The sequence below is a fragment of the Nonomuraea sp. NPDC052129 genome, from assembly GCF_040680095.1.
Taxonomy (GTDB): Bacteria; Actinomycetota; Actinomycetes; order Streptosporangiales; family Streptosporangiaceae; genus Nonomuraea.
The window spans coordinates 53,124-137,484 of sequence record NZ_JBFAVX010000036.1 but is presented as its reverse complement, the minus strand read 5'-3'; the positions used below and the strand labels follow the sequence as shown (position 1 = coordinate 137,484).

The window sequence follows — 84,361 nt, the reverse complement described above, 5'->3', positions numbered from 1 at the left end:
TCATCGAACTCGACATCGCCTATCCAGGCCGCATCAGGTAAAGACCGCTCTCAAGCTCTCAGGAACGATCTTTACACACCTGAAGTGACAACCTCACAGTGCTGGGCGGATGGGGGTGTGACTTGGATCGCTTGAGGTCGTGATTCTTGGATCGGTATTTGTCGTGGTCGGCTTGGCTGCGGTGGTTGGTGAGCCGAAGCATGCTGCTTGTCACTTAGGCGGACTTGTTGTCACCAAGATCCTCGATTGGTGACGCGGCTGGTGTCTGGTTGTGGCCGTGAGAAGCAGCAACGTTTGTTCGCTGGTCTGAGCGACGGCTGCGTGGTCGTCGGGGCGGTGATGTCGATGAGATATAGCGACAGTGTCATGGGGCATGCATAGGTAAAGCGCGGGCGTGGTACTGATCTGCCTCCTGCCACCGAACTTGAGGCATCGCCATCGAAGCCGAGGCACCTGTAGGCGTGTGTCAACAAGACGGAGGCATCTGTCGATCTTGACCGCTATGGTTGGCGGCACTTGATCGCCAGATCGCTTCGAGGTCCGGGTCGCAGCGGTCGGCGTGCTGTCACCGACCCTGGAGCAAGCCGTTGATCGAAGTTCTGACACCGATTCGCAAGATAGGGATCGAGCAGGCGTACATCCCCGAGGCGCGAGCGGTCCTCCCTGACGGGGACACCTGTGTGGTCGTCGACGCCTACGGCCAGTTGTTCACCGTCTCGCTGTCCACCAGTGAAGTGGTCCGAGTGGAGTCGGGCTCGCTGGGGGTCTCCGCGCTTTCGGTGACCCCAGATGGCCGGCTGATGGCCACGAGCATGCACGCCTTCGGCGAGTACGGCATCCGGATCTGGGACGTGGCGAGCTGGACGGTAACCACGGAGTTGCCCGGGCACAGCCACCCGATTCTGGCGGTGTCGGCGGTGGGTCGAATCGTGGTCACGGCGGCCCGGGACGGTACGCGGATCTGGGATTTGCACCAGGGATCCTGCAGATTCACGCTGCCGGGCACAGAAGAGGTGATGTGGGTCGCGGTAACCTACGACGAGCGCCATCTGATCACGATGAGCTGGGATCGTTCGATCGTGCTCTGGGGCCTGTGGACAGGCGTGCCGATCCGGACGCTGCGGGACGCCGACTCCCGATTTCCAGCCTTGAGCTCGCCCGCGAGTGACAACGGGGTCTGGATCCGGACCGTCCTGGCGGACTCGGTACGCGGTCGCGTGCTGGCGGCCGACGGTCAACTGTGCGTGGGCGGCCTCGACGGCCGGGGTCCCCTGGAGAACTGGGGGTCGATACCTCGACACGACAGGGTGCACATGATCCCAGGAAAGGACATGGTGCACACCTGCGTGGCGGCGCTGAATCCGGCGGACGGGACCGTGGCCGTCGACTACGGCGGACGCGTATACCTCCTGGACCCAGGCGGGCAACCACTCGCAGTGATGGGACCGGAACCGGGGCCGGGGTGGATACCAGTGAGCACCATGACCTTCACCCCGGACGGCCGGCTGGTGTACTCCTTCCCCGGCGCCTTCGCGGCCGTGGAGGTGTGGCCGGCGCTCTCAGAGCTCACCGAATGAGACATCTGTGCTCACCAACGGGTCACACGGGGCTTGAGGGGTGATGGTGTAGGTGGTGGCAGTGGTCAGCCAGTGGCTTGTTCGGTGCGGGCGCGGGTCTGGGCGAGCCGGTAGGAGTCAGTGCCGGTCTCGAGGATGGTTCCGCCAAAGGTGAGGCGGTCGACAATGGCCGCGCAGAGACGCGGGTCGGTGAAGGTCTTGGCTCGCAGGAGGCCAGGGTGTGGATGACGGCGGGATCGATGTTGGGGTTGGCGTCGAAGTCGAACTCGCGCAGCGCCTTTCGCCGAGGGAACGAGGCGGCCTTGATCCGGCGTTCGGAGCGACGCCGGCTGCGGTCGTCGCACTCGGCCATCAGCAGCTCGGCCAGGAACCCTCGGTAGGTCATCTGATCGCGGGCGGCGGCCTCGGCCAGCTCGGGGAACTTGGCCCGGACGGTGGGTAGCCGCAGCATCCGGCAGGCGCTGTTCACAGCGGTTTCGGCGGCTTGTTCGGTCAGTCCGCAGTGGCGATTGGTCGTCATTGAACCTCTCCCTGGCTGGTCGATCCTTGTCTCCCGGATGGGCGACGGCGCAAGAGCTGGTCGTAGTGGGCCACCGACGGCAACGGCCGCCGATCGACAGGCAGCTGGGCCAGCCGCCGAGCGGTCAGCGAGGTGACGGTCGCGGCCGGGGCCGATGCCGCCTGATCGGCCTTGCCGGTGTCGGCCGCGTCCTCAGTTTCGGCAGCCTTGCGGGCCTCCAATGCGACCGCGTCAGCGGTCAACGCCCCGGCCTGGAGCGCGGCGGCGATCCCGGCCACGATGTGCTCGTGGTTCATGTGGCGGCCCAGCAGCAGCACCTGGACTAGGGCGCGCCTTTGGCCTTGAGCCGCTCATGCCGGGCGACTTCCTCGCGCCCGTTATAGACGACCAGCTCCGAGGCGTGCAGCACCACCCGCACCATCCGGCCGATCAACCGGACCGGCACCGAGTAGCGGTTGGTGCGGACGCTGATCTGGCTGTGGCGGTCCACCCGCAGCGAGAAGTGCCGACCGGTTTCGAACGGCTCGTCCGGCAACGGCCGCAGCAGCGGACGCTCGACGGCGAACAGCTCGCCGATCGTGCGGGGACGCGACCGGATCCGCCGCTGCTCGTCCTCTTCGTCCCAGCGGTCCACCATCTGGTTCAGCTCGGCCAGCGAGTCGACCTCGGGCACCGGGACGAAGTGGTTGCGGCGAAACCACCCGATCTGTCCCTCCACCCCGCCCTTCTCGTGCGCGCCTCGATCCCGGGACGGCAGTAGAAACTCTCGATCCCGTAGTGCGAGCGGAACGCCGTCCACCGTTCGGTCTCCACCCGCTGCCGAGAAAGCCCCAGAATCCGAGCGACCGCGGCCTTGAGGTTGTCGTAACGGATCTTGCCGAACGGCACCCCGCCCAGCACCTCAAAGGCATGGACATGTCCCTCGAAGAACGCCTCCTGCCCACCGGAGGCGAACACCCGGTGCACCGCCTTACCCGAATACGAAAGCCGCAGGCTGAACAGGTAACACGTCACCTGCTGCCCGCCGATCCGCACCGTGACGTCACCGAAGTCGACCTCGGCCTCGGCACCGGGCAGGTGCGTCTGGGAGATGAACGCCTCGACCGGTCCCCGACCAGCCTCCACCCGGATTTGCGGACGACGATCAGCAACGTAACGGCGCACGATCCCGTAGGACACCTGCGCGCCGTGCTCGTCCACCAGCCGATCAAAGATCCTCTTGACCGTGTGGCGCTGCTTGCGCGGCGCCTCCAGGTCAGCCCGCAGCATCTCATCGATCAACGACTTGAACGGATCCAGCAACGACGCACGCGGAGCCATCTTCTTCCTCGGCTGCGGCCACGCCGACTCCAACGCCTTGCGCACGGTCGGATGCGAGACCCCATGCTTACGCATCACCCCGCGGATCGATAGACCCGCCCGCACATCACGCCGGATCGCCGCCTACAGCTCGTTTTGGACTGCCGCGACATCCAGCGCCCCTCACAGTGGGTGACACACCAGATACTCCCACCTCAAGCCTCCGAGTGTTGCTGAAACTCATCAACACAAAACCCCGACGATCAGGGGTGTTGCCCAAACTCATCAACAAACGTTGCCGCTACACGCGGACGAAACCAGGTGTCGGGTCGCCGGATCAGAGGACCGCCGCGATCTCCGGCCAGGAGTAGAAGACCTCATCGGGTGGCACCTCGCCCGCGAGGACTCCGCCGAGGGAGGCGTAGAAGCGGCGGGCGCGTCCGTTGACGGCGCTCAGCGCCGAGGGCGCTTCCAGATTGACGGCATAGCCGGCGATCGCGCGGGAGTGGTCATCCTCGATCACGGTCAGCCACGGCCGGGCGGGGCTGTTGTTGTCGTCGATCACCCAGATGTCCAGCTCGGTGTGGTCGGCCTGCCAGATCTCATTGGGCTTGGCGGCCTCGCGCCGGTAGACCAGCTCGTAGGTCTCGCGGTACTTCTTGGTGCCCTGCACGCCGAGGGTGACCAGCGCCGGTCCAGCGAGCTGACGATCTTATGCACCGTCCAGTACGTGGGGATCGGCCAGTCGCGGGCGGCGGCGACGGAAGCGCTCTGCCGGTGGATCGTGGCCACGCTCGGCCGCGGCGTACGCAGCGCCATCCCCTCGATGAAGGCCACCAACTCCTCGGGGAATCGGCGCAGCCCCTTGTCCTTTCGGCCGGCCCGGGCCAGCGCCTCCAGCCCACCCCGCCGGTAGGCCGCCAGCCAGCGCTGCAACGTCCGGTAGGTGACACCGCTCTCGCCCTGCCCCGCCGCCAGCCGGGCCAGGGGCACTCCCTCATGCAGATGCGGGGCCAGCAGCTCATAGCGGGCCATCGCCGACCCACGGCTGCCAGGCTCGGCGGCGGCCCGCCCCGGATCGGGCCGGGGTAGTCGCGGCCTCGGCTTCTTGCGGCTCCTCACTCGCGGTGCTCACCATGTCATCGTCGGCCCCGCGCGCCGCAGAGACCATCCGCTTCGACGCCACACTCATGCCACGGCCAGCACAAACCGTACCCCCTGCCGTAGAGGCTGTTCGGGCGCCGGAGGCCGCGCAGGCGCAGGCATGGATGGGTGCCGGGGTACGGCGGGCGCGCCGGATGTCCGGCGCGCCCGTGTGCATGGGCGGGGTCAGCAGCTACTGACGGTGTCGCCTCCATCGACGGTGCAGGTGTCGGAACCCAGTCCGCCGCCTCCGCCGAACCAGCCGCCACCGATGAGTCCTCGGCCCTGTCGGCGTCTCCCTGTGGCGCCACCTCTCGGCGCCGCCTTCCTCCTGTCCATCACCAGAAGCGTCCCCCGCATATGGGGTAAGCCGCGTCGAGGAGGCGGCGCAGCCGCAGAGCGTCCGGGGCGAGGGCGGTGACCAGGACTGCGGGGCCGGCGAGCGGGGTCAGCACGGCCTGCCCGTGGGCCGGGTCGTCGCCGAACAGCCGCACGTCCGGCGGCTTGTCGTCGAAAGCCGGGTCGACGACGAGGAGTTGGCCGGCGGCGCGGTGGCCGGCCAGGACGGCGGGTCCGTCCCAGCCGGGTGCGTCCGGCCCGTACGTGTTCTGCTGGTTCAGCAGCGGGCGTCGGTCGTGCCGGACGGTGAGGCGGGTGGTCAGCCGGCCCGGGGGTTCGCCGGCGCGGCCGAGGACCTGTTCTTCGCGCAGGACGAGACGTGCGCCGGCGGCGAGATCGACGGTGCAGCTCTGGCGCAGGTTGCTGCGGGCGGCGGAGATCAGCGGCTCGGGCAGCCAGTGCAGGCTCGCCTGTTCGCCCACGCTCAGGTGCACGTCGTAGGTGGCGTGTCCGGGGGTGGGGCCGCGCAGGGCGATGGTGGCGGCGGCCGTGGTGACGTGCAGGTGGGCGCCGGGTTCGACGGCGGCTTCGAGGCGCAGCCGGTCGCCGCCGAGCGGGGCGCTCATCACGCCGAGGATGCACACCCGTGCCTGATTTCCCTGCGGGCGGTGGCGGCGCAGGTCGAAGGGGCCGGCGCCGGCCAGGACGGGAAGCGCGGTCTCTTCTCCCACGCTGATCGCCCTGATCCGGGCGGTGGCATGCACGCCCGAGCTGGTGCACCCGGCCGCAGCGGCCTGGGAGGCGAGGATCACGCGGCGCTCGCGGTCCAGTCGGCCAGGCGCGCGCGGACCCAGTCCGACACGGGCGTGACGCCGCCTTCAGTTTTGAGGGCGGTGAAGGCGACGGGCAGGTCGCCGCGCTGGGCCTTGGCGTCGCGGGCCATGCCCTCCAGGTCTGCGCCGACGTACGGGGCGAGGTCGGTCTTGTTGATGACGAGCAGGTCGGAGGCGGTCACGCCGGGGCCGCCCTTGCGGGGGATGTCATCGCCGCCCGCGACGTCGATGACGAAGATCTGCGCGTCGACCAGGCCCCTGGAGAAGGTCGCGGTGAGGTTGTCCCCGCCCGATTCGACGAGGATCAGGTCGAGCGGGCCGAGCTGTTCCTCCAGGTCCTCGACGGCTTCGAGGTTGGCGGAGATGTCGTCGCGGATGGCGGTGTGCGGGCAGGCGCCGGTCTCGACCGCCCTGATGCGCTCGGCGGGCAGGACGGCCTCGCGCAGCAGGAACTCGGCGTCCTCGCGCGTGTAGATGTCGTTGGTGACCACCGCGATGGACAGGTGATCGCGCAGCGCGCGGCACAGGGCGGCGACGGTGGCGGTCTTGCCGGTGCCGACCGGCCCGCCCACTCCGATGCGCAGCGCGCGACGGCGGCCGTCAGGGCGTCCGTCAGGGTGTCCGTCAGGGTGTCCGGGGGAGGAACCGCCGGGACCGTGGAGGTGATTCTCGGCGAAGGCGTGGCTGTGGTGCAGGTGCATGGCTGCTCCGGTGCTCGGGAGGCGAACGGTCGGGGAGGCGAGGTGGTCAGGAGGCGAACAGGCGCATCGGGCGGGCGGCGTGCTGTTCAGCGGTGATGTCGAGCAGTGGTGCCGAGGCGGCGGGCAACGCCTGCACGCCGTCGGCCTGGACGCGTTGCGCGGCTTCGGTGGCCTGCTGCGCGAGGTGGTCGATGTCGGCGGCCAGGCGGGCCAGGACGGCGGTGGCGTCGAAGGGGTCCAGGCTGAGCAGGCGTACGGTGGCGGTGGCCGGGCCGCTGACGCTCTCGTATGCAGCCGCGTAGGCGGCGTCCAGCGGCGTCAGGTTGGCCGAGCGGGCGGCCAGGCCGAGGATGATGGGCTGGTGCGCGCCGCGGGGCCGGGCCGTGGCCAGGGCGTCGAGCTCGGGCGAGGGCCAGGCGGCGCGGGCGGCGCGCAGCAGTTGCCGGCCGAGCCTGCGCGCGGCCTGGCGCAGGGCGGGTGAGGGGGTGCGGGCGTCGGCGGCCTCATCCAGCAGGAGCGGGTCGCAGCCGGCGGCGGCCGCGGCGGCCAGGCCCGCCGCGACCAGGCCGCTGGTGTGCAGCCGGCCGCGGCAGAACTCCTGCAGGCTCGCCACGTCGCGCACGCGTCGCGCGGTGACGGCCGCCTCAGCCCCGCCGGAGTGGGCGTGCCCGCCGGCGGGAAAGCGGCCGTCGGCCAAGACGAGTAGCGCGGCACGGTTCATCGGACGCGGCTTACCTCTCGTGCGCGGGTCATGCGCGGGGCAGTCGTTCACGGGCGCGATCAAGTGGGCGATCACCAGGTGGCGGTCAGAAGAGGAAGTACAGCTGCGCCATCGGCAGCTCACTGGCTCCTTCGTCGCGGTCGGCGATCTCCTCGATCTCCTCGATCTCCTTGTCGAGCTGCTCGACCTCGGCGTCGATCTCGGTGATCTCCTCGGTCGTGGCGATCTCCGTCCTGTTCACGTTCTCGTCCTCCAAGCCGATCACCACCTCGAAGGTGTTGGGATCGACGCGGATGTCGGGGATGGCGTCGTTCTCCCGCATGTCGGCCTTGAAGACCTTGCGGGTGTCGCGAATGGGCGTGAACGTCTTGCGCACGGTGACCCGGTCGCGCAGCCCGGCCTTGATGGCGGCCGCGGTGACGAAGTTGACGGAGTTGGCGGCCGGGGCCCGGCCGGTCGCTCCCCACATCGGGCGCGGCAGGATCGGCTGCGGGGTGCTGATGGAACCGTTGGCGTCGCCGACCTGCGCGTAGGCGATCTGCCCGCCCTTGATCACCCGGTGCGGCTTGACCCCGAAGAACTTCGGCTCCCACAGCACCAGGTCGGCGAGCCGGCCCACCTCGACCGAGCCGACCTCGTGGTCGATGCCGTGCGCGAGGGCCGGGTTGATGGTGTATTTCGCGACGTAGCGGCGGGCGCGACGGTTGTCGTGCCCGTCCTGGCCCGCCTTGTCGCCGTCCAGTACGCCGCGCCGCTCCTTCATCACGTGCGCGGTCTGCCACGTCCGCATGACCATCTCGCCGATGCGGCCCATCGCCTGAGCATCCGACGACATGATCGAGATCGCGCCGAGATCGTGCAGGATGTCCTCGGCGGCCATCGTGGAAGGCCGGATCCGCGACTCGGCAAACGCCAGGTCCTCAGCCACCAGCGGATTCAGGTGATGGGCGATCATCACCATGTCGACGTGCTCCTTGACCGTGTTGACGGTGAAGGGCCGGGTCGGGTTGGTGGAGGCGGGCAACACATTCGGCAGGCCCACCATGGTCAGCATGTCGGGGGCGTGGCCACCGCCGGCACCCTCGACGTGGAAGACATGGATCGGATGGTCGCCGATGGCCGCGATGGTGTCCTCGACGTTGCCGGCCTCGTTCAACGAGTCGGCGTGCAGGGCGAGCTGCACGCCGGTCGCCTGGCACACCTGCAGGCAGCGGCGCAGCACGGCCGGGGTGGCACCCCAGTCCTCGTGGATCTTCAGGCCGAGCACGCCCGCTTCCACCTGGTTGTACAGCGACTCGGTGGACATGGTGTTGCCCTTGCCGAGCAGCCCGATGTTGACCGGGAAGCTGTCCAGCGCCTCGAACAGCCGGGCGACGTGCCAGGAGCCGGGTGTGACGGTCGTGGCGGTGCTGCCGTCGGCGGGGCCGGTACCGCCACCGATCAGCGTGGTCACCCCGGATGCCAGCGCCTCATTGATCTGCTCGGGGCAGATGAAGTGCACGTGGGTGTCGACACCGCCCGCGGTGAGGATCTTGCCGTTACCCGAGATGACCTCCGTCTCGGGGCCGATCACGAAGTCCGTCGCCGTGGCATGCCCGTCGTGCAGCCGGTCCATGGTCTCGTCGTTGTAGGCCTTGCCGAGCGCGACGATCCGGCCGTCGCGAATGGCGACGTCGGCCTTGACGATCCCCCAGTGATCCAGGATGACCGCGCCGGTGATGACCGTGTCGGGCGGCTGTGGGGCGCCGAACCGCTCGGAGTCGCGCGGCGCGCACGACTGGCCCATCGACTCCCGCACGACCTTGCCGCCGCCGAAGATGACCTCGTTGCCGCTGCGGCCGGGACCGCCGCACCAGTCCTCGGTGATCTCGATCCGCAGATTGGTGTCGGCCAGCCGGATGCGATCCCCCACGGTGGGCCCGAACCGGTCGGCGTAGTCGACCCGGCTCAACGGCTGATGCCTTCCCTCTGTCCGCGGCTCAGGCAGCGGCGCCGGCGGCTCAGGTGCGGGCGGCTCAAGTGTTGGTGAGTCAGTCACGGAGCTTGCCTCCGACCTTGCCGTTCAGGCCCTCGACGATGCGCTTGCCCTCGATGGGCACCAGCTCCACCTCCAGCGGGTTAGGGGGTTCGAAACGCACCGAGCTGCCCGCGGGGATGTTCAGCCGCTTGCCGTAGGCGGCCTCGCGGCTGGGCTCGATGGTGAGGCGGGAATTGACCTCGTAGAAGTGGAAGTGCGAGCCCACCTGGATGGGACGGTCATCGGTATTGGTGACCGTCACGATCGTGACCTCGCGACCGGCGTTGAAGGCCACCGGGCCGGCGTCGCGCGGATGGTCGATCTTCCCGGGGTGAACCGGTGCCGCCTCCTTGCTCCCCTCCGGAATAGGGAGGATGCCCAGCTTCTGGATGGGGTTGCGAAGGGTGACCATCTTGGTGCCGTCGGGGAAGGTGGCCTCGATCTGAAGATCGCCGATCATCTCCGCCACGCCGGGCATGACCTCTTCGTACGTGGGCAGCGGCAGGTCGTCCGGCTGATGCTTCAGCTCCATGAGGTTCTCGACGGATCTGCCGTCCCGGGCCCCTTCCAGCACATACGCGGTCAAGATCGCGACCGTCTCCGGGTAGTTGAGCTTTCGCCCCCGCTTTTTCCGCTTGTGGGCCACGTCCGCGGCCACATGGATCATCAGACGTTCCTGCTCATGCGGAGTCAGATGCACTCCGCCACCTCGCCTTCGCTCCGCCCCGGGCTCTCCCGAGGCCCACCACGGTGCGGACACCGACCGGCCTCAGCCATGCGGCGGCCGTCCGCTCGCTCCAGGCGGGAACCGGAGCTCCCGCCTGTGCGCCCACAGGAGCGCCAGTTCGGACTGGTGACCCCGCAAGGCGACCCGAGGCGTTAACAGATCAACACCCCGCTGCCCACAGAACGTAACTTGACGAATACTTGGAGCGACGTAGCGTGACGGTGAGGAGTCCATCACCAGCGACAGAGAATTGACATTATCTGTCACTCTTCGGGCGAGCCGCTGCCGTCCGGCCAGCTCGGCACCCGCTCCGTCCGGGCCGTCTCGGTAGCGTTATCTGTCACATCGTCTTCGCGGGAGGTCCATCCATGCCGGTCGTCGCGTTTCCCGGCGCGCCCAGCCCGGCCAGTAACGGGCACTCCGGCGCCACCGTCGCCGACGCGGTCGCGCACTTCCTCGACTCGCTCGGCGCGGCCACCACCCGCACCAGCTACGCCCGCACCCTCGCTCAGCTGACCGCCGTCACCGGCCCACACCACCCCGTCGCCGCGCTGCAGCCCGAGCACTACGCCGCCGTCATGACCGGCTGGGACACTGCGGCCGCGGCCACCTGGAACCGGCACCTGTCCGCCCTGGTCTCCTTCACCACCTGGGCCCAGCGCCAGGACCTGCTGGCCACCAACCCCGCCCGTCGGCTGCAACGCCGCAAGACCACCCGCCGCGGCGACCGCACCATCCCGCAGGCCCGCCTGGAGGCCCTGTTCACCGACGACCGCCACGCTGTGCGGGAGCGAGTCCTGTGGCGGCTGCTGTATGAGACGGCCGCCCGGGCCGAGGAAATCCTGTCCCTGAACGTCGAGGATCTCGACCCCGAGTTCCGCCGCGCCCGCGTCGTCTCCAAGGGCGGGGCGATCGAGTACGTGCACTGGGCCACCGGCACCGCCCGCCTGCTGCCCCGTCTGCTTCAAGGCCGCATCGCGGGCCCGCTCTTCCTGGCCGACCGACGCGCCCCCACCTCCGGCCGCCGCGCACCCGCGGCCGCCGACATCTGCCCGCTCACCAGACGGGGCCGGCTGTCCTATCCCCGCGCCGAGTACCTGTTCAAGACCGCCGCCGCCGAACTGGACCCGCACGGTGAAGGCTGGACCCTGCACCAGTTGCGCCACAGCGCGCTGACCCACCTGGCCGCCGCCGGCCGCACCGCCCCTGAACTGCAGGCCAAATCTCGCCACCAAAACCTTGCCAGCCTTGGCCACTACGTACGCCTCGGCGAGGAGACCTCCGCCCGCATCACCGCCGAGCACGACCCCGCTGCACGCCGCCGCACCCGCTGAGGTCAGGCCAGACCGACCTACCTCAGCGACACTTCTTGTCTGCGGCCGGTTCCACGACGTCATGCAGGGATGTCTTTGGGGTTCAGGACTTGTTCGGGAGGAGCCCCCCGGTCACTACGGCGACCCCGACGACAAATACCGATCCAAGAAGCACGACCTCAAACGATCCAAGTCACAGATGGGGGCGCGAAAGCCTCAAGCCGCGGTAGAACCTTGCCCCCGCGCGTGCCCGGTCAGCGGGGATGGCTCGAATGAGCTCCGTGGGCGAAGCACACGGTGATGGACAGGCCGCCTTCGGGGCGTGCGCTGGTGGTGAGGATGGCGTGGTGGGCTTGGGTGACGGCGTTGACGATGGCCAGGCCGAGGCCGTAGCCGTCGCGGCGGCCGTGACGATCGGCCGCCAGTTTCTGGAAGGGCTGGAAGAGCCGCTGGATCTGGTCGCCGGGGATGACCGGCCCGCTGTTGGTGACCGTGAGGGCCACCTGGGTGCCGATGGTCTGGGTGGTGATCTTGACCTGGCCGTCCGGGTGGTTGTGGCGGATGGCGTTGTCGATGAGGTTGGCGACGAGGCTTTCGATCAGTCTCGGGTCTCCGGCCGTCACCGCGGGCGTGAGGTGTTCGGCGAGGTCGATGCCGCTCTGCGCGGCTTGGTCGCGACGGGAGGCGAGCACTCCCGCGACGATCTGGGTGAGGTCGAGGGTGTCCCAGCGGGTGACGCCGCGCTCGCTGGTGGCCAGGGCGAGCAGCGCCTGGACGAGCCGCTCCTGGTGTTCGCCCAGGGTGAGGGCCTCCTGGCAGACCGAGCGCAGGGTCTCGGCGTCGGCGTCGGGGTCGGCGAGGGCGACTTCGAGCAGAGTACGCAGGCCGGCGAGCGGAGTGCGCAGCTCGTGGGAGGCGTTGGCGACGAAGTGGCGCTGGGCGTCGAAAGAGGCTTGCAGGCGGGCGAACAGGTCGTCGAGGGTGTGGCCGAGTTCGGTCAGCTCGTCCGCGGGCTGACCGAGGTCCAGGCGCCGATGGAGGTCTCCGGCGGAGATGATCTTGGCGGTGGTGGTGATGGCGCGCAGCGGGCGCAGGAACCGGCCGGCGACGTACCAGCCGAGAGCCAGGGCGACGGGAATCAGTATGAGCAGGGCGACGGCGGATCCGGTGAGGAGCTGGGGCAGGCTGATCCCGGCCCTGGTTTCAGTGATCGGGCCGGATGAGCCTTTGGGAGTGGTCTGCTGGATGCTGGCCAGCGGGATGTCGACGAGTATGAGCACGAAGGTCCCGGCGGCGTAGATGCCCGCCGCGTAGGCCAGCGCGAGCCGCGTCTGCAGCGACCTTCTGGTGAGCGTCTGGGAGGTCATGACGGTCCGATGCGGTTGAGCCTCTGGGAGGTCATGACGGTCCGATGCGGTTGAGCCTCTGGGAGGTCATGACGGTCCGATGCGGTAGCCGCCTTCGCGGATGGTCTCGATCACGGGCGGGTCGCCGAGCTTGACCCGCAACCGGTGCATGGTGTGCTTGACGGCGCTGCTGAAGGGGTCGGCGGCCTCGTCCCAGACGCGCTCCAGCAGTTCCTCGGCGGAGATGACCAGCCCTGGCATGGCGAGCAGGCATTCCAGCAGGCCGAACTCCCTGGGGCTCAGCTCAAGGCGCCGACCGGCCCGGAAGGCGATACGGCGGGCCGGATCGAGGGTGATGTCCCCGCATGCCAGGGTGGGCGGCAGCGGCGGGGTGGCACGGCGGCCCAGGGCACGGACGCGGGCGACCAGTTCGGCGAACGCGAACGGCTTGGGCAGGTAGTCGTCGGCGCCGAGGCTGAGCCCGTCGACGCGGTCCTCGATCGTGCCGGAGGCGGTGAGCATCAGCACGCGGGTCTCACAGCGGCCGTGAGCGAGTCGCCGGCAGATCTCGTCCCCGTGGACGCCGGGCAGGTCGCGGTCGAGGATCACCACGTCGTAGCGGGTGACGGCCAGGCGGTCGAGGGCAGCGGTGCCGTCCAGGACGACGTCGACGGCCATGCCCTCGCGGCGCAGCCCGGTTCCGATGGAGCGGGCGAGGATCTCGAAGTCCTCGACGACCAGGACCCTCACCGACCCTCACCGCCTGGTTGAGGTGCCATGCCTTAACGATCCCAGATCCCCGGTCGCAGCCAGGTCGCAGCCGCTGCGACCCGGCTGGAACCGGGTGCCGCGTACAACTTTCGGCATGAATCCATCTACGCCGTTCCGATCCGGCTTGCACGCGGAGTGGACCAGGTTCCGCTCCGGGCGAGGCTGGGTGCTCGCCATGGCGGCCTCCGTGCTGGTCACCGTGTCGCTCGGGCTGCTGATCGCCGGAGGCGTCCGCAGCAGCTGCGTGACCGGGAAGGGCGAAGGCCCCTGCCCCGCGCCCTTGCTGGGACCCGATGGCACGGCTGTGCAGGACAGGTACTACTTCGTGCACCAGCCGCTCAAGGGGAACGGCAGCATCACCGCCCGCGTGGCGGACATGACCGGGCAGATGCGGCTGCCGGACGCCGTACCCGGGGTGCGCAACATCAAGCAGGGGGTGGTGCCGTGGGCGAAGGCCGGGCTCCTCATACGGCAGAGCCTCAAGCAGGGCACACCGTACGCCGCCATCATGCTCACCGGAGATCACGGCGTGCGGATGCAGTACAACTACACCCACGACGTGGCCGGCGGACCGCACAACGGCCCGCAGTGGCTACGGCTGACCAGGTCGGGCGACACCGTCACCGGCTTTGAGTCGGACGACGGCAAGACGTGGACCCAGGTCAGCACGGTCAAGCTGACCGGGCTGCCGGAGACGGTCGAGATCGGGTTGTTCGCCGCCTCACCAGGCGCCTTGTGGGACATGGCGAAGGCCTTCGCCCAGGCCACCGCCACCTTCGACCAGATCAAACTGCAGGGCGCGAACGGTTCGTGGCGCCGCGACGACGTCGGCGTCGCCCTGGAGTCCGACGGCAAGACCCCGCATCACCCGGGCGGGGTCGTCGAGTCCGGCGACAAGCTCATCGTGACCGGGGGTGGCGACATCGGGCCCGCCACGGTGGAAGGCGGCCTGCGCGCCGACTTCACGCTGATCGGCGGGGTCATCGGGCTGATTCTGGTGCTCGGAGTGGCGGTCACGTTCTACACGGCAGACCACCGGCGCGGGCTGATCGGGACCGGCCCGCCGGTCGGGCCACTGGTCAGCCCGCCAGCCAAGCCGCGTCCAGCGCGGCTGCTGGCGGCCAAGGCCACGGTGGTCGGCGCGGTCGCGTTCGCGGCGGGGCTGATGACCTCGGGGATCGTGGTGCCCGGCGGTCTGGCGCTGTTGCGTGCCCATCAGAACCCGATTCAGCCGCTGACCCTGGGTACCGAGCTGCGGGTGATCGTCGGCTTCGCGGCGCTGACCGCGGCCGCCGCCGTACTGGCTCTGGGCCTGGCCGCGCTGGTCAAGCGGGCCATCGTCGCCATCGGGCTGGCCATCGCGCTGGTCGTCGTGCCGTACCTGCTGGCGAGCGCGGGTCTGGCGCCATGGCTGCTGGTGATCACCCCTGCCGCCGGGTTCGCGATCACGCAGAGCGTCCCCACGTTCGCGCATGTGGACGTGGGCCCGTCACTGTTCGGGAGTTATTACCCGCTTCCGCCCTGGGCAGGGTTGGCCGTGACCTGCGGATATGCCGCTCTCGCTCTCGGGGCGGCGATAGCCGTACACCGCAGGAAAAGTCATCGGTGACTGCGGTGGGCGGTCTCCGGGCCGATGACGCGCAGGAGCTCGAGAGCCTCGATGCTCTTGGATCCGGGCGGCGGCGTGAACAGGCGCAGGCGCTGGTCGGCGGCCTGCGTCTGCAGCATCTCGAAGTCGAATTCGATGAGCCCGACGGAGGGATGAATGACGCGCAACCGGCTCTCGCGGCGCACGGCGACCTCGTGCCGCTGCCAGAGGTCGGCGAACTCCTCGCTGGCCGCCCCAAGCCGGTCGATCAGGGCGCTCGAGGGCCGATCGTAGTCACGACGTGTCGCGGCGGCACGCAGGTCGGCGACGCGCAGGCGGCTATGGCGGTCGTGTTCCTCAGCGGGGTACGCCTGGCGCACGAACGGGTCGGTGAACCAGCGCCACACGATGTTCCGGTCCCGTTCCTCGATCCTGCACACGCACCCGAACAGCGTCTCGGCCAGGGTGTTCTGCGCGAGCAGATCTCCGAGGTCGGTCAGAAGCTGGGCGGGCGTGTCGCCCAGCCGGTCGAGAAGGTAGAGCAGGCCGGGACGTACGTGATTTCCGGCGCGCGCCCCTTCGGGCGGCCGGTGGCCCGCCAACAGGTAAAGGTGATCTCTTTCATCCTCGGTCAACCGCAAGGCCCGGGCGAGCGCGCTCAGTAGCTGGACCGACGGCTGGGAGCTGCGCGCCTGTTCGAGCCGCATCACGTAGTCGGCCGACACCCCGGCCAGCTGGGCCAGCTCTTCGCGGCGCAGGCCGGGCGTGCGGCGCCGCGGTCCGGCGGCCAGGCCGACCTCCTGCGGCCGGAGCCGCTCGCGGGAACGGCGGAGGAAGTCCGCCAGTTTGACGTGGTCCATCTTCATGTCATCCATCCTCGCCGCCCGGCCCACTGCGCGTGCCGCGCACGCTAGGAGGGCCGATCCTAGGGAATCGGCTCCCCTCCTCATCGCCGCACGCTCCTGGCATCGTCCCTGGTGTCCAGCGATGAGAAGGGGAGACAGACATGAGAGAGATCACAGTGGGCGCCGCGCACGTGCCGTACCGGGTGATGGGTGAGGGCCGCCCGCTCGTCCTGGTGCATGGGGGCAGTCCGGGCTCGAAGGCATGGGACGGCGTGGCCGGGGCGTTCACGGGCACCAGCACGGTGGTGCTGCCGGATCTTTCGGGAAGCGACGCGGCGCGCGACGACGGGGGCGAGCTCACGGTCGAGCTGCTCGTCGAGCAGGTCGCCGCCGTGATCTCCGATCTCGGGAAGGGGCCCGCCGACGTGGTCGGGCACTCCATGGGGGCTTCGGTGGTCGCCGCGTTGGCCGCCGTACGGCCGGATCTGGTGCGCAGCGTCGTGTCGGTCACGGGCTGGGCCGGGCGGGGCGATGCATACCTCCGCAACGCGTTCACCGTCTGGCGTGATCTGGCCGGTGATGGCGACACCTTCGCGCGGTACACGATGCTGATCGCCTTCAGCCGTGAGCATCTGGCTTCCATCGGCCCGGCGGCCGTGGCGGAGCTCGCCACCGCCTTCCGGCCCCATGCGGGCAGGCTCCGGCAGATCGATCTCGCCTCGCGGCTGGACGTCCGCGACCTGCTGCCGCGGATTCAGGCGCCGACACTGGTGATCGGGTGCGCCCGCGACACGCTGATCTCCGTGGAGTACTCCCGCGAGCTGGCCGCCGCCATCCCGGGTGCCTCGTACGAGGAAGTCGACAGCGGACACATCGTGATGGCCGAGCGGCCGACGGAGCTGGTGAAGCTCGTCCGCGACTTCATCCACACGGGATGACAGAGGTGGTCATCGCGTCCAGGCTGAGCTTGAGCATCGGGGCGATGGTGCCGCCGAAGCCGGCCCGTGCCCGCGCGGCCGGCGCGGATCGCAGATCCACGCCCTGGCAGGAGCGGTAGTTGGCGAAGCTGACCACACGGAGGTCGGGCAGCACCAGCCAGGCGTATGCCTGGTCGGGTTGGCGGGCGGGGTTCTGGATCACGAGCCCGGACCCGTTGAGCGGCTCGTACGGCCCGGTCAGGCTCGGTGCGGCGAAGCCATAGAGCCCGGTGGGCGCGCGGCCGGCCGGGTGAAAGGTGTGGCGTTGGGTGGAGAAGAAGAGGTAGTACCGGCCGTCGTGGACGATGACGTGCGGTCGTTCGAGCTCGTGGTTGATACCTTCGGCGACGAGCAGTGGCGGCAGGAGGGACCAGGTGCCCGCTCGTACCTCGGCCAGGGCGATCGCGCCGGTGAAGCCGTCCTGCCACGCGGTGGACGCGGCGACGAGGAGATGGTCGCGCCCGTCGGCCGGGTCGCGGAACCAGCCGGGATCGCGGAAGGCCCTGATGCGGCCCGGCGCTCCGTCGCCCTCCCCTACCGGCAGGCCCGGGGCTCCGTCACCCTCCTCTGTCGGCAGGTACATCCGGCCGTCGGAGCGCAGGAGCTCCCTATGCTCGGCGTCCGGTCTCAACGAGATCCGGCCGTCGTCGGCGATCAGGGCGGCGCGGGCCTCGATGACGCTCTGCCGGTACGTCGGTCGTGCTTCGCCACGCCGTCCGGTGGCCGTGTAGTAGACGGACACGGTCCCATCAGGCCGCCGGACCGCTGACCCGGACCATTCGCGGCTGCCGGGCGCGGCGCCGTCGGCGAAGGCGTTCCCCAAGTCCTTCCACTCGTCGTCGCGTCGGGCGAGCAGGCGGATCCGGGCCTGGTCATGGCGCTCTTCGGGGTGGCCGGCGGCGGCGGGGGCCGACAGGGCCATCCACAGCTCCTGGCCGCCGATCACGCTCGTCGAGCCGTCCTCGTTCTGGATCGGCCACAGGTCCCACAGGTCGTGGCTCGGCAGGATCGGTGGCACGGAGGCGGGGGCGATGACGGGCGCTGAGGTCGTGGCGGCCTCGGCGAGCAGGTCGAGGTGCCGGTGGGTCCAGCGTGCCGGATAGAGCATGGTCAGCCCTTCAAGGAGCCCTGAAGCAGGGCCTTGACGAAGTGGCGCTGGAAGATGAGGAAGATCACCAGCGTGGGCGTCAGGATCAGCAGCGATCCGGCGCACAGCAGCGGGATATCGGTGCCCCACTGTCCCTGGAAGGCGCCCAGGGCGCCGGACATCGTGCGTTTGGTGGGATCGTCGACCAGCACGATGGCCAGCAGGAACTGGTTCCAGGTCCACAGGAACAGCAGGATGCCCAGGGACGAGATCGCCGGCATGGCCAGGGGGACGTGGATGCGCCGGAACAGCTGCCACACGTTGGCTCCGTCCATCCGCGCGCTCTCCGACAGCTCCCCGGGCATGTTGACGAAGTGGGCGCGCATCCAGAAGACGCTGAACGGCATGAACAGGCCGATGAGCGGCAGGATGATCGCCCAGCGCGTGTTGAGCAGCCCCATGTCGCGGATCTGGTAATACAGCGGCGTGATGATGCCCTCGAAGGGGAGGGTCAGGCCGAGCACGAACAGCAGGAAGATCACCCGGCCGCCGATCACGCGCAGGTGACCGATGGCGAAGCCGGCCATCGTACCCAGCAGGATCGAGATCGGGACCACGCCGAGCACGATGAGGGCGCTCGACTTCAGCAGCTCGCCCATCTTCGCGGCCTCGAAGGCACGCGGGAAGTTGCCCCACTGCGGGTCGGCCGGCCAGGCCAGCCCCGCCGGGTAGGTGCCCGAGGGGTGCAGGGCGGTGACGAACAGGCTGAGGAACGGCAGGAGCGTAACCGCCATCATGAGGACGAGCAGCAGCCTGCCGGTCCAGGCTTCCCGCGAGGCGGTGATCATCGGTTGCCGTCCTTCGCGAACCACTGGATGGGCAGGGCGCAGGCGATCACCAGGACCATGAGCACCACGGCCAGGGCCGAGGCCATGCCCACCTCGCGTTCGGAGAAGGCCAGGTAGAAGATCTGCAGGCCGGGCACCATGGTCGTGTTGCCGGGACCGCCCTGGGTGGAGATGTAGATGATGTCGAAGCTCGCCAGGGCCGCGATCACCGTCACCGTGACGCAGACCGCGATCTCCTGGCGCAGGCTCGGCACCGTGATGGAGACGAACTCCCGCCACGCCCCCGCGCCGTCCAGCCGGGCGGCCTCGTACAGCGCCGGGTCGATCTTGCTCATGCCGGCCAGGAGCAGCAGCGTGCACAGGCCGAGCAGCACCCACGCACCGATCATGCCGACCGCGGGCAGGGCAGTGGCGAAGTCGCCCAGCCAGGCCCGGGTCACTCCGCCGAGACCGACAAGCGAGAGCAGCTGGTTGATCACACCGGTGGAGGCCAGCAGCCAGCTCCACGCGATGCCGGCCGCCACCAGCGGGATGACCTGCGGCAGGAACAGCACGGTCCGCGCGATCAGGGCGAGCCGGCTGGCGGCGATCCGCCGGATCGTCGCGGCGATAGCCAGGCCCAGCACGACCGGGATCGCGCTGAAGAACACGATCAGCTTGACGGCGTTGACCAGCGAGTCGAACAGGTCCGGGTCGGTGAAGACCTTGCCGTAGTTGGCCGGGCCCACCCAGGTGGACGGGCCGATGCCGTCCCAGTCATAGAGCGAGTACTGAACGGTCAGGGCGATCGGGCGCAGGACGAACACCGCGTAGAAGGCGAGCGCCGGGGCGACGAACAGCCAGCCGGTCAAGCCGCGCAGCTTGACCACGGCCGGCCGCCGGTGCGAGAGTCCCACCTGCCTCAGTTCCCTTCGAGCTGGCCGGCGTAGTCGGCCTGGACGCTCTTCAGCAGGTCCTGCGGCGTCTGCTGTCCCGCGACGAGTTTCTGCAGCTGGGGGGTCCAGCTCTTGGCGTAGATGGCGCCGGTGGCGTTGGCGATGAAGTCCATCGCGCCGTTGTCCTTGGCGATGTCAGCCCCCGCGGCCAGCGTGCCGGCGGTGACCGTGCCAGATTTGACGGCGGGCATGTACGCCTCGGCCGGTCCCATCGGACGCGATCCGCCGACCTCCACACCGATCTCGCGCGCCCGCTTGTCGGTGGCCACCCAGTTGAGGAAGAAGGCGGCGCAGTCGGCGTTCTTGGCGTTCGCGGCGATCCCGAAGGTCAGAGGTGCGGACATGGCGGCCCGCTTGCCGCCCTGCTGGACCGGCGGCATCAGGGAGAAGCCGACGTTGCCCGCCATCTGCTTGTCGAGGTTGCCCGACTCCCAGTCGCCGTTGAACATGAACAGGCCCTTGCCGCCGATGAAGCGGCTCATCATCGTCGCGTAGTCGACCGCGTTGACGTCCTTCTGGAAGTAGCCGGCCTTGATCCACCGCTCCAGATGCTGGGCCGCCTGCAGATTCGACGGGGTGTCGATGGTGGCGCCGGGCTTTTGGAAGATCCAGTCGTTGATCGGCTGCGGCGGTCCGTAGGAGGCCATGAGGTTCTGCAGCGGGAAGGCCAGGCCGCCGGTGGCGCCGCCGTTGAACTGCACGATGGGCGTGATGCCCGCGCTCTTGGCCCTGGCCAGCACCGCGTCGAGCTCGGCCAGCGTGGCGGGCGGCGCGGACATCCCGGCCTGCGCGGCGAGCTTCTTGTTGTAGAAGACGCCGGTCATGCTGAAGTTGAGGCCCAGGGCGTACAGCGAGCCCTCACCGCGCGGCCGTCCGCCCGGGCCCAGGCGCAGCTGCTGGAGCTGCGAGGCCGGCCACTTGTCCCAGCCGAAAGCCGTGGCGTAGCCGTCCAGGTTCTTCAGCAGGTTGTCCTTGACCAGCTCGGAGACCTGGGGCAGGCGCATCAGGTCGGGCGGGTTGTCGGCCAGCACGCGCGGGGCGTTCTGGGTGATGACGGCGAACTGGTCCTCGCGGATGTTCCACGTGACGTTCGGGTGCTGCTTGGTGAACTCGGTGGTCAGCGCCTTGGGGAGGGGGAAGCCGGTCTCGAAGTAGCCGTTCATGGTGATCGGCGCGGTGCCGCAGGTGGGCGCCGCGGACACCGGCGAGGCGCTGGTGGCCTGGGGTCGCGGGCTGTCGCTGCCGGGAGCCGCGCAGGCGGCGGCCAGCGTCCCCATGGCGATCACAAGCGCGGCCCCGGACCTGCCGGGGCGAACTCGGCGTGCCATGTGCATCTCCTCTGCTGCTTGGGACGATCGGCACCGGGCTGATGTCCCGCTTTCCGTTGCTAAATCGGGTTAGCGCCCGATAGTCTCACGGCGCGCGTCGTACGATGTCAACCCCCCGTACCACTCTCTTGACGATCGGAGGTCCTGGGTGAGCCCACGACGGGTCACGCTGGCCGATGTGGCCAAGGCGGCCGGTGTCTCCCGCCCGACCGCCTCGCTGGTGCTGTCCGGCCGCGGCCGTGAGCTGCGCATCTCTCAGGACGTCGAGCAGCGGGTCCTGCGGGCGGCCGAGGAGTTGCAGTACCGGCCCAACATCGTCTCCGTGGGCCTGCGAACGGGCACCAGCCGGACCATCGGCTTCGTCTCCGACACCGTCGCCACCTCAAGGCTGGCCGGCGACATGATCAAGGGCGCGCTGGAGGCGGCGCGTGAGCGCGGCTTCATGCTGTTCATCGGTGAGACCGAAGGCGACGCCGAGCTCGAACGCCTCCTGCTGCAGGCCATGCATGACCGCCAGGTCGACGGGCTCATCCTGGCCTCGATGTTCACCAGGACCATCAAGGTGCCCAAGGGCATCACGGGGGCGCCCGCCGTGCTGCTCAACGCGCTGCCCAAGCAGCCCACTCCCCTGCCCGCCGTCATCCCCGACGAGGCCGAGGCCGGCCGCCGCGCGGCCCATGTCCTGCTCGACGCGGGCCACCGCGACGACATCTACCTGATCGGCGCGGGCCCGCGCCTGCGCGACGTGCCCGCGCAGAGCGTCGCGGCGGTGGAGCGGCTCGTCGGCATCCGCGAAGCGCTCGGCGCGGCGGGAGTCAAAGTGGCGGGCGCCCGCACCTGTCCTGACTGGCAGCCGGAGTACGGCCTCGCCGCGACGCGCGACCTCCTGCAAACCGCCCGGCCGCGTGCGCTGATCTGCTTCAACGACCGCATCGCCATGGGCGCTTACCAGGCACTCGACGACTTCGGGCTCAAGGTTCCGGCGGACGTCTCCATCGTCTCCTTCGACGACCACCCCCTCGCCTCGTGGATGCGGCCCCAACTGACCACGGTGGCGCTGCCCCACTACGAACTGGGGCGCAAGGCCGTCGACGTGCTGTTCGCCGAAATCGACCGGTTCGCCGAGACCGATCGCGAGCATGCGGACACCGACCGGGCCGGCGAGGTGCACCGGGTCCCGATGCCGGTCCGCAGCCGCGAATCCGTCTCGCCGTCACCAGCTTGACCGTTGATCACGTGCTGGCCGGCGTCTCCAGGGATGGAGCCGGGTCGAAGCGGTCCCAGACGCCGCTGACCGCGCGGTTCCTCCGGCCGTTGCGCAACAGCGTCACACTGACCAGCGCCGACAGTGCCGCCACGACGATCGGGTAAGCGATACCGGCGAACTGGTCGCCGGTGGAGGAGGTGAGGGACAGCGCGATGAGCGGGGTAATTCCGCCGAACAGGCCCGCTCCGAGGTGGTAGGAGATGGACAGCCCGGTGTAGCGGATCTGCGGAGGGAACGCGATGGACAGCAGGAAGCCGAGTGTCGCCGTGGCCTGCAGGAAGCTGGTGTAGAAACCCTTTCTCCCGGCGGGCGAGTGCTCAGCGACGTAGGTCGCGGCGCCGCCGTACTCGCCGTTCGGTGCGGCGGTTGTTCGGCAACAAGCTGATGTCCCCTTCGGCTGGGCCTCCTGGCCGGCTGACCAGCGATAGAGGGGACGTTAAGCGCGCCGTTATCTTCGGGTCCAACGATTGTTGGCGATGGCAGCCATCTCCCGGAGAGAACTAACAGCGTGCTAGAGGTTCGCCGTGAGGCGGGTCAGGATGCGCGCCGCGGGCTCTGCCGACGCGTGCCGGTAACCGGTGCCCGCCCACAGGTGGAGGCGTTCGGCGTCACCGGCGGCGGCCGCGGCTCTGCGCAGCGGGCTGGTCAGGTGGTGCAGCGCGGGGTAGCCGGCCGGGGCGAGGTGGTCGTAGCGGTCGGTGAACGCGTTGCGCAGCGCGCGTGCGGGGCGGCCGGTGAACGCGCGGGTGACGAGCGTCCGGTCGCGGGCCGGGTCGGCGAGGGCGTCCTGGTGCGTTTTGGAAGCGCCGCTTTCGTCGGCGCGGATCAGGACGGTGCCTACCATGGCGGCCACGGCGCCGGCCCGCAGGACCTCGGCGACGGCATCGCCGGTGGCCAGACCTCCCGCGGCGATGAGCGGGAGATCGGTCACCTGGGCCACTTCGCGCAGCAGCTGGGTGATCGGTGTCGCCGCGGGAAGGCGGTCGGGGGTGAGGGTGCCCGAGTGGCCACCGGCCGCGCCCGCCTGCACGGCCAGGAGGTCGGCGCCGACGTCGGCGGCGCGGAGCGCTTCCTCGGCCGAGGTGACCGTCTGCGCGATCAGCGTGCCGACGGCGCGCAGCGCCTTGATGACCGCCGGATCCGGGATGCCGAAGGTGAAGCTCGCCAGCGGGACCGGGTCGGCCAGGAGGAGGTCGATCTTGTCGCGCCAATGGTCGTCGTCTTCGGTGAGAGCGATTTCGGCGAGGTCGAGTCCGTAGCGGCCGGCTTCGGGCTGGAGGGCGAGGGCGTAGCGGCGGTAAGCGGCGGGGTCGACCGGGATCGGGTTGGGGGCGAACAGGTTGACGCCGAACGGGACGGAAGCGGCCCGTACCTCGGCGATCTGCTCCGCGAGCGCTTCGGGGCGCTTGTAGCCGCCGGCCAGCAGCCCGAGGCCACCGGCTTCGGCGGCAGCCGTGACCAGCCGGGGTGTGGTGGCGCCGCCTGCCATGGGTGCGGCCAGCACGGGAACGGACAGGCCGATGGCGGTCAGTGCGCTGTTCATGGTGGCCTGCTCTCCTGCCAGTGCCGGATCCGGCCCTTCGCCGTCCTCGGCTCCGAGGTTAGGAGATGGGATCAGTGACTGGGAAATTCAGCGGAATCTGGCGTGGAACCTCGGGCGTTTATTTACGGCCGAGAAGCTGACTGCGGAGCGCCCAGGTAGGGGAAGACCGTCAGCGTGTCGCCGTGCGGCTTGATCCCCTGGGAGGGCGCGCTCCCCTTGGTCAGGATGGCCAGCTGCTCGTCGACGATGTCGTCAGCGAACTGGCGGCCGTTCGGGTAGCCGGCCGGCTCGGTGCAGTCGTAGCTGAGCAGGTCGGGCAGCAACTGCCCGGCCACCTCGGTGGCCTCGTGCTCGGTGTAGCCGCCGCCCGCGCCCAGCAGGGCCGCGACGATCTTGCCGGTGTGGTCGCGCCGGTCGTCGGCGGGTGCGCCGGCGTTGTAGGTGTTCTTGTCATCGTCCTTGGTGAAGATGATGTTCATCAGCGGCCGGCCCATCCGCTCGACCTGCGTGCCCTCCAGCAGCACCGTCGTCCAGTAGCCGACCGGTTGCTCGAGGAACAGGCTGTTGGGCACCTCCAGCACGATGGCGAAGACGTTCTTGTCGGCGAAGAAGTCGGCCCCGGTGAAGGCCATACCTGCCTTGAAGCCCTCCAGGTCGAAGAAGAACGGATCGCTGCGGATCCCGGCGAAGAACCGGTACTCCCCCTCGGTCGAAGCCTGCGCCCGCGGCCCGAAACACACCGGGGCACCGGCGAAGAGCACCTCGCCGTCCAGCTTCACCCTCGCCGTCTGTTCCGCCTCGCCGGAGAAGGTGACCGCGAAGGTCAGGTCGGCCACGGCGTCGCCGTTGGTGTCCAGGTGCAGGTTGTACACGGCCCGCGGGTGAAACCGCTCCCCCATGGTCGGCGCCAGCGGGTTGACGCACATGACCAGGACTGAGCGGTCCTGGTCGCCGGGCTGCCGGAAGGCGAATATATCGGTGATGTCGATCCGGGCATCGCCATGCGGCGGCTTCATCCCCGGAGCATCGAGATGATCGGACATCAGGGGCCTCCTTCGACGCTGGCGGTCAGCCGGCGCCGCGTTCGAAGCCAAGGCCGGCGTCCTGGGCGATGATCTCGTCGGTCTCGTGCTGGGTGACGATCTGGAAGCGATCTCGTACCGGGATCGCCAAGACCTTCACCAGCGCGTGAAGGGTTGGCGTCGACGACGGCTTTGACCTGGTCGGGGCGGCATCCGCGGACCATGTCGATGCGTACCAGGGGCATGTCGGTGCTCCAATCGCGAGGTGAGGCCGCCCCTCACGACCCCGGACATTCCCCCTCAACTGGGAAACCAAGGGCGGCCACCCTCTTGTTGCACCTCACGGAAGAAGAGCTTTACGGGTGCTTGACCGCGCACCCCGTGACGGTTGTTGGCCCGCGGGCTGTCAGCGGACGACCGAGCGTTCTCTCGAAGCCGCGTGGACCTCCTCGACATGAGGACGCCCTCGGTCGCCGGGTGCACCCCAGAAAGGATCTTGATGAGGGTGGACTTGCCGGCGCCGTTGTGTCCGAGCAGGCAGAGCACCTGGCCAGAGCGGATGCGGAGCGACACCTCCGCCACGGCGGTCACCCCGGTGACAACCAACGATTGTTTGCGATGCGAGCCATCTCCAGCGGAGAACTGTTCCCTCCCCCGTCCCGGCCACGGACGCTCGACCAGGTAGGCGGGTCAGTCGCCGATCGCCTGGTAGAGGGTGGTCCAGAAGTCGTGGATGGCCCGCGCCGAATCCGGGGTGGACATCCCGACCTGGGTGAGCAGGATGCCGACGAGCTGGTTGTCCGGGTCGGCGTAGGTCGTGGTGCCGGCTCCGCCGTCCCAGCCGAACTGGCCGATGGGCGCGTAGTCGCCGCGGTAGGTGCGCACCGCCATCCCGAAACCCCAGCCGCCGTGCTGCGACAGGCCGTATCCCAGATGGACGGCGTTGCGGGCCCAGGCCACTCGGGCGGCCAGTTGCTCGGGCGGGAGCTGGTTGGTGGTCATCAGCTCGACGGCGGGCCGTGACAGGATCCGCCGGCCGTTGTGCATCCCGCCGTTGAGCAACATGCGGAAGTAGGCGTGGTAGTCGTCGGCGGTTGAGTCGAGTCCGCCGCCGCTCGACGGGAACGCCGGAGGCTTGCTGTGGTGTCCCCCTTCGGCCTCGTCCTCCACGTTGAACTCGCCGGTCTGCCAATCGGGGGCGTACAGGGGCGGCAGCCGGTGAAGCTTGTCGGCGGGCACGTGGAAGGCGGTGTCCTTCATGTCCAGCGGATCGAAGATGCGCTCGCGCAGGAACTCCTCGAACGACTGGCCGCTGACCCTGGCCACCAGCACGCCGAGCACGTCATCGCTGAGGTTGTACTGCCACCGCTCTCCGGGCTGGTAGGCCAGCGGGAGCGTGCCGAGGCGGCGCATCCACTCATCCGGGCCGGGCGCCGGCAACAGCCATCCGTCCTCCTGGCCGTAGACCCCCTGCTCGAAGAGCGCGGCCAGGATCGGGGACCCCTTCGCCGTCATGTCCACGCCCAGCCCGAGCGTAGAGGTCAGCAGGTCCCGCACGAGGATCGGCCGCCGCGCGGGCACGGTGTCGTCCAGCGGGCCGTCGGGCCGCTTCAGCACCTGCCGGTCGGCGAGCTCGGGCAGCCACTCGTCCACCGGGTCGTCCATTCGCAGCCTGCATTCGTCCAGCAGGACCATCGTCGCCGATACGGCGACCGGCTTGGACGTCGAGGCCATCCGGAAGATGGTGTCGCGGCGCATCGGCGCGCCACCTTCGTGGCGCATCGTCCCAATCGCCTCGACGTGCGTCTCCTCGCCTCGGCTGACCAGGGCGACAAGGCCGGGAATCTTCCCGGACTCGACATGCCGTTCCAGCACCTCGCGCAGTCTGCGCAACCCTGCTTCGGAGAAGCCGCTGTTGCCTTGTCCCATCATGAATCTCCCCGCCTAGCTACTCGGCGTTGCTGACTACCGGTATAAAGTAACACTTATTACCGGTACATAGCAACACCGAATAGCTGGCGGTGCGAGTCAGACCCAACGGCGAATGGCGTCGATCGTCGTTTCCGGTGAGGTGTTGAAGCAGAACCGAATCCCGGGAGCCGTCGCCGCCAGAACGTTGATCAGCCGTTCGAACAGGAGCGTGTGCTCAGGGACCATGCGCACACCACCGCCGATCATGACCACACCGAAGGGCCCCTCCGGCAACCGTTCACGGACGGCCTGTTCTGCCTCGTCCGGGTCGGTACCGACCAGGCACGACACCACGTCGAAGCCCGCCGCCCGCAGCGCCGCGTCGCCCTGCTCGATCCGCGCGGTGAGCGTCGCCTCGTCAAGGCCGGGAAATCCGGTGTAGTCGATCGTGCTCGGATGCAGCCCGATCGTCAGGATCTTGGTCATCTTCACTCCTACCATGGGACCGGGCCGTCACTGCCGAAGAAGCCGCCCGTCGGCCCGCCGGAGTCCAGTGTGGCCAGCCTGATGATCGCCGCGGTTCCCTCCGCGATGGTGTGGATACCCGTGTGATGGTTCATGTCGGTGGCGGGGTTGCCCGGATCCGCTGCGTTGACCTTGAACCCCGGTAGCGCCCGGGCGTACTGGGAGACGATCATGTTGAGCGCCGCCTTCGACGAGGCGTAGTCCAGGCTCAGAAAGCCGTACTCGGGGCGGGCGGGGTCACCGGCGTGCGCCAGCGAGGCCAGAGCGCTGGACACCATGACGATGCGGGGCAGCTCCGACCTGCGGAGCAGCGGCAGGAACGCGTGCGTGACCCGCACCTGGCCGAACACGTTCACCTCATACAGCGCACGTAGCGCGTCGGCGTCCATGTCGGCCGGATCCAGCAACGGGCCACCGACTCCGGCGTTGTTGACGAGCACGTCCAGGCGATCCACGCGCTCGGCGACGGCCTTCACGGCCGCCGCCACGGACTCCTGCGAGCTCACGTCAAGCTCGACGAACTCCACCTCGAGCCCCTCACCCGCCAGCGCGTCCGCGACTTGGCCGCCGCGTCCCCGATCCCGCGCGGCCAGGAAGACCTGCCACCCCTTGCCGGCCAGGCGACGTACGGTCTCGCGGCCCAGCCCCTTGTTCGCTCCGGTGACCAGCGCCACCGTCTTGATCTCTGTCATGGAGCCGATCCTCGACGCGCACGCCTGGGACCCACCAGGACCGCTACGGCATAGGACTTGCGGTACCACCCGGCCGAGGCGATCTACCAGGATGATGGAGGAGTGAACCGCCCCGAACTCGCCGAAGTACTCCGCACGGCCCGAGCTCGTGTACGACCGCAGGATGTCGGGCTGTCGGCGGGAACGCGCCGCCAGGTGCCGGGCCTGCGCCGGGAGGAACTGGCCATGCTCGCGGGCCTGAGCGTCGATTACGTGGTCCGCCTCGAGCAGGGGCGCGGCCCGCGACCCTCGAGTCAGGTCATCTCCGCACTGGCCCAGGCCCTGCGGCTCAACGACGATGATCGCGACCTGGTGTTCCGGCTCGCCGGCCACGAACCGCCCCAGGCCGGGCGCATCGCGATGGTCGTACGGCCGAGCGTGCTTCGGCTGTTGGACCGCATGGCGGACCTGCCCGTGCTGGTGCTGTCGGCCAAGGGCGACGTACTGGCCTGGAACCCCCTCGCGGCAGCGCTTCAAGGCGACATGTCCGCGTGGCCGCGGCGGCAACGCAACCTCATCTGGCAGCGTTTTCTCGGCAGCAGCCGCTGCCAGGTCGCATTAGGCCCGGACGAGGACGACGCGGCCGCCCGCGCCTCGGTCGGTACACTGCGCGCCGCTCAGGCCCGTTACCCCAGCGATCCCGACCTGGTCCGGCTGATCGCCGAACTACGTCGGGGCAGCCCACGATTCGGCGAGCTCTGGCGGGAGGGCCGCTCCTCCCCATGGCGTACCGCGACCAAGAGCATCAGGCATCCCAGCCTGGGCACGATCTCGCTCGACTGCGACACCATGCTGCTCCCGGACGGCCACCAGACCGTGCTCGTGTACTCGGCCGAGCCGGGATCTCCCGAAGCCACAGCGCTCGACATGCTGCGAGTGATCGGGCTGCAGCAGGTGTGACGCCCTGCGGATCAAGTCGAGCACGTCAGTCGTCGATCGCCTGGTAGAGGGTGGTCCAGAAGTCGTGGATCAGCCGCGCCGAATTAGGGACGGACATCCCGACCTGGGTGAGCAGGATGCCGGTGAGCTGGTTGTCCGGGTCGGCGTAGGTCGAGGTGCCGCTTCCGCCGTCCCAGCCGAACTGGCCGATGGGCGCGTAGTCGCCGCGGTAGGTGCGCACCGCCATCCCGAAACCCCACCCACCGTGCTGGCCTTGGCCGAAGGACACATGGACGTTGTTGGTGGCCATGGCGTGCCGGGCGGCCTGCTGCTCGGGCGTGAGGCGGTTGGTGGTCATCAGCTCAACGGCGGGCCGCGACAGGATCCGTTCGCCTCCGTGCGTGCCGCCGTTGAGCAGCATCTGGAAGTAGGCGTGGTAGTCGTCGGCGGTGGAGACCAGCCCACCGCCGCTGCCCTGGAACGCCGGCGGCTTGCTCCAGCGTCCCCCCTCGGCCTCGTCCCACACGTGGAACTCCCCGCTCTGCGGGTCGGGAGCGTACAGGGTCGGCAGCCGGTCGATCTGGTCGGCGGGCACGTGGAAGCCGGTGTCCTTCATGCCCAGCGGCTCGAAGATGCGCTCGCGCAGGAACTCCTCGAACGACTGGCCGGTGACCCTCGCGACCAGCACGCTGAGTACATCATGGCTGATCTGATACTGCCAGCGCTCTCCGGGCTGGTGCATCAGCGGAAGCGTGCCCAGGCGGCGCATCCACTCATCCGGCCCGGGCATCGGCTCCGGCAGATCGGGCGTGAGCCCCCGCTCGAAGATCGCGCCCATGATCGGCGTGCCCAGCGCCGTCATGTCCATGCCGAGCCCGAACGTGGAGGTCAGCAGGTCCCGTACGGTGATCGGCCGCCGCGCGGGCACGGTGTCGTCCAGCGGGCTGTCGATCCGCTTGAGCACCTGCCGATCGGCGAGCTCGGGCAGCCACGGCTCCACCAGGTCATCCAGCCGCAGTCGGCACTCGTCCAGCAGCACCATCGCCGCCGCCATCGCGACCGGCTTGGACGTCGAGGCCATCCGGAAGATCGTGTCCCGGCGCATCGGCGCGCCACCGTCATGGCGCATCGTCCCGATCGCCTCGACGTGCGTCTCCTCGCCCCGGCCGACCAGGGCGACAAGACCGGGAATCTTCCCGGACTCGACATGCCGTCCCAGCACGTCACGCAGTCGGCGCAGCCCCGCTTCGGAGAAGCCGCCGTTGCTGTTTCCCATCATGAATCTCCTCGCGCACAGTGTTCGTTCTCTGCGAGCCCTGTCTGGGGCTCGGTCGTGGGGTCACCCTCTGCGGCGCCACCGGTGCCGTTCGGAAATCCCTGAACGCCTGCGACACTACATTGCGTTCATAAATCAGTCAACAAGCAATGAGAGCCTGTTTCGCCTGCTCTATCTAGCAGATATGGCCTTCTTTGCAATGACTGTGAGACTGAATGCAAAGGATGATCAGACTTGCATTGCAATGGAATGCGAGCGAATACATACTGTTGCGGTGGGTGTGCGGCCCGCGCATGTCGAGAGACAGGAGACGAGCACCGATGCCCGGAGGCAGACTCACCAATGAAGACCGTCAGCACATCGCTGCGGCACTGGCCGAGGGGCTCGGATACGCGGAGATCGGCCGGCGTCTAGGGCGGCCCGCCTCGACCATCATGCGGGAGGTCACCCGCAACGGCGGACCCGACGACTACGGGGCGGACCAGGCGCACCAGGCCACACGGCATCGTGCGCGCCGGCACAAGCAGGCTCAGCCTCCGGCACCGCCGATCCCCGACAGCGGCCACGGGCGTGACCCCCAAGCGGTGCGGGACTTCACGGAGTCCTTCACCGCTCTCCTCGTTCAGCAGGGCCTGCCCCGGATGGAAGCCAGGGTGCTGGCCTGCCTGTACATCACCGACTCCGGCGCTCTCACCGCCGCCGACCTGGTTCAGCGGCTACGCGTCAGCCCCGCGTCGATCTCCCACGCCATCGCCTTCCTCGAACAGCAGGGAATGCTCAGCCGCGAACGGGCCCCCGGCGCGCGCCGCGAACGCTATGTCATCGACGATCAGATCTGGCTCGGGACGCTCCGCGCGGCTCTGCAGATGAACGAGACCCTGGCCGTCGCATCGCAGCGCGGAGCCGAGATTCTCGGGGCCACCACCCCAGCGGGCGCCCGCTTCGAGTCATCCGCCGAACTTCTTTTCCTCCTGAGCGGAGCCTTCCGGCAGGTCATGGAGGAGTGGCTGCGGAACCAGACCGCCCGGAGCGTCCACCCGCCGACCGCCTCTCCTTGACGCGCGCCACCGCGGACCTGCGCGAAGCGCCTGTCCATGCGGGCCTTCGGGGATCAGCCCGCGGACCCCATCCGGCCGATCATGTCGAGCACAAGGTTGGCGGCCACCTCCGCCCCGTCGGTGCGGACCGTCTCGGCCACGACGGCCGCGCGGGCACCGGTCTCGGGAGCCAGAGCGGTCTTGAGCGCGGCCGACAGCGACTCGGCGGTCGGCGTCGGACCGTCGTGTCCCGTACCGATGCCCAGCTCGGTTACCCGGCCCGCCCAGTACGGCTGGTCGGCGACCTGAGGCACGATCACCTGCGGCGCCCCGGCACGGGCCGCCGTCGCCGTGGTGCCCGCGCCGCCGTGGTGCACGACCGCGGCCACCCGGCCGAACAGCTCCTGATGATTGGCCTCGCCGACCACGAAGCAGTCGTCCCGGTCGTCGACCAGAGCCAGATCGGCCCAGCCACTCCCGAGCAGGACCCGGCGGCCCTGCGCCCGTACCGCCTCGATGACGGCCCGGGAGATTTCCCGCGCGCTCGCGCCCCGCATGGGCATGCTGCCGAAGCCCACGTAAACCGGCTCCGCGCCGGCGGCCAGGAACGCCTCCAGATCGGCCGGCAGCGGGCGCTCGTCCGGGCGGATCCACGCACCGGTCTGGACCACGTCAAGGTCCGGTGTCTCCTGCCACGGGCCCAGGACCGGGTCGGCCGCCAGGAACGGGCGGTCGGTGAAGGCATAGTCGCGGACGCCGTCCACCGGCGGCAGGCCGATCGAGACCCGGTGGGCGTTGATCATCTCGCCGAAGAGCGCGTTCTTGTGCTCGGCATCGAGATCCCACAGCGCCCGGTTGTCGGTCACCCCCGCGGGGACCTCCTGCCCCGGCCAGGGGCGAGGCGGACGGTGCGGCGACGGCAGGTAGCTCGGAGAGAACGACGTGAACACATAGGGCACGCCCAGTTTCTCGGCCGCCGCCCGCGCACCGGCCACGGCCGGGAACGAGCCGGTGGCCACCACCGCGGCGCAGCCCTCGGCCGGCCCGGTGACGGCCTCGTAGGCCATGGCGGTCAGCTCGGCGGCGATGTCGGACAGGCTCGTCTTGCCGGGGACCGCCCCCGTCGCCAGCGCGCGGATCGGCCAGCCGAGGGGAGTCAGCGGCACGTCGATGCCGTCCAGCAGTTGTGCGAAGTCCGGCGGCGCGCACACCCGCACCTCGGCGCCCAGAGCCTTCAGCCGCACCGCCAGGCCCGTCATCGGCCCGACGTCCCCGCGCGACCCGTAGGTCACCAGCACAACGCGCATTCCACGACCCCCACTTTTCGTACGTTTCCAGCGTCGAGGGGTGATTGTGCGGCATGACCCGGGCCTTGTGGCAAGGCCCCCCATCCGCTATAGGTTAGAAGTGGAAGGAGTGGTTATCCCTCCTTGCCACCGCCCGTCGGGCCGCCCTTCACTCCCAGTCGATCTCGCGCAGCGCGGCCACGCCCTCGTCCGGGTCGGCGATCACCGCGTCCTCGCCGTTCTCGGAACATCACGTCGTCGTGCGGTACGTATGGTCGACCCAACGCCACCCTTCGCCGCTCTCGGCCTGCCATCCGCGGCTCTCCAGCCGACCTTGAATGTCGTCTATCGTCACTGGCCGTTCCCTCATGGTCATTGTCAGGAGCTGCTCCGCCGAGAGGTTTTGGTAGCTTCACGTGAGACAGACAGCATCCGGACTTCCGCCTTGCTTCAGGGACGAAGCACAGGAAGTCGTATTACATCTGATTAGAGGAGCAGTATGAGGGTTGTCGTCATCGGGGGAAGCGGTCATATCGGCACATTCCTCATCCCCCGGCTCGTACGCGCGGGTCATGAGGTGCTCAACATCAGCCGGGGAAGCCGGGTCGCCTATGCCGAATCCCCTGAATGGCAGCACATACAGCAAGTGACAGCGGATCGCCAGCAAGAGGACACCGAGGGCGTTTTCGGCGACAGAGTGGCGGGATTGCGGCCGGATGTCGTCGTCGACTTGGTGTGCTTCACCCTTGAATCCGCCGTGGCCCTCGTGGAACGACTCCGCGGGCAGGCGGGCCACCTGCTGCACTGCGGGACCGTGTGGCGATACGGCCCGAGCCACAAATCGCCCATCGCGGAAGGGACAGGGACGGAACCACTCGGTGAGTACGGCATCCAGAAGGATCGAATCGCGCGGATGCTGAAGGACGAGACCGCCGGCGGCGGCGTGGTGACGACGTCACTGCACCCCGGGCACATCGTCGGCCCGGGCTGGGACCCGATCGGACCGACCGGCAACTTGGACCCTGCCGTCTGGCGCACGCTGTCGGCCGGACAGCCACTGAAGATCCCCGGACTCGGCGTCGAGCTCATGCATCACGTTCACGCCGACGATGTCGCTCAGGCCTTCGAGAAGGCGATCGCACATCCTGACACGGCAGGCGGGGAGGACTTCAATGTCGTCGCCCCAACGGCCCTGAACGTCCGAGGATTCGCCCACGAAGCAGCGAGCTGGTTCGGGCAGACAGCTTCGCTGGAGAGCGTGTCTTGGGAGGAGTTCCGCGCCACCACGACCGACGAGCACGCGCAGGTGAGCTGGGAACACCTCTACCGCAGCCACTGCCTCACCATCGACAAGGCCAAGACACTTCTCGGCTATTCACCCAGGTACGAGCCCGAGGCCGCAGTACTCGAGTCCGTCCGCTGGCTCATCGAACACGGCCGGCTCGAGGTAGACCGTCCCCTCGTCGTATGACTTCCCGCGGTCGCCAGCTGCTTCGACGAGCTTGAGCAGCGCCGCGGCCGGGTCGGCCGGCAGGCTGCCTTCCGGCGACCGCGCCGAGCGGCATGTGACGTACACCACCGATCACGGATGTCACACAGCGGTGAGAACCGGCGTCTTGTGCGTACAGCGCACTTGAGAAGCGAACAGGCAGGAGCCGGCCATGAACGAGCGCAGCGAGCCAACGACAGGCACAGCCGAGCCGCTCGCCGGTCCCGCCCAGATGGACCCCGCCACCGAGGCGTTCGTCACCCACCGCAACCTGCTGTTCACCGTCGCCTACGAGATGCTCGGATCGGCCGCCGACGCCGAAGACGTCCTCCAGGAAACCTGGCTCCGGTGGATGAAGGTCGACCTGACGCAGGTGCACGACCAGCGCGCCTACCTGGTCCGGATCACCACCCGGCGCTCGCTCGACCGGCTGCGCACCATGAAGCGCCGCAAGGAGGCGTACGTCGGCCCCTGGCTGCCCGAACCCCTGCTCACCACACCCGACGTGGCCGAGAACCTCGAACTGGCCGAGAGCGTGTCCATGGCACTCATGCTCGTCCTCGAGACGCTCTCGCCGACCGAACGCGCCGTATTCGTCCTGCGCGAGGTCTTCGACGTCAGCTACGACGAGATCGCGACCATCGTCAGCAAGACCCCCGCCGCCGTCCGCCAGATCGCGCACCGCGCCCGCCAGCACGTCCAAGCCCGACGCCCTCGCGAAGCGATCTCCCCCAGCCAGGCCCGGGCGGCTCTGGAGTCGTTGCAGCACGCGCTCGAAACCAGTGATCTACAGGGCCTGCTCGACGTGCTCGCCCCCGACGTCGTCCTCATCAGTGACGGCGGCGGCGTCAAGCAGGCCGCGCCACGGCCGATCACCGGCGCCGACAAGGCGGCCCGCTTCATCGTCGGCGGCCTCGGCAAGGCCCAGGTCACTCTCACCGGCGACCCCACCGTGGTCAACGGCAACCCGGCACTCGTCCTTCGCGTGAACGGCGAGATCGACGGCGTCATAGCGGTCCAGGTCGAGGACGCCCGCATCACCAGCCTCTACTACGTCCGCAACCCGCAGAAGCTGACCCGCATCGCATCAGAGACCCCGCTAACCCTGCGATGACCCGCGACGGTTGACCCTGCCGCAGGGTCAATGTCCCAGCATGGTGGCATGACCAGCGCGTACGGCAATGGAGAGCAGGCGACGAGAGGCGACAGGACGATGCGGCACTTCACGGTCCACCACGACGGCGTCACGCTCCCAGTGACTCGGGGTGGCCGGGGAAGACCGCTGGTCCTGTGCCCCGGACTGAACTCGACCCAGGCCCACCTGCACGAACTGGCCGAGCTGCTCCGGCGCGACCACGACGTGGTGACCTTCGACCTCCAGGGCCATGGCCTCGCCTCGGCCGCCGACCACTACTCCTTCGAGGCGTTCCTCAGCGATCTGACCGCCGTGCTGGCGGAGCTGGATGCGGCGCCCACGCTTGTGGGCTACTCGCTGGGCGCGGACCTGGCCGTACACTATGCCGCCGAGCATCCCGGCGCCGTCGCCGACCTCGTTCTCATCGACGGGGCGAACCCGGTGCCCGAGCCGTTCATCACCGAGGCCCTCCTGCCGGAGTTCCGCGCCATGTGGGCGGACCTGGCGACGCGGCAGCAGACCGAGCGGGGCACCGCGCGTCAGGTGCTGCTGACCGCCCAGGAGATTCTCGACCTGAACATCGAGATCGATGCGGTCCGATCCAGGATCCTCGACCGGTACGAGAAGATCGACCGGCCCATCCGCCTGATCATGTCGACCTCCATGGCCGGCGACAGCGGCGAAGGGCACGCGCCGCGGTTCAACCGGAACTGGCGTGCCGGTGTCGAGCGGCTGATCCGCGAGCAGCCGCACCTCGTCCCGTCCTGGCTCGACGCCGACCACCAACTGGTCTTCACCCACGCCCCGGAAATCGCCCAGATCATCCGAAGTACCCAAGCCGGCCAGGCGACTTCCTAAGCAACCCCTGAGAGGCTCCGATGTTGACCATCGGCGAGCTGGCGTCCTACGCCGGAGTGACGGTACGCGCGGTGAGGCACTACCACGCCAAGGGACTGCTGCCGGAGCCAGAACGAGACCACTCCGGCTACCGCAGATACGACGCCGGCGCCGTAGTCGAACTGATCAAGATCCGTACCCTCGCCGAGGCCGGAGTCCCACTGGCGCGCGTGCGCGAGCTGCTGCAGGCCGACGAGGCGGAGTTCGCCACGGCGGTCGCGGACATCGACAAGCGGCTGCGGGTGGAGATCCGGCAGCGACAGCGCCACCGTGAGCGGATCGCCCGGCTCGCCTCCGGGGACAGTTTGACGTTGCCCCCGGAGGTGCTCGACTATCTCGACCGGCTGCGCGCACTCGGGGTCGACGAGCGGATCGTCCAGGCCGAGCGCGACGGCTGGATCCTGCTGGCCGCGCACTCCCCCGAGCGAGTCCCGGAGTGGATGGCACGCAAACGGGAGCAGATCGCCGACCCGCGGCTCATCGATTTCTTTCTCACCCTGAGCCAGGCACTCGACCGGCCCGCCGGCGACCCACAGCTGGTCGAGCTGGCTGACAAGCTGGCCGCCTACATCACGCGACTGGCCGAGGAGAAGGGCGAGGACTACATCGACGACATCGACATCGAGCCACCGCTCGTCAAGCTGATGGACACATTCGCGTTCGACACTGTGCCGCCCGCCCGTCGGCTGATCGAGCTGCTGAAGAAGCGAGGCTGGACCGGCTGGACCAAGCTCGAGCGCGTGGAGCCCACGCGGGCGACAAGCACGCCGGGCCTTTGACGCGCTACCGGGTCTTCCTGTAGGCGTCCTTGAGGCATATCTTCCCCTCGCGGAAACGCCACAGGTCGATGCCGTACTCGCGGTACGGCGAGCCGCTATCGGAGACGAGGTGGTACGTCCAGGTGCACACGGCCCATTCGCCGTCAACGCGGCCTTGAAGCGGGAGCCGTGCGTGCTGGAGGTGCACGAGGTGGCAGGCGAGGACTGCTATCTGATCAAGGTCAGGGTGGGCACCACGGTCGAGCTGGCCGACGCGCTCGACCGTATCCGCGCGATCCCGGCGATCTCACACACCAACTCCACGGTCGTCTTGCGCACCGTCTTCGAACGGCCGATCACCATCGAGGCCGGACAGCCGCACTGAAAGAAGGCGTTTCATCCGGCAGCCTCTGCCGCCGCCCGAGCCGACACGAACTCGGCCGGTACGTGCCTCTCCAGCGCTGCCGGTCCTCGATGGTGGCCGAGGCGCGCCACCCGACATCCGTTCCCCTCCCCCACAGGCGTGACGCTCAGGATTGACATTGCTAGTTATTTCAGTCACCATTGAAACAACTAGCAACCTTACAGGGAGCAGATCATGGAACAGGTGACCTTCAACAGCCTCGGCACCCGCTGCGCGGGCGATCTGTATCTGCCACAGACGAGCGACCCGGCCCCCGGACTGGTGCTCGGGCACAGCGGGGCGATGGTCAAGGAGGCGCTGGCGTTCTTCGCGCCGTACTTCGTGAAGGCCGGCTTCGCGGTGCTGGCCATCGACTACCGCACGGTTGGTTCGAGCGAAGGCGAGCCGCGCGGCCTGGACTACCCGGAACGGCAGGTCGAGGACTTCCGCAGCGCCGTGTCCTACCTGCAGACCCGTCCCGAGATACAGCCGGAGCGGATCGGGGTGTGGGGCGTCAGCATCGGCGGCTCGGTGGCGGCCCAGGCCGCCGTGCTCGATCGGCGTATCAAGTGCGTCGTCGTACAGAGCCCCAGTGTGTGGAACGGATGGCGCTACCTGGAACGCCTCCTGGGCCGCGCCGGGGTCCGAGCGCTGCGCGACCAACTGCAGCAGGACTGGCAGCGGCGCTACGAAGGCGGGCAGAGCGCTCGCGTGCCGCACCTGACGCTGGACCACAGCAGCGTGAAGGACACCCCGGACATGTCCACCCGCCTGTTTCCCACCTATCGCAATGAGAAGACCCTCGACTCGGCCGAGCACCTGCTCACCTTCGCACCGGAGAACCTCGTCCACCGGCTCGCGCCGACACCGCTGCTGATGATCGCCAACGGCGGCTGGGACCCGTACCACATGCTCGAGGAGGCACAAAGCGCCTTCGACAGGGCGGGAGAGCCCAAACGGCTTGAGGTGCTGCCCTACGACGTGCTCGGCCTCTACACCGGCCCGGGCCTGGAGGAGGCGATGGCGCTCGCGATCGACTGGTTCGACCTCTACCTGCGCAAGACCCGCCTTGCCGACATCACCCCGACCCCCACCTTCGAGTCGGTCGCCGCCATGACACAGTGAGCCGGCACACGATCAACACACCGAGGAGGATCCGAAGATGAGCAGTGAGGAACACCAGGACCGACTGCTTCGATGGGTGGAGCGGGTGACCGCCTTCTGCGTCGAGGAATGGGGGCTGCCGCCCATCACCGGACGCATCCTCGGGTGGCTCATGATCTGCGATCCGGCCGAGCAGTCCGCCGGCCAGATCGCGGAGGTGATCCAGGCCAGCCGGGCCTCGCTCACCTCGAACATGCGGTTTCTCACCGCCATCGGCCTGGTCAAGAAGGTGAGAAGGCCCGGCGATCGCACCGCCTACTACTGCATCGAGGACGACGCCTGGCAGAAGGTCATCCAGCGCAAGCTCGAGAGCCTGGGCGCGTTCGGCGAGATCGCCGATGAAGGACTCGACCTCGTCGGCGGCGAGGGGCACCGCGCTGAGCGCATCAAGGCCGCCCACGACTCCCTGACCTGGCTGCAGAACCTCGCAGCCCGCCATCCGCTACGCCGTTAAGGAACCATCATGCACCGCTGGCAACCCAAACTTGGGCTGATCCAGGAAACACTGCTGCTCACCCTCTATGCCAGGGCCCTGGACGCCGAGCTGCCCAGCCCGATCCTCGGCGACAGGCTCTCCGCCGACCTGGCCGGCGGAATCGACTACGACTTCCGCAAGCTGAAGGTCAAACCCAATCTCGTCCTCACCACCGCACTGCGCGCCAAGAAGCTCGACGACGTCGTACGCGCCTACACCGCCGCTCATCCCGGATGCGTGGTGCTCGACCTGGGCTGCGGCCTGGACACCAGGATGCTGCGCTGCGATCCCCCGCCGGGCGTCGACTGGTACGACATCGACTTCCCCGAAGTGGTGAACCTGCGATCCGAGCATCTGCCCAGCCGTTCCCACCTGGTCGGAGCCGACCTCACCCAATCCGGCTGGCTCGCCGCCATCCCCGACGACCGGCCCGCCGTCATCGTCGCCGAAGGGCTGCTGCCCTTCATGCCCGGCGACTCCTTCCAGATGATGACTCGCCAGCTGACCCGCCATTTCCCCTCTGGTGAGCTCGCGCTCAATGGCTACACCCGCTTCGCGGCCTGGGCCATGAAGTACCACCCGACCATCAAGGCACTCGGCATCACCGCCGCCCAGGGCTTCGACGATGCGCACGAACCCGAGTCCTGGGGCGCGGACCTCGAACTGGTCGAGGAGCGGATCCTCACCCGCGCACCGGAAATAGCCCGGTTCCCGCAACCCCTACGCGCGCTGACCCGTCTCACCGCCCGCAGCACGGCCTTGTCGCGGCAAGGGGCGCGCATTCTCCGCTATCGGTTCTGAGAGCGAGGAAGCCGAGCTTGGGCGGCGCCGTAGCTGGAGGCGCCGCCGGTCACCAGGGCGACCCGGCCGGCGCTCATGCTCGGGCGTCGCCCCGTACCGCGATGACGGCCTCAACTTCCACGGTGAGCTCCGGGGTGGCGAGTGCGGCGACGACGGCCAGGGAGTGCGCCGGGACGTCGCCGTCGGGATACCACTCGGCGAAAACCTCGTCCCGGGCGGCGAAGAAGCCGGGCAGATGCTCGGTGCTCGATACGAAGGTCAGCAGCTTCACCACATCGTCCGGTGTCGCCCCGAACTCGTCTAGTACGGACCACAGATTGGCGAACACCTGCCGGGTCTGCGACAGAGCGTCCGGTCCCGCGAGTGAGCCGTCTCGCAGGTTCCCCACCTGCCCCGAGACGAACACCAGCGTGGTGTTCTCCGGCACCGTGGCAACGTGACTGTAGTTGCCGATGGGTGCGGGCACGCCGACCGGGTTCCAGCGCTTGGGCATCTCACTCACCTCATTGATCAAATAGCGCGTTCGCGGCTCGTTCGACGTCGGAGCTGTTGTTGAAGTAGTGGAAGCCCACCCGCAGCCGGTCGCCGAGCACGGTCGCGCGGACGCCGTCTCGCGCCAGGCGGGCCCGGACCGCGTCCGGATCGATGACGCGCACCACCGCGATGTGGCTCTGGGAGCCGGGAAGGGGGGTGCCGGCCTTCGTCTCGGCCACCTGGGCCCGGAAGTCGGCGGCCAGCCGTAGGCAATGGCGCTCGACCTGCTCGGCGTCGAGGTCGAGCAGGAGGTCCAGTGCGGGCAGCGCGCCGACCCAGGAGAGCCAGGCGGGCGAGGTGTCGCAGCGCGCCGCGCTGTCAGTGTGGACGTACGGCCCGCCGAAGAACTCGTAGGGCCGCTCGGTGGACCTCCAGCTCGGCAGCAGGGGAACCAGTCCGTCGATGTGCTCGGGCGCTGTCACCAGCCAGGCGGCCCCGCGCGGGCACAGCATCCACTTGTAGCCGTGCGCGGCGAGGTAGTCGGGACGCACCCGCTCCATGTCGAGGTGGAGCACGCCGAGCGACTGGGTCGCGTCGACGAACAGGCGGGCGCCCACGCCGTCGGTGGCCTGGCGCAGCGCCGGCAGGTCGGCGCGGTGGCCGTCGATCGACAACACGTCGCTGACGGCGAGCAGGACAGTGCGCGCATCCAGTGCGGCCACGAGGTCCTCTGTACGGGTGTGGCCGTCCCTGGGCGGCACCAGCACCACCTCGTGTCCGGCGGCCTCCAGTTGCCACCAGGGGAAGAGGTTGCTCCGGAACTCCTGGGCGGGCAACACGATCCGTCCGGGCGGCAACGACCTGGCCACGGTCGCGGCAGCCTCGGCGGTCGAGCCCATCACGGCGATCCGTTCCTCGGCGATGCCCAGCAGCCGGGCCACAGATCTCTTGCTTTCGGCGGGGGCGCGGTCCCATTCCCGCCAATCGAACTCCCCGTACAGCCACGAGTCCAGGGCCGCCTGCAGCGCGTGCACGACGCCGAGCGCGGCGGGCGGGCTCGCCGGTGTGTCGAGCCACACGTGGCGCTGCAACGCGGGGAAGTGCGACCGGAACTGCTCGGAGCTGAGCATGTGATCCTTCCTCAGCGGATGTGTCGGTTATGGCGCCTGTTCGGCGGTTTGCAGCATGACCTTCGCCGAGCACATCGGCTCAAGGAGCGCTTGCCTTTTTCGCTATAGTCGAAAACTTGATAGTCGAAGACCGGCTTCGATGGCCCCGTGACTGAGAACGCCGAGATCACCGAGGACGGCAGCCTGCAGACTCTGCTGCGCGGCCTCGACGTGTTGCGGGCCGTCGCCCACATGGGCGGCCAGGCCACGGCCAAGAGCCTCAGTCGGCAGCTCGACCTCAGCCTCGGTCGCTGCTACCACATCCTGCGCACGCTCAAGGCGGGCGGTTACATCGTGCGACTGCCCGGTGGGCGAGTCGACGTCGGCCCGCACGGCGCCTCCCTCGGCCGCCAGCTCGGTGCCAGGTTCGAGCCCCTTCCCGAACTGTTCGCCGTCTTGGCCAGGCTGCACGCCCGGACGCGGGAGACCTCCTATGTCAGCGGCTGGCATCATGGCGTCATCACCCTGTTGCAGTTCATCGCCAGTGAGCAGTCGCGCGGCGTGCGCGGCCTCGACGTCGGCTACACCGGCGACCTGCACGCCCGTGCCTCCTGTAAGGCGGTGCTGGCGCACCTGCCGCGCGAGCAGATCGAGATCATGTTCCGCGGGGTCGAGCTCCGGCGGCTGACCGCGCACACCCACGGCGACGTCAACAGCCTGACCGTGGAGCTCAGCAACATCCGCCGGCAGGGCTTCGCGCTCGACCTGGAGGAGTTCAGCGAAGGCGTCTGCTGCGCCTCCGCCGCTTACTTCGATCATGATGGCGCTCCGGCGGGCTCGTACACGGTGTCGGTGCCCGTGACGCGATTCAGGGCCGCCCAGCGCGACCTGGTCTCCGCGGTGCAGGAGGCCGCCGCCATCGCGACGAACCTCCTGCGCGGTCATCCCCTCGCCGTGCCCAGCCGCGGCTGACCGGCTACCCGTCGCACGCGCGCCAGTCCGACCCCGTTGGCGCCGCGGGTGACAACGGCCGCTCGTGCTCGCTTGACATGCAAGTAGCGGCTTGCCAGCGCCCTCTGGGGGCGCGAGCGTGCAGTGACCAGAGCTGGTTGCGACGCCTCAATCACGTACGAGCGGCTCCGCGGCCTCGGCGTGCGCTTCACTCAAGAGCCGGTCGACATGGGGCCGGTGACCACCGCCGTGCTCGACGACACCTGCGGCAACCTGATCCAGATCGCCCAGCAGGCCGGCTAGCGGCGGGCGGTCAGTGCGGGATCTCGGTCCGGTGCGAGGCGAGCAGGTCCATCCCGAAGTCCCCGTCCGGGTCCCGCCACACGGAGTGCGCGTGGTTGGCGGCGCGCTGGGTGTTGTCGTACTCGATGAGCAGGCGTGGTCCGGTGAGCCGGTAGTAGTGGGGCTCGCCCGGCGAGACGCTGCCGGCCCAGCCGAAATGTACGCGGTCGAGATTGTGCTCGACGAGATAGTGGCGGCGGTAGGCGTCGGCGACCGGTGCCGGAGAGCGGTCGGTGTAGGCCGCCAGCAGTTCGCGGAGCAGCCCGCGCTGCTCCCCCGTCATCTCGTGGGCAGGGACCCCTTGGGGGTCATGGGTGAGCGCCATCGTCTCGTGGTCCTGCTCGGTGTAGCCGGAGTCGCGCTCGGCGGCTTCGTCGAGCCGGTGGGCCAGCGCGGAGAGCTCCGGCGTGGGCAGCGGTCCGCGGAACAGGTCCTGCAAGTGCATCATGCGGTCTCCGGGGCGTACGCGGGCGCGGTTGCCCGAGACGATGTCGGAGATCGCGCGGGGGTGCAGCAGCGCCCGCGCCTGGTCCGGCCTGCGAAGCGAGCCCATCACGGAGCGAGCCAGGTCCTCGGCCCCGCCGAGCGGGCGCAGCGTCCCGGCGAGCAGCGGCGATGTCGCAGGGTTGGCGCCCAGGAACGACGGTGTCGACGCCGCGATCCGTCCCTCGTGAATCAGCAGGTTCACCGACACATGGTGGCCGCCGACACGCCACCCCCATAGGGGGTCACCGGGACGGCCGAAGACGCGTACCCAGTACAGCCCCGGGTCGCGGGTACGCTCCCGGCCCCAGTCGACGCTCCACCCCTCCAGTTCGTCGAGGACGTTCTCCAGCCCCATGATGACGCAGGCGGTGGCGTACGCCGGGCGCGTCAGGCCACTGGCCAGGAGCCGCATGGCGAGGCCCTGCTGCCGGGGTGAGAGTTCGCCGAGCGGCACCCCGCCGTGGTCGGTGGGAGTGTAGAACCACCGGACCCGCTCGGCCTCGACGGCCGGGTCATCGAAGGGGGTCCGCACCGCTCGGGCGGACAGCGCTTCCGGGAGCGAGTCGAGGAATTCGGTCGCGACGCGGACCATGTCGTCCACGAGCGTCCGCTCCGCGTCGCCCGGACCCGCCGCTCCCCCGCCATCCACCAGACCTGCTGCTTCCACGCGATCGGTGACCTTCTCGCCCACCAGACCCACCTCATCTCTCTCGAAATGGTCCCTTTCGGGAGTCATGCGGCGATACGTCCGGTTCCGCGACATCGAGCATAACCTTCGAACCATCGGCAACCTAGCAAAAGACCGCCGGTATGTAGGATGTGGCCGTGACCTTCAAGCGCGCCCGCAACGACGAGCAACGCGGCGAACGACGGCGGCAGATACTCGACACCGCCGCCGCGATGCTGACCGAGATGCCGGTCGCGAAACTGAGCCTGAACGAACTCAGCCGCCGCGCCAGCCTGGCCAAGCCCAACGTGCTGCGCTACTTCGAATCGCGCGAGGCGGTCCTGCTCCAGCTCCTGGACACAGAGATCCACGACTGGATCGCCGAACTGGAGCAGTCACTCGAACCCACCAGCGGCACACCACGGCAACGTGGAGACCAACTGGCCGCCATCCTGGCCAAGTCGATCACCGGGCGGCCGGTGCTGTGCGACCTGATCAGCACGCAAGCCGCGGTGCTGGAACACAACGTGTCCACCGAAGTCGCCATCCAGCACAAGAACGCCACCCTGCACGCCTTCCAATCCCTGGTCCGGCTGATTCTCCGCTACCTGCCCGAACTCGGCACACAGGACGCCTTCCGGCTCGTCGGACTGGCCACGCTGACGGTCAGCGCCGCCTGGCCGTACAGCCGGCCCACAGAGGCACTCCTGGCCGCCTACACCTCCGACCCGGCGCTGGCCCCCATGCAAGTGGACTTCACCGAGCTGGTACGCCAAGCGCTGGAAGTGACCATCTCCGGCCTCCTCGCCCGCGGAGAAGACCTGCCGCTGGGAGCGGGCCCCCTCAGCTGAGCCCGCCGCAAGACTCGCCTGTCAGGCCGCGAGCGAGCGGACCACCTCCTCGTCCACGCCGATCCCCAGGCCGGGGCCGGTGGGCACGTGGGCGACGCCGTCGGCGACGGTGATGACCGGGTCCGTGGCGTACGGGCTGGTGATGAACTGCCGGCCGTTGAGGTCGACGGGCGTGTCCACGCCGAACGCGGCGAACAGGTGCAGCGAGGCGGCCAGCCCGATGTCGGACTCGGTGAGCCCGGAGCCCATGACGGCCAGGCCGCTGTCCTCGGCGAGCTGGCACTGGCGCAGGGCCAGGGTCAGCCCGCCGCAGCGCTGCACCTTGGCCACGGCGACGTCGATGGCGTCAAGCCGGACGAAGGTCGCCAGGTCGCTCGGGTGGCGCAGGCTCTCGTCCACGGCCACCGGGATGGGGCTGGCGTCACGCAGGCGGCGCAGGCCGGCGAGGTCGTTGGAGGGCACCGGCTGCTCGAAGACGGCGACGTTCAGATCGGTCAGGCGCCTGGCCACCCGGAGCGCGGCGGCGGCCGTGTAACCCTGGTTTGCGTCCACCCAGAGCACGGCGTCGGGCGCGGCGGCGCGTACGGCGGTCACGATGGCCACGTCCTCGTCCTCGGTGTGCAGGCCGAGCTTGACCTTGACGTGACGGTAGCCGTGCGCGCGGCCCTCGGCCACCGAGTCCGCGGCCTCGGACGCCGACTCACCCGACACGATCCAGGCCAGCTCGATGGTGTCGCGCCTGCGCCGGCCCCACAGCTCGCCGAGGGACACGCCCAGGCTCCGGGCGTAGGCGTCGTGGCAGGCCACGTCCACCGCCGCGCGTGCCAGCGGCATGCCGATCGAGAACCCCTTGCTGATGGTGCGGTCGAAGGTACGGCAGAGCCCGTCGAGGTCCCACAGTGGGCGGCCGACGGCGGCCGGGGCCAGGTAGCCCTCGATGGTGGAGACGATGGATTCGGTGGTCTCGTACGTCCATGAGGGAATCGGGGTGGACTCGCCCCATCCGATGGCGCCGTCGTCGGCCGTGACCTTCACCAGGACCCTGATGGCGGGGCGGCCGCTCTGGACCACGGACCCGCCCGCGACCGCGAAGTCGCGCAGCGAGGGCAGGGCCACGGTGAAGGTCTCGACGCGTGCTATCTGGTTCACGTGATCAGTACCATTCCGACTTGTCCACCACATTGATCAGTTCGCGCCCGGCCACGAAGCGGCGGGCGTTCTCCAGCAGGACGGCGAAGCACCGCTCCGAGGCGTGCGGTCCCACGCCCGCGACGTGCGGGGTGATGAGCACGTCGGGACGCCGCCAGAGCGGGTGGTCGGCGGGGAGCGGCTCGGTCTCGAAGACGTCCAGGGCCGCGCCGGCCAGGTGGCCCGAGGACAGGGCGGCGGCCAGGTCGTCGAGCCGGACGATGGGGCCGCGGCCGACGTTGACCACGTACGCCCCCGGCTTGGCCAGCGCCAGCCGGCGCGCGTCCAGCAGGCCCTCGGTGGCGGGGGTGTGCGGGATCGTCAGGATGACCAGGTCCGCCTCGGGAAGCAGCCGGTCGAGCGCGTCCGGCGGCAGCACCTCGGCGAAGCCCGGCACGGGCCCGCCGCGCCGGGCGTCCGTGCCCACGACCCTGGTGCCGAACGCCGCCAGCAGCCTGCCGACCTCGGACCCGATCGCGCCCACCCCCACGACCAGGGCCGTGGCCTCGCTCATGGGCAGCACGGCGCCGGGGTCCCAGTCGGGCGCCCAGTGCGCGCGGGCCTGTTCGCGGGCGTACCTGGGCAGGTCCCTGGCCAGCGCGAGCACGAGCGCCAGCGTGTGCGCGGCCACGTGGTCGGTGTAGGTGTCGCGCATGTTGGTGACCTGTACGGGGTGCGCGACCAGGGCCGGATGGTAGAAGGCCGGAGGCGGCCCGGCCTGCGGAGCCTGCAACCAGCGCAGCCGCCCGGCGTGCGCCAGCAGGTCGGCGGGCAGCGTGCCGTAGGCGGCGTCGGCCTCCGCCAGCGCCCGCGCCGCCTCCGCCGGGGTCTCCGGCTCTAGGACGACGAGCCCCGGCACCGCCTGTTCCAGCCGGGCCTGCCAGCCCGCGGTGGCCGGATCGTGCGGCGGCAACAGCACCAGGGTGGTGCTCACGCCCTTCTCGCGAGGCCGGACTCGGTGATCTCGTACCGCAGCGGCTCCCCCGCGAGGTAGCGGGCGAGCTCCTCGGCCATCGCCTCGCCGTGGCGGCGCCGCTCGTGGCCCAGGCTGCCCGCCACGTGCGGGGTGACGACGATGTTCGGCATCGTGAACAGCGGCGACCCGGCGACGGGCGGTTCCGGGTGGGTGACGTCGAGGACGGCGAACAGGTCGGTCCGCCGGCTCAGCACGTCCACGAGCGCGGCCTCGTCGACCAGCTGGCCGCGCGCCGAGTTGATCAGGGTGGCGTCGTGCTTCATCGACTCCAGCAGCGCGGCGCCGACCAGGCCGCTCGTCTCGGGGGTGAGCGGGGCGTGCAGGCTGACCACGTCGGAGGTGGCGAACAGCTCCTCGAGGCCGACCAGGCGCACCCCGAGCCGCTCGGCCTCCGCCGGGTCGGCGTACGGGTCGTGGGCCTGCACGTCGAGCTTGTGGTGGGCCAGCAGCCGCGCCGTGGCCCGGCCAGTGGCGCCGAGCGAGACCAGCCCGACCGTCGCGCCGTAGGCTCCCAGCTCGGGTCCGCGCGGGGCGGTGGCGGCGGCGGCGCGCGCGGCCAGAACGTAGCGCCAGCCGTGCTTGAGCGCGTACAGGATCTGCGACAGCGCGAACTCGGCGACCGGCTCGGCGTTGGCCGTGGCCGCCGTGGTGACCCGCACTCCCCTGGCCCACATCTCCGGGGTCACCATCGAGCGGATGGAGCCCGCGCCGTACAGCACCAGTGAGAGTTTGGGTGCGGCGGCGAGAAACTCGGCGTCCAGCTTGGGCGCGCCCCACCCGGTCACCAGGACCTCAATGCCGCCGAGCACGTCGGGAGTGAGCCGGTCGGCGGTGAGCAAGGGAGAGTCGATGGCCAAATGCTGCTCAAGCGCGGTCCGGGCATCCGGGCCGTAGACGTCGTCGAAGCGGTTCGGGTCCATCACGTACAAGCCGTTCAGCATTATTTCTCCTTCAAGCGAGCCGCCGCCCGCAAACTTGCCAGGCGGGCGGGTGAGCCCAGCCCGGCGTGGTAGTAACGCAGTTGCCGCGCGCCCCCGGCGACGAGGTCGGCGGCCAAAGCCGGGATCCGGGCGTGCCCGTCCTCCAGCACGGTCAGGTTGGCGACGAGCGGGACTTCGGTATGGCTCGCCGCGGCCTTCATCTGGGCCAGGGCCGCCTCCTCCTGGCCCCAGCACTTGAGCACGTACGCGTCGACCGGTGCGTCGAAGGTGGCCAGGTCGATCCCCACGTCGGGGCCGGTGACCTGCGGGTCGTCGGTGGCCATGAGCAGCAGCTCACGGCCGCCGGCCAGCGCCGCCACGTCCCGGACCAGGCCGGCGATGACCTGCCCGCGGTGACCGTACACCGCCTGGGCACGCTCGCGGCCGAGCACTTCGTCCAGGCTCGTCCCGGCCGGGACGCCCCGCTGGAGCTCCCCGTCCACGGCGGCGCGCACGTCGCGCGCCAGTTCCTCGACGTCCAGGCCGCGCCCGGCCAGCCCGGCCCGGCAGGCCGGGCACAGGCAGAGGGACAGCAGCGCCTTGCCGCAGGCGGACAGGCCGGCGCCGGAGGTCTTCTCGTGGTGACCGGCGTGCTCCATGCCCAGCCAGCCGCACGCCTCCAGCATCAGCGCGGGCACGTCGTACTGCTCGCACACCTCGCCTACGAGAGTGAGCGCGTACTCGTGGACGGCGGGCTGAGCGGGACAGAGAGCGTAGGGGTAGGACTCGCCGTAGGCGTTCGTGACCGTCAGGTCGGGCGCCTCGCGGCCCAGCACCGAGGAGTGCGTGAGCACCAGCCAGGCCTCCGCCCGCAGCCCCGCCCCGGCCAGCGCGGCCAGCGCCGTGCCGAACCGGTCCTCGTCGGCCACTCCCCAGCTCGGCGGGTACGGCCGCAGCCGCCCGCGCCAGCGCTCGGGACGCAGCCGGAAGTAGGCCGCCGCGTGGTCGGCCTGCACGATCCGGTGACGCGGATGCCACGGGGTGACGCCCCGGACCGAGTGGTAGGCGGCCTGCAGGGTCACCCTGCTCACGCCCAGCCCGGCGATGCGCTCGGCCGCCGCGGGGTCGCCCACGACGTCCCAGGTGTAGGCGAACGCCCCATGCCTCACGCGGTCATCCTTTCGTGGCGCCGGCCAGGCCGCGCGTGAAGTAGCTCTGGAAGAACAGGAAGATCATCAACATCGGCAGGAACGAGATCGTCATCCCGGCGGCGAACCCGGTCCAGTCCGTCGCGTGCTCGCCCTGGAAGGACAGCATCCCGACGGCGAGGTTCTGCAACTCGGGCTGGCCGAGCGTGAACACCAGCGGGATGTTGAACTCGTTCCAGCTGCTGATGAACTGGAAGATGACCACCACCGCGATGACCGGCTTGGCCAGCGGGAGGATGAGGCGGAAGGTCTTGAGGAAACCGGCCCCGTCGAGCTTGGCCGCCTCGAACAGGTCGGTCGGGACACTGGAGAAGAACCCGACGAACAGCAGGACGTAGAGCGCGCCGGCGCCGCCGGACATGGCCAGGATGACCCCGGCCCGGGTGTTCAGCAGGCCGAGGTTCTCGATCAGCACGAACTGCGGGACGATGATCGAGGCGACCGGGATGAACAGGGTCCCCACGATCATCCGGTAGAGCAGGGTCCGGCCCGGGAACTCGTACCTGGCCAGCACGTAGCCGCACAGGGCCGCCTTGACCAATTCGACCAGGGTCGAGGCGACCGAGTAGAGCACCGTGTTGAAGAAGTATCCGGAGAACCCGGCGTTGACCCAGGCCCGGACGAAGTTGTCGAAGTTCAGCTGGTCGGGCAGGAGGCTCGCGCCGCTGGTGAACATCCCCGCCTGGGTCTTGAACGCGGCCGAGATCGTCCACAGGAAGGGATAGACCCACACGAGCCCGACGACCAGCAGGATCGGCAGGGCGATGAGATTGGCCCGCACGGCGTGGCTGCGCCGGGCCGCACGAGTGGTCGCTGCCATCAGACGCCGTACTCCTTCCTGAGCCGCTGAGCCCGGCGGACCGCCAGGCCCTGGGCGGAGACCAGGACGAAGGCGATGACGGAGAACAGCAGCGCCGCGGCCGAGGCGTAGCCGTAGGCGAACGGCACCGAGCCGAAGGCGTTCTGGTAGATGAAGTAGGACACCACGTAGGTGCTGGTGCCCGGCCCACCCGCGGTGAGCGTGACGACCAGCCCGAAGACGTGCATGGCGTTCACCAGGCCGAGCAGGGCGATGATCACGGCGACCGGCCTGATCATCGGCAACGTGATGCGGGTGAGCTTCTTCCACTCCCCCGCGCCGTCGATGGCGGCCGCCTCATAGACCTCCTCGGGCACGTTCTGCAGCGCCGCGATCCAGTAGATCATGTACTGGCCGAAGATCTGCCAGATGGAGACGAGCACGAGCACGACCAGCGCGCTCCACCGGTTGGCGAACACGTCGAACCCCTGGTCGACCAGGCCGAGGTCGCGCAGAATCGCGTTCAGCGCGCCGTTGGACGGGTTGAGCAGGTAGGTGAACACCAGCCCCGCCATGGCGACGGGGATGATGAGCGGCGCGAAGAACATGGTCCGGAAGAACCGCTTGCCGCGCAGCCACTTGCGGGTCAGCAGGATCGCCGCCAGCAGCGAGATCGGCAGCTTGATGACGGTCGTCAGCAGGGCGAAGACCAGCGTGTTGACCACCGAGAGCCAGAACAGCGGGTCGGCCAGGATCGTGCCGTAGTTACCGCCCCCGACGAAGTTGTCGATGGGGCCGACGCCCGACCAGTCGAAGAAGGAGTAGTAGATCGTCGCGATCAGCGGCCAGATGGTGAAACCGAGATAGAGCAGAAGGAAAGGGGCCAGGAAGACGAGCAGCCAGACCCTCTCGAGGCCGCGGACGCGCTCGCGGGAGTGATCGGGGCGCTCTGGCACCCGCTTGGCGGGCGACCGGTCCCGGTCCGTCACCCTTTCCCTCCTGGGGGCGGGAGCGGTGGTTGTCATGGATGTCCTCACGAGGAGTCCGGTCAGTTGCGGTACATGTCCGAGGTGTAGTCCTTCGTGTACTCCCAGTCGGAGAAGGTGTAGCAGTCCATCGACACCTTCAGGCCGCTGGCCGCCTCCTGCTTGAGCCCATCCTCCAGAGCGGTCTGCCGCTGTTTGGCGATGGCGGCGCCTGTGCTCTCCAGAGGCTGGCCGCTGGTCAGCGCTTCACCCATGGCCTCCCACTCCCCGTCGGGGCTCTTGGCCACCGCGTTGACGTACGCCTTGGACTTGGCGATGTCGGGGCACTTGAGCAGGGGCACGGGAAGCTGGACCCGGTAGCCCGGCTTTCCGCCGATCTCCATGATCTGCCTGAGCGCCGGGTCGGTGACCATCTTCTGGTTGTCGACGTAGGCGAGCGTGCCGAAGGCGCTCTTGTAGTACTGCTTGACGAAGTAGCCGTTGGGATCGGTCATCCACTGGATGAAGGTCCACATGGCGTCGGGATGCTTGGTCTGCGAGCTGACCCAGTACTTGTTGTTGTCGTACTTGCGGCCGGCCGCGCCGGTCTGCCCGCCGTCCGGGTTGACGCGTGGCGCCACCACGTACTTGTCGCTGCTGAAGCCCTGGCTGGCCCACACGCTCGGCAGCCAGGTGCCGTCGAACATGATGCCGGCCTGATCGGCGGCGAACTGCTGGCGGGAGAAGTTCTTGTCGTTGGTGCCGGGCGCCAGGTAGCCGGCCTTGTTGAGCTCCTGGATGAAGGCGAAGGTCTTCGCCTGCGCGGGCTGGGTCACATCGAACTTGCCGGTCTTGTAGTCGAAGAACTCGTCCGTCGAGACGCTGCCGATCAGCCCGTACCAGATCCGCTGCATGTCCACGCCCTTGGTGGGGGCGGCGATGCACTGCGCCTTGGTCTTGGCCTTGATCTGCGCGCAGGCGTTCTTGAGATCGGTCCAGGTCTTGGGCGGGCTGTTGACGTCCAGCCCGGCATCCTGGAAGACCTTCTTGTTGAGGAACATGTAGCCGGAGCCCCAGTACAGGTTCTCCGAGAACGGGAAGCCGTAGGTCTTCCCGTCCTGCATGTTGATGCCTTCCAGGAAGGACCCGTCCGGCCAGCGCTTGGTGAAGTCGGCGGGGACGGTCCCGTTCGGGCTGAGCGGGCGGATCCACTTCTGGTCCGTCAGCTGGGACAGCCCGAGAGCGTTCCAGTAGAACATGTCCGGCGCCTGGTTGCTCTGGAAGGCCAGGGGCAGGGTCTTCATGTACTCGGACTGGGTGATCGAGCGCCACTCGATCTTGATGTCGGGATGCTCCTTGGTGAACTGGGCGCCGATGTCCTTGTGGAAGTTCACCTGTTCAGCGGAGAAGTCCCAGATCCGCAACGTGGTCTGCGAGCCACCTCCGCTCGGGTTGCTCGAGGTGCCGCACGCCGACACGAGCAGAGACGCCATGGCTGCGGTGGCCATCACGGCGGTCAAACGCGGACGAGGGATCATGGACCCTCCTAAAGAGGCGGAGGTCAGAGGGGGGTCGGGTGGCTGGTAAGCGCTTACCCGAGGGTGGGTCGAGAGTAGCCCGCCTCATTCCCCGATTCAAGGCTTGTGAGAAAGCGGTTTCAGATGGATGCTCAGCGATGAAGTCTGTCTGACCCAAGATGTACAAGCGCTTTCTCAACTTCAGGAGTACGTGTGCGCCTGCTCGCCTTCACCAAGCCCTTCGGCTCCATCGACGCCCCCGAGCTGGCCGAGGCCGTCGCCTCGGTGGGCGCCGAGGGGGCGGACCTCCTCGTACGCGAGGGCCAGACGGTCAGCCCCACAGACCCGGACGGCATCGCCGTCGTCGCCACGGAACTCGGGCGCCGCGGGCTCACCCTCGACGTCGTCACCACCGACTTCCTCGACGCCGACGCCGACGCCGAACGGCTCATCGCGGCCTGCGGCGAGGCCGGCGTCCCCCTCGTACGGACGGGCTTCTACCGCTACGACCCCGCCATCGGCTACCACCATCAGCTGAAGGAGGCCAGAGCCGCGCTGACCCGCCTGTCCGATCTCGCCGCCCGGCACGGCGTGCGGGTGGCGGTCCAGCTGCATCACGGTACGATCCATCCATCCGCCGCGCTCGCCCTCGCACTCGCCGGTGACCTGAATGACGTGCGCTTCTACGCCGACCCCGGCAACCAGGCCAAGGAGGGCAGCGAGGCATGGGCGCTCAACGTCGATCTGCTGGGCGATCGGATGGCCTGCATGGGAGTGAAGAACGCCGCCTGGCGATCGGGCCCGGACGGCTGGACGTGCGATTGGCAGCCGTTCGCGGACGGGGGCGTGGTCCGCTGGGCGGAGATCATCCCCGGGCTGCGCGAACGCGGCTACGCCGGGGTGCTGTCGCTGCACGTCCACTACCCGGCGGCCGACCCGGTGGCGGCCGTACGGAGAGATCTGGATCATCTGCGCGGGCTGCTCGGCTGACGGGCGCACGGCAGGCAGGAGGAGCGGGTGCGTAATTCGCGGCAGGGCCGCGGGAGCCGGGTGACGATCAGCGACGTCGGGGCGGCCGCGGGGGTGTCGGCCTCGACCGTCTCCCGCGTGCTCAACGGCACGACGAAGGTCGATCCCGCTCTGGCGGCGCGGGTCCACGACGCGGTCACGCAGCTGGGCTACCGGCCCAACGCGGCGGCGCAGGGGCTGGCGCGCGGCGAGTGGGGCACCATCGGCGTGCTGGTCCCCGACCTGGCCAATCCCTACTTTCCCGGCGTGCTCAAGGCGGTCTCGGCCGTCGCCCGCTCGCACGGCCGCCGCGTCATGGTCATGGAGTCGGACGACGATCCCTCGATCGAGCACGACCTGGTCGAGGACCTCATGCGCAGCTGCGACGGGGTGCTGCTCTGCTCCTCCCGCATGGAGCGCGCCGACCTGGCCGTCCTGACCGGCCGGGACCACCCGCTGGTCCTGCTCAACCGGATCGTCCCCGGCCTGGCCGCGCCCGCCGTCTCCGCCGACTTCTTCGGCGGGATGATGCTGATCTGCGGCCACCTGGCGCAGCTGGGCCACCGGCGGGTCGCCTACCTGAGCGGGCCCGAGGTGTCCTGGGCCAACTCCGAGCGGATCAGGGCGTTGGAGGCCGCCAAGGCGTTCGGCCTGTCCGTCACGATCCTGCCGTGCGGGTCCACCAGCCAGTGCGGGTACGAGGCGGCCGCCGCGGTGGCCGGCACCGGCGCGACCGCGCTCACCACCTACAACGACCTGGTGGCCCTGGGGGCGGTGACCCGGATGCGCGAGCTCGGGGTGCGGGTTCCCGAGAAGCTGTCGGTGGTGGGGTTCGACGACATCGCGCTGGACCACGTGGCGCACACGGGTCTGACCACGGTGTCGGTGCCCCAGGGGCAGCTCGGCAGGCAGGCGGCCGAGATGCTGGTGGCCCTCATGACCGAGGGGCACGACGGGGCGCCGGTGACGCTGCCGATGGAGCTGCAGGTCCGCGACAGCACCGCCCCGCCCGGGGTTCCCGCGCTGTTGACAAGCGAGGGCGCCGGGGTGTTGACAAGTGAGGGCGACGGCGGGAAACCTAGCTCGGGATAGCGCTTTCCCAGCGAAAGAGAGACCCCGTGCACACCGACGACCGGCCCGGCGGCGATCGAGACGAGTTGGCGCGTCAGGTATTGGACCTGGTCACACCCCTGATTTCGCGGTTCAGTCCGGGGCGGGGACGGCTGCGGCTGGGGTTCCACACCGCGCACTACGACCTGGCGTCCGCCGAGCTGGAAGCGTTTGCACGCCCGTTGTGGGGGCTGGCGCCGCTGGCGGCCGGCGGCGGGGCGTTCGATCACTGGGACCTCTGGAGCGCCGGGCTCGCCGCCGGGACCGATCCCGAGCACCCCGACTACTGGGGCGCGGCCTTCGGCAAGAACCAGCGACTGGTCGAGACCGCCGCCCTCGGCCTGGCGCTCGCCCTGGCCCCCGAGCGGATCTGGGACCCGCTGACCGGCCCGCAGCGCGACACGGTGGCCGCCTGGCTACGGCACTCCGTCACCGTGGAGCCGAACGACAACAACTGGCTGTTCTTCCCGGTCATGGTGGGGCTCGGGCTCGACCGCGTCGGCATCTCCCACGACCACGACGCCAACACGGCCAGGCTCGACCGGCTGGAGGAGTTCGACCTCGGGCGCGGCTGGTACTCCGACGGGCCGACGTGGCAGCGCGACTACTACATCCCGTTCGCCATGCACTACTACGGCCTCATCTACGCCGCGCTCGGCCGCGACCAGGACCGGGCCGGGCGCTTGCGTGAGCGGGCCGCGGCGTTCGCCCAGGACTTCCAGCACTGGTTCAGCAGCGAGGGGGTGGCCGTCCCGTTCGGCAGGAGCCTGACCTACCGGTTCGCGCAGTCGGCGTTCTGGGGGGCACTGGCCTTCGCCGACGTCGAGGCGCTGCCGTGGGAGGTGACCAAGGGGCACCTGCTGCGGAACCTGCGCTGGTGGGACCGCCAGCCGATCCGCGACAACGCGGGAGTGCTCACCATCGGCTACGGCTACCCCCAGCCGCACATGGCCGAGCAGTACAACGCGCCCGGCTCGCCGTACTGGGCCATGAAGGCGTTCCTGCCGCTCGCCCTGCCGGCGGAGCATCCGTTCTGGACCGCCAAGGAGGCCGACGCTCCCCCGCTGCCCGAGGTCAGCACCCAGCCGGAGGCGGGCGTGGCGCTGATGCGCTGCGAGGAGGGGCGGCACGTGGTGCTGCTCAGCGCGGGGCAGCGCAACCCGTGGGCTCGGCACGGCGCGGCCAAGTACGCCAAGTTCGCCTACTCCACGCGGTTCGGCTTCAGCGTGCCGGCCGGGACGCTGAAGCTGGAGCAGGGCGCCTTCGACAGCACGCTGGCGCTCAGCGAGGACGGCGAGCACTGGCGGCCGTGCGAACTGCCGGACCAGGTCTCCGCCGCCGACGGTGTGCTGCACTCCCGCTGGACCCCCTGGGAGGACGTGGAGATCGAGACCTGGCTCGTGGCGCTGCCCCCGTGGCACGTACGGGTGCACCGGATCACGACCGGGCGGGCGCTGCGCACGGCCGAGGGCGCCTTCGCGGTCGACCGCGACCAGCCACCCATCCGGGTCGACATCGGTTCGGGCCGGGCCCGGCTCGACGCGCCCCACGGCCTGTGCGTGATCGAGGACCTGACCGGCGGGCGGGAGGGCGACCTGGTCACGGCCCTGCCCGGCACGAACGTGCTCACGCCGCGCACCACGATCCCCACGCTGAGGGGCGACCTGCCGCCCGGCGAGCACCTACTGGCCTGCGCGGTGCTCGGCCTGGGGCCCACGGGCCCGGACGCGGCGGACGGGTGGCCGGAGGCGCCCGCGTGGGAGACCATCGAGCCGCTGATCGGCCCTAGTTGACGTACTGCTGGAGGAGTTCGTCCGTGATCGGCCCGACCTGGTCGAGGTCGACGCCGAGCTTGACCAGCACCTGGGCGGCCACGCTCGCACGGTCGCGGGTGAGTGCCAGCAGGAGGTGTTCGGTGCCGATGTAGTCGAGGCCGCGTCGCAGGGACTCCTGGTTGGCGGCCTGGAGCACTTCGCTGGCCCCCGGCGTGAACGGAAGGTAGCCCGACGGAGCGGACTGGCCTCGGCCCCGGCTTTCCTCAACCTGCCGGCGCACATCCTCAAGGCTGAGGCCCAGGTCCTTGAGAACCTGGGCGCCCACGCCCTCATCCTCACGGAGCAGACCGAGAAGCACGTGCTCGGTGCCGATGGAGTCGTGGTTGAGCGTTCTGGCCTCGTCCTGGGACAGGACGATGATACGCCGCGCTCGGTCGGTGAACTTCTCAAACATCCCGCCACTCCAAGGAAAGCAGTTAGTCAGGCCGGTGCACCCGGCTTTGTCCCTGGGCATGCTAGTGCGTCACAGTCGCATGATCGGATCTCAGAGGACGGGCATGGTGTCCCCACCGGGGCTGCCGCGCGGTCAGCTCGTGGACGGGGTGTCGGCCTCCCGCTCCTGACCCGCGGTGGCGGACCAGCTGGCGAGCAGCTTCAGACCGTCCTCCGTGGCGCTTCCGGGCGGTGCGCTGTAGACGACCACGCTCAGCCCGTTCTCGTCCGGCAGAGCCAGAGACTCGTGATCGAGTTCCAGATCGCCGACGACCGGATGGCGCAGCCTCTTGGTGCCCTCGCGAAAGACGTGCACGTCGTGGGAGCCCCACATCACGCGGAAGGCGTCGCTTCGGGTGCACAGCTCGCCGATCAGGTTCGACAGCTCCCGGTCGTCGGGATTCTTTCCCGCCGCGATGCGCAGCACGCCGACGGCCTCGTGGGTGACGCGCTCCCAGTCGATGTAGAACTGCCGGGCGGCGGGGCTGAGGAACGCGAACCGAGCGCTGTTCGCCCCGGACGTCGGATCGGCGTACATCGGCGAGAAGAGCGCACGGCCCAGCGGGTTGGCGGCCAGCGTGTCCAGACGGTCGTTCTTCACGAACGCCGGCAGCTGCGGCATGCCCTCGATGATCCGCGCCACGCCCGGACGCACCACCGGCCGGGTCGCCCGCTGCCTGGCCTGTCCTTGGGGCGCGGGCCCGGCGGCGCGGGCGAGGTCGTACAGGTGCATGCGCTCGGTGTCGTCCAGGCGCAGAGCCCGGGCGAGGGCGCCCAGCACACTGTCGGACGCACCCCGGAGGTTGCCGCGCTCCAGACGCGTGTAGTACTCCACGCTCACGCCGGCGAGCATCGCGACCTCGCCTCGGCGCAGGCCGGGCACCCGCCGCTGGCCGTACACCGGCAGCCCCGCCTGCTCAGGCGTGATCTTGTCTCGCCGGGAGCGAAGGAATGCGCTGATTTCGTGCCGGCTGTCCATACCGCCAGGGTAAGCAGACTCTCCGCATCCGGCAGCTGGCGGACGTCAGGCGTCTCGCCAGCGTTGGAAGGTGGCCGCCTGGCCCACGACTACGCCGTCGCCGTCCATCAGGTTCCACATCGTCACATCCTCGATCCAGAACCGGCGGCCGGACTTGGCGATGCGCTGTCCCCGGTAGCCGGTCGCGAAGCCGCTCCGGTGCACGGCGTCCAGGAGCCGCTGACGGTCCTCCCGCCGGTCCGGCTCCGCCGAGAGCCGGGAGGGCAGGCCGACGAACTCCGCCCAGTCGTACCCGAAGCAGCGCTGGGCGGTGCGGTTCGCATAGGTGAAGCGGGGGTCACGCGCCGCGTCGTGCGCCAGCACGCCGAAGGGCGCGTCCTCGTACAGCCAGCGCGCCGTGGCCTCAGGACCGGCCAGCGGGGTGCCGACGAGCCGCTGGTGGCAGCCCGCCAGCAGGTCGAAGAAGTCGGGATTCACGTAACAGCCGTCACTTGTCCTGTCATGGAGTCGGCCGCCAGGCGGGGCATTCCACTTCTAGTGAAATGCCCCGCCGAAGGGGGCGATTTACCAGTGACCGCCATTGTGGAGCTGGCCACGGACCGCGCCGTCGGGGAACTGGGCCGTGTGCATGTTGGCGTACCAGTTCTTGGGGTGCTTCTTGATGTCCCTGAGCAGGCTGCTCTTGACACGGACGGAGCCGAAGCTGGTGTTGCCGCGAATGGTGCCGCTGGACAGCAGGTCGATCACGACCGGGCCGTTCACACCCGCCTTGCCGCGGTGGATGTGGAACGCGGTGGGCTTGCCGGTCTTCCTCCACTGGACGAAGTAGTAGAAGCGGTTGCCGTTGATGCGGAACTTGGCAACGGCCACACCGTCCGGGTCGTCGACCTTCTTGCCCGCTTCGCGCACCTCATTCCTGCCGAGGAGCCCGGCGGCGAAGTAGTACTTCCTGGACGTGCTGGTCATCGGAGCCCGGCTGTGCGCGGCGGGGACCGTGCGCGCCTCGGCGGAGTGGGGCAACGCCCAGTCCGCCGCGGCCGCCGGAGTGGCGGTCACCGCGGTGGCGGCCACGACCGCGACCGCTCCGGCCGCCGCCGCGCCGCCGATTACTCGCCGCCACGAGATCCGCCCGTTGCCCGCCTGCTTTAACGTGCTCATCATTGCCTTTCCTTTTTGACTTGCTGTTGCGACTCTTTGATCGCTGCAGACCATATGAAAGACGATAGTTGTCGTTCTGCGTAAAAATGCACGTTCGGCATGTGAGCAATGCCACAGGGCTCCTACAAGGGCAGATGCGTTCTTGACAAATACTGAACAGAAAGTGGAATGCGCGCTCGCCGGCCGGAGCCCGCAATAAGCGTCTTGATAACGAGTGAATATTTACTGAATTCGCCGCTCAATCCTTTTCAGGATCCGCGTGGATCAGTGGACGACCGGCCCATCGTCCAGCGCGGCCAGGAACTCTTCGGCGCGCCGGGCGAACAGGTGGGTCCCGCGTTCGGTGGACAGTGTGCGGCACCTCTCCGCGACGACCCTCACCTCGGCGACGGATTCCCCTCCGGCCAGCAGCAGTCGCGCCCGCAGCAGGAGGAGCAGACCCTCCGCGTAGCGCTGACCGTAGAGGTCGAGGCAGGAGTCGGCCCTGTCGAGGGCCGCGGCGGCCTTGTCCAGCGCGCCGGCGGCCAGCCACATCTCACACAGATGCCCGAAGCAGGTCGAGATGCTGGCCCGAGGTGGATCGAGGAGGTTGGTGGCGATGATCCGCTCGGCCTCCGCCGCGGCGCCGGCCGGATCCCTGCCGGTCATGGCCAGCGCCCAGCATCGGACCAGCCGCTGGTAGGTGCCGAGGAACACAAAGGAGAAATCGGGGTCCGCGGCGATCCCGCGTTCCGCCGCGCGCAGTGCCCGTACCGGGTCGCCGATCAGTGCTTCCGTCCTTGCCGCATGGGCGGCCCAGACCGTGATCGTGAACGGGGCGTCGCCGGGGGCCGCCAGCCGGTCGAGCAGCGATCGCGCGCCGTCGATGTCATCGTGCATCGCGGTCGCCTCCGCGAGCATCCCGATCATCAGCAGCTGCAGGTCGTACCAGACGGGATCCTCCTCGCGCCGGACGACGCGGGTCAGCAGGATCCGGCTCGCCTCGGTCATGCGACGGAACGCTTCGCCCATGTTTCCGTCACTGAACTGCTGGAGCCCCCATGCCTGCAGCCCATACGCGCGTACGAGCGGCTTGTCGGACGCTTCACCCTCTTTCAGCAACCGGCGCGCCAGCAGCCGGCTGCGGTCGTTCTCGAGGGCTTGGGCGTGGGCCGCCCAGCGGGAGTAGAGCAGGACGATGGCGTCGAGTTCCCGGCCGAGGATCCGGGCCAGGTGCTCCGCGCGTTCCAGCAGATCCACCGACGAAATGCCGTACATCTCACGCATCCCGACGACCGCGATCAGCTGGGACAGGGCGGGCAGCTCCGCGTCGGCGAGGCCGGCCGTCCGCGCCACCCGGACGGCCAGCCGCAGTTGTCGCTCGGCGGCCTCGAGCGCGGACTTGGCCGCCGCGTGACGGCCCGCGCGTACCAGCGCCGCCGTGGTCCGGCGCGGGTCGGCGAGCGGGCCGGCCGCCCACAGGTGGTGGGCGACGCGCTCGGCCACGTAGTCGCCGGAGGAGTCGGTACGGTCGAGCGTGTCGGCGACGCGCAGGTGAAGCGGGTTCGCCCGCCCGGCAGGCGTGGTCTCGGAGACGGACTCGCGGACCAGATCGTGCGAGAAGCGGAACGAGAACGGGTTCCCCGGTGTGGGTTCGAGCAGGCCGAGCGCTTCCACGGGCTCCAGACGATCAAGGCAGGTCTGTACGTCAAGGTCGGCGACGCCGGCGAGCAGACCGAGGTCCACCTCCCGGCCGATCAGCGCGGCGATCTGGAGCAGGTTCCTGGCGCGGTCGTCGAGTCCGGCCATCCGGTCGCGGACGACGTCTCGCACGGTGGCGGGCACTCCCACTCGCGCCCCGGCGCCCTCGACGAGCGCGCCGCTGTCAGCGAGCAGCCGGGCCAGCTCCCGGACGAAGAACGGATTGCCGGCCGTACGCGCATAGATGCCGCGTACGGCCTCCGAGCCTGGATCCTGGCCGGTCTCGCGGCGGACGAGCTCGGCCACCTCGGCCAAGCCGAGAGGACCGAGCCGGGTACGGAAGTGGCCGGGCACCCGGCTCGCCGCGGCGAGCGTCCGCGTCAGCGCCGATCCGGGCACGGGCGCGCGGTCGCGGAGCCCTCCGATGATCGCGGTGCCGGCCGGCAGCCGGGCCGCCAGGTGGCTGAACAAGTGCAGCGACGCGACGTCCGCCCACTGGAGGTCGTCGATCACGAGCACCAGTGGTCGCCGCGCCGCGACCTGGCCGATGGCGGCGATGGCCGCCTCGAACAAGCGGAACTGGGCGCCCGCGTCGCGTGCCACCGATTCGCCGAGGCCGTCACCGTCCGGCTCCAGGAGGTCGCCGAGTTCGCCGGCGAGCCATTTCTCCCGCGCCGCGCCGGGCAGCTCGTCCAGCACAGCGCCGACTGCCTGAATCCACGGCCACATCGACGGCGTTCCCTCGCCTTCCAGGCAACGGGCCCAGACGACGGCGGCGTTACGCTTCTCCGCCTCGGCGGTGAGCTCCTCCAGCAGCCGCGTTTTGCCTATCCCCGGCTCGCCCTCCAGGACGATGAGCCCCGTGCCCCGGGTGAAGGCGGGCTCGATCGCCTGCCGCAGCACCGTCAGTTCCTCCGCTCGGCCGACCAGGACGTCTCCGGACGATGTCGCGGATCTTGCGGCGGCCTGTACCGGTGCGGGCGAGTGTCCGGCCGGGCGCTGTACGGTCACTGCCTCGGTCGCCGTCGGGTTCTGGTCCAGCACCAGCCGGTGCGCGGCGGCCAGGGCTTGGCCAGGGTCGATGCCGAGATCCTCAGCGAGCCGGACACGGACCGCGTGGAACACCGACAACGCCTCCGCCTGCTGCCCGGTGGCGCCCAGCGTGGAGATGAGGCTCGCCTGCACCGGCTCGTGCAGGGGCGCCATCCTGGCAGCCAGGTGCAGGGAAGGCAGCAGCCGCTCCGGCCGGCCCAGCGACACCGCGAGCTCGGCCGCCGCCGTGCACGCGTCGAAGAACTGGCCGTCCAGCCTCGCGAATATCGACGTCGCGGCCGGTCCCTGGCCCAGCCCATCGCCCGCGGAGCCGTGCCAGAGTCCCAGCGCTTCCACGTAACAGTCGAGAGCCGCCTCAGGGCGCTCCTTCACCAGGGCGGCCTCGACAAGGTTCTGGAACACGACAAGGTCCAGCGTCCCGGCGTCCGCTGAGAACAGATAACTGTTGCCACGCCGCTCCAGGTAGGAGCCGGAACTTCGCGCCGAAAGCTCAGGCTCCAGCAGTCGGCGCAACGACCCGACGTACTTGTGGATGACGTTGAGGGCACTCGCCGGCGGATCATCCTGCCAGATGAGATCGATCAGCTCGTCGGTGCTGATCGGCCGTCCTTCCCTGGCCAGGAGAAGGGCCAGCAGGAAGGCCTGCTGCCGCGGGCCGGCGCTCAACTCGACGTCACCCCGCCAGAGCCGTAAAGGACCGAGAATCTGGAAGAGCAGGGAGCCGCCGGAAGCCCGTCCGTCCTCGCCATCGCCGTCGATGGGAAGGATTGCCACAGCCACGCGTGTACCACCTTGGAATGTCATCGGATCGCCTGGGCTCGGCCAGTGAAGCGGACCGCGAAGGCGGTGGGTACTGTGATCCTGCTCGACCAGTGCCCATTCCCAGCGACGTCGCGTCACTGCGCCGGGGCGCGTGTCATGCGATGGGTGTTCGCTTCTAGGATCCGAGGTGTGGCCAAGTATTTCGCTCTGCACCCGGACAACCCCCAACCTCGCCTGATCAGCCAGATCGTCGATTCGTTAAACGCCGACGGGCTGATCGCGTACCCGACGGACTCGTGCTACGCGCTGGGGTGCCGGCTGGGCAACAAGGAGGGCATCGATCGGATCAGGGAGATCCGCAGCCTCGGCAGTGATCATCACTTCACGCTGATCTGCAGGGACTTCGCGCAGTTCGGCCAGTTCGTTCACGTGAGCAATGCGGTGTTCCGGTCGGTCAAGGCGGCGACTCCGGGCGGATACACGTTCATCCTGCCGGCGACCAAGGAGGTGCCGCGGCGGTTGATGCATCCCCGGAAGAAGACGGTCGGCGTGCGGATCCCTGATCACGTCGTCACCCAGGCGCTGCTTGCCGAGCTCGGCGAACCGCTGCTTTCGAGCACCCTGCTGTTGCCCGACGAGACCGAGCCCGCGACACAGGGCTGGGAGATCAAGGAGCGGCTCGATCACGTGGTGGACGCCGTCATCGACTCGGGCGAGTGCGGCGCCACCCCGACCACCGTCGTCGACCTCTCGCAGGGTGAGCCCGAGATTCTTCGTCGCGGCACAGGAGACCCGTCCCTCTTTGAGTAAGTTCGAGTAAGGGTGAGGGCCGCCCCGATCATCACGGGGCGACCCTGGCGGCGGCCGGCGCTTGGCCAGTACGGCTGCGGCTGCGGAGCGCTTGGCCAGTGCGAGCCGGCGGCGCGGCTACTTGGCGGCCAGCTCTCGGCCGGCGTCGCGGGCGGCGGCGAGGGCGTCGCCGTGAAGCTGCGCGGCCAGCGGGCGCAGCGATTCCATGGCCGGGTTGGTGGCGGCGAGGGTGAGCTCACGCTCGACGATGGTGAGGTCGGCCTCCCACATGTCACTCAGAACCCGCGTCAGGTACGGGGTGGAGTGGTCCCAGCCCTCACGCGGGGTCCCGGGCCCATAGCCGCCGCCACGCACGGTGGCCAGCACGGTCGGCTTGCCCTTCAGCACCGGAGTGCCGGCGCCCGCCGCGGCGATGACCAGGTCGGCCCAGGTCTTGAAGTGCTGGGAGACCCCGTAGTTGTACAGCGGCACGGCCAGCAGAACCGCGTCGGCCGCCTCCAGTTCGGCCGCGAGCCGCACGGCCAGCGCGAGCGCGTCACGCTGCGCCTGGGTGCGGTCGGGCTCAGGGGTGAACCCCGCGGTCGCCGCGAGCGCCCAGGCCTCGGCGGGCAGCGGGTCGGTGGCCAGGTGACGACGCACCACCGGCACGCCGGGCCGGGTCGCGGTCCACTCGGCTTCAACGAGGTCGGCGAGCTCGGCGCTGGAAGAGGTGCCGGGAAGGATGCTGGCGTCCAGCCGGAACAGACTCATGATCATCTCCTTTAAGGTGCCGCGTCATGCGGCTCCACGGTGTCGGCGGCGGTCTGGCCTGGGTGCCGGCGCCGCGACTCGCTTCAGCATAAGCGGACTTTACCCCGCTTTATCTTCCAGAGGTAGGGTGAGAACTTGTGGATCTCCCTGTGGTGCCCTTCGGTCGTCCCCGTGCGGAACGGGTGGACGCGGCGCGCAACCGGCTGCAACTGCTCCAGGTGGCCCGCGAGATGATCGCCGAGCACGGGGTGGAGAAGGTGACCATGGACGGCCTGGCCGAACGGGCCGGCCTGGGCAAAGGGACTGTCTTTCGCCGGTTCGGCACCCGCGCGGGAATCTTCCAGGCCCTGGTGGACGAGGACGACCGTGCCTTCCAGCAGGCCGTCATGGGCGGGCCACCGCCGCTCGGCCCCGGAGCCGACCCGGTGCGGCGGCTGATCGCCTACGGCCGGGCCCGCATCGCCTTTCTGCTCGACCACCACGCGATCGTCCGCGCGGCCCTGGACCGCAACCAGCCCGTCCCCGTCGGCGAGCACAACCTCTCCCGGCTGCACATCCGCATGCTCCTGGGACAGGCGCACCAAGACGAACTCCTGGACATCGCCGACCTCGACAGCCTGGCCGTCCAGCTCACCGCCGCCCTCGAAGGCCCGATCCTGCTCTACCTGGGCATGTCGCGGCCCTTCCCGGCCGACCCCACCCCGGCCTCCATCCCGTTGGCCGACAGCTGGCAGACCATCATCGAACGCCTCTTCCGTACGCCGTCACACAGCGGTTAGCTCCCGGCAGCGGCGATGCCGCCCGGATACCCGATCGACAGGCCCGTCAGAGGGTGGCGTGGGCCCAGTCGGTGAAGGTCGTGGTCGGGATCGCGAGGGCGTGGGCGAACTCGGGACGCGCCGGTGCGGGATGCAGGCTGGCGTACCGCTGCGACAGGACATACTCGCTGCGCAAACCGGCGGCCTGCGCCTCCGACGGGTCTGCGGGAAGGGTGATGGGCCTTCCGAGGACCTCGGAGAGGATCGCGGCCGCCTCGCGGAAGGTCAGCAGGTCGCCTGCCAGTTCCAGTTCCACGCCGTCGAACCGCTCGGGCTCGGCGAACGCGGCCGCGGCCGCGGTGCCGATATCGTTCAGGGCGACGAAGGGCTGGGGAACCTCGGGATCCATGGCGACCAGCAGATGGTCCGGCTGCCCGTCAGGGAAGTAGAACGACGGGTAGAGGAGGTTCTCCATGAACGTGCTTGGGCGCAGGATGGTCGTGTAGCGGGTCGCCGCGTCACGCATCGCCTGCTCCGCGGCGGCCTTGCTGCGCCAATAGTGCCCCATGTGGGCCCCCCATCGCTCCTCGTCGATCGGTTCGCGGCGGCCCGCCCCCGACACCGAGGTGTGCACGATCTGTTCGACGCCGGCCTTCTGCGCCGCGGCGGCGAGATTGCCGGCGTACCGCACCTCGGAGTCGCCCATGAGATCGGCCAGGTCGGGCATCTGCATCGAGAACACGCCTCGGGCCCCGTCGAGGGCCGCCACCAACGAAGCCGGGTCCTCCAGGTCGCCCGGCACGAGCGTGGCACCGTGAGCGGCGATCTCCTGTGCGCGCGGCGAGGTGGGATTGCGTACGAGAGCGTGCACGTCCGTTCCCGCTCGGAGCAGAGCCCGCGCGGTCGCCCCGCCCTGCCGACCGGTCGCCCCCGTGACCAGCACGAATGATGAATCCGACATGTCTGCCTCCAGCGGCCCCATAAACGGAGGGGCACCCCGTTTTGTCAGACGCTACGATATGGGGGGTCCCACCGTTTGTCCAGTGAAGGGTGAGCGCAACGATGAACGCGGCAGGTCCGGCGGGCCGGGCAGACAGGCAGCGCAATCGCCGGCGACTGCTCGAGGCCGCGGAGGCGGTGATCGGACGGGACGGCGCACAGGCCTCGCTCGAAGAGATCGCGCGCCGCGCGGGCGTCGGCTCAGCCACCCTGCACCGGCACTTCCCCTCGCGACATGACCTGCTCAACGCGGTGTTCCACGAGGGCGTGGAACGGCTCAGCCGGCGCGCCCAAGCACTCGCCGACAGCCTGGCTCCCGGCGACGCGCTCGCCGCGTGGCTCGAGGAAGTGACGACGTACACCGCGACCACACGCGGACTCGCGACGGCCCTGATGTCAGCCCCTGAATGCGCCGTCGCCGCGGAAGACAGCTGCCACGGCCTGATACATGATGCGGCGACGCGTCTGGTCACGGACGCGGAGGAAGCGGGCGTCCTGCGTACCGAGGCGACGACCCACGACCTCATGACCCTGGCCAACGCCATCTCCGTGGCCTCCGACGGCGATCCCGACAGCGCTCGCCGGCTGTTGCGGCTCACCCTCGGCGGCGTCCTGAAGAGTCCGCCCGCCGAGCACCCTCCACTGAGCCGAGCGGCGACGAGCGCGCGCTGACCTGGCCTCCCGGCTGTACACATGGCACAATCCACCGGTGGTGCCCGGCGGCTGCGCTCAAAGCTGACAGCCGCTGTCCACCGGGTCAGGCGAGGATTGTTGGCGACGCTCCATGAGATGATCGAGATCATGATGGGTTTGTCAGGCACGGGCCGTCCGGTCCTTCACCCCTCCAGGTCGGCCGGCGAGGCTGCCGCGATGTTCAACGCCGACCTGGTCGCGGCGTCGGCCGCGTGCTGAGCATGGTCGAAGCGGAGACCACCCCGCGAGTCCCGCACACGTTCGGGGACGGCCTCGCGTCTCCCTTCCCCGGCGGCGACCCCATGAGACCAGCGAGCCATCCAGAGCCGGTCGGCGTCGGGCAGATCCCGGGATTACGACCGCGCCTGCGCCCTGGTGATGGAGGCGAGGTCCCCGCGGCCGACGTCGGCCTTGTGGACGCACTGGATCCGCGGACCCGGCGTACGGTGACGGCCTGGCTGCGCGAGAAGCCCTCCGCTCCCCTGCGGCAGACACGGCTGCGGGTCCTGGCCTCGTTCCTGCGCTGGCTGCACACCGCCGAGCCGGCCCTCGACCTGCTCACCGCCACCGAGGCTCAACTGGACGCCTACTGCTACACCGCCCTCACGACCGGCGTACGCGCGTCCGGCAAGCCCTTGACCAGGGCGACGGTGATCCGGAGACGCGCCACTCTCACCTCCTTCTACGCGTTCGCCCAGCGGACCGGCGCGGATCGGTCTCACCGTGGCGTGACCGGCACGCCTCCCCTCACCCCGGCCGAGCGGCGCCTGCTGCGAACAGGTGCCGGGCGGCTGGCCGACGACGGCCGATGGGCCGAGGCTCTCGCCGTCGCGCTGCTGGAGGCGACAGGCGCCTCCGTGGAGGCGCTGGCCGCCTTGACCGCCCACGATGTCCGCCCTTCCGCCCCCGCCGACCGGCTGACCCTGATCACCTTGCGCGACGGCCGTGATGGCATCGTCGCGTTCCCGGTGTCGCCGGAGGTCCGCCACCTGTTGCGCGCGCTGTGCGCCAGCCGTCCCCCTGGAGAGCCGCTGATCAGGCGGGATGACGGCCGCAGCGTCGACCTCGAATGGATCGGGGCCGCGCTCACCGACGCCGCGCTCGCCGCCGGCGTACACAGGCAGCGAGCCGAACTCCTGCACCCGCGCCTGCTGCGCGCCCGCACGGTGACCGAGCTCGCGCGCCCGTAACCGGCGGCCCGGGGTCACCTTCCGCCGATGAAATACCTGGCGGGGATGAAGAGCTCGTGCCCGGTGTTGAAAAGCACCCGTACCCCGGCGGTCGTCCACTCGGTCGTCTTGACAGAGTCGGCGGACGTTTCGATGTCCACCCAATGGCCGTAAGAAAGGCTGGGATCCCGGCCGACGAAGATCTGGTGCGACTCCCCGAGGGGGGCGCTCCGGCGAATAAAAGCCAGCAGATGCTTCGAATCGTCGTCGTAGGCCACAGTGGCCGGCTGGTCGCTGCGATAGACCACCTCGGTCCGCGGCCACCGCACCGCGACGGACAGCGCCACACCCAGCGCGATGCCGAGAACGACGAGCCCGAGTCCCTTCAGCCGCCGGAGCCGGTACGGGCGGGTTAACGGCGGTTCCACGGTCAAGGGCGAAGTCATCTAGGGCCTCCGTAATGGTCGACTTCGTAGTTGGTCGCTCCGGCATGAGGAAAAGTTCGCGAGCGCCGACGGCTGTTCACCGTTCCTCGACCCGGACTTGCTGGTGCGCCTCAGACGTGCACCACCGCGGTGTGGGCGTGCCCGCGGCTGCGACCGACCTCCACCTTGACCGAGCGCTTGGCCTTGCGCACGCCGCGGTCGCGCTTCTTGACCGATTTCACCCGCCAGGGCAGCGTGATCTTCACCTCGTCGGCGGTCCTGGACGGGTCGGAGACCGCGAGCCGTACCCGCCCGTGGTCGCGGCGGATCAGCAGCGTGCAGGGGCCGTCGGCGTGGAGCGGTCCGTCCGCGGTCTCGACGGTCCCCGCGCGCCAGAAGACGGCGGCGAGCACGTTGTCGCGGGCGATGGCCTGCACCGTTCGGGAGTTGGCGAGGATCTTGATCCGCTGCCCGTAAGCCGCGGTCTGCGCGATGGAGGCGTCGGGCAGCACGGCATAGGCGTAGCGCGCCTTGCCCGGATCGACGCCGTGGTCGACCAGGATCGTCGTGTAGTGCCTGGTGACGGGGGTGTTGTCGCCACCGGTGGTGGCGCCCTTGTCGATGTCGCGCCAGCGGCCGGTGCGCTGCTCGCGGATCACCTTCGCGTCGGCGCCGTCGAGCAGCGCGTAGCCGGCCACACCGGTCAGGTGGACCCAGCCGTCGCCCCGGGTCAGCGGCGGATGCCAGTCGTGGGTGTTGCGGTTCTCCACGATGGTCTCGATGCGGCGGCCGTCGGAGGCGGCGATGCCGGTGCCCAGGGCGATCACCGCGTCATCGAGCAGGAACCACGCCTTCTTGGCCCGCAGCGAGGAGCCGTCGGCGATCAGCTTCATGGCCGCCACGCCGTACTCGCCGTCGAGTGCCACGCCGCCCGCCCACGGGGTGGGCGGCAGGCGGCGCTTGCTGTGCGAGAGGTCGGCGCGCCTGCGCGTGTCGACCGTCGTGCCCGGCAGCCGGTGCGGGTCGATCGTCGGCCACAGGTCGTCGTTCCAGTGGGTGAGGTCGGCGGTGTAGAGGTAGGTCATGCCGTCGCCGGTGTACCAGCCGTGCAGGTTCTCCTGGTTCATGGCCTCGGCCGCGCCGATGCGCTCCGAGCTCATCGCGATCGCGTAGGCCCAGGTGGGGCGGCGGTGCACGACCCGGTCCATGTCGGCGAAGACGTACGTGCCCGTCATGCGCGGGCCGACCGGCACCGACAGGTCCTCCAGCAGGGCCTTGGCCCCGGCGATGCTCGCCAGCGATGCGAGCGTGGGGGCGGCCTGGTTACGGGTGATCCAGCCCTTCACCAGCGGTCGCCAGCGCTGGGCGTAGCGCTCGGGCGCCGCCTCCAGCAGGGTGAGGATGGACTCGACCGCCTTCTCCCCCGAGTGGTGGTCACGGTGACCCTGCACCGAGATCTGCCGGCCGCGTACGCAGTCCATCATCAGCCCGTCGAAGATGAACGGCGCGAACGAGCGATCCACGAGGTCGTAGACGTTGCCGATTCCGGTGATCTCCCACGGTGACCTCGCGAGCATGGCGATCAGCTTGGCCACGCTCTCCAGGTAGTCCACGCCATAGCTGCCGTTGTAGGGGAACACGTCGTGCTGGATGAACGACCCGTCACGGTAGAAGCCGTCGCCTGGGCCCTTGGTCGGCCGCAGCAGGTCGGAGACCGCGTTCCTGGCCCGCTTGACGAGGCGGGCGTCGTGGGTGAGCAATCCGCGCATCGCCACCGCCGTGGCCTTGCCCGCCCGGTTGGCGCCGGTCTCGACGACGCCGGGGTGGCTGACGCGGCGCTCCGGGTTGGGGCACCAGCGGCGCAGGGGGCGCAGCCAGCGCTCGAGGCGGTCCTTGGGCAGGCCGTCGTACAGCAGGGCGCAGGTGTCGGTCAGCGCGCGGGGGACGCCGATCTCCCACCAGTACCAGTTGCTGCCCCGCCGGTCGAGTCCCTCGTGGTAGGCGTGCTTGTACAGGAAGTCCAGCGCCATGATCGCGGTGTCGGCGACCTGCCCATCGCGGTGCATGGTGGTGCCCGGCGTGGCCCAGCCCAGCGCCAGCGTGCGCATGCGGTTGTAGGCGCGGTTGAAGTTGCCCGTACGGGGGTCGTCGAGCGGCAGGTCGGGCCACAGGCTCGGGCGGCCGGGGTCGGGCTTCAGCTTGCGCAGCACCGCGTTGGCCGAGCCGTCGACCGCCTGCGCCTTGTCGGTGTAGACGGAGTCGTACGACCCGCCGGCCAGCAGGCTCACCCATCGTTCACGCGCGGCGTCGAACGTGGCGGCACCGACGCTGGCGGCGCCGACCGCCTCGGCTGGTCTGTCCCAAAGAGCGAGGCCGGCCACGGCCGAGGTGCCCAGCAGGGCGGACCGCCGGCTGAGGGGGTGGGTCATGGCGGCCTTCCGACAATCGGGCGAACATCAGCTCGAAGGATCATATGTCGACTTGCCCATGGCCCGGATCACCGCGTCGGCAGGACCCGCTGCGTTCACCAGTCATGGACGGTGCCGTCCGTGAGCCGGTTGAACGGCAGGTACGCCGGTTGGTACGGGAATCGCGCCGCGGCCTTCTCATCGAGCTCCACGCCGAGTCCCGGCAGCCCGCCGGGGTGCAGATAGCCGTCGGTGAAGCTGAACGACTGCTGGAACACCTCGTTGGTCGCCTGGCCGTGCTGCATGTACTCCTGGATGCCGAAGTTGTGGATCGCCAGGTCCAGATGCAGCGCGGCGGCCATGCCGACCGGCGAGATGTCGGTCGGGCCGTGGATGCCGGACTTGATCTGGTACTGGGCGGCGTAGTCGAGCAGCTTCCGCATGGCCGTGATCCCCCCGGTGTGGGTGACGGCGGAGCGGACGTAGTCGATGAGCTGTTCGCGGATCAGGGTCTGGTAGTCCCACACGGTGTTGAAGACCTCGCCGATGGCCAGCGGAGTGGTGGTGTGCCGGCGTACCAGGCGCAGCGCCTCCTGATTCTCGGCCGGCGTACAGTCCTCCAGCCAGAACAGGTCGTACGGCTCAAGGGCCTTGCCGAGCTTGGCGGCCTGGATCGGGGTCATCCGATGGTGCCCGTCGTGCAGCAGCGGCAGCTCGGGCCCGAACTCGTTGCGCACCGCCTCGAAGACGCCGGGCAGGTGGCGCAGGTAGGCGCGGGTGTCCCAGTCCTCTTCGGCGGGCAGCGCCGTACGCTGGGCCGGCTCGTAGTCGTACCGCTTGCCGTCGACACTGGGCTGGGCGGCTACTCCGTACACGGCATTGATGCCAGGTACGGAGGTCTGCACCCGGAGCGACCGGTAACCCATCTCCAGGTGCCGGCGGATCGAGTCGAACAGCTCTGGCAGGTCCCGGCCCGAGGCGTGCCCGTACGCCATGATCCCGTTCCGGGAGGCTCCGCCGAGTAGTTGGTAGAGCGGCATCCCGGCGGCCTTGGCCTTGATGTCCCATAGCGCCACGTCCACGGCCGCGATGGCGGCCATGGTGACAGGCCCGCGCCGCCAGTACGCCGAGCGGTAGAGGAACTGCCAGGTGTCCTCGATGCGATGCGGGTCTCGCCCGAGCAGGAGGGGGACAACGTGGTCGGCCAAGTACGACGCGACCGCCAGCTCCCGCCCGTTGAGTGTGCCGTCTCCAAGCCCGCTGACGCCCTCATCCGTCGTGATCTTGAGGGTGACGAAGTTGCGGTCGGGGCTGGTGACGACAACGTCCGCTGCGATGATCTTCACGCAGATGCCTTTCTCACAGGTGGTGGCGGAGAAGTCGAGGGATCACGCTCACCATTCCGCGTAGGAACCGTCCCGGTGCCGCCAGATGGGGCCGCGCCAGGCGTGTCCTGTTTCGCCGGCGGAGCGGACCGCCTGATCGTCGACCTCGATACCCAGGCCGGGCGCGGTGAGCCGCTCGACGTACCCGTCCACGAAAGCCAACGGGGTCTTGTCGAGGCAGTAGTCGAGCACCTCGGCGCCGCGGTTGTAGTGGATGCCGATGCTTTGTTCTTGGATGAGGTAATTCGGCGTGGCGAAGCCGATCTGCAGGCAGGCCGCGAGGGCGATCGGGCCAAGCGGGCAGTGCGGGGCGAGTTGCACGTCGTACACCTCGGCGAGGGTGGCGATCTTGCGTACCTCGGTGATACCGCCGGCGTGCGAGAGATCCGGCTGGGCGACCGCGATGCCGGCTTGGAGGACGGGCAGGAACTCCTGCCGGCTGTAGAGCCGTTCCCCCGTCGACACCGGGATGGTGGTCGAGCGGACGAACTCGCCGATGAGGTGTGAGTTCTCCGGGACGACCGGCTCTTCCAGGAACAGCGGCCGATACGGCTCCAGCAGCGGCGCCAGACGGCGGGCGTTGGCCAGGGTGAACCGCCCGTGCAGGTCGACGGCGACGTCGCGGTCGTCGCCGAGCACCTCGCGGGCGGCGGCCACCCGGGCGACCACGCCGTTCAGTTCGGCGACCGAGGCGAGCGGGCTCATCTTGCCGGAGGCGTTCATCTTCACCGCGGTGAGCCCGGCCTCGACCTGGGCGGCGATGTGGTCGCGGACCTCGCTGGGCTCATCGCCGCCGACCCAGCCGTACATCCGGATCCGGTCTCGTACCGGACCGCCGAGCAGCTGGTGCACCGGGGCGCCGAAGTGCTTGCCGGCGATGTCCCAGAGGGCCTGGTCGAGGCCCGCCACGGCGCTCGCCAGGATCGGACCGCCCCGGTAGAACGAGCCCTTGGTCAGCACCTGCCAGTGATCCTCGATGCGCAGCGCGTCCCGGCCGATCAGCAGCTCCGCGAGCTGGTCGATGGCGGCGCGGACGGTCTCGGAGCGCCCTTCGCAGGTGGCCTCACCCCAGCCGACGATCCCGGAGGCGCTCTCCACCCGGACGAAGAGCCAGCGGGGGGCGACGAGAAAGGTCTCTATGCGGGCGATGGTCGTCATGCCGGTCAGCCCTTTGTCGCGCCGGCGGTGAGGCCGGAGACCACGTACTTCTGCACGAACAAGGCGATCAGCATGATCGGTACGGTGACCACGGTGGCCGCGGCCATCAGACCGCCCCAGTCGATGCTGGCGTAACCGACGAAGTCGAAGATCGCCACGGGCAGGGTCTTGGTGTCCGCGTCGGAGAGCACGAGCGCGAACATGAAGTTGTTCCAGGAGAAGATGAACGACAGAATCCCAGCGGTGGCGATACCCGGTACGGACAGGGGCAGCAGGATGCGGCGGAACGCGCCGATGTGGGTCAGCCCGTCGACCAGCCCCGCCTCCTCCAGTTCCTCGGGCAGGCTGTCGAAGTAGCCCATCATGATGTAGACCACCAGCGGTAGCGCGACGAACATGTGGCTGAGGATCAGCACCCCGAAGCCGCCGACCATCTTCAGGTTGGAGAAGACGTAGTACCAGGGCACCAGCAGCGAGACGCCGGGGATGACCCGGGCCATCAGCACCACCAGCGCGGACTTCCGCATGTTGAACCGGCTCATCGAGTACGCGGCCGGCAGGCCGAGGATCAGCGACGCCACGGTGGCGGCGAACGCCACCCAGAGGCTGTTGACGATGAACTCGACGTAGTTGGCCTGCTGGAGCACCTTGGCGTAGTTGTCCATGGTGGGCGAGAAGGCCAGCGCCTTGCCCGGGTCGTAGATGTCGACGTTGGTCTTGAACGACGCGGCGATCATCCAGAGCAGCGGTGCGAGCAGCGAGAGCACCACGAAGGTGAGTGCCACCACCCGGAAAACCCGGTACGCGGGACGGGGCTTCATCGCTTGGCCTCCTTGCGCCGGGCGGTCAGGGCCCACATCGCCCCGATGATGATCAGGAAGAAGAGGATGAGGACGGTGGAGGAGACGCCGTACTCGTTGTAGTCGAAGCTGAGGCCGTAGGCGTACACGTTCAGTGTCTCTACCTCGTGGAACGAACCGCCGCCGCGGCCCTTCGTTGCGTAGAGGATGTCGAAGGTCTTCAGCGCGTCGATGCCGCGCAGCAGGATCGCCACGGTCAGCGTGGGCCCCAGCAGCGGCAGGGTCACGTGCCGGAAACGCTGCCAGGTGCTGGCGCCGTCGATGCGCGCCGCCTCCTGCGGCTCGTCCGACAGTGAGGTGAGCCCGGCGAGCAGGATCAGTGTCACCATCGGTGTCCACTGCCACACGTCGATGAAGATCGTGGTGGGCAGGGCCGTGTGCTGGCCGGCGAGCCACGGCTGCGGCCCGATGCCGACCCAGCCGAGGATCTGGTTGGCCATGCCGATGTTCGGGTCGAAGATGAGCCGCCACATCATGCCGACCGCGACCGGGGTGGCGACGAGCGGCATCAGGATGGCGACCCGGACCCATCTCTGCCCTTTGAACGGCCGCCAGAGCAGCAGGGCGATCGCCATCCCGAGGACCACCTCGAACAGCAGCGCGACCACCGTGAACGTGGCGGTCCGTCCTACGGCGGGCCAGAACCGGCCGGTGTCCGTGAAGACGTCGAGGTAGTTCTGGAAGCCCACGAACTCGCTCTCCGCGCGGACGGACCCCTCGGCGTCGGTCAGGCTGAGATAGCCGGTCCAGGCCAGTGGGAACACGATCAGCGCGGTGACGAAGGTCATCGCGGGCGCGGCGAAGAGCCACTTGCGGTGGTCATTGACCCAGCGCACCCAGCCGGGCGTTTGGGAGGCGGTCGGGGCGCTGCGCGGCGCCTTGGCGGTGGTGATCGTTGCCATACTTACTTGGCCTCGTCGTCCAGGAACTTCTGGAATGCGGCGTTGGCCGTGTCAGCGGCCGCCGCGGCGTCCTTGCCGGTGATCGCGTCGACGATCGGCTGGCCGACGATCTCGCGGGCCTCGGGAACCTTCACGACCAGCGGCCGGTCATGGCCCACCCCGGCCTTGGTGCTGGCCTTGATGGCCTCCACCAGGTCCTTCGGGAAGGTCGAGGTGCCCTGCGGGTTGGCCCAGACGGAGCTACGGGCGCCCGGCACGCCGGACGTCTGCTGGCTGAGCGTCTGGGCCTTGCCGGTGGCCCACTCGATGAACTTCCAGGCGTTGCCCTGGTTCTCCGAGCTGGAGTTGATGCCCAGTGCCCACGACGGGATGTTGTACGGCTTCGAACCGGCCGGGCCGGCCGGGAACGGCGCGAAGCCGACCTTGTCCGAGATCTTGGACTTGGCCGGATCGGTGGCGTTCTTGTAGAGCGAGTTGGCCTCGGTGTAGAAGGCGGCCTTGCCCTGGGTGAAGATGGCCATCGCCTCGGGCCAGCCCATGTCGGTGCTGACGTTCGCCGGGCCGGAGTCTTTGATCAGCGCGCCGTAGTAGGCGTACGCCTGCTTGGCCGCGTCGCTGTTGACCGCGGCCTTGCCGCTGCCGTCCACGAAGTCGCCGCCGAAGCTGTAAAGAAAACTGGAGAACTGGGTGACCGCCGGCGACTTGCCGGTACGGGCGACGAAGCCCGCGACGTCCGCCTGGGCCGCCTTGACCTTGGCGGCGGCGGCCTTCAACTCGTCGAGGGTCTTCGGCGGAGCGCTCAGGCCGGCCTTGGCGAGCAGGTCCTTACGGTAGTAGAGGACCTCCTGCTCGGTGATGATCGGGACACCGACCGGCTTGCCGTCGTATGTGGTGGCCTCCACCGGGCCGGCCTGGAAGTCGCTGAAGTCCCAGTCCTTGTTGGCCTTCACCTGGTCCGACAGGTCGGTCAGGTATTTGTTCTTGGCGAAGAGCTTCCCCTCCTGCAGGGGGCGGTACATCATCACGTCGATGTCGGACGAGCCGGCGTTCAGCTTGACGTTGTACTGATCGGAGAGCTGGTCCTCGCCGAGTTGAGTGACCTCGACCTTGAGCCCGGTCTGCTTCTCGAACTCGGGCAGGCTCTTCTTGATGTTCTCCGTCCACACGTGGTTGGCCAGGGTGACCCGGACCGTCTTGGACGCACCGGCGTCGTCACCGCCACCGCCACAAGCGGACAGGCTCATGGCGACAACCACGGCCAGAGAAGTACTGAATATCGATCGACGTTGCACGTCATCTCGCCTTTCTGTCATGGCCGCCGCCCGGAAGAGCGCCACACTCTCGTAACATCGGCTTAATTCCGGGATGCTAGGACAAAAAAGCGGATTTATTCAAGAGCCGGCCTTCAACTGATATGCTTTATGTCGTGAATCAGTCCTCCCCAGAGGGTGCCCCAACCCAGCCCTCCCCTCCCGAGACTGGGCTACACGCACGCGTCCTCGACCACCTCGGCACCGCCATCTGCAGCGGCGATGTGGCCGCCGGTTCCGTCCTGAGCATCGACGACCTGGTCGACCGCTACCAGGTCTCCCGCTCGGTGATCCGCGAGGTGCTGCGGGTGCTCGCATCCATGGGACTCATCGAGACCCGGCGCCGGGTCGGGATCATGATCCAGCCCGCCGAGGGGTGGAGCGTCTTCGATCCGCAGGTGATCCGCTGGCGGCTGGCCTCGGCCGGGCGGATGGCGCAGATGCGCTCGATCACCGAGCTACGGACCGCGATCGAGCCGCACGCCGCCTGGTTGGCCGCCGAGCGGATCGACGACGACGAGGCGAGCGAGCTGGTCGGCCTCGCGGCCAAGATGTGGGCCGCGGGGAAAGCCGGCGATGAGCCGCGCTTCCTCAACCTGGACATCGAATTCCACCGGCGGGTGCTGGCCGGCTCCGGCAACGAGATGTTCGCGAAACTGCAGCTGATCGTCGCCGAGGTGCTGGCCGGCCGGCACCACTACCACCTGATGCCGCACAACCCGGACGAGAAGGCGTTGCAGCTGCACACTGACGTGGCCCAGGCGATCCAGCGGCGCGACGGCGAGCGGGCCCGGGAGGCCATGGTGGGGATCATGGAGCAAGGGTTCGCCGAGATGAAGTCCATGTGGGAGCAGACCGTCGAACCAGGCGGCGCCTGATCGGCGACGAGCCGACAGCGCCTGCTCTTGCGCCGGAGACCTGGACTAGCGTCTGGACACATGTCCGGCGAATTGATGACGGAGTCGACCCGCCGCCGGCTGTCCGACCGTGATCGCGTGCTGCGGGAGATCGCGCTGCTGGTCTCCGATGACCCCCGGCTCGCCGCCGCCTGTACGAGCGCGCTGCTCGGCACCCGATCCGGACGTTCAGGAGCTGCGGCTGCGCATCGGCAAGGCCATCCGCCGCCGCCTGCGGACCGCGCTGAACCCCGATGCCAAACCGAGGCGTCGGACGCCCGAATTCTCCACGCACTGGAGTTCGCGTACGCGGGCGCGCTCGTGCACGCGGGCATGGGCTACAGCTCGTACGCCGACATGGCCGACCGGCTCGCCGGCGAGCTGCTTCTGTAAGCCTCGCCCGCCGGCGCGGACGCGGTCACCAAGGCCGTGCAACCGACGGGGCCGTACCGGGTCAAGGGCGCCAAGCTGCCCGACAACGCCATCCAGGCGGCCAAGGACGTACAGGCCTACATCGACAAGGGCGCCACCTCTCCCGCGCTGGAGTTCGTCTCGCCGATCAAGGGCCCGTCCCTGGAGCAGATCACCGTCGCGGTCGGTTCCGGTCTGACGGCTCCGGCCGAGGGCGCCGCCCAGTACGAAGGTCGTGCTCGGGCTGCTGCTGGGCGTGCTGCTGGCCTCGAAGCTGCGGCTGCGCGGCTTCCTGCGCTCGGTGGTGTTCTTCCCCGTCCTGGTCTCCACGGTCGCGGTCGGCATCACCTTCAGTGTGCTGCTCAAGCCCGACACCGGCCTGGTCAACCGGGTCCTGGTCCTGGCCGGGATCGACGGCGGCGACCGGCTCGGCGACGCCACCACCGCGCTGCTGTCGGTGGCCCTGGTCGACGTGTGGAAGGGCGTGGGCCTGGCCACCGTGATCTACATCGCCGGCATCCTGTCCATCCCGCGCGACTACTACCAGGCCGTGGCCGTGGACGGCGGCAACGCATGGCACCGCTTCCGCCACGTGACCCTGCCGCTGAGCTGGCCCGCCACCTACTCCGTGATCATCCTGTCGTTCATCGGCGGTCTGCGCTCGTTCGACCTGATCTGGACGATGACCCGCGGCGGCCGTACGCGGCGCCGGGCTCGCCGTGATCCGCGAAACCGTCGTCAAGCGCTGGTTCACCCCGGAGTTCGCGTCCGAGAACCCGGACATCGTCCGGCGCTACGGCGCCATGCTCCTCGCCAACGACGCCGAACAGTACGCGCGCGCGTGCGAGATGCTCGCGGCAGCGGACGTACGCGACGACCTCGCCGACGTGACCGCGCCGGCCCTGGTCATCGGCGGCTCGGCCGACGTCGCCACCCCTCCCGCCAGCCAAGAGCTCTACGTGTCCGGCATACGGGGGGCGCGCCTGCTGATCCTCGACGACGTCGCGCACATGGCGACGGCCGCCGTGCCCGCGAAGATCGCGCGCGAGATCATCGGGCACGCCGCGCCCGTCTCCGGCTGATCCCAATGAGCCAGGTGACCGCCGTCGCGCCGACGGCGGTGCGGTCCGCCGGCTCTGTCAGCTCATGACGCTGGGCAGTACCTCCTCTGTCAGGCGGAGGAGCTGGCCCCGCTGGTCCCAGGAGGTGAGGCGGAGGATGAGGTGGGTGGCGCCTTTGTCGAGCAGGGCGCGCAGGTCGGCGGCGCATCGCGACGGCGGGCCCGCGGCGGTCCAGGACTCGATCATCGGCGCGGCGACCTCGTCCTCGTCTTCGTGGGCGGCGATGAACCGGCTCGTCTCGGCCAGGCATTCGGCCCGGTCGTCGCCGATGTTGACGTTGTGCATGGCCACGACGGGGAAGGTCGCGGGGTCGCGGCCGGCGGCGGTCAACTCCTCCCGTAGCCGGGACCACAGTCCTTCGAACAGGCCGGGCCAACTGCCGGCCGTCATCCAGCCGTCCGCGAGCGTCGCCACCCGGCGCAGGGCGCGCTCGGCGAAGCGTGGATCCCACGGGTTGGCCGCGATGAGGATGGGGCAGGGGTCCTGCAGCGGGGTGGGGGCGATGAGAAGGTCCTTGTAGCTGCGGAATCGCCCGTCGAAGTCGATGGGCTCGCCGCTCCACAGCTCGCGGCAGAGCGCGATGTTCTCCTCCAGGCGAGGTGCGCGTTCTCGATCGGGCACGCCGAAGTGCGCGCCCTCCCTCGCACTCACCCCGTCGCCGACGAGTCCCGTGCAGGCGCCCAGGATCATCCGGCCTCCGGAGAGGTGGTCGAGAGTGGCCCATTGGTAGGCGGTGACGGCGGGGTCGCGCAGCGGGAAGCTCGCCATGCAGGACGTGCCGAGCCGGACCCGCTCGGTCATCGCGCTCAGGGCGCCAAGGAGGGACAGCGCGTCGGGGCGCGGCTGGGCGGTCAGGCTGTCGCCCACCCAGACCGAACTGAGGATTCCGCTCTGTTCCGCGGTCACTCCCAGCTGAAGGAGTTCGCGGATGCCGCCGAGGCCGAACAGGGCGCCTCGCTGCGGGATGAGCAGGCCGAACCGGGTGTCGAACATGATCCCTCCGTAATCCAACAGTGTTGGTTTTGGCTAGGATCGTAGCAAGCAGAAGGAGACGGTGTGGCGAAACCTCGGCGTGGCAGGCCGGCCTCAGGCCCGCATCTGACCGTCGCGACGCTGGTCGCCGCCGCTCGCGAGCTCGTACGCGAGGAAGGTGTGGACCGGCTGAGCATGCGCCGCCTGGCGGCCCGGCTGGGCGTGGACGTCTCCTCGCTCTACTGGCACGTCACCAGCAAGGAGGCGCTGCTCGACCTGGTCGCCGACGACCTGCTGAGCGAGGCGCGCTGGCCCGACCCCGCACTGCCCTGGCGGGAACGACTGCTCGGCGCGTTGACCGAATACCGCAGGCTGCTGCTCGACCACCGCGACGCCGCCCGGATCCTGGCCGGGCGCTGGGTACTCGGCCACAACACGCTGCGCAGCCTGGAGGCCATGCTGTCGGCACTGCTGTCGGCCGGACTGGACACGCGTGCGGCCGCTCAGGTGGCCTTCCTGCTCAACAGCTACGTGACCGGCTTCGTCCTGCAGGAGCTGAGCCCCATGAACTCCGCCGAGGCCGAGGGAGCCGACCCCGGCGAAGTGCTGGCCCGCATGAACGCCACCCTCAAAGCGCTACCGGCCGACGAGTTCCCCAGCCTCGTCACGGCGGCCGACCACCTGACCGCCCGCACCGGCGACGAGCGCTTCGAGCGCGGGGTGACGCTCATGCTGGCGGGTCTCACCGCCTTGTGACTGCTTGCCCTTTTGGGCCTCAGGCGGTCAGCAGGGGAAGTGGCTCGAAGGTGTGGTCCTGCCACAGGCGGCGCGAGGTCTCCTCGGGGTAGGCGGTGACGGACGGTGTCGTGTCGAAGACCTGGGTCAGGCGTTGCCGGGGGTCGTACGCGGGCCAGCCCGGGTCGCCCGTGGCGGCGAAGGCCGTCCAGGCCGGGCGGATCCGCGCCGTCAGCGCGCGGGCCTCGGTGGTGTGCTCCGGGCCGATGGCCACCGGGCCGAGGTGGGCGTCGTAGGTGCCGAACAGCAGCGGGCCGTCCAGGCCATGGCAGGCCCGCAGCAGTCCGCCTGTGCCCGGGGACTGCCAGGTCAGGTCGTACAGGTACGCCTGCCCGCCCCCGGCGACCTGGGCCTCGGCCAGATGCAGCGTCGGCATGCGGAACAGCCAGTCGCTCTGCACGAGCTCGAACAGGTCCTCGGCGGACGCGTCCGGGAACGCCGCGCGGTAGGCACGTTCGCCGTCCTCTCCCGGACCGTAGCGCCGCAGCGTCTGCGCCGCCTGCTCCTCGGTTACCTTGCCGAACAGGTTGCCGAGGAGCAGGAACGTCCGCCACTCGTCGCGGTTGTGGCCGATGATCAGCTCCACGTCCCGTCCCGCGCCGCGGGCCAGTCCCTCCCAGGGCGTGACCGGCAGCACCTCGCCGTCCACGACGGGAGAGTACAGGGACAGAGTGTGCGCGAAGGAGCCCCAGCGATCCTCGTACTGCGGCATCTTGGCCGTCAGCGCCTGGCCGACCGCCGGGAGTTCCCGCGGATCCACGCCGGACAGTTCCTCGGCCGTCGGGCGCAGGCCGGCTTCGGCGGCGATGGCCGCCCCGACGTCCCGGGCCAGGGCGCCGGAGAGGAACGTGCCCGGCATGCTCTGCCCGACAGCCCGCTGGAACAGGCCCGCCGCGCTCGGCATGACCATCAGCGAGGCGATGGACCCGGCGCCGGCCGAGTCACCGAGGATGGTCACCTGGCCGGGGTCTCCCCCGAAGGCAGTGATGTTGTCCCGCACCCATTCCAGGGCGGCGACCTGGTCGAGCAGACCCCGGTTGGCGGGCGCGCCCTCGATGCCGGCGAAGCCTTCGATGCCCAGGCGGTAGTTCAGCGACACGAACACCACGTCGCCGTCGCGGACGATGTGCCGGGCGTCGTAGCCGGGGCTGCCGGAGAAGCCGAGCTTGTAGGCGCCACCGTGGATCCACACCATCACCGGGCGGCGGGCGGCCGGGTCCGGGGCGGGCGTCCAGACGTTGACCGTCAGCCAGTCGTCACCCGGGCCCTTGAACGTGAAGAAGTCTCCGCCGCCGCGACCACCCATGTCCGTGTCCTGCGGGACCGGCGGGCCGAACTCGTACGCCTCTCGTACGCCGTCCCAGCGGCGCGCCGGTCGCGGCGCCTGGAAGCGGGCCGCGCCGAGCGGGGGTTCGGCGTACGGAATACCGCGGAAGACGGCCAGGCCGTCCTCCGTACGGCCGCGCACGACGCCGGCGGTGGTGCGGACCTCGGGTTCGACTACGGACATCGCTGGCCCCCCTTAAAACGACTGATTTAACAGTTGTCTATTTTCTAACACATGTCTAGGGTTGGCGCCGTGCAAGTCAGACAAGACCGCCGGGTGCTCCGCTCTCGCGCCGCGCTGATGGCCGCCGCGGTACGCCTGGTGTCCGAGCGCGGCACCACGGCCCTTCCCGTCGGTGATCTCTCCGATGCCGCGAACGTCAGCCGGCAACTGGTCTATCTGCAGTTCGGCGACCGTGACGCACTCCTCGTGGCGGCCGCGGCAGACCTGGTAGAGCGGGAGCTCATTCCGGAGGCGGGCGACGACGGCGCGCCACGTCGCGCGCGCGTGCTGGCGATGGCCCGGCACTTCGCCCGGCACCGGCCCTTCTACCGCGCGATGCTCACCGGATCCTGCGCCTTCCCCATGACCAGGGCCCTGAACAGGCTGTTCGGCTCGCTCATCACCACGACGGGCCTGCGGGAGGTGTTCGGCGACCTCGACGACGGCACGGCGCGGGACCTGGCGACGATGATCACCGGCGGCACCGGCGCGATCGTCAACGACTGGGTGGTCGACGCCGACGACCCCCTCGACCCCGAAGAACTCACGGACCGCCTGCTACGCCTCTCGACGGCGTATGCCCGCGGCCTCCCCGCCCTCGCCCCTTCCACCGGAAGCCACCCCCGATGAACCTGAACAGCCACCTCGTCCAGCGCCTCCTGCGTCTGCCCCCGCCCCTCACCAGGGATCTGATCGTCGAGCGCGACCTGCGTGTCCCGATGCGCGACGGGGCCACTCTGCTGGCCGACCGCTGGACCCCGGCGACAGGAGGCGACGGCCTGCCGACCGCGCTCATCCGCATCCCCTACGGCAGATCCGGTATGACCGCGGCGCCGATGGTCCGGCCGCTGGCCGAACGCGGCTTCCAGGTCCTCATCCAGAGCACCCGAGGCACCTTCGGCTCCGACGGCCCGTTCGACCCGCTGCGCCGCGAGCGCGAGGACGGCCTCGACACTCTGGACTGGGTGATCGAGCAGCCTTGGTTCGGCGAGTCGATGATCCTGGTCGGTGCCAGTTACAGCGGCTTCACCCAGTGGGCGGTCGCCGACGCCGCGCCACCCCAGGTCAAGGCCATGATCCCGGGGGTCTCCGAATCGGCCCTCACCCTGGACTTCCTGCACGGGGACGCCTTCTCCCTGGAGACCCCGTTCGTCTGGGGCGTACAGGTGGCCGGCCAGGAGCGCAGGTTCGGCATGCTGCGCCAGGTACTGAGCGGGAAGAAGGTCCAGCGCGCCCTGCGCACGCTCCCCTTGAACCAGGCCGACACGACCGCGATCGGCCGCCACTACGACTACATCCAGAACATCCTCGTCCACGACGCCGACGCGCCGTTCTGGCGGGACCTCGACCACCGCCACCGGGTCGCGGACATCACCGTGCCGGTGAGTACGGTCGGCGGCTGGTACGACATCTTCCTGCCCGGCCAGCTCCGCGACTACCGGACCCTTCAGGACGCCGGACGCTCGCCCGTCCGCCTCACCGTCGGCCCCTGGGCCCATATCTCCATGGGAGTCGGCCACACCTACACCGCCGAGGCCCTCGACTTCGGCCTGGCCCTGGCCAGAGGCGAGCAGCCGGCCGAGCGCGCCCCGGTACGCCTGTTCGTCATGGGCGAGGACAAGTGGCGCGACTTCCGGTCCTGGCCACCGCCGGGGTACGACCCCCAGCGCTTCCACCTTCAGCCGGACGGCGCCCTCGGCACCGAGCCACCCGCCGACTCCTCCCCTGACGGCTACCGCTACGACCCGGCCGACCCCACCCCCGCCGTCGGCGGCGTCCGCATGGCCTTCGGCGAGAAAGCCGGGCGCGTCGACAACACCGCTCTCGAGGCCCGCCCCGACGTCCTCACCTACACCACTGCCGCGCTGGACGGCGACCTCGAGGTCATCGGCGACGTCAGCGCCGAGATCTTCTTCCGCTCCAGCCTCCCCTTCGCCGACGTCTTCGTCCGGCTGTGCGACGTCGACGCCGACGGCCGCTCGTACAACGTGTGCGACGGCCTGATCAGCCTCACCGGCGCCGACGACACCTGCGCGGCGGAGGTGCGGATGTGGCCGACCGCGTACCGCTTCAAGCGCGGGCACCGCATCCGCGTCCAGATCTCCAGCGGCGCCTTCCCCCGCTACAACCGCAACCCCGGCACCGGCGAACCCCGCGCCACCGCCACCACCCTCCATACCGCCGACCAGCAGGTCTTCCACGACCCGCGGCATCCGTCGGCGGTGCTCCTCCCCATCCGCCGGATGACGTCGGCGGTATAGGCGGAAAAGTCCGGGCAATGACCGGTGCAAGCCCTGGTGACGGCAACCGCGCGTTGTGAGGCTGGCTGCAAACCGCTCTGTCGAACTCACGGGGAGATTCGATGCAGACAGCAGGCAAATCCCGAAAAACACGGTCCACGGCCCGCGTCCTGGCGACAGCGACCGTACTCGCGACATCTCTCGCGACCACCATCTCACCCGCATCGGCCAGTACCAGTGCCACCCAGGCGGCTGTGGCCCGCGCTCCAGCCGGTGTCAGCGTCTGCCTCGGGCTGTGGGCCGCGTACAACGCCATCCTGCTCAGGCACCTGGGGGGGCGTTGCAGCCCCCTGGGCACCTACCACATCCACGTCTGGGGCGGCGGCCGCGACATCAACTATCCGACCTACACCTACAACAGCACCATCAGGGAATTCTCCTATACCTGGCCGGTACCCCAAGGGACCAACATCTGCGCCGAACTCTGGTACCACAAACCCGGCGGCGGCTATGAAAGCTGGGGCCTTCCCTGCGAAGAGATGTGACCTCCCGCCATGACAAGCGACTTCACAGGCCGGATGGTCGGCGTCTCCTGCTCCGACGGCGAACTCGCCCTCCACTCGTTCATTTACACCGGCACGGACGAACCCTGAAAGGAGGTGGGGTGGGGGGGCGGGCCCCCCACCGCCGTGGGGGCCCAGGTGGCGGGGCGGTGGTGGACGCCGGAGTCCAACCCGTTGGAATTGTTCGGGTCCGGGTGCAGGTG

82 protein-coding genes and 4 pseudogenes are annotated in these 84,361 nt (G+C 69.4%); 36 read left to right on the top strand and 50 right to left on the bottom strand.

Annotated features, from left to right (window positions below; translation table 11 throughout):
- Positions 1 to 587 precede the first annotated feature (587 nt).
- On the top strand, positions 588 to 1,577 hold the full coding sequence (locus tag AB0L53_RS48320) for a WD40 repeat domain-containing protein (RefSeq protein WP_364010232.1): 990 nt from the start codon (positions 588 to 590) through the stop codon (positions 1,575 to 1,577).
- A 22-nt stretch (positions 1,578 to 1,599) separates the two neighbouring features.
- Here the strand turns inward: AB0L53_RS48320 and AB0L53_RS48315 are convergent, their stop codons facing one another.
- From AB0L53_RS48315 to AB0L53_RS48305, 3 genes and pseudogenes are all read right to left on the bottom strand, one after another.
- Positions 1,600 to 2,097, bottom strand: coding sequence for an ATP-binding protein (locus tag AB0L53_RS48315; RefSeq protein WP_364010229.1), 498 nt, complete (start codon positions 2,095 to 2,097; stop codon positions 1,600 to 1,602).
- A pseudogene (gene istA / locus AB0L53_RS48310) lies at positions 2,094 to 3,534 on the bottom strand (IS21 family transposase). The gene AB0L53_RS48315 and the pseudogene istA overlap by 4 nt, the downstream one beginning before the upstream one ends.
- Before the next feature lie 199 nt (positions 3,535 to 3,733).
- Positions 3,734 to 4,069, bottom strand: coding sequence for a hypothetical protein (locus tag AB0L53_RS48305; RefSeq protein ID WP_364010226.1), 336 nt, complete (start codon positions 4,067 to 4,069; stop codon positions 3,734 to 3,736).
- Between the two features lie 57 nt (positions 4,070 to 4,126).
- On the opposite strand from AB0L53_RS48305, the gene AB0L53_RS48300 reads away from it, so the two are divergent.
- Positions 4,127 to 4,312 (top strand): hypothetical protein, encoded by a 186-nt coding sequence (locus AB0L53_RS48300; protein ID WP_364010223.1) that lies wholly within the window; start codon positions 4,127 to 4,129, stop codon positions 4,310 to 4,312.
- Positions 4,313 to 4,877: 565 nt separating this feature from the next.
- On the opposite strand, the gene AB0L53_RS48295 is transcribed toward AB0L53_RS48300, so the two are convergent.
- The 5 genes from AB0L53_RS48295 to AB0L53_RS48275 form a co-directional block, all read right to left on the bottom strand.
- Positions 4,878 to 5,690 carry an urease accessory protein UreD gene (locus AB0L53_RS48295; RefSeq protein WP_364010220.1) on the bottom strand — a complete coding sequence of 271 codons (813 nt, stop codon included), beginning with the start codon at positions 5,688 to 5,690 and terminating at the stop codon, positions 4,878 to 4,880.
- Positions 5,687 to 6,412 carry an urease accessory protein UreG gene (gene ureG / locus AB0L53_RS48290; RefSeq protein ID WP_364010217.1) on the bottom strand — a complete coding sequence of 242 codons (726 nt, stop codon included), beginning with the start codon at positions 6,410 to 6,412 and terminating at the stop codon, positions 5,687 to 5,689. Before ureG ends, AB0L53_RS48295 begins: the two co-directional genes overlap by 4 nt.
- Before the next feature lie 46 nt (positions 6,413 to 6,458).
- Positions 6,459 to 7,133 carry an urease accessory UreF family protein gene (locus AB0L53_RS48285; RefSeq protein ID WP_364010214.1) on the bottom strand — a complete coding sequence of 225 codons (675 nt, stop codon included), beginning with the start codon at positions 7,131 to 7,133 and terminating at the stop codon, positions 6,459 to 6,461.
- 85 nt (positions 7,134 to 7,218) lie between these two features.
- Entirely contained in the window at positions 7,219 to 9,084 is a 1,866-nt protein-coding gene (locus AB0L53_RS48280) for an urease subunit alpha (RefSeq protein WP_364010211.1), read from the bottom strand.
- A 79-nt stretch (positions 9,085 to 9,163) separates the two neighbouring features.
- Positions 9,164 to 9,850, bottom strand: coding sequence for an urease subunit gamma (locus AB0L53_RS48275; RefSeq protein ID WP_364010208.1), 687 nt, complete (start codon positions 9,848 to 9,850; stop codon positions 9,164 to 9,166).
- Between the two features lie 395 nt (positions 9,851 to 10,245).
- On the opposite strand from AB0L53_RS48275, the gene AB0L53_RS48270 reads away from it, so the two are divergent.
- Entirely contained in the window at positions 10,246 to 11,211 is a 966-nt protein-coding gene (locus tag AB0L53_RS48270) for a site-specific integrase (RefSeq protein WP_364010205.1), read from the top strand.
- A gap of 233 nt (positions 11,212 to 11,444) precedes the next feature.
- Here AB0L53_RS48270 and AB0L53_RS48265 read toward each other — a convergent pair whose 3' ends face one another.
- Both AB0L53_RS48265 and AB0L53_RS48260 read right to left on the bottom strand, forming a co-directional pair.
- Positions 11,445 to 12,557 (bottom strand): HAMP domain-containing sensor histidine kinase, encoded by a 1,113-nt coding sequence (locus AB0L53_RS48265; RefSeq protein WP_364010202.1) that lies wholly within the window; start codon positions 12,555 to 12,557, stop codon positions 11,445 to 11,447.
- Between the two features lie 66 nt (positions 12,558 to 12,623).
- Positions 12,624 to 13,286 (bottom strand): response regulator transcription factor, encoded by a 663-nt coding sequence (locus AB0L53_RS48260; RefSeq protein WP_364010199.1) that lies wholly within the window; start codon positions 13,284 to 13,286, stop codon positions 12,624 to 12,626.
- A gap of 115 nt (positions 13,287 to 13,401) precedes the next feature.
- On the opposite strand from AB0L53_RS48260, the gene AB0L53_RS48255 reads away from it, so the two are divergent.
- A complete protein-coding gene (locus tag AB0L53_RS48255) occupies positions 13,402 to 14,916 on the top strand; it encodes a hypothetical protein (protein ID WP_364010196.1) in 1,515 nt (504 codons plus the stop codon).
- Here AB0L53_RS48255 and AB0L53_RS48250 read toward each other — a convergent pair.
- On the bottom strand, positions 14,907 to 15,761 hold the full coding sequence (locus AB0L53_RS48250) for a helix-turn-helix transcriptional regulator (protein WP_364010194.1): 855 nt from the start codon (positions 15,759 to 15,761) through the stop codon (positions 14,907 to 14,909). The two genes, AB0L53_RS48255 and AB0L53_RS48250, sit on opposite strands and share 10 nt — an antisense overlap.
- 140 nt (positions 15,762 to 15,901) lie before the next feature.
- On the opposite strand from AB0L53_RS48250, the gene AB0L53_RS48245 reads away from it, so the two are divergent.
- Positions 15,902 to 16,678 (top strand): alpha/beta hydrolase, encoded by a 777-nt coding sequence (locus AB0L53_RS48245; RefSeq protein WP_364010191.1) that lies wholly within the window; start codon positions 15,902 to 15,904, stop codon positions 16,676 to 16,678.
- Here AB0L53_RS48245 and AB0L53_RS48240 read toward each other — a convergent pair.
- The 4 genes from AB0L53_RS48240 to AB0L53_RS48225 are packed head-to-tail and all read right to left on the bottom strand — an operon-like array spanning position 16,662 to position 20,915.
- Positions 16,662 to 17,825 (bottom strand): glycoside hydrolase family 68 protein, encoded by a 1,164-nt coding sequence (locus AB0L53_RS48240; protein ID WP_364010188.1) that lies wholly within the window; start codon positions 17,823 to 17,825, stop codon positions 16,662 to 16,664. The two genes, AB0L53_RS48245 and AB0L53_RS48240, sit on opposite strands and share 17 nt — an antisense overlap.
- A gap of 2 nt (positions 17,826 to 17,827) precedes the next feature.
- On the bottom strand, positions 17,828 to 18,652 hold the full coding sequence (locus AB0L53_RS48235) for a carbohydrate ABC transporter permease (RefSeq protein WP_364010186.1): 825 nt from the start codon (positions 18,650 to 18,652) through the stop codon (positions 17,828 to 17,830).
- On the bottom strand, positions 18,649 to 19,548 hold the full coding sequence (locus tag AB0L53_RS48230; protein WP_364010183.1) for a sugar ABC transporter permease: 900 nt from the start codon (positions 19,546 to 19,548) through the stop codon (positions 18,649 to 18,651). Before AB0L53_RS48230 ends, AB0L53_RS48235 begins: the two co-directional genes overlap by 4 nt.
- A gap of 5 nt (positions 19,549 to 19,553) precedes the next feature.
- Complete coding sequence (locus AB0L53_RS48225; RefSeq protein WP_364010180.1) at positions 19,554 to 20,915, bottom strand: extracellular solute-binding protein; 1,362 nt, start codon at positions 20,913 to 20,915, stop codon at positions 19,554 to 19,556.
- Positions 20,916 to 21,063: 148 nt separating this feature from the next.
- Here AB0L53_RS48225 and AB0L53_RS48220 point away from each other — a divergent pair, with 148 nt between their 5' ends.
- Positions 21,064 to 22,140, top strand: a complete 1,077-nt coding sequence (locus tag AB0L53_RS48220; RefSeq protein ID WP_364010177.1) for a LacI family DNA-binding transcriptional regulator — start codon at positions 21,064 to 21,066, stop codon at positions 22,138 to 22,140.
- On the top strand, positions 22,137 to 22,286 hold the full coding sequence (locus tag AB0L53_RS48215) for a hypothetical protein (RefSeq protein WP_364010174.1): 150 nt from the start codon (positions 22,137 to 22,139) through the stop codon (positions 22,284 to 22,286). Before AB0L53_RS48220 ends, AB0L53_RS48215 begins: the two co-directional genes overlap by 4 nt.
- Before the next feature lie 407 nt (positions 22,287 to 22,693).
- Here AB0L53_RS48215 and AB0L53_RS48210 read toward each other — a convergent pair whose 3' ends face one another.
- The 6 genes from AB0L53_RS48210 to AB0L53_RS48185 form a co-directional block, all read right to left on the bottom strand.
- The gene (locus AB0L53_RS48210; RefSeq protein WP_364010171.1) at positions 22,694 to 23,725 is read right to left on the bottom strand and encodes a nitronate monooxygenase; all 1,032 of its coding nucleotides are present in this window, start codon (positions 23,723 to 23,725) and stop codon (positions 22,694 to 22,696) included.
- Between the two features lie 122 nt (positions 23,726 to 23,847).
- Positions 23,848 to 24,768, bottom strand: coding sequence for a DUF4331 family protein (locus AB0L53_RS48205; RefSeq protein ID WP_364010168.1), 921 nt, complete (start codon positions 24,766 to 24,768; stop codon positions 23,848 to 23,850).
- 279 nt (positions 24,769 to 25,047) lie between these two features.
- Positions 25,048 to 25,293: an ATP-binding cassette domain-containing protein gene (locus AB0L53_RS48200; protein WP_364010252.1), complete on the bottom strand. Its 246-nt coding sequence runs from the start codon at positions 25,291 to 25,293 to the stop codon at positions 25,048 to 25,050.
- A gap of 144 nt (positions 25,294 to 25,437) precedes the next feature.
- Entirely contained in the window at positions 25,438 to 26,679 is a 1,242-nt protein-coding gene (locus AB0L53_RS48195; RefSeq protein ID WP_364010165.1) for a serine hydrolase domain-containing protein, read from the bottom strand.
- Positions 26,680 to 26,775: 96 nt separating this feature from the next.
- Positions 26,776 to 27,144: a hypothetical protein gene (locus AB0L53_RS48190; RefSeq protein WP_364010162.1), complete on the bottom strand. Its 369-nt coding sequence runs from the start codon at positions 27,142 to 27,144 to the stop codon at positions 26,776 to 26,778.
- Between the two features lie 8 nt (positions 27,145 to 27,152).
- A complete protein-coding gene (locus tag AB0L53_RS48185) occupies positions 27,153 to 27,875 on the bottom strand; it encodes an SDR family NAD(P)-dependent oxidoreductase (RefSeq protein WP_364010159.1) in 723 nt (240 codons plus the stop codon).
- A 102-nt stretch (positions 27,876 to 27,977) separates the two neighbouring features.
- Between AB0L53_RS48185 and AB0L53_RS48180 the strand changes: the two genes are divergently transcribed.
- Complete coding sequence (locus AB0L53_RS48180; RefSeq protein WP_364010156.1) at positions 27,978 to 28,814, top strand: helix-turn-helix transcriptional regulator; 837 nt, start codon at positions 27,978 to 27,980, stop codon at positions 28,812 to 28,814.
- 25 nt (positions 28,815 to 28,839) lie between these two features.
- Here AB0L53_RS48180 and AB0L53_RS48175 read toward each other — a convergent pair whose 3' ends face one another.
- Positions 28,840 to 30,069 carry a serine hydrolase domain-containing protein gene (locus tag AB0L53_RS48175; RefSeq protein WP_364010249.1) on the bottom strand — a complete coding sequence of 410 codons (1,230 nt, stop codon included), beginning with the start codon at positions 30,067 to 30,069 and terminating at the stop codon, positions 28,840 to 28,842.
- A gap of 320 nt (positions 30,070 to 30,389) precedes the next feature.
- Between AB0L53_RS48175 and AB0L53_RS48170 the strand changes: the two genes are divergently transcribed.
- Positions 30,390 to 31,127, top strand: a complete 738-nt coding sequence (locus AB0L53_RS48170) for a helix-turn-helix domain-containing protein (RefSeq protein WP_364010153.1) — start codon at positions 30,390 to 30,392, stop codon at positions 31,125 to 31,127.
- Positions 31,128 to 31,180: 53 nt separating this feature from the next.
- Here the strand turns inward: AB0L53_RS48170 and AB0L53_RS48165 are convergent, their stop codons facing one another.
- Positions 31,181 to 32,413, bottom strand: coding sequence for a glycosyltransferase (locus AB0L53_RS48165; protein WP_364010151.1), 1,233 nt, complete (start codon positions 32,411 to 32,413; stop codon positions 31,181 to 31,183).
- A gap of 478 nt (positions 32,414 to 32,891) precedes the next feature.
- Between AB0L53_RS48165 and AB0L53_RS48160 the strand changes: the two genes are divergently transcribed.
- The 4 genes from AB0L53_RS48160 to AB0L53_RS48145 all read left to right on the top strand — a co-directional run bounded on the left by AB0L53_RS48160 (position 32,892) and on the right by AB0L53_RS48145 (position 36,692).
- Positions 32,892 to 33,863: an NAD(P)-dependent oxidoreductase gene (locus AB0L53_RS48160; protein ID WP_364010148.1), complete on the top strand. Its 972-nt coding sequence runs from the start codon at positions 32,892 to 32,894 to the stop codon at positions 33,861 to 33,863.
- Positions 33,864 to 34,053: 190 nt separating this feature from the next.
- On the top strand, positions 34,054 to 34,995 hold the full coding sequence (locus tag AB0L53_RS48155; protein ID WP_364010145.1) for an RNA polymerase sigma-70 factor: 942 nt from the start codon (positions 34,054 to 34,056) through the stop codon (positions 34,993 to 34,995).
- A 48-nt stretch (positions 34,996 to 35,043) separates the two neighbouring features.
- Complete coding sequence (locus AB0L53_RS48150; protein ID WP_364010142.1) at positions 35,044 to 35,874, top strand: alpha/beta fold hydrolase; 831 nt, start codon at positions 35,044 to 35,046, stop codon at positions 35,872 to 35,874.
- Between the two features lie 20 nt (positions 35,875 to 35,894).
- Positions 35,895 to 36,692 carry a MerR family transcriptional regulator gene (locus tag AB0L53_RS48145; protein ID WP_364010139.1) on the top strand — a complete coding sequence of 266 codons (798 nt, stop codon included), beginning with the start codon at positions 35,895 to 35,897 and terminating at the stop codon, positions 36,690 to 36,692.
- Between the two features lie 4 nt (positions 36,693 to 36,696).
- On the opposite strand, the gene AB0L53_RS48140 is transcribed toward AB0L53_RS48145, so the two are convergent.
- Positions 36,697 to 36,822: a hypothetical protein gene (locus AB0L53_RS48140; protein WP_364010259.1), complete on the bottom strand. Its 126-nt coding sequence runs from the start codon at positions 36,820 to 36,822 to the stop codon at positions 36,697 to 36,699.
- Between AB0L53_RS48140 and AB0L53_RS48135 the strand changes: the two genes are divergently transcribed.
- From AB0L53_RS48135 to AB0L53_RS48120, 4 genes are all read left to right on the top strand, one after another.
- Entirely contained in the window at positions 36,802 to 37,056 is a 255-nt protein-coding gene (locus AB0L53_RS48135; RefSeq protein ID WP_364010136.1) for an Lrp/AsnC ligand binding domain-containing protein, read from the top strand. The genes AB0L53_RS48140 and AB0L53_RS48135 overlap by 21 nt on opposite strands.
- A 213-nt stretch (positions 37,057 to 37,269) precedes the next feature.
- Complete coding sequence (locus AB0L53_RS48130) at positions 37,270 to 38,199, top strand: alpha/beta fold hydrolase (protein WP_364010133.1); 930 nt, start codon at positions 37,270 to 37,272, stop codon at positions 38,197 to 38,199.
- Between the two features lie 37 nt (positions 38,200 to 38,236).
- Positions 38,237 to 38,692 (top strand): transcriptional regulator, encoded by a 456-nt coding sequence (locus AB0L53_RS48125; protein WP_364010130.1) that lies wholly within the window; start codon positions 38,237 to 38,239, stop codon positions 38,690 to 38,692.
- A gap of 9 nt (positions 38,693 to 38,701) precedes the next feature.
- Positions 38,702 to 39,514, top strand: a complete 813-nt coding sequence (locus AB0L53_RS48120; RefSeq protein ID WP_364010127.1) for a class I SAM-dependent methyltransferase — start codon at positions 38,702 to 38,704, stop codon at positions 39,512 to 39,514.
- Between the two features lie 73 nt (positions 39,515 to 39,587).
- Here AB0L53_RS48120 and AB0L53_RS48115 read toward each other — a convergent pair whose 3' ends face one another.
- Both AB0L53_RS48115 and AB0L53_RS48110 read right to left on the bottom strand, forming a co-directional pair.
- On the bottom strand, positions 39,588 to 40,007 hold the full coding sequence (locus AB0L53_RS48115; protein WP_364010124.1) for a RidA family protein: 420 nt from the start codon (positions 40,005 to 40,007) through the stop codon (positions 39,588 to 39,590).
- A gap of 10 nt (positions 40,008 to 40,017) precedes the next feature.
- Positions 40,018 to 41,118 (bottom strand): aminotransferase class V-fold PLP-dependent enzyme, encoded by a 1,101-nt coding sequence (locus AB0L53_RS48110; RefSeq protein ID WP_364010121.1) that lies wholly within the window; start codon positions 41,116 to 41,118, stop codon positions 40,018 to 40,020.
- Positions 41,119 to 41,265: 147 nt separating this feature from the next.
- On the opposite strand from AB0L53_RS48110, the gene AB0L53_RS48105 reads away from it, so the two are divergent.
- Together AB0L53_RS48105 and AB0L53_RS48100 are read left to right on the top strand one after the other, a co-directional pair.
- A complete protein-coding gene (locus AB0L53_RS48105) occupies positions 41,266 to 42,069 on the top strand; it encodes an IclR family transcriptional regulator (protein WP_364010118.1) in 804 nt (267 codons plus the stop codon).
- 156 nt (positions 42,070 to 42,225) lie between these two features.
- Positions 42,226 to 42,351, top strand: a pseudogene (locus AB0L53_RS48100) (VOC family protein); the annotation flags it as partial.
- A 10-nt stretch (positions 42,352 to 42,361) separates the two neighbouring features.
- On the opposite strand, the gene AB0L53_RS48095 reads toward AB0L53_RS48100, so the two are convergent.
- Positions 42,362 to 43,567 carry a DUF3500 domain-containing protein gene (locus AB0L53_RS48095; RefSeq protein ID WP_364010115.1) on the bottom strand — a complete coding sequence of 402 codons (1,206 nt, stop codon included), beginning with the start codon at positions 43,565 to 43,567 and terminating at the stop codon, positions 42,362 to 42,364.
- 134 nt (positions 43,568 to 43,701) lie between these two features.
- Here AB0L53_RS48095 and AB0L53_RS48090 point away from each other — a divergent pair, with 134 nt between their 5' ends.
- Positions 43,702 to 44,394, top strand: coding sequence for a TetR family transcriptional regulator (locus tag AB0L53_RS48090; RefSeq protein WP_364010112.1), 693 nt, complete (start codon positions 43,702 to 43,704; stop codon positions 44,392 to 44,394).
- A gap of 21 nt (positions 44,395 to 44,415) precedes the next feature.
- On the opposite strand, the gene AB0L53_RS48085 is transcribed toward AB0L53_RS48090, so the two are convergent.
- The 7 genes from AB0L53_RS48085 to AB0L53_RS48055 are packed head-to-tail and all read right to left on the bottom strand — an operon-like array spanning position 44,416 to position 51,988.
- Complete coding sequence (locus AB0L53_RS48085; protein ID WP_364010109.1) at positions 44,416 to 45,543, bottom strand: enolase C-terminal domain-like protein; 1,128 nt, start codon at positions 45,541 to 45,543, stop codon at positions 44,416 to 44,418.
- A gap of 4 nt (positions 45,544 to 45,547) precedes the next feature.
- Positions 45,548 to 46,516, bottom strand: a complete 969-nt coding sequence (locus AB0L53_RS48080; RefSeq protein WP_364010106.1) for a D-2-hydroxyacid dehydrogenase — start codon at positions 46,514 to 46,516, stop codon at positions 45,548 to 45,550.
- Positions 46,513 to 47,499, bottom strand: coding sequence for a hydroxyacid dehydrogenase (locus AB0L53_RS48075; protein ID WP_364010103.1), 987 nt, complete (start codon positions 47,497 to 47,499; stop codon positions 46,513 to 46,515). The genes AB0L53_RS48080 and AB0L53_RS48075 overlap by 4 nt, the downstream gene beginning before the upstream one ends.
- Entirely contained in the window at positions 47,499 to 48,647 is a 1,149-nt protein-coding gene (locus AB0L53_RS48070; protein ID WP_364010100.1) for a hypothetical protein, read from the bottom strand. The genes AB0L53_RS48075 and AB0L53_RS48070 overlap by 1 nt, the downstream gene beginning before the upstream one ends.
- Positions 48,648 to 48,651: 4 nt before the next feature.
- The gene (locus AB0L53_RS48065; RefSeq protein WP_357956620.1) at positions 48,652 to 49,506 is read right to left on the bottom strand and encodes a carbohydrate ABC transporter permease; all 855 of its coding nucleotides are present in this window, start codon (positions 49,504 to 49,506) and stop codon (positions 48,652 to 48,654) included.
- Positions 49,506 to 50,474 carry a sugar ABC transporter permease gene (locus AB0L53_RS48060; RefSeq protein ID WP_357956622.1) on the bottom strand — a complete coding sequence of 323 codons (969 nt, stop codon included), beginning with the start codon at positions 50,472 to 50,474 and terminating at the stop codon, positions 49,506 to 49,508. Before AB0L53_RS48060 ends, AB0L53_RS48065 begins: the two co-directional genes overlap by 1 nt.
- A 59-nt stretch (positions 50,475 to 50,533) precedes the next feature.
- The gene (locus AB0L53_RS48055) at positions 50,534 to 51,988 is read right to left on the bottom strand and encodes an extracellular solute-binding protein (RefSeq protein WP_364010095.1); all 1,455 of its coding nucleotides are present in this window, start codon (positions 51,986 to 51,988) and stop codon (positions 50,534 to 50,536) included.
- A 192-nt stretch (positions 51,989 to 52,180) separates the two neighbouring features.
- Between AB0L53_RS48055 and AB0L53_RS48050 the strand changes: the two genes are divergently transcribed.
- From AB0L53_RS48050 to AB0L53_RS48040, 3 genes are read left to right on the top strand one after another with little or no spacing between them, the layout of a single operon-like run.
- Positions 52,181 to 52,957, top strand: coding sequence for a sugar phosphate isomerase/epimerase (locus AB0L53_RS48050; protein WP_364010092.1), 777 nt, complete (start codon positions 52,181 to 52,183; stop codon positions 52,955 to 52,957).
- Positions 52,958 to 52,984: 27 nt separating this feature from the next.
- On the top strand, positions 52,985 to 54,067 hold the full coding sequence (locus AB0L53_RS48045; protein WP_364010090.1) for a LacI family DNA-binding transcriptional regulator: 1,083 nt from the start codon (positions 52,985 to 52,987) through the stop codon (positions 54,065 to 54,067).
- 26 nt (positions 54,068 to 54,093) lie between these two features.
- Positions 54,094 to 55,878 (top strand): DUF2264 domain-containing protein, encoded by a 1,785-nt coding sequence (locus tag AB0L53_RS48040; RefSeq protein ID WP_364010087.1) that lies wholly within the window; start codon positions 54,094 to 54,096, stop codon positions 55,876 to 55,878.
- Between the two features lie 34 nt (positions 55,879 to 55,912).
- On the opposite strand, the pseudogene AB0L53_RS48035 reads toward AB0L53_RS48040, so the two are convergent.
- From AB0L53_RS48035 to AB0L53_RS48015, 5 genes and pseudogenes are all read right to left on the bottom strand, one after another.
- A pseudogene (locus AB0L53_RS48035) lies at positions 55,913 to 56,314 on the bottom strand (Clp protease N-terminal domain-containing protein); the annotation flags it as partial.
- A 132-nt stretch (positions 56,315 to 56,446) separates the two neighbouring features.
- Positions 56,447 to 57,331 carry a helix-turn-helix transcriptional regulator gene (locus AB0L53_RS48030; RefSeq protein WP_364010084.1) on the bottom strand — a complete coding sequence of 295 codons (885 nt, stop codon included), beginning with the start codon at positions 57,329 to 57,331 and terminating at the stop codon, positions 56,447 to 56,449.
- A gap of 45 nt (positions 57,332 to 57,376) precedes the next feature.
- Positions 57,377 to 57,808 carry an MEKHLA domain-containing protein gene (locus AB0L53_RS48025; protein ID WP_364010081.1) on the bottom strand — a complete coding sequence of 144 codons (432 nt, stop codon included), beginning with the start codon at positions 57,806 to 57,808 and terminating at the stop codon, positions 57,377 to 57,379.
- Between the two features lie 87 nt (positions 57,809 to 57,895).
- A complete protein-coding gene (locus AB0L53_RS48020) occupies positions 57,896 to 58,492 on the bottom strand; it encodes a CHRD domain-containing protein (protein WP_364010078.1) in 597 nt (198 codons plus the stop codon).
- A 261-nt stretch (positions 58,493 to 58,753) separates the two neighbouring features.
- Positions 58,754 to 62,002, bottom strand: a complete 3,249-nt coding sequence (locus tag AB0L53_RS48015; protein ID WP_364010075.1) for a BTAD domain-containing putative transcriptional regulator — start codon at positions 62,000 to 62,002, stop codon at positions 58,754 to 58,756.
- Positions 62,003 to 62,140: 138 nt separating this feature from the next.
- On the opposite strand from AB0L53_RS48015, the gene AB0L53_RS48010 reads away from it, so the two are divergent.
- Positions 62,141 to 62,794, top strand: coding sequence for an L-threonylcarbamoyladenylate synthase (locus tag AB0L53_RS48010; protein ID WP_364010246.1), 654 nt, complete (start codon positions 62,141 to 62,143; stop codon positions 62,792 to 62,794).
- A 117-nt stretch (positions 62,795 to 62,911) separates the two neighbouring features.
- On the opposite strand, the gene AB0L53_RS48005 is transcribed toward AB0L53_RS48010, so the two are convergent.
- Positions 62,912 to 63,544, bottom strand: coding sequence for an NAD(P)H-dependent oxidoreductase (locus AB0L53_RS48005; RefSeq protein ID WP_364010072.1), 633 nt, complete (start codon positions 63,542 to 63,544; stop codon positions 62,912 to 62,914).
- Between the two features lie 137 nt (positions 63,545 to 63,681).
- On the opposite strand from AB0L53_RS48005, the gene AB0L53_RS48000 reads away from it, so the two are divergent.
- On the top strand, positions 63,682 to 64,323 hold the full coding sequence (locus AB0L53_RS48000; protein ID WP_358183842.1) for a helix-turn-helix domain-containing protein: 642 nt from the start codon (positions 63,682 to 63,684) through the stop codon (positions 64,321 to 64,323).
- 46 nt (positions 64,324 to 64,369) lie between these two features.
- Here the strand turns inward: AB0L53_RS48000 and AB0L53_RS47995 are convergent, their stop codons facing one another.
- Positions 64,370 to 65,263, bottom strand: a complete 894-nt coding sequence (locus tag AB0L53_RS47995; RefSeq protein WP_364010067.1) for an NmrA/HSCARG family protein — start codon at positions 65,261 to 65,263, stop codon at positions 64,370 to 64,372.
- Between the two features lie 101 nt (positions 65,264 to 65,364).
- Here AB0L53_RS47995 and AB0L53_RS47990 point away from each other — a divergent pair, with 101 nt between their 5' ends.
- From AB0L53_RS47990 to AB0L53_RS47980, 3 genes are all read left to right on the top strand, one after another.
- A complete protein-coding gene (locus tag AB0L53_RS47990) occupies positions 65,365 to 65,973 on the top strand; it encodes a TetR/AcrR family transcriptional regulator (RefSeq protein WP_364010065.1) in 609 nt (202 codons plus the stop codon).
- A 117-nt stretch (positions 65,974 to 66,090) separates the two neighbouring features.
- Positions 66,091 to 66,213, top strand: coding sequence for a hypothetical protein (locus tag AB0L53_RS47985; protein ID WP_357956648.1), 123 nt, complete (start codon positions 66,091 to 66,093; stop codon positions 66,211 to 66,213).
- Positions 66,207 to 67,184, top strand: a complete 978-nt coding sequence (locus AB0L53_RS47980) for a hypothetical protein (protein WP_364010062.1) — start codon at positions 66,207 to 66,209, stop codon at positions 67,182 to 67,184. Before AB0L53_RS47985 ends, AB0L53_RS47980 begins: the two co-directional genes overlap by 7 nt.
- Positions 67,185 to 67,198: 14 nt before the next feature.
- On the opposite strand, the gene AB0L53_RS47975 is transcribed toward AB0L53_RS47980, so the two are convergent.
- From AB0L53_RS47975 to AB0L53_RS47945, 7 genes are all read right to left on the bottom strand, one after another.
- The gene (locus tag AB0L53_RS47975) at positions 67,199 to 67,609 is read right to left on the bottom strand and encodes a hypothetical protein (protein ID WP_364010060.1); all 411 of its coding nucleotides are present in this window, start codon (positions 67,607 to 67,609) and stop codon (positions 67,199 to 67,201) included.
- A 110-nt stretch (positions 67,610 to 67,719) separates the two neighbouring features.
- Positions 67,720 to 70,017: a polysaccharide lyase 8 family protein gene (locus AB0L53_RS47970; RefSeq protein ID WP_364010057.1), complete on the bottom strand. Its 2,298-nt coding sequence runs from the start codon at positions 70,015 to 70,017 to the stop codon at positions 67,720 to 67,722.
- A gap of 95 nt (positions 70,018 to 70,112) precedes the next feature.
- On the bottom strand, positions 70,113 to 71,342 hold the full coding sequence (gene manD, locus AB0L53_RS47965; protein ID WP_364010055.1) for a D-mannonate dehydratase ManD: 1,230 nt from the start codon (positions 71,340 to 71,342) through the stop codon (positions 70,113 to 70,115).
- Between the two features lie 48 nt (positions 71,343 to 71,390).
- On the bottom strand, positions 71,391 to 72,539 hold the full coding sequence (gene dgoD, locus AB0L53_RS47960) for a galactonate dehydratase (RefSeq protein WP_364010052.1): 1,149 nt from the start codon (positions 72,537 to 72,539) through the stop codon (positions 71,391 to 71,393).
- Positions 72,540 to 72,544: 5 nt separating this feature from the next.
- Entirely contained in the window at positions 72,545 to 73,360 is an 816-nt protein-coding gene (locus tag AB0L53_RS47955; RefSeq protein ID WP_364010049.1) for a carbohydrate ABC transporter permease, read from the bottom strand.
- Positions 73,357 to 74,301: a sugar ABC transporter permease gene (locus AB0L53_RS47950; RefSeq protein WP_364010046.1), complete on the bottom strand. Its 945-nt coding sequence runs from the start codon at positions 74,299 to 74,301 to the stop codon at positions 73,357 to 73,359. Before AB0L53_RS47950 ends, AB0L53_RS47955 begins: the two co-directional genes overlap by 4 nt.
- Before the next feature lie 2 nt (positions 74,302 to 74,303).
- Positions 74,304 to 75,545, bottom strand: a complete 1,242-nt coding sequence (locus tag AB0L53_RS47945) for a sugar ABC transporter substrate-binding protein (protein WP_364010043.1) — start codon at positions 75,543 to 75,545, stop codon at positions 74,304 to 74,306.
- A gap of 182 nt (positions 75,546 to 75,727) precedes the next feature.
- On the opposite strand from AB0L53_RS47945, the gene AB0L53_RS47940 reads away from it, so the two are divergent.
- The 4 genes and pseudogenes from AB0L53_RS47940 to AB0L53_RS47925 all read left to right on the top strand — a co-directional run bounded on the left by AB0L53_RS47940 (position 75,728) and on the right by AB0L53_RS47925 (position 78,000).
- Positions 75,728 to 76,489 (top strand): FadR/GntR family transcriptional regulator, encoded by a 762-nt coding sequence (locus tag AB0L53_RS47940; protein WP_364010040.1) that lies wholly within the window; start codon positions 75,728 to 75,730, stop codon positions 76,487 to 76,489.
- A gap of 60 nt (positions 76,490 to 76,549) precedes the next feature.
- A complete protein-coding gene (locus AB0L53_RS47935) occupies positions 76,550 to 76,900 on the top strand; it encodes a hypothetical protein (protein WP_364010038.1) in 351 nt (116 codons plus the stop codon).
- A 253-nt stretch (positions 76,901 to 77,153) separates the two neighbouring features.
- Positions 77,154 to 77,591 (top strand): annotated as a pseudogene (locus AB0L53_RS47930) (sugar ABC transporter permease); the annotation flags it as partial.
- A 130-nt stretch (positions 77,592 to 77,721) separates the two neighbouring features.
- Entirely contained in the window at positions 77,722 to 78,000 is a 279-nt protein-coding gene (locus AB0L53_RS47925) for an alpha/beta hydrolase (protein WP_364010243.1), read from the top strand.
- Between the two features lie 57 nt (positions 78,001 to 78,057).
- Here the strand turns inward: AB0L53_RS47925 and AB0L53_RS47920 are convergent, their stop codons facing one another.
- Positions 78,058 to 79,032 (bottom strand): LLM class flavin-dependent oxidoreductase, encoded by a 975-nt coding sequence (locus AB0L53_RS47920; protein WP_364010035.1) that lies wholly within the window; start codon positions 79,030 to 79,032, stop codon positions 78,058 to 78,060.
- A gap of 63 nt (positions 79,033 to 79,095) precedes the next feature.
- Between AB0L53_RS47920 and AB0L53_RS47915 the strand changes: the two genes are divergently transcribed.
- The gene (locus AB0L53_RS47915) at positions 79,096 to 79,767 is read left to right on the top strand and encodes a TetR/AcrR family transcriptional regulator (RefSeq protein WP_364010032.1); all 672 of its coding nucleotides are present in this window, start codon (positions 79,096 to 79,098) and stop codon (positions 79,765 to 79,767) included.
- A gap of 19 nt (positions 79,768 to 79,786) precedes the next feature.
- Here AB0L53_RS47915 and AB0L53_RS47910 read toward each other — a convergent pair whose 3' ends face one another.
- Positions 79,787 to 81,316: a carboxylesterase family protein gene (locus AB0L53_RS47910; RefSeq protein WP_364010030.1), complete on the bottom strand. Its 1,530-nt coding sequence runs from the start codon at positions 81,314 to 81,316 to the stop codon at positions 79,787 to 79,789.
- Positions 81,317 to 81,385: 69 nt separating this feature from the next.
- Between AB0L53_RS47910 and AB0L53_RS47905 the strand changes: the two genes are divergently transcribed.
- From AB0L53_RS47905 to AB0L53_RS47895, 3 genes are all read left to right on the top strand, one after another.
- Positions 81,386 to 81,985, top strand: a complete 600-nt coding sequence (locus AB0L53_RS47905; RefSeq protein ID WP_364010027.1) for a helix-turn-helix domain-containing protein — start codon at positions 81,386 to 81,388, stop codon at positions 81,983 to 81,985.
- The gene (locus AB0L53_RS47900) at positions 81,982 to 83,616 is read left to right on the top strand and encodes a CocE/NonD family hydrolase (RefSeq protein ID WP_364010024.1); all 1,635 of its coding nucleotides are present in this window, start codon (positions 81,982 to 81,984) and stop codon (positions 83,614 to 83,616) included. The genes AB0L53_RS47905 and AB0L53_RS47900 overlap by 4 nt, the downstream gene beginning before the upstream one ends.
- 101 nt (positions 83,617 to 83,717) lie before the next feature.
- The gene (locus tag AB0L53_RS47895) at positions 83,718 to 84,140 is read left to right on the top strand and encodes a hypothetical protein (RefSeq protein WP_364010021.1); all 423 of its coding nucleotides are present in this window, start codon (positions 83,718 to 83,720) and stop codon (positions 84,138 to 84,140) included.
- The last annotated feature ends 221 nt before the right edge of the window (positions 84,141 to 84,361 follow it).

Excerpts from the sequence above, each read along its gene's own strand:
- AB0L53_RS48120 (WP_364010127.1), top strand. The coding sequence starts at position 38,702 with ATGCACCGCTGGCAACCCAAACTTGGGCTGATCCAGGAAACACTGCTG.
- AB0L53_RS48195 (WP_364010165.1), bottom strand. The coding sequence starts at position 26,679 with ATGATGGGACAAGGCAACAGCGGCTTCTCCGAAGCAGGGTTGCGCAGA.
- AB0L53_RS48240 (WP_364010188.1), bottom strand. The coding sequence starts at position 17,825 with ATGCTCTATCCGGCACGCTGGACCCACCGGCACCTCGACCTGCTCGCC.
- AB0L53_RS48075 (WP_364010103.1), bottom strand. The coding sequence starts at position 47,499 with ATGCTGAACGGCTTGTACGTGATGGACCCGAACCGCTTCGACGACGTC.
- AB0L53_RS48110 (WP_364010121.1), bottom strand. The coding sequence starts at position 41,118 with ATGCTCAGCTCCGAGCAGTTCCGGTCGCACTTCCCCGCGTTGCAGCGC.
- AB0L53_RS48185 (WP_364010159.1), bottom strand. The coding sequence starts at position 27,875 with ATGACAGAGATCAAGACGGTGGCGCTGGTCACCGGAGCGAACAAGGGG.
- AB0L53_RS47990 (WP_364010065.1), top strand. The coding sequence starts at position 65,365 with ATGAACGCGGCAGGTCCGGCGGGCCGGGCAGACAGGCAGCGCAATCGC.
- AB0L53_RS48250 (WP_364010194.1), bottom strand. The coding sequence starts at position 15,761 with ATGAAGATGGACCACGTCAAACTGGCGGACTTCCTCCGCCGTTCCCGC.
- AB0L53_RS47925 (WP_364010243.1), top strand. The coding sequence starts at position 77,722 with ATGCTCCTCGCCAACGACGCCGAACAGTACGCGCGCGCGTGCGAGATG.
- AB0L53_RS47975 (WP_364010060.1), bottom strand. The coding sequence starts at position 67,609 with ATGACTTCGCCCTTGACCGTGGAACCGCCGTTAACCCGCCCGTACCGG.
- AB0L53_RS48265 (WP_364010202.1), bottom strand. The coding sequence starts at position 12,557 with ATGACCTCCCAGACGCTCACCAGAAGGTCGCTGCAGACGCGGCTCGCG.
- AB0L53_RS48255 (WP_364010196.1), top strand. The coding sequence starts at position 13,402 with ATGAATCCATCTACGCCGTTCCGATCCGGCTTGCACGCGGAGTGGACC.
- AB0L53_RS47910 (WP_364010030.1), bottom strand. The coding sequence starts at position 81,316 with ATGTCCGTAGTCGAACCCGAGGTCCGCACCACCGCCGGCGTCGTGCGC.
- AB0L53_RS48065 (WP_357956620.1), bottom strand. The coding sequence starts at position 49,506 with ATGGCAGCGACCACTCGTGCGGCCCGGCGCAGCCACGCCGTGCGGGCC.
- AB0L53_RS48155 (WP_364010145.1), top strand. The coding sequence starts at position 34,054 with ATGAACGAGCGCAGCGAGCCAACGACAGGCACAGCCGAGCCGCTCGCC.
- AB0L53_RS48005 (WP_364010072.1), bottom strand. The coding sequence starts at position 63,544 with ATGAGTCTGTTCCGGCTGGACGCCAGCATCCTTCCCGGCACCTCTTCC.
- AB0L53_RS48175 (WP_364010249.1), bottom strand. The coding sequence starts at position 30,069 with ATGGGAAACAGCAACGGCGGCTTCTCCGAAGCGGGGCTGCGCCGACTG.
- AB0L53_RS47985 (WP_357956648.1), top strand. The coding sequence starts at position 66,091 with ATGATCGAGATCATGATGGGTTTGTCAGGCACGGGCCGTCCGGTCCTT.
- dgoD (WP_364010052.1), bottom strand. The coding sequence starts at position 72,539 with ATGACGACCATCGCCCGCATAGAGACCTTTCTCGTCGCCCCCCGCTGG.
- AB0L53_RS48270 (WP_364010205.1), top strand. The coding sequence starts at position 10,246 with ATGCCGGTCGTCGCGTTTCCCGGCGCGCCCAGCCCGGCCAGTAACGGG.
- AB0L53_RS48190 (WP_364010162.1), bottom strand. The coding sequence starts at position 27,144 with ATGACCAAGATCCTGACGATCGGGCTGCATCCGAGCACGATCGACTAC.
- AB0L53_RS47920 (WP_364010035.1), bottom strand. The coding sequence starts at position 79,032 with ATGTTCGACACCCGGTTCGGCCTGCTCATCCCGCAGCGAGGCGCCCTG.
- AB0L53_RS48160 (WP_364010148.1), top strand. The coding sequence starts at position 32,892 with ATGAGGGTTGTCGTCATCGGGGGAAGCGGTCATATCGGCACATTCCTC.
- AB0L53_RS47900 (WP_364010024.1), top strand. The coding sequence starts at position 81,982 with ATGAACCTGAACAGCCACCTCGTCCAGCGCCTCCTGCGTCTGCCCCCG.
- AB0L53_RS47935 (WP_364010038.1), top strand. The coding sequence starts at position 76,550 with ATGTCCGGCGAATTGATGACGGAGTCGACCCGCCGCCGGCTGTCCGAC.
- AB0L53_RS48235 (WP_364010186.1), bottom strand. The coding sequence starts at position 18,652 with ATGATCACCGCCTCGCGGGAAGCCTGGACCGGCAGGCTGCTGCTCGTC.
- AB0L53_RS48010 (WP_364010246.1), top strand. The coding sequence starts at position 62,141 with ATGCGATGGGTGTTCGCTTCTAGGATCCGAGGTGTGGCCAAGTATTTC.
- AB0L53_RS47945 (WP_364010043.1), bottom strand. The coding sequence starts at position 75,545 with ATGAGCCTGTCCGCTTGTGGCGGTGGCGGTGACGACGCCGGTGCGTCC.
- AB0L53_RS48205 (WP_364010168.1), bottom strand. The coding sequence starts at position 24,768 with ATGTCCGATCATCTCGATGCTCCGGGGATGAAGCCGCCGCATGGCGAT.
- AB0L53_RS48130 (WP_364010133.1), top strand. The coding sequence starts at position 37,270 with ATGGAACAGGTGACCTTCAACAGCCTCGGCACCCGCTGCGCGGGCGAT.
- AB0L53_RS47970 (WP_364010057.1), bottom strand. The coding sequence starts at position 70,017 with ATGACCCACCCCCTCAGCCGGCGGTCCGCCCTGCTGGGCACCTCGGCC.
- AB0L53_RS48020 (WP_364010078.1), bottom strand. The coding sequence starts at position 58,492 with ATGATGAGCACGTTAAAGCAGGCGGGCAACGGGCGGATCTCGTGGCGG.
- AB0L53_RS48315 (WP_364010229.1), bottom strand. The coding sequence starts at position 2,097 with ATGACGACCAATCGCCACTGCGGACTGACCGAACAAGCCGCCGAAACC.
- AB0L53_RS48165 (WP_364010151.1), bottom strand. The coding sequence starts at position 32,413 with ATGCGCGTTGTGCTGGTGACCTACGGGTCGCGCGGGGACGTCGGGCCG.
- AB0L53_RS47995 (WP_364010067.1), bottom strand. The coding sequence starts at position 65,263 with ATGTCGGATTCATCATTCGTGCTGGTCACGGGGGCGACCGGTCGGCAG.
- AB0L53_RS48150 (WP_364010142.1), top strand. The coding sequence starts at position 35,044 with ATGACCAGCGCGTACGGCAATGGAGAGCAGGCGACGAGAGGCGACAGG.
- AB0L53_RS48125 (WP_364010130.1), top strand. The coding sequence starts at position 38,237 with ATGAGCAGTGAGGAACACCAGGACCGACTGCTTCGATGGGTGGAGCGG.
- AB0L53_RS48245 (WP_364010191.1), top strand. The coding sequence starts at position 15,902 with ATGAGAGAGATCACAGTGGGCGCCGCGCACGTGCCGTACCGGGTGATG.
- AB0L53_RS48170 (WP_364010153.1), top strand. The coding sequence starts at position 30,390 with ATGCCCGGAGGCAGACTCACCAATGAAGACCGTCAGCACATCGCTGCG.
- AB0L53_RS48115 (WP_364010124.1), bottom strand. The coding sequence starts at position 40,007 with ATGCCCAAGCGCTGGAACCCGGTCGGCGTGCCCGCACCCATCGGCAAC.
- AB0L53_RS48055 (WP_364010095.1), bottom strand. The coding sequence starts at position 51,988 with ATGATCCCTCGTCCGCGTTTGACCGCCGTGATGGCCACCGCAGCCATG.
- AB0L53_RS47895 (WP_364010021.1), top strand. The coding sequence starts at position 83,718 with ATGCAGACAGCAGGCAAATCCCGAAAAACACGGTCCACGGCCCGCGTC.
- AB0L53_RS48030 (WP_364010084.1), bottom strand. The coding sequence starts at position 57,331 with ATGGACAGCCGGCACGAAATCAGCGCATTCCTTCGCTCCCGGCGAGAC.
- AB0L53_RS48225 (WP_364010180.1), bottom strand. The coding sequence starts at position 20,915 with ATGGCACGCCGAGTTCGCCCCGGCAGGTCCGGGGCCGCGCTTGTGATC.
- ureG (WP_364010217.1), bottom strand. The coding sequence starts at position 6,412 with ATGCACCTGCACCACAGCCACGCCTTCGCCGAGAATCACCTCCACGGT.
- AB0L53_RS47950 (WP_364010046.1), bottom strand. The coding sequence starts at position 74,301 with ATGGCAACGATCACCACCGCCAAGGCGCCGCGCAGCGCCCCGACCGCC.
- AB0L53_RS47955 (WP_364010049.1), bottom strand. The coding sequence starts at position 73,360 with ATGAAGCCCCGTCCCGCGTACCGGGTTTTCCGGGTGGTGGCACTCACC.
- AB0L53_RS48285 (WP_364010214.1), bottom strand. The coding sequence starts at position 7,133 with ATGAACCGTGCCGCGCTACTCGTCTTGGCCGACGGCCGCTTTCCCGCC.
- AB0L53_RS48145 (WP_364010139.1), top strand. The coding sequence starts at position 35,895 with ATGTTGACCATCGGCGAGCTGGCGTCCTACGCCGGAGTGACGGTACGC.
- AB0L53_RS48210 (WP_364010171.1), bottom strand. The coding sequence starts at position 23,725 with ATGAACAGCGCACTGACCGCCATCGGCCTGTCCGTTCCCGTGCTGGCC.